General features: G+C 40.5%; 82 protein-coding genes, 4 tRNA genes, 1 pseudogene and 1 riboswitch (2 of these 88 running past the window's edge). Of the genes and pseudogenes, 54 read left to right on the plus strand and 33 right to left on the minus strand.

Going from position 1 to position 115,343, the window contains the following annotated elements; translation table 11 throughout:
- Positions 1 to 1,820: the 5' portion of an ATP-dependent DNA helicase RecG gene (gene recG / locus QE382_RS03005; protein WP_209578488.1), read on the minus strand. It extends 286 nt beyond the left edge of the window; the window shows 1,820 of its 2,106 coding nt (coding positions 1-1,820); it begins with the start codon at positions 1,818 to 1,820; its stop codon lies beyond the left edge, outside the window.
- 66 nt (positions 1,821 to 1,886) lie between these two features.
- A complete protein-coding gene (locus QE382_RS03010; protein ID WP_209578489.1) occupies positions 1,887 to 2,312 on the minus strand; it encodes a hypothetical protein in 426 nt (141 codons plus the stop codon).
- A gap of 210 nt (positions 2,313 to 2,522) precedes the next feature.
- Here QE382_RS03010 and QE382_RS03015 point away from each other — a divergent pair, with 210 nt between their 5' ends.
- Positions 2,523 to 3,716 carry an ATP-binding protein gene (locus tag QE382_RS03015; protein WP_307184629.1) on the plus strand — a complete coding sequence of 398 codons (1,194 nt, stop codon included), beginning with the start codon at positions 2,523 to 2,525 and terminating at the stop codon, positions 3,714 to 3,716.
- Between the two features lie 135 nt (positions 3,717 to 3,851).
- Here QE382_RS03015 and QE382_RS03020 read toward each other — a convergent pair whose 3' ends face one another.
- The 5 genes from QE382_RS03020 to QE382_RS03040 all read right to left on the minus strand — a co-directional run bounded on the left by QE382_RS03020 (position 3,852) and on the right by QE382_RS03040 (position 10,441).
- The gene (locus QE382_RS03020) at positions 3,852 to 5,522 is read right to left on the minus strand and encodes a RagB/SusD family nutrient uptake outer membrane protein (RefSeq protein ID WP_307184630.1); all 1,671 of its coding nucleotides are present in this window, start codon (positions 5,520 to 5,522) and stop codon (positions 3,852 to 3,854) included.
- A gap of 10 nt (positions 5,523 to 5,532) precedes the next feature.
- Positions 5,533 to 8,592: a SusC/RagA family TonB-linked outer membrane protein gene (locus tag QE382_RS03025; RefSeq protein WP_307184631.1), complete on the minus strand. Its 3,060-nt coding sequence runs from the start codon at positions 8,590 to 8,592 to the stop codon at positions 5,533 to 5,535.
- A 391-nt stretch (positions 8,593 to 8,983) separates the two neighbouring features.
- The gene (locus tag QE382_RS03030) at positions 8,984 to 9,907 is read right to left on the minus strand and encodes an EamA family transporter (protein ID WP_307184632.1); all 924 of its coding nucleotides are present in this window, start codon (positions 9,905 to 9,907) and stop codon (positions 8,984 to 8,986) included.
- A 3-nt stretch (positions 9,908 to 9,910) separates the two neighbouring features.
- On the minus strand, positions 9,911 to 10,297 hold the full coding sequence (locus QE382_RS03035; RefSeq protein WP_293884185.1) for a RidA family protein: 387 nt from the start codon (positions 10,295 to 10,297) through the stop codon (positions 9,911 to 9,913).
- A gap of 12 nt (positions 10,298 to 10,309) precedes the next feature.
- A complete protein-coding gene (locus QE382_RS03040) occupies positions 10,310 to 10,441 on the minus strand; it encodes a DUF6728 family protein (RefSeq protein WP_293884183.1) in 132 nt (43 codons plus the stop codon).
- 145 nt (positions 10,442 to 10,586) lie between these two features.
- Here QE382_RS03040 and nagA point away from each other — a divergent pair, with 145 nt between their 5' ends.
- The 3 genes from nagA to QE382_RS03055 all read left to right on the plus strand — a co-directional run bounded on the left by nagA (position 10,587) and on the right by QE382_RS03055 (position 14,116).
- Positions 10,587 to 11,693 (plus strand): N-acetylglucosamine-6-phosphate deacetylase, encoded by a 1,107-nt coding sequence (nagA, locus tag QE382_RS03045; RefSeq protein WP_307184633.1) that lies wholly within the window; start codon positions 10,587 to 10,589, stop codon positions 11,691 to 11,693.
- 94 nt (positions 11,694 to 11,787) lie between these two features.
- Complete coding sequence (locus QE382_RS03050) at positions 11,788 to 13,413, plus strand: glycoside hydrolase family 10-like protein (protein WP_307184634.1); 1,626 nt, start codon at positions 11,788 to 11,790, stop codon at positions 13,411 to 13,413.
- A 148-nt stretch (positions 13,414 to 13,561) separates the two neighbouring features.
- Positions 13,562 to 14,116 carry an acyl-CoA thioesterase gene (locus QE382_RS03055; protein ID WP_293938058.1) on the plus strand — a complete coding sequence of 185 codons (555 nt, stop codon included), beginning with the start codon at positions 13,562 to 13,564 and terminating at the stop codon, positions 14,114 to 14,116.
- An 18-nt stretch (positions 14,117 to 14,134) separates the two neighbouring features.
- On the opposite strand, the pseudogene QE382_RS03060 reads toward QE382_RS03055, so the two are convergent.
- Positions 14,135 to 14,734, minus strand: a pseudogene (locus QE382_RS03060) (DUF6266 family protein); the annotation flags it as partial.
- A 603-nt stretch (positions 14,735 to 15,337) separates the two neighbouring features.
- Between QE382_RS03060 and QE382_RS03065 the strand changes: the two are divergent.
- From QE382_RS03065 to QE382_RS03165, 21 genes are all read left to right on the plus strand, one after another.
- Positions 15,338 to 18,424: a SusC/RagA family TonB-linked outer membrane protein gene (locus QE382_RS03065; protein WP_307184635.1), complete on the plus strand. Its 3,087-nt coding sequence runs from the start codon at positions 15,338 to 15,340 to the stop codon at positions 18,422 to 18,424.
- Positions 18,425 to 18,427: 3 nt separating this feature from the next.
- On the plus strand, positions 18,428 to 20,065 hold the full coding sequence (locus QE382_RS03070) for a SusD/RagB family nutrient-binding outer membrane lipoprotein (RefSeq protein ID WP_307184636.1): 1,638 nt from the start codon (positions 18,428 to 18,430) through the stop codon (positions 20,063 to 20,065).
- Between the two features lie 102 nt (positions 20,066 to 20,167).
- On the plus strand, positions 20,168 to 20,815 hold the full coding sequence (locus QE382_RS03075; RefSeq protein ID WP_307184637.1) for an N-acetylmuramoyl-L-alanine amidase: 648 nt from the start codon (positions 20,168 to 20,170) through the stop codon (positions 20,813 to 20,815).
- Positions 20,816 to 21,210: 395 nt separating this feature from the next.
- Entirely contained in the window at positions 21,211 to 24,288 is a 3,078-nt protein-coding gene (locus tag QE382_RS03080; protein ID WP_307184638.1) for a SusC/RagA family TonB-linked outer membrane protein, read from the plus strand.
- A 4-nt stretch (positions 24,289 to 24,292) separates the two neighbouring features.
- Positions 24,293 to 25,873, plus strand: a complete 1,581-nt coding sequence (locus tag QE382_RS03085; RefSeq protein WP_307184639.1) for a SusD/RagB family nutrient-binding outer membrane lipoprotein — start codon at positions 24,293 to 24,295, stop codon at positions 25,871 to 25,873.
- An 18-nt stretch (positions 25,874 to 25,891) separates the two neighbouring features.
- A complete protein-coding gene (locus QE382_RS03090; protein WP_307184640.1) occupies positions 25,892 to 26,695 on the plus strand; it encodes a DUF4397 domain-containing protein in 804 nt (267 codons plus the stop codon).
- 2 nt (positions 26,696 to 26,697) lie between these two features.
- Positions 26,698 to 27,699, plus strand: coding sequence for a phosphodiester glycosidase family protein (locus QE382_RS03095; protein ID WP_307184641.1), 1,002 nt, complete (start codon positions 26,698 to 26,700; stop codon positions 27,697 to 27,699).
- Positions 27,700 to 28,307: 608 nt separating this feature from the next.
- Complete coding sequence (locus QE382_RS03100) at positions 28,308 to 29,549, plus strand: exo-beta-N-acetylmuramidase NamZ family protein (RefSeq protein ID WP_307184642.1); 1,242 nt, start codon at positions 28,308 to 28,310, stop codon at positions 29,547 to 29,549.
- A gap of 52 nt (positions 29,550 to 29,601) precedes the next feature.
- On the plus strand, positions 29,602 to 33,063 hold the full coding sequence (locus QE382_RS03105) for a SusC/RagA family TonB-linked outer membrane protein (protein ID WP_294348370.1): 3,462 nt from the start codon (positions 29,602 to 29,604) through the stop codon (positions 33,061 to 33,063).
- 11 nt (positions 33,064 to 33,074) lie between these two features.
- On the plus strand, positions 33,075 to 34,934 hold the full coding sequence (locus tag QE382_RS03110; protein ID WP_307184643.1) for a RagB/SusD family nutrient uptake outer membrane protein: 1,860 nt from the start codon (positions 33,075 to 33,077) through the stop codon (positions 34,932 to 34,934).
- Positions 34,935 to 35,110: 176 nt separating this feature from the next.
- Positions 35,111 to 36,970: an outer membrane protein assembly factor BamB family protein gene (locus tag QE382_RS03115; protein WP_307184644.1), complete on the plus strand. Its 1,860-nt coding sequence runs from the start codon at positions 35,111 to 35,113 to the stop codon at positions 36,968 to 36,970.
- A 43-nt stretch (positions 36,971 to 37,013) separates the two neighbouring features.
- The gene (locus QE382_RS03120; protein ID WP_307184645.1) at positions 37,014 to 38,840 is read left to right on the plus strand and encodes a glycoside hydrolase family 9 protein; all 1,827 of its coding nucleotides are present in this window, start codon (positions 37,014 to 37,016) and stop codon (positions 38,838 to 38,840) included.
- A gap of 59 nt (positions 38,841 to 38,899) precedes the next feature.
- Entirely contained in the window at positions 38,900 to 39,535 is a 636-nt protein-coding gene (locus QE382_RS03125) for a polysaccharide deacetylase family protein (protein WP_307184646.1), read from the plus strand.
- Between the two features lie 22 nt (positions 39,536 to 39,557).
- Complete coding sequence (gene murQ, locus QE382_RS03130; RefSeq protein WP_307184647.1) at positions 39,558 to 40,370, plus strand: N-acetylmuramic acid 6-phosphate etherase; 813 nt, start codon at positions 39,558 to 39,560, stop codon at positions 40,368 to 40,370.
- A 39-nt stretch (positions 40,371 to 40,409) separates the two neighbouring features.
- Positions 40,410 to 41,900: a sodium:solute symporter gene (locus QE382_RS03135; protein ID WP_293957162.1), complete on the plus strand. Its 1,491-nt coding sequence runs from the start codon at positions 40,410 to 40,412 to the stop codon at positions 41,898 to 41,900.
- Positions 41,901 to 42,018: 118 nt separating this feature from the next.
- Positions 42,019 to 42,834 carry a purine-nucleoside phosphorylase gene (locus QE382_RS03140; RefSeq protein WP_307184648.1) on the plus strand — a complete coding sequence of 272 codons (816 nt, stop codon included), beginning with the start codon at positions 42,019 to 42,021 and terminating at the stop codon, positions 42,832 to 42,834.
- A 112-nt stretch (positions 42,835 to 42,946) separates the two neighbouring features.
- The gene (locus QE382_RS03145; RefSeq protein ID WP_307184649.1) at positions 42,947 to 45,016 is read left to right on the plus strand and encodes a putative porin; all 2,070 of its coding nucleotides are present in this window, start codon (positions 42,947 to 42,949) and stop codon (positions 45,014 to 45,016) included.
- A gap of 130 nt (positions 45,017 to 45,146) precedes the next feature.
- Positions 45,147 to 45,224, plus strand: a tRNA-Val gene (locus QE382_RS03150).
- Positions 45,225 to 45,233: 9 nt separating this feature from the next.
- Positions 45,234 to 45,311 (plus strand) — tRNA-Val (locus QE382_RS03155).
- A gap of 9 nt (positions 45,312 to 45,320) precedes the next feature.
- Positions 45,321 to 45,395: transfer RNA gene (locus QE382_RS03160), tRNA-Val, on the plus strand.
- Positions 45,396 to 45,430: 35 nt separating this feature from the next.
- Positions 45,431 to 45,505 (plus strand) — tRNA-Val (locus QE382_RS03165).
- 117 nt (positions 45,506 to 45,622) lie between these two features.
- Here the strand turns inward: QE382_RS03165 and QE382_RS03170 are convergent.
- Positions 45,623 to 46,804 (minus strand): acyloxyacyl hydrolase, encoded by a 1,182-nt coding sequence (locus tag QE382_RS03170; RefSeq protein ID WP_307184650.1) that lies wholly within the window; start codon positions 46,802 to 46,804, stop codon positions 45,623 to 45,625.
- Positions 46,805 to 47,066: 262 nt separating this feature from the next.
- On the opposite strand from QE382_RS03170, the gene QE382_RS03175 reads away from it, so the two are divergent.
- Positions 47,067 to 50,012, plus strand: coding sequence for a M16 family metallopeptidase (locus tag QE382_RS03175; protein ID WP_307184651.1), 2,946 nt, complete (start codon positions 47,067 to 47,069; stop codon positions 50,010 to 50,012).
- A gap of 81 nt (positions 50,013 to 50,093) precedes the next feature.
- Here QE382_RS03175 and QE382_RS03180 read toward each other — a convergent pair whose 3' ends face one another.
- A complete protein-coding gene (locus QE382_RS03180; protein ID WP_294348336.1) occupies positions 50,094 to 50,615 on the minus strand; it encodes an NADPH-dependent FMN reductase in 522 nt (173 codons plus the stop codon).
- 226 nt (positions 50,616 to 50,841) lie between these two features.
- Here QE382_RS03180 and QE382_RS03185 point away from each other — a divergent pair, with 226 nt between their 5' ends.
- The 5 genes from QE382_RS03185 (at position 50,842) to lepB (ending at position 55,811) form a co-directional block, all read left to right on the plus strand.
- Positions 50,842 to 51,639, plus strand: coding sequence for a ParA family protein (locus QE382_RS03185; RefSeq protein WP_209578516.1), 798 nt, complete (start codon positions 50,842 to 50,844; stop codon positions 51,637 to 51,639).
- 1 nt (position 51,640) lies between these two features.
- Entirely contained in the window at positions 51,641 to 52,576 is a 936-nt protein-coding gene (locus tag QE382_RS03190) for a ParB/RepB/Spo0J family partition protein (protein ID WP_307184652.1), read from the plus strand.
- Between the two features lies 1 nt (position 52,577).
- Positions 52,578 to 53,300, plus strand: a complete 723-nt coding sequence (locus QE382_RS03195) for a DUF5683 domain-containing protein (protein ID WP_307184653.1) — start codon at positions 52,578 to 52,580, stop codon at positions 53,298 to 53,300.
- A 182-nt stretch (positions 53,301 to 53,482) separates the two neighbouring features.
- Positions 53,483 to 54,226, plus strand: coding sequence for a 4-hydroxy-tetrahydrodipicolinate reductase (dapB, locus tag QE382_RS03200; RefSeq protein WP_307184654.1), 744 nt, complete (start codon positions 53,483 to 53,485; stop codon positions 54,224 to 54,226).
- Positions 54,227 to 54,242: 16 nt separating this feature from the next.
- Positions 54,243 to 55,811, plus strand: coding sequence for a signal peptidase I (gene lepB, locus QE382_RS03205; protein ID WP_307184655.1), 1,569 nt, complete (start codon positions 54,243 to 54,245; stop codon positions 55,809 to 55,811).
- Between the two features lie 128 nt (positions 55,812 to 55,939).
- Here the strand turns inward: lepB and QE382_RS03210 are convergent, their stop codons facing one another.
- The gene (locus QE382_RS03210) at positions 55,940 to 56,656 is read right to left on the minus strand and encodes a pyridoxine 5'-phosphate synthase (RefSeq protein ID WP_209578521.1); all 717 of its coding nucleotides are present in this window, start codon (positions 56,654 to 56,656) and stop codon (positions 55,940 to 55,942) included.
- Between the two features lie 60 nt (positions 56,657 to 56,716).
- Here QE382_RS03210 and cdaA point away from each other — a divergent pair, with 60 nt between their 5' ends.
- Positions 56,717 to 57,511: a diadenylate cyclase CdaA gene (cdaA, locus tag QE382_RS03215; protein ID WP_209578522.1), complete on the plus strand. Its 795-nt coding sequence runs from the start codon at positions 56,717 to 56,719 to the stop codon at positions 57,509 to 57,511.
- 68 nt (positions 57,512 to 57,579) lie between these two features.
- Here cdaA and QE382_RS03220 read toward each other — a convergent pair whose 3' ends face one another.
- The 5 genes from QE382_RS03220 to QE382_RS03240 form a co-directional block, all read right to left on the minus strand.
- Positions 57,580 to 58,425, minus strand: a complete 846-nt coding sequence (locus QE382_RS03220; protein ID WP_307184656.1) for a DUF2911 domain-containing protein — start codon at positions 58,423 to 58,425, stop codon at positions 57,580 to 57,582.
- A gap of 139 nt (positions 58,426 to 58,564) precedes the next feature.
- Complete coding sequence (locus QE382_RS03225; protein ID WP_307184657.1) at positions 58,565 to 59,860, minus strand: sugar MFS transporter; 1,296 nt, start codon at positions 59,858 to 59,860, stop codon at positions 58,565 to 58,567.
- Between the two features lie 291 nt (positions 59,861 to 60,151).
- Positions 60,152 to 60,577: a hotdog fold thioesterase gene (locus tag QE382_RS03230; RefSeq protein WP_307184658.1), complete on the minus strand. Its 426-nt coding sequence runs from the start codon at positions 60,575 to 60,577 to the stop codon at positions 60,152 to 60,154.
- Positions 60,543 to 61,091, minus strand: coding sequence for a DinB family protein (locus QE382_RS03235; RefSeq protein WP_307184659.1), 549 nt, complete (start codon positions 61,089 to 61,091; stop codon positions 60,543 to 60,545). The genes QE382_RS03230 and QE382_RS03235 overlap by 35 nt, the downstream gene beginning before the upstream one ends.
- Positions 61,072 to 62,301, minus strand: coding sequence for a sensor histidine kinase (locus QE382_RS03240; protein ID WP_307188009.1), 1,230 nt, complete (start codon positions 62,299 to 62,301; stop codon positions 61,072 to 61,074). Before QE382_RS03240 ends, QE382_RS03235 begins: the two co-directional genes overlap by 20 nt.
- A 120-nt stretch (positions 62,302 to 62,421) precedes the next feature.
- Here QE382_RS03240 and gltX point away from each other — a divergent pair, with 120 nt between their 5' ends.
- Entirely contained in the window at positions 62,422 to 63,942 is a 1,521-nt protein-coding gene (gltX, locus tag QE382_RS03245; RefSeq protein WP_307184660.1) for a glutamate--tRNA ligase, read from the plus strand.
- Between the two features lie 202 nt (positions 63,943 to 64,144).
- On the opposite strand, the gene QE382_RS03250 is transcribed toward gltX, so the two are convergent.
- Entirely contained in the window at positions 64,145 to 65,722 is a 1,578-nt protein-coding gene (locus QE382_RS03250) for an MFS transporter (RefSeq protein WP_307184661.1), read from the minus strand.
- 7 nt (positions 65,723 to 65,729) lie between these two features.
- On the minus strand, positions 65,730 to 66,779 hold the full coding sequence (locus tag QE382_RS03255) for an HlyD family secretion protein (protein ID WP_307184662.1): 1,050 nt from the start codon (positions 66,777 to 66,779) through the stop codon (positions 65,730 to 65,732).
- 252 nt (positions 66,780 to 67,031) lie between these two features.
- On the opposite strand from QE382_RS03255, the gene QE382_RS03260 reads away from it, so the two are divergent.
- Positions 67,032 to 67,838, plus strand: coding sequence for an AraC family transcriptional regulator (locus tag QE382_RS03260; protein ID WP_307184663.1), 807 nt, complete (start codon positions 67,032 to 67,034; stop codon positions 67,836 to 67,838).
- Between the two features lie 14 nt (positions 67,839 to 67,852).
- Here QE382_RS03260 and QE382_RS03265 read toward each other — a convergent pair whose 3' ends face one another.
- Together QE382_RS03265 and dapF are read right to left on the minus strand one after the other, a co-directional pair.
- Entirely contained in the window at positions 67,853 to 70,738 is a 2,886-nt protein-coding gene (locus tag QE382_RS03265) for a DEAD/DEAH box helicase (RefSeq protein ID WP_307184664.1), read from the minus strand.
- A 120-nt stretch (positions 70,739 to 70,858) separates the two neighbouring features.
- Positions 70,859 to 71,662 (minus strand): diaminopimelate epimerase, encoded by an 804-nt coding sequence (gene dapF, locus QE382_RS03270; protein ID WP_307184665.1) that lies wholly within the window; start codon positions 71,660 to 71,662, stop codon positions 70,859 to 70,861.
- A 230-nt stretch (positions 71,663 to 71,892) separates the two neighbouring features.
- Here dapF and QE382_RS03275 point away from each other — a divergent pair, with 230 nt between their 5' ends.
- From QE382_RS03275 to QE382_RS03295, 5 genes are all read left to right on the plus strand, one after another.
- The gene (locus QE382_RS03275) at positions 71,893 to 73,446 is read left to right on the plus strand and encodes a Do family serine endopeptidase (RefSeq protein WP_307184666.1); all 1,554 of its coding nucleotides are present in this window, start codon (positions 71,893 to 71,895) and stop codon (positions 73,444 to 73,446) included.
- Positions 73,447 to 73,849: 403 nt separating this feature from the next.
- Positions 73,850 to 74,296, plus strand: coding sequence for a low molecular weight protein-tyrosine-phosphatase (locus tag QE382_RS03280; RefSeq protein WP_307184667.1), 447 nt, complete (start codon positions 73,850 to 73,852; stop codon positions 74,294 to 74,296).
- Entirely contained in the window at positions 74,293 to 74,640 is a 348-nt protein-coding gene (locus QE382_RS03285) for a hypothetical protein (RefSeq protein ID WP_307184668.1), read from the plus strand. Before QE382_RS03280 ends, QE382_RS03285 begins: the two co-directional genes overlap by 4 nt.
- 55 nt (positions 74,641 to 74,695) lie before the next feature.
- Positions 74,696 to 75,454 (plus strand): peptidylprolyl isomerase, encoded by a 759-nt coding sequence (locus QE382_RS03290; protein WP_307184669.1) that lies wholly within the window; start codon positions 74,696 to 74,698, stop codon positions 75,452 to 75,454.
- A 74-nt stretch (positions 75,455 to 75,528) separates the two neighbouring features.
- The gene (locus QE382_RS03295; RefSeq protein ID WP_307184670.1) at positions 75,529 to 76,296 is read left to right on the plus strand and encodes an exodeoxyribonuclease III; all 768 of its coding nucleotides are present in this window, start codon (positions 75,529 to 75,531) and stop codon (positions 76,294 to 76,296) included.
- Between the two features lie 82 nt (positions 76,297 to 76,378).
- Here the strand turns inward: QE382_RS03295 and QE382_RS03300 are convergent, their stop codons facing one another.
- Positions 76,379 to 77,443 carry an Mrp/NBP35 family ATP-binding protein gene (locus QE382_RS03300; RefSeq protein ID WP_307184671.1) on the minus strand — a complete coding sequence of 355 codons (1,065 nt, stop codon included), beginning with the start codon at positions 77,441 to 77,443 and terminating at the stop codon, positions 76,379 to 76,381.
- A 292-nt stretch (positions 77,444 to 77,735) separates the two neighbouring features.
- On the opposite strand from QE382_RS03300, the gene QE382_RS03305 reads away from it, so the two are divergent.
- Together QE382_RS03305 and hpt are read left to right on the plus strand one after the other, a co-directional pair.
- Positions 77,736 to 79,910 carry a transglycosylase domain-containing protein gene (locus QE382_RS03305; protein WP_307184672.1) on the plus strand — a complete coding sequence of 725 codons (2,175 nt, stop codon included), beginning with the start codon at positions 77,736 to 77,738 and terminating at the stop codon, positions 79,908 to 79,910.
- Between the two features lie 27 nt (positions 79,911 to 79,937).
- Complete coding sequence (gene hpt / locus QE382_RS03310) at positions 79,938 to 80,477, plus strand: hypoxanthine phosphoribosyltransferase (protein WP_307184673.1); 540 nt, start codon at positions 79,938 to 79,940, stop codon at positions 80,475 to 80,477.
- A gap of 100 nt (positions 80,478 to 80,577) precedes the next feature.
- On the opposite strand, the gene QE382_RS03315 is transcribed toward hpt, so the two are convergent.
- Complete coding sequence (locus tag QE382_RS03315; protein WP_307184674.1) at positions 80,578 to 81,162, minus strand: DNA-3-methyladenine glycosylase I; 585 nt, start codon at positions 81,160 to 81,162, stop codon at positions 80,578 to 80,580.
- 123 nt (positions 81,163 to 81,285) lie between these two features.
- Here QE382_RS03315 and QE382_RS03320 point away from each other — a divergent pair, with 123 nt between their 5' ends.
- The 3 genes from QE382_RS03320 to QE382_RS03330 all read left to right on the plus strand — a co-directional run bounded on the left by QE382_RS03320 (position 81,286) and on the right by QE382_RS03330 (position 84,238).
- Entirely contained in the window at positions 81,286 to 82,260 is a 975-nt protein-coding gene (locus tag QE382_RS03320) for a DUF4271 domain-containing protein (RefSeq protein ID WP_307184675.1), read from the plus strand.
- 10 nt (positions 82,261 to 82,270) lie between these two features.
- Positions 82,271 to 83,041 carry a uroporphyrinogen-III synthase gene (locus tag QE382_RS03325; protein WP_293957119.1) on the plus strand — a complete coding sequence of 257 codons (771 nt, stop codon included), beginning with the start codon at positions 82,271 to 82,273 and terminating at the stop codon, positions 83,039 to 83,041.
- A 327-nt stretch (positions 83,042 to 83,368) separates the two neighbouring features.
- Positions 83,369 to 84,238, plus strand: coding sequence for a cupin-like domain-containing protein (locus QE382_RS03330; RefSeq protein ID WP_307184676.1), 870 nt, complete (start codon positions 83,369 to 83,371; stop codon positions 84,236 to 84,238).
- A 180-nt stretch (positions 84,239 to 84,418) separates the two neighbouring features.
- Here QE382_RS03330 and QE382_RS03335 read toward each other — a convergent pair whose 3' ends face one another.
- Both QE382_RS03335 and QE382_RS03340 read right to left on the minus strand, forming a co-directional pair.
- Positions 84,419 to 87,193, minus strand: coding sequence for a PD-(D/E)XK nuclease family protein (locus QE382_RS03335; RefSeq protein ID WP_307184677.1), 2,775 nt, complete (start codon positions 87,191 to 87,193; stop codon positions 84,419 to 84,421).
- Positions 87,194 to 87,200: 7 nt separating this feature from the next.
- Positions 87,201 to 90,551 carry a UvrD-helicase domain-containing protein gene (locus QE382_RS03340; RefSeq protein ID WP_307184678.1) on the minus strand — a complete coding sequence of 1,117 codons (3,351 nt, stop codon included), beginning with the start codon at positions 90,549 to 90,551 and terminating at the stop codon, positions 87,201 to 87,203.
- A 365-nt stretch (positions 90,552 to 90,916) separates the two neighbouring features.
- Between QE382_RS03340 and QE382_RS03345 the strand changes: the two genes are divergently transcribed.
- The 5 genes from QE382_RS03345 to QE382_RS03365 all read left to right on the plus strand — a co-directional run bounded on the left by QE382_RS03345 (position 90,917) and on the right by QE382_RS03365 (position 97,659).
- Positions 90,917 to 91,438, plus strand: coding sequence for a 30S ribosomal protein S16 (locus tag QE382_RS03345; protein ID WP_209578546.1), 522 nt, complete (start codon positions 90,917 to 90,919; stop codon positions 91,436 to 91,438).
- 119 nt (positions 91,439 to 91,557) lie between these two features.
- Positions 91,558 to 92,082 (plus strand): ribosome maturation factor RimM, encoded by a 525-nt coding sequence (gene rimM, locus QE382_RS03350; RefSeq protein WP_293884091.1) that lies wholly within the window; start codon positions 91,558 to 91,560, stop codon positions 92,080 to 92,082.
- A gap of 105 nt (positions 92,083 to 92,187) precedes the next feature.
- Positions 92,188 to 93,039, plus strand: a complete 852-nt coding sequence (locus QE382_RS03355; RefSeq protein ID WP_307184679.1) for a hypothetical protein — start codon at positions 92,188 to 92,190, stop codon at positions 93,037 to 93,039.
- A gap of 219 nt (positions 93,040 to 93,258) precedes the next feature.
- Positions 93,259 to 93,361: riboswitch (SAM riboswitch) on the plus strand.
- 72 nt (positions 93,362 to 93,433) lie between these two features.
- Positions 93,434 to 94,390 carry a methylenetetrahydrofolate reductase gene (locus QE382_RS03360; protein ID WP_294348281.1) on the plus strand — a complete coding sequence of 319 codons (957 nt, stop codon included), beginning with the start codon at positions 93,434 to 93,436 and terminating at the stop codon, positions 94,388 to 94,390.
- A gap of 314 nt (positions 94,391 to 94,704) precedes the next feature.
- A complete protein-coding gene (locus QE382_RS03365) occupies positions 94,705 to 97,659 on the plus strand; it encodes a glycosyltransferase family 117 protein (protein WP_307184680.1) in 2,955 nt (984 codons plus the stop codon).
- Positions 97,660 to 97,802: 143 nt separating this feature from the next.
- Here the strand turns inward: QE382_RS03365 and QE382_RS03370 are convergent, their stop codons facing one another.
- From QE382_RS03370 to QE382_RS03390, 5 genes are all read right to left on the minus strand, one after another.
- Positions 97,803 to 98,468 (minus strand): OmpW/AlkL family protein, encoded by a 666-nt coding sequence (locus tag QE382_RS03370; protein ID WP_307184681.1) that lies wholly within the window; start codon positions 98,466 to 98,468, stop codon positions 97,803 to 97,805.
- A gap of 428 nt (positions 98,469 to 98,896) precedes the next feature.
- Positions 98,897 to 100,567, minus strand: coding sequence for a glutamine--tRNA ligase/YqeY domain fusion protein (locus QE382_RS03375; protein ID WP_307184682.1), 1,671 nt, complete (start codon positions 100,565 to 100,567; stop codon positions 98,897 to 98,899).
- Between the two features lie 182 nt (positions 100,568 to 100,749).
- On the minus strand, positions 100,750 to 101,397 hold the full coding sequence (locus QE382_RS03380) for a carbonic anhydrase (RefSeq protein ID WP_307184683.1): 648 nt from the start codon (positions 101,395 to 101,397) through the stop codon (positions 100,750 to 100,752).
- A 209-nt stretch (positions 101,398 to 101,606) separates the two neighbouring features.
- Entirely contained in the window at positions 101,607 to 103,148 is a 1,542-nt protein-coding gene (locus QE382_RS03385) for a SulP family inorganic anion transporter (RefSeq protein WP_307184684.1), read from the minus strand.
- Positions 103,149 to 103,382: 234 nt separating this feature from the next.
- Entirely contained in the window at positions 103,383 to 103,655 is a 273-nt protein-coding gene (locus tag QE382_RS03390) for a hypothetical protein (protein WP_307184685.1), read from the minus strand.
- Between the two features lie 234 nt (positions 103,656 to 103,889).
- Between QE382_RS03390 and QE382_RS03395 the strand changes: the two genes are divergently transcribed.
- The 3 genes from QE382_RS03395 to QE382_RS03405 all read left to right on the plus strand — a co-directional run bounded on the left by QE382_RS03395 (position 103,890) and on the right by QE382_RS03405 (position 107,259).
- Positions 103,890 to 105,431 carry a helicase HerA-like domain-containing protein gene (locus QE382_RS03395; protein ID WP_307184686.1) on the plus strand — a complete coding sequence of 514 codons (1,542 nt, stop codon included), beginning with the start codon at positions 103,890 to 103,892 and terminating at the stop codon, positions 105,429 to 105,431.
- A 134-nt stretch (positions 105,432 to 105,565) separates the two neighbouring features.
- Positions 105,566 to 106,477 carry a sugar phosphate nucleotidyltransferase gene (locus tag QE382_RS03400; RefSeq protein WP_307184687.1) on the plus strand — a complete coding sequence of 304 codons (912 nt, stop codon included), beginning with the start codon at positions 105,566 to 105,568 and terminating at the stop codon, positions 106,475 to 106,477.
- A gap of 98 nt (positions 106,478 to 106,575) precedes the next feature.
- Positions 106,576 to 107,259, plus strand: coding sequence for a TIGR02117 family protein (locus tag QE382_RS03405; protein ID WP_307184688.1), 684 nt, complete (start codon positions 106,576 to 106,578; stop codon positions 107,257 to 107,259).
- 112 nt (positions 107,260 to 107,371) lie between these two features.
- On the opposite strand, the gene dnaK is transcribed toward QE382_RS03405, so the two are convergent.
- From dnaK to QE382_RS03420, 3 genes are all read right to left on the minus strand, one after another.
- Complete coding sequence (gene dnaK, locus QE382_RS03410; RefSeq protein ID WP_307184689.1) at positions 107,372 to 109,276, minus strand: molecular chaperone DnaK; 1,905 nt, start codon at positions 109,274 to 109,276, stop codon at positions 107,372 to 107,374.
- Positions 109,277 to 109,407: 131 nt separating this feature from the next.
- On the minus strand, positions 109,408 to 110,289 hold the full coding sequence (locus QE382_RS03415) for a GLPGLI family protein (RefSeq protein ID WP_307184690.1): 882 nt from the start codon (positions 110,287 to 110,289) through the stop codon (positions 109,408 to 109,410).
- On the minus strand, positions 110,282 to 112,969 hold the full coding sequence (locus tag QE382_RS03420; RefSeq protein WP_307184691.1) for a TonB-dependent receptor: 2,688 nt from the start codon (positions 112,967 to 112,969) through the stop codon (positions 110,282 to 110,284). Before QE382_RS03420 ends, QE382_RS03415 begins: the two co-directional genes overlap by 8 nt.
- A 225-nt stretch (positions 112,970 to 113,194) precedes the next feature.
- On the opposite strand from QE382_RS03420, the gene QE382_RS03425 reads away from it, so the two are divergent.
- Both QE382_RS03425 and QE382_RS03430 read left to right on the plus strand, forming a co-directional pair.
- The gene (locus tag QE382_RS03425) at positions 113,195 to 113,749 is read left to right on the plus strand and encodes a thioredoxin family protein (RefSeq protein ID WP_307184692.1); all 555 of its coding nucleotides are present in this window, start codon (positions 113,195 to 113,197) and stop codon (positions 113,747 to 113,749) included.
- A gap of 117 nt (positions 113,750 to 113,866) precedes the next feature.
- Complete coding sequence (locus QE382_RS03430; protein ID WP_307184693.1) at positions 113,867 to 114,187, plus strand: MmcQ/YjbR family DNA-binding protein; 321 nt, start codon at positions 113,867 to 113,869, stop codon at positions 114,185 to 114,187.
- Between the two features lie 239 nt (positions 114,188 to 114,426).
- Here the strand turns inward: QE382_RS03430 and QE382_RS03435 are convergent, their stop codons facing one another.
- On the minus strand, positions 114,427 to 115,343 hold the 3' portion of the coding sequence (locus tag QE382_RS03435) for an isopenicillin N synthase family dioxygenase (protein ID WP_307184694.1). It continues 46 nt past the right edge of the window; only the last 917 of its 963 coding nucleotides appear in the window; its start codon lies off the right edge, out of view; the stop codon is at positions 114,427 to 114,429.

A 115,343-nucleotide genomic window follows, 5' to 3' on the forward strand; every position in this document is an offset into this window, starting at 1 on the left:
CCTTCTTTGCTCAGCTTATTGCCCGACATCAGAATACAAAAAGACTGTTCAGCACCACGGCCTACACGGCCACGCAATTGGTGCAGTTGGGATAATCCAAATCGTTCGGAATTTTCGATGACCATCACCGATGCATTGGGAACATTGACGCCGACCTCGATAACGGTGGTGGCAACCATAATCTGCGTTTCATGTTTGACAAAGCGCTGCATCTCAAAGTCTTTATCTTTTACGGGCATTTTGCCGTGAACGATACTGATCTTGTATTGTGGTAGCGGAAATTCGCGTTGCAAATTTTCTAGTCCTGCTTCTAAATATATCAGATCAAGTTTTTCGCTTTCCTTAATGAGCGGGTACACTACATAAACCTGTCTGCCTTTGGCGATCTCCTCGCGCATAAAACCAAACATCCGCAAACGCGAACTTTCAAAAAAGTGGACAGTTTTGATTGGTTTACGTCCTGCAGGTAATTCGTCTATCACGGAGATGTCCAAGTCGCCGTACATGGTCATCGCCAATGTCCGTGGAATTGGTGTTGCTGTCATGACCAGCATGTGTGGTGGAATGACATTCTTCCGCCAGAGTTTGGCCCGCTGTTCTACACCAAAACGGTGCTGCTCGTCAATAACAACGAAGCCCAGGTTGTTGAATTTTACCTTGTCCTCGATTAGGGCGTGGGTGCCAATTAAAATATCTAAGCTGCCATCTTCCAGTGCCTGGTGGATCAAACGGCGTTCTTTCGTACTAGTGGAGCCAGTGAGAAGCTTTATCGTAACAATATCGTCGCCAACAAGATCTTTAAGTCCATGATAATGCTGGGTCGCCAAGATTTCTGTCGGAGCCATCATACAGGCCTGAAATCCATTGTCGACAGCAAGCAACATGCTCATGAGGGCAACAACCGTTTTCCCGGATCCAACATCGCCCTGTACCAGGCGGTTCATCTGTGCACCTGTATTGGTATCCATACGGATTTCCTTCACAACGCGCTTTTGCGCTCCTGTCAAAGGGAATGGAAGACGTTCATTAAAGAACGTGTTGAATTTTTCACCGACTTTATTGAACCGCTGGCCTCTGAATTTCTGTGTATTCAGCTGCTTGTTGTTGAGCAGCTTGAGCTGAATAAAGAATAGCTCTTCAAATTTGATGCGTTTGATGGCTTGGTTCAGCTCCTTTTGATCGCTTGGAAAATGGATGGAAGCGAACGCCTGTTGCCTGGAAATGAGGCCATGTTTAGCAAGCACATTCTGGGGAAGCGATTCATCAATACTACGGAATACGGTTTCCAATGCAGTTTGCTGCAAGCGTTGGATCCCTTTGGTATCTAGATTGAACTTTTTGAGTTTTTCTGTCGACGAATACACCGGCTGTAAACTCATGTTGCCGATCTGTTTAACCTGCGGATTATATAAATCCATTTCGGGATGCGTAATGGAAAGCTGCCCATTGAATTCGCTCGGCTTGCCGTAAATAATATAGGCTGAGCCGACTTTTAATGATTTTTGGAGCCATGGGATGGACTGAAACCAGACCAATTCCATGGAGCCCGTTTCGTCTTTGAAAGAACCGACAAGACGTTTCGTTTTTTTCTCGCCCACGAGTTGTAGCGAAACCAATCGCCCCAGTACCTGTGCCGCCATCATATCGGGATGAAGTTTCCGGATTTTATGAAACTCTGTACGGTCGATATAACGGAAAGGATATTGCGTCAGTAGATCACCAATGGTAAATACCTGCAACTCTTTCTTGAGCACATCTGCCTTTTGTGGACCTACACCTTTGAGGTATTCTATGGGGGTAATTAAACTTAATTCAGCCATTCTTCTTGAATGGCTAAATTACAAAAAATTTATGCGTTTATGGAGCCATTTCTTGGGCTAGTGTGACTATTTTGAAGCAGATTCTTCATATTTAATGTCTGCTTTTCCTTCTTTACAGATCACGCCCAATGGTTTGCGATAAGGTATACAATTTATTTTGGGAGCCACCATTGGCTGATATATCTCCATCAGCCGGTTGTTGTCATTGATCATATTTTGCAAGGTTGTTTTGTCTACGGATTTTTGATAGGGAAGGTAACTTTTCCCACACACTGTTCGTATTTCTATCATTTCCCATTCTGTAGCATCACTACAGGCTTTGGGCCTGGCAAAGGCAACGATTTTGCTGTACTTCTCATTGGAGAGCGACTCAAGTTCCTTTTCTGTTTTGTCCTTGTAGGGATTTTCTAAATGTGACTCCGATTTACAAACAACAAATAGCATGCAACATGCCAATAGGGTCGTAATACTCAAAATTGAGAGATTTTTCATAATCTTCTTCTTGGTTTTATTAATCAAACGGGTAATTCTTGGTCTTTGCTACAAAGGATTTCCATGAAGTTTTTGTCAAGAGAAATTTGATTTTGAACTCTATTGCGCATAATTTTCATTAGATTGTAGGTTTGAAACAACAATATGTTAGTAAAAATGTAGTTTTGAAACAACAAAATTTAATTATTTTTGTAATATAGAAACGACAATATGGAAACTTTGATCAATTTTCAAGATATTCTTTTGCAGGGCATCAACAATGATTTCAGGAGATACCTTCATGAAAAAATTAACTGGAATCAACGGATGATAGGGATCAAAGGTGCACGTGGGGCAGGTAAGACGACGATTTTATTGCAGCATATGAAATATGATCTGGGCGCATTAAAAGATAAAAGTCTCTATATTACCGCTGATCATACCTGGTTTTACAACCATAGTTTACTAGATACCGCAATGGATTGGTATCAACAGGGGGGGCAACTCCTTCTGATTGATGAAGTACATAAGTATCCTAACTGGTCCAGGGAACTCAAAAATATTTATGATGGGATTCCCGGTATGCGCGTTATATTTTCGGCATCATCGGCTTTAGACATCTATCGTGGTCAAGCCGATTTAAGCAGACGAGTGGTGAGCTATACATTGGCAGGACTTTCTTTTAGAGAATATCTCCAGTTCTCGGGAGTGGCCTCATTCTCTCCGATAACATTTGAAGACATTCAAAAGCAACATCGCGAGATCAGTGTGAATATTACTTCCTCCATAAGACCGCTGCCACTATTTGCAAAGTATCTGCGATCGGGTTATCTGCCTATATTTACCGAAGGTGAAAACGAATATTTGCCTAAACTAGAGCAAATTATAGATGCGGTCGTTGATATTGATCTTGCTTACATTGCATCTTACAATGCTGGTACGGCTGTGAAAGTAAAACGCTTATTAGCAGTAATAGCAGAATCCGCTCCTTTCAAGCCTAATATTTCCGCCTTAGCAGCCAAAATGGATATTTCCAGAGATCGCATATTAGAATACATCTATCAATTGAAGGACGCAGGACTTTTAAATGTTTTATCCACACAAGGGAAAGGCGTATCGCGGCTACAAAAGCCGGACAAACTTTTCTTGGAAAATACGAACCTTTCTTATGCAATTCACCCAGATCCAAACCAAGGAAATCTACGGGAAACTTTTTTATTGAATCAATTGCTTCATGCAGGGCTGGAAGTATCCGAACCGCAGACTGGCGACTTTTTAGTCGAGCAGGTTCATATCGAAGTGGGCGGTAAAAATAAAGGTAGTCAGCAGGTTCGAGATACCGATCGTTACTTGATTGCGGCAGATGGTATAGAAACAGGTTTTGGCGCAAAGATTCCGCTATGGTTATTCGGATTTTTATATTAGTATTCCCGCTGGATCATTGACCCGCTTCCCACATTGGGATCTTGCGTTGAACAGGACAGTAAAAATTATATAAAAACGGGGCTATTCAAAACTTGAATAGCCCCGTTTGAGAATTTATCCCGGATGATCTCTTGATTAGAAATTACCCTTATTTACATCCCACCAAAGTCTGGTACCGCCGTTGTCAGGTCCGCCCAACAACGAGATTGCAGATTGTACTTCAGCTGCATTAGTGTTGTATTCATTTTGTGGGAACGGTAAGCGACGGATCTGTATTTTAGTATCGATCAGTCCACCGCTATTGTTGACCACAACCGGGAATAGGCGGGGATATCCAGTACGGCGGAATTCACTCCAAGCTTCTTGTCCTTCAGGGAAGATCGCCAACCATTTTTGGGTGATAATACGTTCCAGTTTTTCTTCATTGGTAGCACCCTCATTCCATTTGATGGTCAGTGCGCTTGGTGAATTGGCGTTATTCTTCGCATTGAAAGGATCTTTGTAAGCTGCAGCCTTACTGGTATTATCATTGAGGTAAGTGCTCAATCCTGATGTTACACCCCATTGCGTAAAGGAAGTTTCCACTCCTTTTTCATAAAGTGATTGCGCTGTTCCACCGGCATTGTTCCAACCTCTCAATGCTGCTTCCGCACGAAGGAAGTAAACCTCAGCTGCGGTCATTAATACCGGTGCTGTTGTTGCCACGAAAGTTGGTGTTGTACCTTCGGTATTCAATGCCGATAGCTTTTGGTATTTGTCTTTTTCGATACCATCTGCACCTGCACGGATTCCAATGTATTTACCAGCGAACGCCGTTGTTGTTGCATCTTTAATGACAGGTGCCATGTATTTAGAGATACGCGGGTCGTTCAATCCTGTCATATAGGAAGAAAGCGTCGCATTGATACGGGTATCGGCCCAGTTTTTGGAAATAAACCAAAGCGGGTTGCTGTAGGTTCCATCCGCCGGTATAGTGATCTTGAAGTTTTCGGTGTTACTTTCCAATACACCACCATTTGTCGGATCCAGTGCTTTTTCGGCTTGTGTTTTTGCTAAAGCAGCATCGACTTTAACCAAACGCATTGCCAAACGCAGGCGAAGTGAATTGGCAATTTTCAACCAATTTGCAAATCTGACCTGATTATCAGTATTCGGAAATACAAGATCGATCTGATCGATTTTAGCAGCCATTGGACTATCTGCTTTGTACGATTTCAACGCGGTTACAGCCTCATCGAGCTCTTTGAAGAAAGCAGCATATACATCGGATTGTTTGTCGTATGGAACGGTATTGGAGGTGCCTACTTTACTATATGGAATAGGACCATAGATATCTGTAACACGGCTCGCCGCTTCCACTTTGATCACTAATGCTGAACCCCATAGTGCTGGATAGGTCTCTGCAAGGCCATTGCTTTTTAACTTTTCAATGGATTTAATAACGTTAAGATAAAGCACTTTAAATGGTTCTCCATTCCATCCATTTACCATGGCATAATTCAGGTTGTTCTGACCGCTATTAAACGGCGTAGGAGACATGAAATAGCCCGAAAAGACGTCTGCATTCAGATTTTGTTGTACTTGATAAGAATTAGGGTCTCCCGCACCAGAGAAATTGTAAATAGACATTTGTGCATTTTTTAAAAAAAGCACAAGATCTTGTCCGTCCCCCTTTAAATCTTCATCTGTAAGCCCAATATTGTTTTTGTTGTAATCCTCAAAATTCTTTGTACAGCTGGTCATCGTTCCTCCAAGAAGTAACATGGCCAGGGAGAATTTGGATATATATTTGATATTAAAATTCATTGTTGATCGTTTAGAAAGTTGCATTTAGTGTAAGTCCGTAATTGCGGGTTGCAGGCATCATAAAGATATCTACACCACTCAGCGAATTGCCTGTTGACATCGTTACTTCAGGGTCAAATGGAGCCTTTTTAGAAATGTAGAATAGGTTTCTTCCTACAGCATTGACGCGCAATTTTTTGAAGAAACTGTCTTTAATATTGAAATCATAGCCGAAAGTCAATTCACGCAGTCTCACGACCGTTCCATCGTAAATGTATTGGCTACTGACAGGACCTATACCTCCTGTTGATGTGTACCATTTCTCTGCATCGACGACAGCAACAGGAGTTCCATTCGGTGTAACACCGTTTACGGCAACGCCACCATTTGCACGAGCGGCTCCAGTTGCTTCTGATACGCCATAACCATCCATGACAGATTGTGTAATTGACATTACCTCGTAATTAAACTTGCCGTCAATCAAGAAACTTAAATTGAAGTTTTTATAATTGAAACTATTGTTCCAGCCCATTTGCCAAATTGGATTCGAATTTCCTAGCTTAGTATAAGCGTTGGTTTTTTGAGGAATACCATCTTCTGAGATAATAATCCTTCCTTCAGCATCCCGTACAAAATCCTGTCCATAGATATCGCCAAAAGAACCGCCTACCTCAAGTTTGGAAGCAAAGTTGTTTTGATTTTCACCAGTTAAACTAAACTCAGGAACAGCATCAGCTAGCTTTTTTATCTTGTTTTTATTGTAGGTGAAGTTGATACTTGTTGTCCATTTAAAATCCTCATTTTTGATCGCATCCAATGATACCAACGCCTCTACCCCTTGGTTTTGAATGTCACCGGCATTAATTGCATACTGTTGGTTTAACGAAGCTTGGCTCGCAGCGACTTTGAAGAACTGGTTCGTTGTGTTTGTTTTGTAGTACGTAACATCCACATTCAAACGATTGTTCCACATGCGCCATTCCGTTCCAATTTCAAAAGATTTCGTTTTTTCGGGCTTTAATGTTTTCAAGAACGCAATGTCATTTACTGTCAATACAGCGTACGGGTTCACCGTGTTTGTTAATAAACTCGTGTAAGGAGGCAAATCATTGCCCACTACTGCATACGAACCACGAATCTTGGCCATATTGACAAACTCAGGTAAGTTTAATTTGTCATTCAATACAATACCCAATCCTGCAGATGGGTAGAAGAAAGACTTTGTACCTGTGAAAGCTAATGTACTGGACCAGTCATTCCTCGCCGTCAGATCCAAATAAATCCAGTTGTCGTAGGCTAAGTTTGCTGATGCAAATACCGATTGTAATTGTCTACGATTAGCCGATAATGTCGATGTGACAGGCGTTGTTGTATTTTGGATAAAGAATTGATTTGGGATTTTTAACCCGTCAATACCTGTGTTAAAATCCACACCTTCGGTTTTCCAGTCGGTGATACTTGTTCCGACCAATCCTGTGATCTGAAACTTATCGCTGACATTAAAGTTCATGTTGGCAACGACATCACCGTATTGTTGTGTAATGGTGGTATTTGTATAATTGTAATTACCATTTACTTTCCCAAGGGGATTTGGTGTGCTCGCATAGACTTTACGGTCCCAAACCTCTGAGGTGCGATCGACGCTTCCCCTAGCCTGAATACTGATCCAAGGCGCTACTTTATATTTTGCACTACCATTTAAAAGCAAGCGGTTGCGGGTAGAGCTTGTTGGATTCCTGTTGACGATCCACCATGGATTCTGTTGTGTTGTGGGACTATCACTTAGGCTGAACCAGTTTTGTTCGTTCAGATTGCGGCTTGGATTGAACGTTTCGTAATTTTTATAATCCGCAATATTTAAGCTTCGAGGTAATAGGTAGGTTCCAACCAGTGGATTATAATAAAATCCTGAACTAGGGGCATTATCCAATTTTTGTGTAATATAATTGGCGCTTCCTTCAACGGTCAGCTTATTATCAAAAAATGAAGCACTTTCCTTGAGATTGAAGTTATGACGCATCAGGTCATTTTCTGGAAGAATACCTTTTGCAAGCGTATTTGCATAAGAGAAATACGTTTGATTTTTTTCGTTACCTCCGGACAATGTCAATGAATTGGTGAAGTTGCTACCTGTACGGAAAAATTCACCTACATTATCATAGTTGGCGCCATTGGTTTTGTCGCCCCAGCTAAATACACTGGTGTTACTGTTTTTACCACCCGAACCTTGACCATATTGGTTTTGGAATTTCGGTGTCGATACAGCCTGTTCGATCTGTGCACTTGATGAGAAGTTGATCGTTGTGCGACCTTGTTTACCTGATTTTGTTGTGACCAAGATAACGCCGTTGGCTGCCTGGCTACCATATAATGCCGCTGCAGATGCTCCTTTTAATACGGAGATGTTTTCGATATCTTCTGGGTTGATCAATGAAATAGGGTCGCCACCATCACGTTGCCCGCCGAACACGTTGTCTGGCTGACTTGCTAATGTCTGGTTATTGATTGGAACCCCATCGACAACATAAAGTACCTGGTTGTTGCCAGAGGCCGACTTGTTACCACGCAAAATAACTTTCGCCGAGCCACCTGGTCCTGAAGAGCTGGAAGCAATATTAACGCCGGCTACTTTACCGTTTAAATTATTTGCCAAGTTGGTGCTTTTGACTTTGTTCAATTCGTCACCATTGACCTGTTGTGTTGAGTATGTTAATGATTTTTGTGCACGGCTAATACCTAGAGCGGTGACCACGACACTTTCCAACTGCTGTGTTTGTTCTTCTAAACTTACCGTTACTGTCGTTTCACCAGGGCCCAATGTTACCGTTTTATTTTCATAACCGACAGTACTGATGTTCAATATGCGGTTTTTATCATCAACATTGATCTGAAATGCGCCTTTAACATCCGTAGAACTTGCATTGGAAGTGCCCAGTACTTTAATTGTGGCGCCTGGAATAGGAGCTTTGGTTTTAGCGTCAACAACCGTTCCCTTTATCTGGTTGGTTTGCGCATGCAATAAGGATGCTGAAAAAAGCATTGTCGGAACAATACCCAACACCCTCAAAGTAGAGTATAATTTGTTATTCATATAGTATATGTGTTATATTCAGTTTTTTATATACGTATTTTCATAACGGTGAAGTTCTAATGGAGTGGGCTAATTCCATTTAGCATTTTGGTTAGAAGAAAAGATATTGAATAATCGAGGGGCGAAATAAATGATTATTTTTTAATAGTATAAGCTATTCAATACCTAATTTATAGGAAGAAAAAGCGGTGTGATTTCCCTTAATAAGGGTCTAATTTACTATTGTTGGACAAAATTCAAAAATTTTATGCAATGCAAATGTTTCGTATGAACGTTTTTTTGTTTGTAATTTTCTATTAGTCAGTGTTATGTGTGGTTTGTCATTTTTTTATGTCGATACATCGAGCATCCCTTCCATAGCTAAAAATTTGTATTTAGTGGGGCGTTTTGCTTAAACTCGGGATGGTCTAGTAAAGGCCTGTTTGATGTTTGCAGCATTAAATAGGATGATAGCAATAAGGATGATACCGTATGCGATATATTTTATTGGCTGTACAGGTTCTTGAAAGTAGGTCGCTGCCAAAGTAAATGCGATCAGCGGATTAATATACAAAAGAACACCAGTCGTGGTGGATGAAATGCCGATGAGGGCATACATGCTCAAAAAAAGAGGGATGATCGTAAACAGAGATGCGATGAGCACTATGGTGCTCCAAAACACCGGCTCATTAGGGATGGTGTGATGATTATAGATGAGTTTGGGTATCACAAACAATGCACATATACTGAGTTGAAGAACCAATTGATTGAGCTTGTCAAAGCCTGTCGATACCCGTTGCACGATCAGATAAAACGCGTAACAGGATGCGATAGTAATCGCCCATAGCACATCATTCAATGAACCTCTTGCCAGTAGGCATACGCTGCTGAAAGCAATGAAAAGTGCAGTTTTTTGCCATCCAGTCAATTTTTCCTTGAGCATGAGATAGGCTCCTGCCGCGGTAATTAGGGGGCAGGTCAGATAGGCCAATGCGGCGGATTGAATGCTGACATGGTTTACAGCATAGATGTAAGTAAACCAGTTTCCGAAGATCAGCGCGGAGGCGAGAATCATAAGTCCCGTTTGACGGAGCTTGTCTGCCCGTGATAGAAGTCCAAATTTACGAATATCAGCCACAAGCATCTTTCTTCGGAAAATAAGCACGTATACCCAAAGGACCAACAGGGCGGTAATAATTCTAAAATACAGGATATCTTCGGCAGGATAGCCGCGTATCCACCGTACAGGTATAGACATAAATCCCCAAATAAAGGGAGCCAAAAAAGCCGCGAAAAGATATTTTCCGCGGCTTGCTGTTTCGTTGCTATTTTCCACGGATTAATCTTTCCACGCAATGACTGAAATCTCGACATTTACATGCTTCGGCAATGTTTTTACCGCAACACACTCCCGGGCTGGCTGGGCTTCTTTAAAATATTCAGCATAGACTTCATTGACTAAAGCAAAATTTTCCATATCACTTAGGAAAATGGATGCTTTGACAACATCTTCAAAAGTATATCCAGCATTTGTCAGGATAGCTTCGATATTTTTCAGCACCTGATGCGCCTCGTCTTTTATACCAGATGCAATTAACTCCATTGTTTCGGGAACCAGTGGGATTTGCCCAGAGACATATAATGTATTGCCAGCTTTAATCGCCTGGTTATAGGGGCCTATTGCAGCCGGAGCTTTGTCCGTATTGAAGATTTCTTTTTTTGACATGAATTACAGTGTTTAGGAAGTAAAAAATATTTTGTAGATCAGTCCCAATAAAAAGACAATAATGGCCGTTGCATTAATAATATGCATGGCTTTTATATTCCCATTCGTCGGGCGTTCTGCATTGCGCTTTCTAAATAAGTACATGGAACTAAGTTACAACAGTAATTTAGAAAGTTAAAATGAAAAGATCAAAAACTTTGAGCGTACATTTATCGACTGTGAAACAAATCGTTTACAAGGGACAGTATATTTTCGAATTTTGGTAAATTGGTAAACGAAATAAAAATCTATGAATAAGCTAGCGTTAATTGGAGGTAAGATATATACTGGTGAGGCGATCTTTGAAGAAAAAGCATTACTGATTAATGAAGGTAAAATTGCCGCAATTGTTGATAAGCATGATGTGCCTACGGATTACACCAGTTATCCAGTCAATGGGTGTAATATTTGTGCAGGACTGATCGATCTGCAACTGTATGGCGACGGATCGGACTTGTATTCCGCCGAGCGTAGTGTAGCCTCTTTGGAACGCATCGCCGAGGGCTTGGTCGTTAAAGGCACGACTTCTTTTATGATGACTCTGGCGACCAATACCATACCCGTCTTTAAGGATGCCATTCGCGTGGCAGAAGGCTTCCGGCACGATGCATTTTTAGGGTTACATCTAGAAGGTCCCTTTTTGAATCCTAAAAAACGAGGTGCGCATCCTGCGGAATTAATCATCGAGCCTACAAAGGAAAAGATTGACGATCTTTTGGCAGGAAATCAGGTTGTCAAGATGATGACCATAGCACCTGAACGTATAGCGGACGATGTATTGCAGCACTTACACAGCTACAATTTGCTGCTCAGTGCAGGGCATAGTGATGCGACTTTCGAAGAAGGAACCCATGGTTACGATCTGGGGATTCCAACAAGCACCCACCTGTTTAATGCCATGTCGCCTTTGCATCATCGCGAAGTAGGTTTGGTCGGCGCAATTTTTAATCATCCGACAGCGCGGGCGAGTATTATTGTCGATGGACATCATGTCAGCTTTGAAGCTGTGAAAATTGCGAAACGTCAGCTGGGAGCCCGCCTGTTTATGATTACAGATGCTGTGGCCGCTTGCGATAAAGATATATACCAGCATATATTGAACGACGGGTATTATTCATTGCCGGACGGGACCATTTCAGGGGCTGCAATCTCCTTGCTCGAAGGGGTGAAAAATGCGGTGCAAAAGGTGGGTATACCACTCGACGAAGCGATCCGAATGGCTACGGTGTATCCGGCAGACCTGCTAAAGCGAGCGGATATCGGAAATCTAAATGCAGGAAGCATAGCAAATGTCATTGTCTTTAATGATGACTTTCAGCTGAAAAAGGTGATCTTTAAAGGCGAGTTAAAGCGCTGATCCATTTCGCAGAAGATTGACCGATTGTCCAAGATTGACTAATATTATATGTATCTTCGTTCGTTATTTTGAAAAAACACTATTCTATAGATTGATGAAACGTTCCCTATTATTTTTAGCGACAGCACTTTTTGTTTTATCTTCTTGTTCATCCAAGAAAAATAAGAAACACGAGCCTGTCAACACCACAGCGACCAATGTAGAAATTGTAAAAAAGGATCCTCCCACATTACCTAAGCGCGAACGGGTGAAAAATACAGTTGAGACAAAAGCGCAGCCAGTTGCAGAGAAAAAGAAGGAAATTGTCGTCAATCTCCCAGCTTTGCCCCGTGAGTTTCGTGCAGCCTGGGTGGCCTCTGTTGCCAATATCAATTGGCCGAGCAAAAATAACCTGAGTACAGCAGAACAGCAACAGGAAGCCATCGGCATTTTAGATTTCTTGAAAAATAATAATTTTAATGCAGTAATTTTTCAGGTGCGTCCATCAGCAGATGCATTTTATAAAAGTGATTTAGAGCCTTGGTCATATTTTTTGACAGGAACAGAAGGGCAGGCGCCATCCCCTTATTATGATCCGCTTGATTTCTGGGTAGAACAGGCACATAAAAGAGGGATCGAGCTTCACGTTTGGCTAAACCCTTACCGCGCCCACCATACCGCTGGTGGCCCTGTTACCTCAGCCTCTATGGCACGCAAAATGCTCGAATCTGTTGTCAAACTGAAACAAGGATATTACTGGTTTGATCCATCCAAACAATCTACGCAGGACCATGCTGCTCGCGTGGTAATGGATATTGTCAAACGTTATGATATCGATGGCGTACATTTTGACGATTACTTCTATCCTTATGCTGAATATAATGGTGGGCAGGATTTTCCAGATTTGGATAGTTACAATGAATATAAACGTAATGGGGGCACGCTTTCCCGAGGTGACTTCCGGAGAAATAGTGTAAACACCTTTATCGAACGTATTTATAAAGATATTAAAAAGGAGAAGAATTTTGTCAAATTTGGGATCAGCCCGTTCGGCATCTGGAAACCAGGCTATCCGGCAGGAATCCAAGGATCGAGTCAGTATGATATGCTTTATGCGGATGCTAAATTATGGTTGAACAAAGGTTGGATCGACTATTTTGCACCCCAACTGTATTGGCCAATACAACCCGCTAAGCAGAGTTATACCGCGCTGTTAAAATGGTGGGAAAGTGAAAATACCTTGGGACGCCACCTTTGGCCAGGGATCAATACTGTGGGCAAGCGCGGGACAGAATATGTTCAGGAAATTGTGAATCAAGTAGAGGCTGCACGTACACTATTGCCTGATAATCGGGAGGGTGTGATCCACTGGAGTTTGGCAGGACTGACCAAAAACCCCGCCATGACACAGGCTTTGGTTAATGGACCCTACCAGGTGAAAGCGCTGGTACCAACAAGTCCTTGGTTAAATGCAAACCCACTTTTGAAACCATCGTTGTTACTAACGCCACAAGGTGGAAATATTTTTGCGAAATGGCAGCACCAGCAAATTGATCAGGTTGCAAAATGGGTATTGTATCTCAACTATGGAGGGGTATGGCAATACGAGATTTTGGATCCTGGAGTTACAAGTAAAGAGATCCCAATGACATCGAACAACAAAAAGCTTCAGTATGTTGCGGTAAAAGCTGTCGATCGTCTGAGTAATGAAGGACCGTATGCTGCTGAGCATATAAAATAAGTGGTTTCCATACCATCAGGATTAAAGGAAAAGGGATATCTGTATTACGGATATCCCTTTTTTGAGAAATTAACTATCGCTACTTGTGTTTACGAAGTTGTTAATGTTTTGCTTTGAATTGTAACCGATCCGAGTTACATTTATAGGTATGGAAGAGATCTATAAAACCGTAAGCGACTCGGTGATTCGGATGTCACAGCTGATGTTGCCATCCAATGCTAATTTTGGCGGTAAAATTCACGGGGGCTATATTTTGTCCTTGATGGATCAGATCGCTTTTGCTGTCGCTTCTAAATTTTCAGCGCACTATTGTGTAACAGCTTCGGTTGGCAAAGTGGATTTTTTGAAGCCTATTGAAGTGGGCGAACTCGTCACCTTGATCGCTTCAGTGAATTATGTGGGCAACTCTTCTATGGAAGTTGGTATTCGAGTAGAAGCGATGAACATTCAGACGGGCGAAACCAAACATTGTAATTCCTCCTACTTTACGATGGTGGCCAAAGATGAAACAGGAAGGCCAGCCCGCGTACCGAGGTTAATACTGGAGACTGAAAAAGACATATTCCGGTTCTACCGCTGTGTGGTGAAGATGGAAGTTGACAAAGAAAGAGATCGTGCCATTCACGACATGGAAACAGACTCTGCCGAGCAACAAGCTTATATTCAGAAGCACTTTGATGTACAGATCAATCTTGCTCCGTAACAGATTGAAGGTTCTTCACTACCATTCGACAGTACCCAGATATTTGCTGTCTGTACATTCGTCGCTTCCATCTGATTTATGGAAGAAAACATAGATGTGGTAGGTGCCAATATGCTCTTGTCGTTGAAGTTTTACCGTTTGTGTTTGTTGGAGAAGCGTATTCATGCCCTCATTGGAAAATGCAAGTTCTTCTGGGCCAGATAAAATCACTCGACAACTGCTTGTATTGAGGCGAGAAGCTGTGCTTAGCTTTGCGTCATAATCCCAGAAGAGGGTGAATGTTTCTGTCTCTTTATCTATCTCAAATCTATAGGAGGTAATCGGATTAAGGATCCCTTTACTAATACGGAAGTTTTCATAGTTGATGGCATAGCCCGTTGCGGTTTTTTCTATAGCATTATTAAGATTGTAGGACATGGCGTTGATATAAGCCTTTTTATTGGGGTTATAGTTTTTAAATCCGATCCGTAACAAATAGAGCATTGAGGAGCTAAATTTTTGGATCAGAGAAAACCGTAACCGCGACTGGATTTGATCCACAGTAGGCTTTTTTGTGCTTTTCTTTGGTAAGCCCCTTGCATAGGTTTTATTTCCATTTGTAACAAAAACTATTGAGCCTGCTTTCCCCGAAAGTGTGCCGTTGGCACCGTTTTAAATGACTGCCATAATCGATATCAATTAGAGTTTATTTTTCCTTAAGTTAACAAATTAATACGTATTTGTCAATATCAAGTTCGGCCTACTCTCGTCCTTTACACCGAGCAAACTCTGAGCAAGTACCGAGCAAGTACCGAAGGATCTCCGAAAATGGTATCTATTTGTTAACGTAAATTGTGGTAGACAGGGGAAGCCTGCGTAAGCTCGCTGGTATTATTGGATGATGCATCGTATTGGCGATTTTGTTGTGTTTATGTGTGTGTTTCTGTTGTTCAATACAGTGAAAGGGGCTTATTGGGTGGTTTTAATAAATTTATTAAGTGTTTTAATAGATTTTTTGCTTTTATTTTGCTAGGCTGTGCGTTTTTGTATCTATTTTTGGGTGGATTGCCAGATTTTTTGGTATTATATTGTGCTTTAATATGTTTGTTGGTATTTCTTTTTTAAATAATTGCGCATAAACTTGCATAAATACGACGCTTTTCATAGTATTGTGTAGCAATTGAACAAACCGTGCACTGGAACCTCCTGTCGCGGGCAATTATTAACAACTAACTAAAAACCATGAATAAAAAATTTCTCTTATTCTGTTCAGGGGTGATGCTGTCAACTAGCTTGTGGGCGCAAACCAAAACTGTAACGGGTAAAGTGACGAATGCTTCTGATGGAGGTAACATGGCCAATGTCACTGTGAGCATCAAAGGTAAAGCTGTCAGTACACAAACGAAGCCCGATGGCAGTTTTACGATCAGTGCAGAGCCAGGTGACATTTTGATTTTTAGAGCAGTGGGTTCTCAAGAAAGGCAACAATTAGTTGGCACAAATGCGACGATCAATGTTGCACTTTCTGGTAGTGAGGAAGCTCTCGAAGAAGTTGTTGTGACGGCAATGGGAATCAAGAAGGAAAAGAAAGCGCTGGGCTATGCTGTCCAAGATATCAAATCGGATGAGTTGATGAAGAATAAAAATCCGAATGTAATCAATTCATTAAATGGCAAGATTGCTGGTGTAAATGTGACGAATTCGGGAGGAGCGCCAGGAGCATCTGCTTCCATCGTTATTCGTGGCGGAACCTCCCTCGAACGGGATAATCAACCCTTATTTGTTATCGATGGTATGCCAATGGATAATTCCACTGGCCAAGGTGATAATTCCGCTTTTGACGGCAATACGAATATCTCCACCACGAATGGTAATCGTGCGTTGGATTTAAATCCGGAGGATATTGAATCTATATCGGTTTTGAAAGGGCCTGCGGCTGCGGCACTGTATGGCTTGCGGGCGGCAGCGGGCGCTATTGTCGTAACGACCAAAAAGGGGAAAGATGGGGCTACTTCGATAGGAATAAACTCACGCTTTGGTGTGAATTGGGTAAATCGCTTGCCGAAGTTACAAGATAAATTTAAGCAGGGTTCTAATTATAAAGGGAATAGGATTACGGATAATACGTATCTGTCTTGGGGAGATGCTTTTCAGCCTGGAGAAACTGTTTATGATAATTTAGGGGACTTCTATCAAAATGCAACAAGTTTTGATAACTCATTCAATGTGTCAGGGGGTAATGCAAAGGGTAATTTTTATTTATCTGGCTCGAATTTAGACCAATCAGGAATTGTGCCCACCACCGATTTTAAACGTACTACTTTCCGATTTAATGGCGAACAAAAAGTAGGTGTTTTTACATTTGGTGCAAACGCATCCTACTCGCATAGTACCACGCAGAAAACCTTAACCGGGTCTGGTCTTTGGGGAGGCTCGGGGTTGGGGTATATGGAATCCATTCTAGCTTTTCCGCGTAACGTGGACATGAAAAACTGGATAGATCCTAGTGGCAAACAGATTTTACTACTACCGAACGTGGCGCTTGAAGATAATGTTGATAATCCGTATTGGACAATCCATAAAAACCCTCAAAATGACAAGACAAACCGTTTTCTAGGGAATGTATATACGAATGTAAAGATTACGGATTGGTTAGATGCGACTTATAAGTTAGGTGTTGATAATTACACCACGAATTTTAGATCCATTATAACGCCCGGTTCAGCCGTAAAGGAAGCTTGGCAAAAAGGAATGCTTTCCGAAAATATTCGTCAATATAATTACATCAATTCCAATTTTATGTTGAATTTCCATAAGCAATTTAAACAGGATTGGGATGTCAATTTCTTATTGGGGACAACAGCTGAGGATACATATCTTCAAGCAAATTCCATGCGTGCCGAGAAATTCTCTATTCCGAATTTTGAAAGCATAAACAATGCGGATGCAAAGAATAAGTATTTCAATGAATCCATCACCAAAAAAAGATTGCTAGGTGTCTATGGGGATTTGCGTATCGGTTATAAAAACCTATTATTCCTAAGTGCTACAGGTCGTAATGATTGGTCTTCTACCTTGCCGATACAAAATCGTTCTTTCTTTTATCCTTCATTTTCTGGGAGTTTAATCTTCACGGAACTCATGGAGAAAAGCGATATTTTGAATTATGGTAAGTTGCGAGCTTCATGGGCACAGGTCGGTAAAGATGCGCCTGCTTATCAAACAGCAACCTATTTGTTTGAACCTCAATTGACCGTTGGAGGTGGGTTTAGAAATTATTGGACGAGGGGTAATGATCAATTGAAACCTGAGACAACGACCTCTTTTGAAGTTGGTACTGATCTGAAGTTATTCAAAAACAAGTTAGGTTTAGAATTTACGTATTATAAAAACAATTCTAAAGATCAAATCTTGCAACCTCGTGTTTCAAATGCAACAGGATATATATTAAGTTTTGTCAATACGGGCGAGATTGAAAATAAGGGAATAGAGGTGTCTATTAATACCTCTCCAATTAAAAAAGAAGATTTTAGATGGGATTTGGCTTTGAATTTCTCTCATAACAAAGGCGTGGTGAAATCATTGCCAGCTTCTCTACCCATTCTGTATGTTACTGACGTGCAGGTAGGAAATGGAAAAGCGGCTTCTTTTGGCAATGGAAATTTCATGGGTATAAGTGGTTCAACCTGGCAACGCGATGCTGACGGGAATTTGTTGTTGGATTGGAAAACAGGATACCCATTGACATCGACAGATGCGACAAAGCCTATTGGTAATAGAGAACCGAGTTTCCTTGGTGGTCTAAATAATACTTTTGTCTATAAAAACTGGGAGCTATCATTCTTATTTGATTTTAGAAAAGGTGGAGATATCTTAAATGGCACAGAGTATCTTTTGGCCTATAATGGCTTAAGTAAAGTAACGGAAAACAGAGGTGATAAACTTTCCTTTACAGGCATGTCGCTTAATCCAGAGACGAAAGCATATGAAATGATTACGAAGGAAGTTGTTGCAACAGAGGAGTATTATCGAGATATTTATGCCTTGCATACACCTCATTTCGTTGAAACTGTAAATTGGTTACGTCTTCGTTCCTTAAGTCTGACGTATAGCTTGCCTCCTGATTTTTTGAAGCGTTCTAAAATATTTAAAGCGGCATCAGTCACAGCGACAGGAACAAATCTCTGGTTGTGGACAAATTATTCTGGTATGGATCCTGAGGTGAGTGCTGCTGGAGCAGGCGTGATTGGTTCTGGTTCTGTAGGTGTGGATTATGCTGGTGTACCGGCAACTGCTGGAGTAACCTTTGGTTTAAATCTAAAGTTTTAAAAAATGAAAAAGTTTATTTATATAGTAGCTGCAGCCTCAACACTCGCTTTGGGTTCGTGTAGCAAATGGCTTGATGTAAATGAAAACCCTAATTCGGCGAATACGACTGTTCCGACAGCTGTGCAGCGTTTGCCCCCTATACTGGCTCAATTTGCTGATGGGTATGAAAGCGCCGGCACAAGGGCTTCTTTTATTACACAGCAACTGGCAGTGGTGAATGCAAATAGCAATAACTGGAATTTGACAAGATGGAATCTGACCAATGCTGCCGTGGGATGGCCTTGGCAAGCTTGGTATGTCAATACTGCTGTAAATATTCAGCCGATGATTGATGCCGCCGATAAGGTTGGCGCAAATCATTATGTGGGTGTTGGTAAGATTATAAAGGCATGGGGCTTTGGATATATGGTCGACTGTTATGGAATTTTGCCTTATGATGAATTTGATAATAAAGATATTCTTACCCCTAAGTTTGATGACGGAGAATATATCTATGGGAAAGTGTTGCCGCTACTTGATGAAGCAATTTTAGATCTTAGTAAAGCACAAGATCAGTATGCACCTTCTTTGAAAGAAGGCGATACCTATAACGGTGGTGATGTACAAAAGTGGATAAAATTGGCCTATGGTCTAAAGGCACGTTTTTTAAACCATTATAGTAAAAAGGCAAATTATAATCCGGATGAAATTCTGTCTTTATTGGCTAAGGCTCCTTCTTCAAGTATTGATGGTACTACGTATCAGTATGTGGATGAGGGTAAAGATGTCAGTGATAATTCTAAAGCTGCTCTGCAATGGGCTAATACCGGTACTACTGCAAGAATAACGAAACTGTATTACGACTATATCACCAATAATTATACAGGTGCTCCTACAGGAGCGAATAATATGGTAGACCCTCGCTTGGATCTATTGGTTCCTAGTATGGATAATGGTAAAGGAGTATTGATGCGTTCAAAAGTAGTGGATATGCAATCTTCTTTACCCGCGACAGGTCCTGTAGCGGTGACTTTCAACGAAAAAAATAATCAGTTTTCCCATGTTGATTCTGTCTATATATCCTTACGAAGCAATACAGCGGCTTCTACTGGACGTGTTTTGTCAACCGGAACATGGTATACGCGAAAAGGAGGAAAAGGTTTATTGTTAACTGGTGCCGAAATGAAATTTATAGAAGCAGAGATACGTTTCAAAAAAGGACAGCTTGCTCTGGCTCTCCAGGCGTATAAGGATGGAATTAAAATTCATATGGAAATAATGGGAGTGGCTAGTGGAGATCTGACAAAGTTCCTAGAGAGTACATCTGTTGTTCAGGATGCTTCCAAGCTGACGTTAAGCCAAATTATGATTCAAAAATATATAGCGCTTTCTTATTCGCAAGAGCAATGGGCAGACTTGCGTAGAATGGATTTTTGCACAGATGCGTCTGGTAATTATAACGAGGCAATCGGTATTTATAAAGGTTTCAATCGTCCTAGTCATGTTTTTGCAAATTCTTTTCCTAATCCAACTGATTGGCCAAGGAGATTTGCAATAGCTTCTTACGAAAACAGCTATAATCTTGACCAAGTGAAAAAGGCCGATCCCGATGCAGGTTCGCCAACATATATCACTAAACCCGTATTTTGGGATAAAAAGTAAGTGTATATGCTGATATTATTTTAAGGCTTGAAGGTATATCCTTCAGGCCTTTTTCAATAGCATGATTACTGGCCTAAATTTTTAATTTGTTAGATTTGTATAATGAAATCTATTCTGTTAGTTGTTAATTGCCTTTTGGCGACGATGTTGTTCGCCCAATCTCCCAAGATTATTCAAAAACCAATTACTTGGAATCAGGAACGAATACAGCTTTCCCTGGATTATTTAAAATATAGACATGGTCTGACCCAGTCAGCCCCGATTATTCATCCTAAAATGGTTGTCGTGCACTGGACTGCAAACAATAGTGTGAAAGCAACGTTCAACACTTTCAATCCTGTGAAACTACCGGGAAGACCTGAGCTGACCAAAGCAAGTGCTTTGAATGTATCTTCCCAATTTGTCATTGATCGTGATGGCACTATTTACCAATTTTTGCCCGATTCTATCTTTGCGCGACATACAATAGGACTCAACTATTGTGCGATCGGTATCGAGAATATCGGCAGCCGTGAACATCCGCTAACGCATGCGCAACTGAAAGCTAATGAAGAACTAATTCGCTATCTCAGCAAAAAATACCCGATAGCATTTGTATTGGGCCACCATGAATATCAGCGTTTCAAAAAAACAAGTTGGTGGAAAGAGACAGATCCAAATTATATTACAGGTAAAGACGATCCGGGCGATAAATTCATGAATGAATTGCGGTCCGCGCTGAATGATTTAAAATTAAAGAGACTACCCTAGTCTCTTTTTTCGTTTTAAGTGTTTTTACACATTGCCACTTGTTGCGTTTTGTTACTTAGTGGTGCTGCTACTATTATTCTTGCTTTTAGGTTGAAATCCGTAAAATAGTAATAATCATCTGTTGCCGCTTTTCCGAATTGTCTTTTTTGTTGCTTTGTTATTCGTTTTTATGAGTTATCTGCTTGACTTTATGCGAACAAAATGAAAATAATAGCGTATGTTATGCATTTTTGTGCTATATTAGAGGTGAAAAGTAGAACAAACCAATATTGTTACCTAAAAATAGCAGCTGCTTATGAAAAAATAATGTGCGTATTTTGCGTTTTGTTACCGTACTAGGTTACGGTGCAACCTATTTAAAACCAAATTGATCTTATGAATTAAAATTTAAAATTATGAAAAGGAGTTTGCTCATTTTTTTGGGTTTGCTATGTTTTTGTGGTGTTGCCCTAGCACAAAAAAATATTGCCGGCAGAGTGACCAGTGCGAGCGGCGCCGGTTTGGCTGGAGTGACCGTGCGGGAGACTGGAAAAGGAGGTCAGGCAGCGACGAATAGTCAGGGTAATTACAAGATAACAGTTTCTGAAGGCGCGTCTTTGGTATTCAGATATGTGGGGTATCAATCGCAGGAAGTTGCGGTAAATGGCCGGTCTGTTATTAATGTTGTTCTCCAAGAGAATAATGCGTCCCTAGATGAAGTTGTGGTAACAGCCATGGGTATTGAGCGGTCAAAAAAATCCTTGGGTTATTCTACCCCGAAAGTCAGCGGAGAAGATGTCTCGGATACACAGCGGGAAGGTTTTTTTCAAGGCTTGCAAGGACGTGTACCGGGCTTGTCCATTAACAGTACGTCGGGTATGCCTGGTGCCTCGGCTCAAATCGTGCTTCGGGGTTTTGCCTCTATTTCGGGGGATAATAATGCATTGATTGTTGTCGATGGAGTGCCGATTAACAATTCAACAGTCAATGAAAATGACCTAGCAATGAATGGAGCCAATCGGGATCTGGATTATTCCAATCGGGCACTGGATATTAACCCTTCGGATATTGAAACTTATATTGTGATGAAGGGGCCAGAGGCAACAGCATTATATGGGAGTTCAGGTGCTGGAGGTGCAATCATTATCACAACAAAGAAAGCTAAGAGCGGTAAATTTGGGGTTGATTATAGCTATTCGGGAAGGATGGAGTTTGTCAATAAATTCCCTGAACGGCAGTATACCTACATGCAAGGGTTGAATGGTAATTATGATGGTACATCTTCCTACGCATTAGGCCCAAAATACAAGGAGGAAATGCTATTGCATAAAGATAATGTGAAAAATTTCTTTCGTCACGGATATAATCAAAAGCATAACTTAACCTTTAATGGTGGTAATGAAAATCTAAGCTATCGCTGGTCAAATGAATATAATGATAATACGGGTATCGTTCCCAATACACGATACACGCGTTTCTCTTCGCGATTAAATTCTACTGCTAAATTTTCAAATAAATTTGAACTGAATACTTCGTTCAACTTTATCTTTTCGGACAATGATAAAGCAAGAAAAGGAACTACAGGTTATTTGATGACACTGATGCGCTTTAATCCGCTCTACGACGTTAGGAATTGGATCGATGAAAAAGGCAATCGTGTGTTAAATACCAAGGATATTTATAATGAACTGGATAATCCTTTTTGGGATGTGTATCGGAACATTGCCAACGATAAAACCAACCGTACGCTGGCTTCTTCAAATTTTACCTATAAGCCATTATCCTGGCTTCGATTTGAAGGTGTTGTGGGGATAGATTATTCCAACACAAAAGGTGAAAGCGTTTATCATCCGCAGTCCTATTCCGGTTCGGGCTCCTCCACTTCACCTACGGGTGGTAAGTATAGTACTTATCAGAATAATACGCGTATTCTGTACGGTAATGCACGTTTTTCTGCCAACAAAACTTTTGGTGATTATTCAATCAGCGCATTTTTAGGTGGTGAAATTCGCGATCAAAGCTCAATTACGGATTCGCAGTACGGGACTAATTTTTTTGATCCAAATTTCTACAGCATCAATAATACCTATGCCTCGACGCGTCTGGCAAAAAACATCATCAACAACTACCGTTCTATCGGATTCTTTGGTCAGGCTGTGTTAGGGTATAAAACTTTGCTGTATCTGACCTTATCTGGGCGTTTGGATGGGACCTCACGTTTAATGCCGAATGATCCCTATTTCTCATATCCTTCGGGTTCTTTGGCCTTTAATTTTACAGATTTAAATCCAATTAAGGCAGTCTCGGACGTGATTTCAGATGGGAAGATTAGATTTTCAGCAGGTAAAACAGGTAAAGGGCCACTTCGCTCTTATTTTATCAAATCCAATTATGAGCCTCAGTATTCTACAGGCGGTGGATATGCTTATGGTTTCAACGGAGGAAATGATAAACTCGTTGCTGAAATGACGAATGAGCTTGAGGCTGGGATAGAATTTTCTTTGTTTAAAAGGTTTGTTTCTTTTGATTTTAGTTATTTCTCCAGGCTGAGTGATGGACAGATTATTTTGCCCCGACTGAGTTATGGTTCTGGATTTGTTTTAAAAATGATGAACGGAGGTAAAGTGAAAAATGTGGGTACCGAGGTTCAGGCAATATTCAATCCGATTGTCAAGAAGAATTTCAACTGGAACCTTGTCTTCAACTTTACCCAATATAAAGGCCGTGTGTTGTCGCTGGCTGAAGATTTGCCGGAATTGTATGATTCGGATACTTGGCTGCTCAGCGGGGTGCGCTCGGCGGTATTGCCTGGTTACAGTATGGGTGCTCTTTCGGGAACGCAGTTTATGCGGAATACGAAAGGCGACGTACTGATCGATCCGGCAACTGGTTTGCCGGTCGCTGGGACAGACCGCTATTACCCGATTGCCGACCGCCTGCCGAAGTTTACGCTGGGGATGGTTAACAAGTTCAATTATAAAGATTGGTACCTGACATTTTTGTGGGACTGGCGTAAAGGTGGCGATGTATTGAATGGACTGGATTATAATATGTATACGCTGGGTATGTCAACGAAAACGCTAAATCGAGAAGATCCACGGGTGATAAGGGGTGTTTTGAAGGATGGATTGGAGAATTCGGAAAATCCTACAATCAACCATATTGCGGTAACACCATATACTTCCTCCGCTTATTATTTTACCAATATCGAGCCGGGTATGTTCGTGGAGCGGAATATCTACACAATGAGACTGCGTGATATTACGTTAAGTTATCGGTTGCCAAAAAGACTGACACGGTTCTTAGGTGAACGGTCTTCACTAAAGGCGTTTTTTACAGCTACTGACCTCGTTATGTTTACAAATTATACAGGATTGGATCCCGAAAGTAATTCGAATACAACCGGTATAGGTGGCATTGGAGGATATGGAATAGATTTTGGTAATATGGCCAGACCGAAGGGCTTCAACCTTGGCGTTAACCTACAATTATAAAATTATGAAAGCAAAAATAGTCACGGCTTTGTTGTTATTGACTTTGATAATGACAGGTTGTAAAAAATTTATGGATATCAATGATAATCCATCTTATCCACAAAATGCTAAGGCCGAGATTTTGTTGGCTCCCATTATATTTCATATGGCAAACGGTTATGCGCAGGATCAGACCATTATGAATAAGTTTAATCAGTCCATTATGGGGGCTTCGGCTGACGATGCTTCAAAAGTTTGGGAAAGGCATGGATTTAGACTACAGAGTGATGTTGGTGGAGTGATGTGGCGAATGGTCTATTTTAACCATGGGCGGAACCTGGCTAATATGATCCGGGATGCAGTGGAAAATGAGAAATATGAGTATGCCGCAATAGGTTATGCCGTTAAGGCCTGGGGCTACCAAATGCTTACCGATTATCATGGTCCCGTTATTATGAAAGAAGCTCTGCGCGATCAGCTTAGCTTTGAGTATGACGATCAAAAAGACGTCTATGCGCAAGTTAGAGTTTGGTGTGATTCTGCTTTGTATTATATGGATCAAAAGAGTCCACTCGATTATAGTGCTAATTTGAGTTCAGAAAAAGGAGACAATCTTTTTCGGGGCGATATGGAGAAATGGCGTAAGTTTGTTTATGGTATTCGCGCCCTTCAGTATATCCATTTGGTGAATAAGCCTGATTTTAAATCAAAATATGCGGATTCTGTTCTTTATTACGTGAATCAGTCGTTGGCATCAAATGATGACGATGCGGCGGTTAAGTTTTTGGGCGATAAAGCCGAAACCTCAAGTGTGGTCGGGCCGTTGTATGGAGTTTATACGAGTACGTACTATAGCCGTGCCGGTCAACCTATTGTAAGTTATTTGTCTGGAGGGCTAAGGGGTACCGTAACGGCGCCTTCACGTGTCGCAAGTGACCCGCGCCTTTTGAGAATGATCAATAGAAATTTAGATAATACAGCTGATACGGTCTTTTCTGGGGCTCTGCCAAATGTAACCAATTCGGCGACAATTATACCTTCGGTTCTGGGTAAGATCGTGGGTGGTGTGTACGAAGGAAAATTCATTTTTAGAGATAAAGTCGATTTTCCATTGATGACGTATGCACAACTGCAATTGGTTAAGTCGGAGGCTCTTTTTATTAAGGGATCGCTGCCTGAGGCCTATGAAGCTTATCTGAATGCAATTCGCTCGCACATGACTTTTGTGAACAAGTATATCAATACCAATGCTGAAACTGCCATCAGTGAAGCACAGATCAAATCATATTTGACGAGTAGTGAAATCCCGCAGACTTCGGCTGATCTGATGCTTTCCGATATTATGGGACAGAAATATATTGTACAATGGGGCTGGGGCGGATTGGAACAGTGGTGTGATCTGCGCAAGTATAATTACGATACGAATATTTTTAAGCAGTATCAGTCACTTAGCGGCTCGGGCTTGCAATATCAGGCTTACTGTTATAGGGTGCGTCCCCGTTATAACTCGGAATATGCGTGGAATGCAAAAGAGTTGGATAAGTGGGGAGCCTTGGATCCATATTATGTCACCAAACCTACCTGGTTTGTAACAAAAGATAATTAATCCATTAAAGATTAAAGTATGAAAAGTTTGAAAATTATATTAGGTGCCTGCTTGTTTCTTTTTGGTTTTTATTCTTGTGATAAAGCCATACAGAATTTTGGCGATGTGGAGTTTATGGGGGTAGACGATGCAATTGTTAAAATTAACATGGCTTCTGTTTATCCAGACGATCGTTATATGTATGTAAAGTTTGATGGCCAGCGTGTTACGCCGCTTATCCGGGGCAGAGAGCCTTTTCCAGGGGGCGGTTATAATACCCGCGGTGATTCTCGTCCGGACTTTCTGAAATGGAAATCGGGCTCTGTTAATGTGCAGGTTGGACTGCCTTATAAGACGGATAGTGGTTTGGATTCTATCATATTATACCAATCTACGGTGAAGTTTGAGGCGGGTAAGCGTTATACGCTTCATGTGACGGATACGGCAAAAAATACCAGAATGATTTTGAATGAAGAAGATTTGACTCGTCCAGATAGTACACAGGCGCGCTACCGTTTTACAAATCTAATGCCTAATGTGGAAGCTATAGATCTCTACTATGGCGCTGCCGCAACATCCTCCGAGCCGACACAGGACTCATTGGTCGCTAAAAATGTGAAGTATTTGGAGACTAGTCCGTATTTTGAATTAAATCGTATCACAACTCGTACCTGGAAGATACGTCGGGCAGGATCGCCTATCACAAACGCATCGGTATTAGCTTCTTATTCAAATGCCGGTGCGATTTTGGACCGAAGATCATATACTGTCTATGCGCTGGGGTATGAAGGTTTTACATCTACCATCATGAAACCTTATGTTTCATTTTTCTTAATTCGATAGTCATGAAAAATAAAAAATATAGAAATAAACTGTGTATAACTGCATCGTTTTACTTGCTCCTTTCGCTGGTGGCTTGTAAACAGCGGGATGATTATCCTGTATTTGAGCAAAGAGAGCCTGTGGTGACTACCCCGGAAGTGATCCCGCCTGACAATGAGATCGGTACGCTCGTAAAAAAGATTATGGACAAAACGGATATCATCTCAATTTTTAAGCTGGATTCTACGACAACCCTTGCAGATGGAATGAAGCGTACGCATGTTCGTTATGTGAATAAATTAAATCAGGCCATGAGTATGCAGATTTTAGAGGTGGATCTTTCGAAGTCTAATGTAAAGGTGGCAGCATTAAGTCCTTTCGATGATTATCTATTTACGGTGCAGACGATGGCAGATATGGCGAAATATAATGAAGGCCGTTCTGGAGGTAAAATAATAGCAGCAATCAATGGAGATGTCGTAACCTCTTCGGCGCCGACAGGTTCGTTCATCTTTAGAAGTCGGCTGTTGAAAACGACTACCACGACCGCGACATCAAATACTAGGCCCTTTTTGGGTGTGAAAAAGGACGGTTCTGTTTTTGTAGGCAATAAACCATCGGAGTCATCGTCGATGGACGCATATAATTTAAATGATCTTGCTTCATTGGTGTCTGGGGGTACATGGCTGTTATATAAAGGTGCTACTGTGGCTTCGACGACAACAACGGTACAGGCGAATACAGCGTTGGGACTCAATGCTGATAAAAATTATTTGTATGCTGTGGTGGTGGATGGTGGTACGAATGCTTTTTCCGTTGGTATTACCTATAATGATTTAGGAAAGATTATGCAATCAATCGGAGCTTCAGATGCTTTTGTCACAAATGGTGGAGCTGCATCCGTAATGGTGCAACGCATAGAAAATGACGCGCTCACCGGCGGGGTAAGCTGGAAAGTGGTCAATAAGCCGGTAGCAGCTGCTGGTGGTTCTAGTGCCAATGGTATTGGTTTTGTAGTAAAATAGTATCTATCTGAGCATCGTGCAAAAGGGCTTTTGGAAGAGATATCCGAAAGCCCTTTTGCATGATATTGAATTTATGCTAGGCTAAGACGGTCGTATATCTTGGTGCGCTGAAATAGTCGATGTGTTCGTATTGGCTTTTTGGGGTAAAAGATTATGATGCACGCAGGCGTTGCCGCCAATAGCGGCAGGGTGGTGAGGTAATAAAATAGTTGCAGTTTTTTGCTGAATGGCAATTTGGTGGTTTGATAGCCAATGTTTTAGTTGCTTTCTAGTACTGATTTATGCGTGTTATGCGTGCTGTTTTAAAAGTAATGTGTTTGTTACTTGTTCGTATTTTTATCCCGCGACGTCAAGATGAGTTTAATCTTGAAATATTTTTTTAAATCGTTGTAATTCTACTGTTTAACTTATATCTTTATTGGTTTTGAGGTGATTCATAATTGATGACTTTATTCCAGTTTTAATTTTAAAAAAAAGTGAACACTTACTTTCTTTTGCGTTTTTATGACAAGTTTTGTTTTAAAAACGAAAACTTCTACTTACTTTTATCCTGATTTTCAATTATTCATGCATAAAACTGCATTTCTGCATGAGCTAAAAGTCTATTTATGATGAAAACTACCTTATTAAAACTTGCCTTTGTGATTTCCTTTGCCGGTTTTGTCTCTTGTGGCAGTTCACTAAAGTCTGCTCAGGTCAATGCGACAAATGCGATACGCGTAGCGGGGGCGGCAGAACATGTGATTTTGCCGGGAGCGGATCAGCTCGATTTATATCTGCCTCAATTAAAAGGTAAGAAGGTAGGTATTATGGGAAATCAAACTTCGATTGTTGGTTCCGATAAAAGGCATATTGTTGATGTATTGATGGAGAATAAAGTTGACTTAAAGTTTGCTTTTGCTCCAGAGCACGGTTTCCGTGGTAATGTTGAACGTGGCGAGAAGTTTGGGAATGATTTGGATCAGAAAACAGGTTTGCCTTTGTTTACATTATATGGTGGTAATAAAAAGCAGGATTCCATTGTGAATTCCATTGATGTCATGATTTTCGATCTACAAGATGTAGGTGCGCGTTTTTATACCTATATCACTTCATTGCATCGTGTCATGGAACTTTGTGCAAAACATAATAAAAAACTGATCATTCTCGATCGCCCAAATCCTAACGGCGATCAAGTAGATGGACCTGTAAGGCATGACGATAAATTTAAATCCGATGTGTCTTGGCATAAGATAGCGATGATTCACGGTCTGACTATTGGAGAGCTCGCACAGATGATCAATGGAGAACGTTGGTTGGAAAATGGGCGCCAGGCGGATATACAGATAGTGAAGGTGCAAAACTGGGATCACAAAACAATGTATGATTTGCCCGTAGTTCCCTCGCCAAGTCTACCCAATCCACTGTCTGTCCGTTTATATCTTTCATTGTGCCTTTTCGAAGGGACTGATATTTCGGTAGGACGTGGTACAGATTGGCCTTTTCAGGTTTTAGGATATACAAATCCGGTGTACGGTTCTTTTACGTTTACCCCCGGCGAACGTCATGGCATGTCGAAGCATGTGGAAGGAAAAGGGGCTACAAATTATGGTATAGACCTACGTGCTTTAGATCCAGCGGGTCAAAAATTCACCTTAAAATATCTATTGGATTTTTATCAAAAGACACCGGATAAATCCACTTTTTTTGCACGGCCTGAATTTTTTGATAAACTGGCAGGCACTGATCAGTTACGCAAGCAGATCCTTGCGGGTCAATCCGAGAAACAGATTCGTGCGTCGTGGTCCGATGACTTAAAAGCATATAAGCAAATGCGTAAAAAGTATCTGCTTTACACTGATTTTGAATAGCAATAACTAACAAATATTAACTAGAATCATTTATTTTAAAACTCTATAATCAATGAGAAAATTTGTACTATTTTCTGTTGCTCTTGGATTGAGTTTTCCTTCTGAATCCTATTCTTTTACAAAGAAAGAAGGTACGTTGAACAGTGGTAATTTAACAAGCGCTCTTCTACGTTCTTCTGCAAAAGGTGCGGTTCAAAATACGGTGCAAGGTACTGTAAAGGATGGAAAAGGTCCAGTCTCTGGGGTAAGTGTATTTTTAATTGGCGGTACTGCGTCAACAAAGACCGATGCTCAAGGACAATTTAAAATTACAGCTGCCGTGGGGAGCAAGTTGCGTTTTTCATCTATTGGATACGTGACGAAAGAAGTTACCGTAACTTCAGGTTCGCTTGATGTGACGCTAGCCGACGATAATCAAGCGTTGGATGAAGTTGTGGTGGTGGGTTACGGTACGCAGAAAAAAGGTAACTTAACTGGTGCTGTTTCTACTATTAACGTAAAGGATAATCTGCAGGGCCGTGCCATTGCAGATGTTGGCCGTGGTATTCAAGGTACGACACCGGGTCTGACCGTTGTGGTGCCTAGTGGAGAAGTTGGATCCGATCCTGTGATGAAAATTCGTGGTCAAATGGGTTCGATTGCTGGGGGATCTAGTCCGCTTATTTTATTGGATAATGTGGAGATTCCAAGTATCCAATTGGTTAATCCTGCTGATGTCGAGTCTATTTCGGTGCTGAAGGATGCAGCAGCTTCTTCTATCTATGGTGCTAAAGCTGCATTTGGTGTGGTATTGATTACCACAAAAAAAGGAGCAAAGGGTGGTGATAGCTTCAATATCAATTATTCCAATAACTTCTCCTTCCAGAACTCTGCCGTAGATTATAATATGGGGGATGTGAATGCGCTTAAATACTCTTTGGAGGCAGCTGAACGTGTCGGAGAATCTGAGACAGGTGCTTTTTATAAGATTAACCGCGAAAGCTATCAACGGGCATTGGATTGGAAAAAGAATTACGGTAACTCCATTGGTGCTAATGATCCTACTGTTTATGGCCGTGATTGGTATGTCAATCCTGCCGAACCTACTAAAAAGTATGGTGTTCGTACCTACAACGTAGAGGATTATATGATCCGTAAGGCTGCGCCTACTTCTCAGCATGATTTAAGTCTTTCGGGTACATCTGGTAAGACACAATATAATTTGAGCATGGGTTTGTTGAGTCAGTCTGGTATGATGAAAACAACGGATCATGACAAGTTTAACCGTACAAATGCGGCATTGCGCATATCCTCTGATATTAATAAATACTTAACTGTACGCGGTGGTGCTATGGTATCGCGCCGTAAAAAAGAGTATCCTTATACAACAAGTTCAACGACCGCAGATCCGTGGTTGTATCTTTATCGCTGGAGCTCATTGTATCCGATGGGGTATGACGACAGAGGTAATATGATTCGTAGTCCATGGAGCGAGACGTCTTCCGCAAATACGGCGAGTTTCCAAAATAACTACATCAATCTGAATTTAGGAGCCACTGTGAATATCAAGAAGAACTGGAAAGTTGATTTTGATTATACATTCTCCAATCAAGAGGAAATCACAACGCAGCCTGGTACACGTTTTACTGCGGCAGATTCTTGGGTTGCGGGTGTAGCGAGAAAAGATGCTTCGGGCAATCCGATCTATGTAAATTCTGACGGTCAGGTGGTTGCTGCAGGTGCTACAGGAGCGATGCCTGCATATGATCTGAATTACTATACGTATACAGCTAATGGAGCAAATCCTGATCACTTTTTGAGAGCTTCAGGTGCTCGTCGTAACAATACGATCAATGCGTTCACAACCTATGATTTAAATCTGGACGATGATCATGATTTCAAATTTATTGCCGGTGTTAACCGTGTGACGTTGGATTATGATATGAACTCTTCGCAAACATTTAACTTATTGGATATTCGTAATCCACAATTGGGTTTCGGTGTAAATACGTCTGCGCAATTGGCGAAAGGTGATGCTGCATGGGAGGCACAACTAGGCTATTTCGGACGTGTAAATTATGCCTATAAAAATAAATATCTTGTGGAGGCAAACATTCGCTATGATGGTTCTTCGAAATTTCCGAAAGATCTGAAATGGCAATGGTTCCCATCTTTCTCGGCAGGTTGGGTAGCGTCGGAAGAGAGTTTTATGGAATGGGCTAAGCCTACGCTTAGTCAGTTGAAGTTCAGAGGCTCGTGGGGATCTATTGGTGACCAAACTGTACCTCCAAGTTTATACACATCGACAATGATACCTGGGGATGTCGCTTGGTTGGGTGCTGACGGTAGCCGTTATTTTACGATCGGAACTCCTTCGGCAGTAAGAAGTGAATTGAAATGGCAGCGTATTGAAACGACAGACATAGGTTTGGATATGCGCATGTTCAAAAACAAATTGGGGTTAGTTTTCGATTGGTATCGAAGAGATACTAAAAACATGATCGTCCCAAGTGGTGATGTTAGCGCAACGTTTGGAGCTCCAGCACCACAGGGTAACTTTGGCGCCTTACGTACACAAGGATGGGAACTCGCTTTAGATTTTAACCATCGTTTTGAAAGTGGCTTTGGCTTTAATGTCAGAGGAACGTTATCCGATGCGAAAACGACTATTCTGCAATATACAAATACGCGGGTAATTTCAGATTACTATAATGGTAAAGATGTGGGTGAAATCTGGGGCTATCGTACTGATAGGTTGTATCAGGCGGGTGATTTTGAATATGGTTCGGATGGTAAGCTAGTTACGACAACAGTGGCAGGTAAAGTGATGAATAAACTTTCAGATCCTAATGGCGCTTACAATACCTTCCCGACAAGCAGTAATTTTAAATTTGGTCCTGGTGACGTGAAATTTACTGACTTGAATGGCGATGGTCAGATTAATGCCGGAGCTGGTACCTTGGATGATCATGGTGATATGGAGATTATCGGTAACGAAACACCGCGTTATGAATACGGCTTCCGTTTGGGATTTGACTATAAGGGCTTTGATCTTTCTGGATTTATGCAGGGGGTAGGAAAACGTCAGATCTGGGGTAATGGTTTCTTGACGATTCCAGGTTATAACGCTTCAGATGGTGCTATGCCTGCAGCAATTGCTGATAATTTCTGGTCTGCAGACCATACAGGTGCTTTCTATCCGAGAGCATATAATAATGCGGCAAGCAATGATGCAAACAATATGGTTAAACAGTCCCGTTACCTATTGGATATGTCTTATTTACGTATTAAAAATATCACATTGGGTTATACCCTTCCATCGACATTTACGCGAAAAGCATTTATCAAAACGGCAAGAGTATATACTTCATTGGAAAACTTCTTCACTTTTGATAAGCTGAACGGCTTACCAGTAGACCCAGAGGCAATCAATGGATTTTCTATTTTTAATGCTACAAATTATAACTCGGGTAGAACAGGAGTTGGTACACCAATGTTTAAGTCGGTGTCGTTTGGTGTTCAGGTTAATTTTTAAAATTTACAACAATGAAATTTACAAAGAAAATAGCATTTTTGGCGCTCGGAGCAACGTTGGTGCTATCATCCTGTAATAAAGACGTGCTTGATCGTAATCAGTTGACAAGCTTGGAAGATGATAAAGGTTGGGGCAACGAGCTTGCGCTGCGCCTGTACGCTAACGGTTTTTATGCCAATTATTTTACGGGATATAATACAGGTTTCGCTAAGGCTTATGCGCCGGTGACAGGTTATGATTTTTCGGATGATCTAACGAAGAAAAATATTCAGGATAATTTTGAAAATACGATTCCTACAAGTCGAAAAAATCAATATTCCAGCACGATAGCTTTAATGGAAACTCCTGAAATGATCCGTGAATATGCCGGTCCGACTTGGAGTTTTACTTATGTGCGTAAAGCAAATATCTTTATCGACCGTATTGAGAACAAAACCAAACCCAATATCAATGACGAAACGTATCGTCATTGGATGGCGGTAGCTCGTTTTTTCAGAGGGTTTGAATATAGCCGATTGGTCGAAGTGTTTGGTGACGTACCTTATTATGATAAGGAGTTGAAAGATACTGAACTGGATTTGATGTACAAAGATCGCGACAGCCGTGCGGTTGTGATGGATCATGTGTATGACGATTTTCAGTATGTATTGGACAATATGCGTACAAATGATGGTAAGCAATATTTGAACAAATATGTGGCGGCATCGTTTATCTCTAGACTGATGTTGTTTGAAGGCTCCTTTTTGTATTATCACAATTTAGATAAGGAAAGAGCAAAGAAATACCTTGAAATGGCACAAAAAGCCGCAGAAGTTGTTATGGCTTCCAATGCCTATAATTTTAGCAGTGATTTCAAAAGCTTATTTGCTTCGGAAGATTTAAGTGCTAATAAGGAGGTGATTATGTACCGCGCTTATGATGCTACGAAGAGCGCAACGCATAGTGTAGGATCGTATAGCAATGGTACCGAAGGTCAGAGTAATGCTGCTAATCTTGTGTTGATTAAATCTTTTATCTGTAACGACGGTAAGCCATGGCAAAGTTCTTCTTTGGCAAATGCAAATAGTTTTACGCTAAAAGATTTGGCGCTGACGCGTGATCCACGTTTTGAGGCTTCCATCTACGAGAAACCCCTAACATCTTCGTCGACACTTTTCTATGCGTATAAGTTTGCATCGCGTGAAGCTTTGGGTTATTTGGGCAAAACTTATCCGGCAGCTTGGGCTTCCAGTACAAATACATCGGATGCTCCTGTGATCCGCCTGGCGGAAGTTGTGCTGAACTGGGTTGAGGCGAAGCAAATTTTGGCAGAAGGTTTTGGTGGTGTTGCAGTGACACAGACAGATATCGATAAATCCATTAATGCAATCCGTAATCGTCCGCTTGACGCTGTTGCGATCGCAAAAGGTGTTCAGAAAACAGCTCCATTACAAGTTGGCGCTATTGCAAATGATCCTTCCCGCGATGCTGACGTTTCGCCTTTAATGTGGGAAATCAGACGTGAGCGACGTATGGAGTTTGTTTATGAAGGATTGCGCCTACTTGATATCAAACGTTGGAAGAAGTTGAATTACATGGATTTCAGCAAAAACAACGACTATTTCTTGGGGCCTTGGATCAATGTTAAACAAGATATGCCGGCTCTGTTGGTGGACAGCAAAAAAGGTTTGTTGAAAGTGGTGGATGCGAATGGTAATACCATTTCGTACGATGGTACGAATGGCGATAAGTTAATTGGTTATTATCGCGTTGAGGACGTACGTAACCGGGAATCATTTACAGATCGCTCTTATACTGCGCCTGTTGGATTAGAGCAGGTGAATGAATATGCTGCCAAAGGTTATAAATTAACCCAAACTAAAGGGTGGTAATTTAATTTACATACCTATTAAGCCTTGTCTATGTTTGTAGACAAGGCTTTTTTATGCTTTGATAGCGAATACTATTAAGGCGCATCTAAACCAATAATAAACACTAGATTTGCATAAAAACGCATTTTTATTTCTTTTTTATGCATAAAAACGCTATTTTTAAGAAAAAATTACGCATGAGGTTTCCAATTATTACCTTTTTTATTGCATTATCCTGCATTTTTAATGTCTCGATAGCACAGCAATCCTTCAAATTCGCTCACGTGACCGATACGCATGTTGGCGGTGCAACAGGAGCGGAAGATTTGCGACGTACAGTAAAAGACCTAAATACGGTGAAAGATATCGATTTCGTGATACTGTCTGGTGATATCACTGAGTTTGGTGCTGATCATGAGCTCAAGCTGGCTAAGCAAATTTTGGATAGCTTGCAGCTTCCCTGGTATGTTATTCCGGGGAATCATGATGGAAATTGGTCTGAAAATGGGGCCAATACTTTTCGCACCGTTTTTGGTGGTGAAACTTTTTTCTTTAAGCACAAAGGTTATGCATTTATGGGTACCAATTCCGGTCCGAATATGCGGATGAGCCCCGGTCAGATTCCACACGAAAATCTGGTCTGGATGGACTCTGTTTTTGCCGCGAACCCGGATAAACAGCTACCATTGATCTATATTAACCACTATCCACAAGATTCATCGTTGAATAACTGGTTTGACGCCTTGAAAAGGGTCAAAACTCGAAATGTTCAGCTGGCGTTTTGTGGGCATGGGCATATCAATAAATTATACGATTGGGAAGGAATTCCTGGTGTAATGGGGCGTTCCAACCTGCGGGCAAATAAGGAAATTGGTGGTTATAATATTGTAACCATAGCAGACGGTAAGGCCACTTATCAAGAGCGTAACCCGGGAATGGGTACCCAGGAAAAGCCCTGGCTCGTTGTCCCTCTTTTCAATCATCATTTTGAAAATGAAACCGCGACTTACCCACGACCTAGTTATGCTGTCAATACAAAATATGCCAATCAAGTTAAGGTCAATTGGACTTTCGAAGATGCAAGTGATATCGGAGCGGGACTGACGGTTTACAAAAATAGCGTGATTACATCAAACACTGCCGGAGATATCTTTGCACTCGATTTAAAGACCGGCAGGAAGTTGTGGGCATTCCGTACTGGAGGTAAAGTGTATTCCACGCCTGCAGTTTCGAAAGGAATCGTGGTGGCTGGATCATCGGATCATGCAATTTATGCCGTGGATGCTCGGAATGGTCGATTACTGTGGAAGGTGCAGACAGAGAAAGCTGTTTTGGGATCGCCATTACTACACGATGGCGTCGCTTTTATCGGCGGTTCTGATGGTAAGTTTAGAGCATTGGATATTAAAACAGGTGCTGTAAAATGGAGTTTTGATCAGGTCAAAGGATTTGTGTCAACATTACCGACCTATTATTTGGGCAATGTCATTTTCGGTTCATGGAGTAATGGGTTTTATGCCCTGAATGCCAAGACAGGTCGTCTTTCTTGGGAATGGAACAATGGACAGGCCAATCGCATGTTTTCTGCCGCAGCGTGTAATCCAGTGGGCGTAAATAATCGTGTTTTTGTGGTTGCGCCCGATCGTTTTATGACGGCGCTGGAAGCGAAATCAGGAGCAGTTATTTGGCGGGAAAAGAGAGATACGATTCGAGTACGGGAGTCGATGGGACTTTCGGCGGATCAAAAATTGGTTTATGTAAAGACAATGGATGGTGATCTGTTGGGTGTATCGGTGGCCGGAAACAGCATGGATGTTGTTTGGAAGTCTGCATTGAAGTTGCCTTATGAGTTGACGCCGTCGGCTATCAAAACAAACGGCAGATTGGTGTTTGTGCCGAGTCATTCGGGTTTACTTTCTGCAGTAAACGCAAAAACAGGCGATGTTGTGTGGCAATATAAAATATCGAATGGGATGCTTAATCCGGTTGCAATACATGGTCAAAAAGGTGTGATTGCGAGTACAATGGATGGTAAAATAGTGTCATTAGCATTTTAAACAATTTGACAAAAACATCTTTTTTGAAAATAAATGCCTTGATATGATAAAAAAATGTCTAAACTTCTTAAATTTACGTCAAGCTTTTGTGCTTGTTTTTGCATGTTTTGTTTGTAACTTTGCGAAAGCACAGCAAAATGCTTGGATTAGAATAAACCAATTGGGCTATACTCTAGCAAGTAAGAAGGTTGCAGTATGGGGTGGGAAATCAATCAGGCAGCTTCGTTCTTTTGAGATTAAAAACGCGAAAACAGGTAAAACCGTGTATGTGCATCCTGTTGGAAAAGATTATGGGTCTTACGGTCCTTTTATTCAAAGCTTTCGTTTTGATTTTTCTGCCGTACAAGATACAGGGCTCTTCTTTGTTCAGGCTGACGATGTAAAATCAGCAACATTCCGAATTGCACAGGACGTCTATAAAGGGGGCGCAGATTTCGTATTGCGATATATGCGGCAACAACGGACATTGTTCAATCCCTTTCTGCAGGATAGTTGCCATACACACGATGGTTTTACGCTTTACGCAGAAAAAGTGGGAATTCAAGATAGTTCGCATATCGATGCTGGTGGTGGTTGGCACGATGCTTCTGATTACTTGCAATATGCGACAACTTCGGCAAATGCAACATTTCACTTGCTTGCTGCCTATCGTGATTTTCCAAGAGTGTTTGGTGATCTGAAGCTGGCGAATGGGCTTGATGGTAAAAATGGCCGGGCAGATGTCCTGGATGAAGCAAAATGGGGGTTGGATTGGTTGTTGAAGATGCATCCCAAGGCTAACGAAATGTACAATCAGATTGGAGACGACCGGGATCATGCCAGTATGCGGATGCCCAAGGAAGATCCGTATTATGGACGTGGATTTGAAAGGCCGGTGTATTTTATCGATGGTGAGCCGCAGCAACGCGGTAAGTTTATGAATAATACGACGGGTACGAGTTCTACTGCGGGTAAATTTAGCAGTGCTTTTCGCCTCGGGGCGACGTTGTTTGATAAGGAAGATCGGAAGTATGCCAGATTGCTGGCGAAGAAATCAGCGTCCGCCTATGCCTATGCCAATATTAAACCCGGCGTGACACAGACGGTTTCCGTGAAATCGCCCTATATTTATGCAGAGGACAATTGGGTGGATGATATGCAATTGGCTGCTGCAATGGGGCTTTCAGCGACAAAGAAAAAGAAATTTGCCCGAGAGGGTTTACAATATGCCAGACAGGAAAAGGTGACACCTTGGATGATTACCGATACTGCCGCTCACTATCAGTGGTATCCGTTTATCAACCTTGGGCATTATGAGCTGGCAAAAGGATTAAAAGGACAAGATCGCGAGGAGATTGTATCTTACTATAAGCAAGGGATTGAGGAGGTTAATCGCAGAGCAGAGTTAAATGCCTTTTATCGGGGAGTTCCCTTTATCTGGTGTAGCAATAATTTGACTGTATCTTTTGCCATCCAATGTTTGTGGTATAAGGAACTGACAGGAGATGCGCAATTCGATGAGCTCGCTCAGGCTAATTTTGACTGGTTGTTTGGGACGAATCCCTGGGGAACAAGCATGGTTTATGGTCTTCCATCTTGGGGCGATACACCTGTGGATCCGCATTCGGCGTTTACGTTTCTGGGAAAGCACCCGATCGACGGAGGTTTGGTTGATGGCCCTATTATGGCGTCTACTTATCGCAATTTGATCGGTATCAAGTTGAATAATCCCGATCATTATGCGGAGTTTCAAAGTGATTTGGCGGTCTATCATGACGACTACGGAGATTATAGTACGAATGAGCCGACAATGGATGGTACCGCTTCGTTGATTTATCTGTTGGCTTCAAAAGAGGGTAAGGCCATGGAGGAGCCGACCGGAAAAAAGTAACCCGGGATATTTTTGGTGCTATTGTCCGGGGTGACTCGACAAAGCGGCAGGTGGCTCTGATGTTTACTGGTCATGATTTATCTGAAGGTACAGCTGAGATATTGACGAGTCTAAAACATAATGGCGTTAAAGGCTCTTTTTTTCTGACAGGTGATTATCTCAGAAATCCGACCTTTAAACCATATGTGCGTCGGATGTTAACGGATGGTCACTTTGTTTCGGGGCATTCGGATAAACATCTTTTGGTCAGCGACTGGGGAAGTCGAGATGTGTTATTGGTTGCACGTGACTCTTTTGTGAGTGATCTGAAAGCCAATCTGAATGCATTGCAAAGTGCAGGTATTGATAGCCGGAATCTGGCTTATTATATTCCTTCGTATGAATGGTATACGAGTGAAACGGTCAACTGCGCAAAAGCGATGGGGCTATCTTCGGTTAATTATACACCCGGAATACGGACAGCGGCCGATTATACGTATCCTGAAATTGGGACTCGTTATTTGTCATCGGAAGTGATTCTCCACAATCTGTGGTCCTACGAGGCACGATTTGGGCTTAACGGGTTTATGCTATTGATTCATATGGGCACGGATGATCGGCGTAAAGATAAACTGTATCATCATTTGGATGATATCATTCGCATATTAAAGGGAAAAGGGTATCAACTTGTGGATGTACCCGAATTATTGAAATAAAGAAATACAATACATACTAATAATGGTAAATACAACGGAGAAAGATTCGAATTATCAGGATTTGGACAAGATGTCTGTGCACGAATTATTGACTAATATCAATAATGAGGATAAATCTGTACCACTTGCTGTAGAGCAGGCTATCCCTCAGATTGAAGCATTGGTTAAGGTCACTGTGGAGAAAATGAAGGCTGGTGGTCGAACTTTTTATATCGGCGCTGGTACGAGTGGCCGTTTAGGCGTGTTAGATGCATCTGAATTACCTCCAACTTACGGTGTGCCATTTGAATGGATCATCGGCTTGATCGCCGGTGGCGATACCGCAATTCGGAAAGCGGTTGAATTTGCAGAAGATGATCTGGAGCAGGCTTGGAAGGATATGGAAGCCTATGATATCGATGAGAACGATGTTGTGGTGGGTATTGCGGCTTCTGGCACGACTCCTTATGTGATTGGTGGATTGCAAACCGCAAATGAAAAAGGACTTGTGACAGGATGTATCGTCTGCAATGGTGGTTCTCCAATTGCGGAGATAGCGCAATATCCTGTTGAAGTAATTGTGGGGCCTGAGTTTGTCACTGGATCTACCCGAATGAAATCGGGTACTGCACAGAAGCTGGTATTAAATATGTTCAGCACCGCAGTGATGATCCAATTGGGTCGGGTCAAAGGAAATAAGATGGTCGATATGCAATTGTCAAATCATAAGCTGGTAGGTCGTGGTGTGCGTATCATTATGGATCAAACAGGAGCGCCCGAGGATGAAGCTGCGGCTTTGCTTGAGCAGTTCGGGAATGTGAGACAAGCGATAGAATCCTATCAGGCGGCGCATTGACTATAACCAACTACTAATCACCTATTTTAAAAACAAACTATGTCACCAGTAATATTATTATCTTTTATAATAATCTATTTTGCGGTTTTGCTCGCAGTTGCGCACTTTACCTCAAAGGGAGCTTCTGATAACTCTACTTTTTTTGTCGCAAACCGTAATTCTAAATGGTATATGGTTGCCTTTGGGATGATCGGTACCGCGCTCTCCGGCGTAACCTTTATTTCAGTTCCCGGTGCCGTCGGTGCTTCGGAATTCAGCTATTTCCAATTCGTTCTTGGCAATGCAGTGGGGTTTGTCATTATTGCCTATGTATTGCTTCCGCTCTACTATCGAATGAATCTGACGTCTATCTATACGTATTTGGAAGAGCGTTTTGGGTACACCACTTATAAAACAGGTGCTGCTATCTTTTTGGTTTCCAGAACGATAGGTTCTGCATTCCGTCTTTATTTGGTCGCCATCGTATTACAGCATTTTATTTTTGATGCCTGGAATGTGCCTTTCGCGATTACGGTCGTTATATGTTTGGTGTTAATCTGGATGTATACCAATAAGGGCGGTTTAAAGACAATTATCGTAACAGATACCCTACAAACTACCTTCTTAGTGACTGCTGTCATTCTTTCCATTTATTTTATGGCAAAAGGATTGGATTTTGGTATTGTAGATACTTTTGAGGCCGTGAAAGAAAGTAGCTACTCCAAAATCTTTTTCTGGGACGATTTTGTGGGCAGTAAAGCAAATTTTTGGAAACAATTCTTGGGAGGAATTTTTGTGACCATTGCGATGACAGGGCTCGATCAGGATTTGATGCAAAAGAACTTATCGATGGGGACCATTAAAGAAGCACAAAAGAATATGATCACCTTTACCAGTGTTTTTGTGGTTATTAACATCTTCTTTTTGGCTGTAGGTGCTTTATTGTATATCTATGCGGCTAAAAACGGTATTGATGTCACCCAGTTGGCCACGCGTGATTATTTGTATCCAGAAATTGCATTGAATCATTTGGCGCTCGTTCCTGCTATCATCTTTATGATGGGTTTGACAGCTGCTACTTTTGCAACGACGGATAGTGCGCTAACGGCCTTAACGACTTCTTTCTGTGTAGACTTTTTGAACTTCAATAAAAAGGAAAACCCCAATGATCCAGCTTTGATCAAACAGCGTAACTATGTGCATTTTGGCTTTTCTATTGTGATGTTATTGGTTATTCTGGTCTTTAAGCTCATCAATGATGATTCGGTCGTCAATGCAATTTTTACCGCGGCGAGCTATACGTATGGACCTTTATTGGGTTTATTTGTTTTTGGGATTTTTACAAAATATGCGGTGCGGGATAAGGCGGTACCTTACATCTGTATCCTTTCGCCAACAGTATTATTTCTGCTTAAGACCTATGTTATCGAGGTGTATACGCCTTATGTTATCGGATTGGATCTGATTATCATTAATGGCTTCATCACATTTGTGATGCTTTTGATCAGTACGCCGGGTAAAGCTAGCGAAAAAGCATTGTCCCACAACTAACACATATTGACTATAAAAAGTTTCTCCATTGGTGAGAAGATGTAAATACAAGTATTGATTTGATTTGTACGTACAGAAAAATTAAGTTAAGTTTGATATACTTAGTTTTTCTGTACGTATGTATCATAGCATAAATGAGACTACGGAATTTATCCGTAGAAAAATTGGAGATTTTACTCCAGAGTTCGGTATCATCCTAGGTACTGGATTAGGTAAGTTGGTTGATGAGATTGAAGTCGAGTATCAGCTGATGTATTCCAATATTCCTAATTTCCCTATTTCAACTGTTGAATTTCATTCTGGTAAGCTTATTTTTGGCAAGCTGAGTGGCCGTAATGTGGTCGCCATGCAAGGAAGGCTGCATTACTATGAAGGTTACGATATGCAGCAGATTACATTTCCGATCCGGATCATGAAAGTTTTGGGTGTCCAGAAATTGTTTGTTTCCAACGCTGCGGGATCCCTAAATCTCGAAGTAAAAAAAGGTGACCTTGGCATTATTGAAGATCACATCAATTTATTGCCCGATAACCCACTTCGCGGACAAAATCTGGCTGAGTTTGGCCCACGATTCCCGGATATGAGTGAGCCGTATAACCAAGAAATGATCGCACAGGCACTTGAAATTGCGAGCCAGCATATGATTACTGCACGAAAAGTTGTTTATGTTTCTTCTGCGGGTCCTAATTTGGAAACCAAAGCGGAGTATCGCTATATGCGTTTGATCGGTGGGGATGTGGTCGGTATGAGTACGGTTCCGGAAGTTATTGTTGCCAATCATATGGGGCTGCCGGTATTTGCCATTTCAGTTGTTACGGATGAAGGCTTTCATGAACAGCTTAAACCTGTATCCCTGGAGGAAATTGTTGCAGCTGCGGAGAAAGCAGAACCTAAAATGACATTAATTTTGAAAGAATTAATAGCTTTGCAATAAATTGCATTTTTATATGTCATCTTTTCAGGGTAACGGTGTTGGAATGGTGGGTATTGAAGATAATTTGTTCATTCCGGTGAATTTAGCTTTTTTGGTTTTTATATAATTTTAGATGAAGTTGTTTGTACGCATTCTTGCCGCATGGTGTTTTTTATTTATTTATTCCATGGATGTCATTGCGCAGAGCAAAGAGGATTGGAGCAGTGCATTGGATTCGGCGCGGGCCAAGGAGGACGGAAAGAAGGATTCTGTTATCCTATCGGCCAAGTATATCCGATATGCAACATTGGATATGCTAAAAAAAGGTACCTATACACGACAGATTGACACTTCACATCATAATTACCAATATTATAACCCGCAAAATTTACCCTGGAATCCCAGTGTGAACCTTGGTTCTTATGGTCTGGCTACGCGCGACCTGCTGTTTCAGCCTAAAAAAACCATTGGATTTCAGTCAGGTTTTACCGCATTGGAGCGCTATTTGCTAAATCCTGATTCGGTTCAATATTTTAGGGCACGGGCCAGATACTCTGAGTTGTCAGCGGTGGGGTTTTTCTTTAACGATCAGGTTTTTAGGGCTCGGGTAGCGCAAAATATCAATTCCCAATGGAATATGAATGTGGATTTCCATTCAACTAAAACGGATGGTTATTACCTGAATCAGAATTACTCCGATTTAAAGGCTTCGATTGCCTCGTGGTACGAATCAAAAAATAATCGGTATAACCTGTTGATCAATGCGGTGTTTAACCGGTTGGATGCAATGGAAAACGGTTCTATCACCGAAGATCGCCCGTTTGCACCTGAAAACAGACAGGCTCCAAATCGTTTTAACCCTAAATTTGGCAATTCTGACAAGAATGTGATTCCTCGATCCAGATGGTGGGATAAATCATTTTTTCTGAGACAGTCGCTTTATGTGGGGCGATTGGATACCATCGATAAAGGTAAGCCCACCATGGAGATTCGGCCTACCAATAGCATGGCGCACAATACTCGTATTAGAAGACAAACCTATAATTTCTTCAAGAACACGGATGATCAGTATGCAGTGTTGCCTTATAACAACAGAGCATTGGCGTTAAATAATGATAAGACCTTGGTTACGAATGTTTCGAATGAGTTTGAATACAACTTTTTCCTCCGCGGGAAGTCGGTATTTAAGAACGAGGCAAAATTAAACCTGGCGTTTCAGCACGATATGAACTGGGTGGAGCAAAACCAGCTCGATTCCAATCGCTATTATAACAACCGCGCGGCTTATCCGCAGGCGATTAATAAATTGCCGGATAGTACCACGTTTGATCGCTTTTACCAAAATGGCATCGTAAAAGGCGAATTGGGCTATCAGTTTTCCGACCGTCTTGATTTTAGTTTGAAAGCCAATCAGATCGTATTCGGTCACAATTTTGGTGATTTTCTATATGATGCCAAGGCGGATATCGCGATGGGCGATAAAATCGGAAAGGTGACGCTTTCTGCGTATTCACAGAATAAATCCCCTGAGATGGTTTTTGAGAATTTAAATTATACGTATGCAAAATGGAATGATTTGGATCTTAAAAAGACTAAAATTCAGAATCTCGGTTTTCAATATGCTAATCCGATGCTTGGTTTTCATGGTAAGGTCGAATATTTCCTGATGAATAATTATACGTATTTCGCAGAGCGGCCCAATCCGCAGGACGATCCTAAAAATGACAAATGGATTGTTCCGACCCAATTGGATAAGGCCAATTTATTGAAGGTAACGGTCGGACAAAAATTTAAATTGAACCATTTTACTTTAGACAACCTGGTTGTCTATCAAAAGACAGATCAACAAGACGTATTGGCGGTTCCCGAATTGTATACTTGGCATAGTTTGTACTACAGCAATCTTTTCTATAAAGTGATTGATTACAGTATTGGGTTGGATGCGAAGTTTAATACACCTTATGCAAATCCAAATTATTCGGTTGGTACTGGGCAATTTTACAATGCATATAAGCAAATCGAGTTTTCGACTTATCCAATTATGGATTTGTGGATTACAGCAAACATACAACGGGTAAACATGTTTTTGAGCTATAATTTTTTAAACCAGAACTTCTATCCACACGGATACTACACGGTTCGGCGCTATCCGATGAATACCGCCAACTTTAGGTTTGGAATTTCGTGGAAGTTCTATGACTAAAAATTATTTCGGTGTTTCTTAGCTTGTTGTGATCGTTAAGGCATAAAATCTTATAAAATAATTTTGAGAATAGAATTTTTAAGCTATATTTGCACACGCAATTAGGGAACGGCGTTCTTTAAAAAAGTATGGAGGCTTAGCTCAGCTGGTTCAGAGCATCTGCCTTACAAGCAGAGGGTCACAGGTTCGAATCCTGTAGCCTCCACCATACAAAGTCGGAGAATTAGCTCAGCTGGTTCAGAGCATCTGCCTTACAAGCAGAGGGTCACTGGTTCGAATCCAGTATTCTCCACCAATCCAAAACGGAGGCTTAGCTCAGCTGGTTCAGAGCATCTGCCTTACAAGCAGAGGGTCACAGGTTCGAATCCTGTAGCCTCCACAAAGCATCATTGACTGGTGCTTTTTTTTTCGTTAGGGGGTTTAGCTCAGCTGGTTTAGAGCACTACCTCGACAAGGTAGGGGTCACTGGTTCGAACCCAGTAATCCCCACAATAAAAAAGCGTTCATCATGAACGCTTTTTTTATGCATTGAATTGCTTATAAAGTTTCGAAATTCTCTTTAAGGTAGTTAGTCTACTTAGGGAATCTCTTGTGGTTATTTTATTTTTAGTTCTTCTTTTTACCTAGCTTAATGCCGTAACCTGTCGTCCATTCAATAAAGTCGGCTTTACCTCCATGGGCTTTAATAGAAACGCCAGCAAAGATATCTTTGTAGACTTTATAGCGTACACCTACTCTAAGGTATACGGGCATGCTCTCGCCATTGAATTTGTTGCGATGCAGGTAGGCCCCCACATTTCCGTTGATGTACAATCTCGAATTTAGGACATGATCTATGTAGACCGCTGGCCCGTACGAAAATAAGGCTGAAAATTTGCCGGCTTTGTCGCCTGCCACCTTCTCATCATTCCCGCTGGCTGAATAGAATGCATCAACCCCAGCGCCGAGGCGCCATTTGTAGCCCAAATGTCTGCTATAGTAAGCTCCCAACATCGATTTGAAATATTGCCCATCATGCTCCCGGTCGATCTGCTTGAAACCAAAAGCATAATTGAAGTGCAGTTCTTCGGTTTTCTCCATCGGGGGAATACGCGTTTTTCTATAATCAAATGGCTTGTCTGTTGGTGTATACGAAACGGATAAGCTCAAAGGGACGAGATTTATCCCTGTATTGGGTAATGCCAGTGCTCCATTGCTGAAGTGGTGAAATGCCGCGCCAGCACCAACCTGAAAATGTTTGTTTAACCGATAGTTGGCCTGGATTCCGAAATCAATAAAAACGTTGTTTTTACTGCCGATAAGGAGGTTGAAAGGATTGTCTTCTTCGTTATAGGGGTTGAATCTGCCGGAGAGACCGAGGGCAATCCGATAATTGAAATTCCATCTCGAATTTACTTTTGGTCGAATGGGAATAGCCACAAAGCCGTATGCGGCAAAAGGCTGGCCCAGATGTTCCTGTCCAAAGGTGCTGCTATAAATACCGATACCGTAGATCGGATAGTTGTACAGTTGGTTGTAAATGCTTTTTATCGAATCTTGAAACTGGGTCTGAAAGCCTACTCTGAAATTTAAGCCGTTATAGTAGGAGTCGGCTAGTGTTTCCTTGGAGCGTTCATTAAATTTAAGTTCGCCACCACTTTCATGTTCAAGTTGAAATATCAGTCTTTTCTTGGCTGGGATAAGGCTTTGTAAAGTGTCTGTTGAATTTTCTATTCGGGGTGTAACCTGGGCTATGGTACGAAAGGAGAGCAGGGCCAAGGTCACAAAAGCAAGCATTCTTGATTTCATGAAATAAAACGTTAGCGTTTTTTTAATTTTTTGCAAAAGTAAGCATGATATATCATTGTAACAATAGCCATTTATACGGCTGGGAAACAAATGGATTAAAAAATACCATTTTTAGGCAAGCTACCTTAAATGAGCGGTAAGTATTATCGGCTCGCTTAACTTTCACAGTATCAAAACGGTAAATAATTACTTGTTATACGTTTTATCGTATTGCATATAAAAAGCAATTTATCTAAGTTTGAGCTGAAAAGAAAAAGGAAATATGATTAGAAACCTATTTAGAATAACTGCTGTTACGTTTGTACTAACAACAGCAGGGTTTGCCTTGTTTGCCCAAAGTGCAAAATTCGAGTGGAAAGAAGCATCTGAAGGGGGATACACCTACAAGTATGTAACCAATGACCCTACTCACTCTCGTTTCTATAAGTTGAAAAATGGCTTAACGGTGATATTGAGCCCCACAAAAAAGGAACCGCGCATCCAAACCTACATTGCGACAAAGGCGGGTAGTAAAACCGATCCGAAAGAGCATACGGGTTTAGCGCATTATCTGGAACATATGCTATTCAAGGGAACGGATAAATTTGGATCTAAAGACTGGGCTAAGGAAAAACCGCTATTGGATCAGATCGATGCGCTGTATGAAAAATACAATAGTACGACCGACGAAGCTGAGCGGAAAGCGATTTATAGGGAGATCGATAAAGTATCTGGAGAAGCTGCCAAATATGCGATAGCAAATGAGTATGATAAATTGATGGCGTCCATGGGGGCCGAAGGAACGAATGCTTTCACTTCATTTGAACAGACTGTTTATCAAGAACAAATCCCTAGCAATGTATTGGATAAGTATCTCGCTGTACAAGCTGAACGGTTTAGAAATCCGGTATTGCGCTTGTTTCATACCGAACTTGAAGCTGTTTATGAAGAGAAAAATATAAGTCTGGATAAAGATAATCGTAAGGCCGTGGAATCCATGTTTTCGGCTGCTTTTCCTGACAATAATTATGGAAAACAGACAACAATCGGGACTGTAGAGCATCTTAAAAATCCGTCGTTGAAGGCCATTCGGGAGTATTTTCATACGTATTATGTCCCTAATAATATGGGGGTCATTATGTCGGGTGATTTTGATCCTACTGAGGTCGTTAAAAAAGTGGATAAAAGCTTTGCTTTTATGCAACCCAAAGAGATTCCTGCTTACACTTTTGATGCTGAAAAGCCGATTTTGACACCTGTTGTCCGCGAGGTCAAAGGTCCGGATGCAGAGTTTATGCTGATGGGATTCCGTTTTCCCGGTGCTGCAACGAAGGATGCCCGCATGCTTAATTTGATGAGTCAGATCTTAACGAACGGGTCTGCGGGTCTGATTGATCTGGATTTGGTGAAGAACCAAAAATTGTTAGGTGCTGGTGCTTTTCCTTACGTATTAAAAGATTATTCCTTGCTGCTACTACAAGGTAATCCTGGTCAGGGACAGCGATTGGAAGAGGTAAAGCAGTTGCTGTTGCAAGAATTGGCGAAATTGAGAAAAGGTGATTTTTCGGATGATCTGATAACGGCAATTGTCAATAATGCAAAGAAAGATGAAATTAAACAGAACGAAAGCTATGGCGACCGCGCTGAATCATTGATGGATGCCTTTACTTCTGGCCAGGATTGGGCATCTGTTGTCGGGTATTCGGATGAGTTAAATAAGATTACCAAGCAAGATGTGGTAGACTTTGCAAACAAATACCTGAACGACAATAATTATGTTGTCGTTTATAAACGTAAGGGGGTGGACAATAGTGTGGTTAAGGTTGTTAAACCAGAGATTACGCCTGTAACGGTCAATCGCGACGACCAGTCTGATTTCTTAAAGCGGGTTGAAGCGATGCCCGAGGATAAAATCCAGCCGGTATGGGTAAATTACGACAAAGCTATTCAAAAAGCTACTGCAAATGGACTGCCTGTGCTTGCCGTAAAGAACTCAGATAATGAGCTGTTTTCACTGTCTTATCGTTTTGACGGCGGAAAATGGAGCAATAAGTTGCTGTCTTTAGCTGCGGGTTATCTTGAATTTTTGGGTACAAAGGATAAGTCAAGTGAGCAATTTAGCAAAGATTTTTATCAATTGGCATCTGATTTTTCTGTATCCGCAGGTAATGAGGAAACTATGGTGTCGATTTCGGGCTTAAATTCAAACTTTACACCAACACTGAACTTGATTCAAGACCTGTTGCGCAATTGTATTGTTGATGAGGAGGCTTTCAAAATGTATATTGCCCGTGTAAAAAAGGCACGAGCAAATGCGAAAGAAAGTAAGACTGCGATCATGGAAGGTTTAAAATCCTATGCTAAATACGGCGCTAAAAATCCATTTAATAATGTGTTTACAGATGCTGAACTGGACGCTTTAAAAGCGGAAGATCTGGTAAAGGTATTGCACGATTTGGCGAATATGAAGCATACGATGCTTTATTTTGGTCCATTATCGGGTACGGAATTTGTGGCGAAAGCGAAGCCTTTAAAACAAAGTGCCGGAGCCTACGTAGCGGCAAAAAAGGCAGTTGTGTTTGAAGAGTTGCCAACAAACAAGAATCAGGTGCTTTTTGCTGATTTTGATATGAAGCAGGCTGAGGTGTTTTGGTATAGAAGTTCAGAAGTTTACGACAGTGCCCTTACGCCTACTGTTTCGTTGTTTAATAATTATTTTGGCGGCGGTATGGGAAGTATTGTCTTTCAGACTATCCGTGAGTCAAAAGCGTTGGCATATTCCACCTACGCTTATTATGGACAACCGTATAAAAAAGGCAATCGCTATACGGTAGGGGCCTACGTTGGCACACAGGCAGATAAGTTTAACGATGCGATTAAAGGCATGAACGAGTTGTTGGATGTATTGCCTGAAAGTGCTAAAGGACTGGATATCGCGAAAGTTAGTCTAGAAAAGTCAATTGCCAGTGAGCGTGTGTTGAATGCTTCTATCTTAGGGAGTTATTTGGCAGCACAACGCTTGGGAAATACAACTGATATTCGTAAAGTTGTCTACGAAGAGGCACCGAAATTGACGTATGACAATCTGCATGCTTTTCATAAAAAAGAAATGAGCCAAAAGCCCTATGTTTATTGTGTCGTAGCGAAAGAAGACAGTCTTAAGCCGGCTGATCTCGCCAAATTAGGGGAAGTTAAAAAGCTGGATCTAAAAGAGATTTTTGGGTATTAGCTTAGCCGCTATTCGTGTAGCACCTATACATTTGAGAGAGGCCTTCAGTATCACTGAAGGCCTCTGTTTTGGTAGCCGTTATTAGAATCGGATCATTTCATCAATCTGCTCATTGATGAATTGCAGTGTATCTTCCTTGAATAACTCTCCGTCATCATTCAATTCATTATGAACTCCGGGGATAAAAATCTTGAGTGGAAGCACATGCATTCTTAAATAGTGGCATATCCCAGTGAGGTGATCGATTCCACGGAGGTTGCCATAGCGTCCAGAAGATAGTCCGACCAATGCAACTTTCTTGTGATAAAAGCTAATCGGAAATGTGCAGCAATCGATAAAAAGCTTGAGTGCTCCGGGTATACTGCCGTTGTATTCTGGTGCGATGAAGATAAACAGTTCAGCTTTACTGACCTTTTCTTGAATAGGTTCGAATGCTGTGCTTCTTTTGCCATAAAGATCTGTCTCTAAAATGTTTGCTGGTAGATCTTCCAACGAAAAAATGTCACTTTCAATTGACTTACGATCAAGTATTTGCTTGTAGCACTTTGCTATTTTTAACGTCTTGCTATTGGGGCGGTTTGTTCCGGATATTATTAAAATCATTGTGTTGTTGGTACTTATAAAAAGCGCAATTTCAAAGTGGATACATATCTCGATTTTTTGTATCTTAGCATCCTGAGGATATGTGCTTTTGCTTCGTCAAAAGTACGAAATATGCTGAACTTGTTCTGTTAATTTGAGTTGCGGATAGAGATTTTGGCAAATTGATCTTCAAAAAAGTGAAATGTGGGATAAAATGACATTTTAATTAAGAAAGATTTTCATTCAGATGGGAAAAGTAATTGCAATCGCAAATCAAAAGGGTGGGGTCGGAAAAACCACAACGTCAATCAATTTGGCGGCAAGTTTGGCGGTTTTAGAATATAAAACATTGTTAGTGGATGCAGATCCTCAAGCAAACTCTACTTCTGGGATTGGCTTTGACCCTCGTACAATCACCGCAAGTGTATATGAATGTTTGGTAAATGATTTGGACCCCCGGGAGGCGATCCAATCGACAGAAACGCCAAATTTAGACCTTTTGCCTGCTCATATCGATTTGGTTGGGGCAGAAATTGAGATGATCAATATGCATGAAAGGGAGTACAAGATGAAAAAAATCTTGGATCAGGTGAAACATGATTATGATTTTATTATCATTGACTGTTCGCCTTCTTTGGGCTTAATTACAATCAATGCACTGTCTGCTTCGGACTCCGTCATCATTCCTGTACAATGCGAATACTTTGCTTTAGAGGGTCTTGGTAAATTATTAAACACGATTAAGATCGTTCAAAATCGTTTAAATACGAGCTTGGAGATTGAAGGGATTTTGTTGACTATGTACGATGTCCGTTTGCGGCTGTCGAATCAGGTGGTCGAGGAAGTGAAAACACATTTCACCGATTTAGTTTTTGATACGATTATCCAGCGGAATACCCGTTTGAGCGAAGCTCCAAGTTTTGGAATTTCTGTTATCATGCATGATGCGTCCTGTAAAGGGGCAATCAATTATTTGAATTTGGCGCGTGAGATCTTACAGAAAAACGGGCATCTTAGTGAAATGAATAAAACAGTAACCGCATAATATGGCAGCACATCAGCGTAAAACAGGACTGGGAAGAGGTTTAGGTGCGCTATTAAACGATAGTGTAGAAGTTCCTGCTAAAAGTAATCAGCAAGTGGAAGAGGCTCCTCAAGTTACACCCACTGCTGTAAAAACAACGAATGAGAATGGCAGTATTAGCCATGTCCGTGTAGAGGAAATAGCTGTCAATCCTTTTCAACCGAGAACAGAATTTGACCCGGTTGCCTTACAGGAACTGTCGGAATCTATTCGTCTACAGGGTTTAATTCAACCCATCACCGTACGTAAAATTTCGGATGGTAATTATCAATTGATTTCTGGCGAGCGTCGTCTCCGTGCTTCACGTTTGGCAGGCATTACCGAAATTCCAGCATATATCCGTACAGCTAATGACCAGCAGATGCTGGAAATGGCCTTGATAGAAAATATCCAGCGGGAAAATCTAAATGCGATTGAAGTCGCCTTGAGTTTTCAACGCATGATTGAGGAGTGTAATTTGAAGCAGGAAGAGCTGGGAGAACGCGTAAGTAAAAACCGTTCTACTGTTACAAATTATCTTCGTTTATTGAAACTTCCGCCGGTCATTCAAGCGGCAATACGGGATGGAGCATTGACCATGGGACATGCTCGCGCATTGATTAATATTCCTGAAGTTGATAAGCAGCTTTATATTTTTAAGTTGATTATTGATCAAGGTTTATCTGTTCGTAAGGCCGAGGAATTGGTTCGTGAACTACAAAAAGGTGGTAAGAAAAAGGCTGCAAAGGATAAGGCTCCGATGTCTTTTCAACTGCAGAAAATTGAAGACGACCTGGCATCTAAATTTTCTTCGCGTGTCAAATTGAATCTCAAAAGTACCAAAGGGAAAGGTGCTATCGAGATCCCTTTTGAATCGGAAGATGATTTAAGTCGCATTCTAGAATTATTAGATTGGTAATATGGCCAAGTTAATAAGCTTGATCGTTGCCATGTTTGTGCTATCAATAGTACATGGGCAGAAGGTGGATTCCATTGCGAAGAAACAAGTGACACCTGTAAAAATAGATAGCATAAAGCAAAAAGCGGTACAGGATACTGTAAAGAAAGAATCTAGGAAAGAACGTAAAAAGCGGGAGAAAGAGGAAGCTAAGGCAAAGGAGAAGGTGGTGTTTAAAGATTCAACCCGCCTGGCAATTGAAGCAAAAAATAAGCAAGCCTGGAAACGTTCTTTGATTCTTCCTGGATGGGGGCAATATACAAATGGAGGCGTTTGGTGGATAAAGGTCCCTGCAATTTATGGGGGGCTATTGACAACGGTGCTTGTCTTTGATTTTAATAACCGCTATTATAAAGAATTGTTGGGGGTATTGCAAGATAAGGCTCTTGGAAGGCCAATCGATCCATATTATCTCAACGTTTCCGAGCAGTCTATCATTCGTGCAAAAGATAATGCGCGGCGAGATCGTGATCTCATGGTGCTTCTTACTTTGGGTGTGTATGGCCTTAATGTTGCCGAAGCCTATATCGACTCGATGCTTAAATATCGTTGGAGTATTGGTGATGATAAGCCTAAAAAGACTGCTTTCTTAATTGGACCGACTCTAATGGATGCCAGTCTCGCGTCGGGAACTTATTCGTTTAAACCCACTGTTGGACTTAAATTGACCATGAAATTCAATTAAAATCTGATTTCTTCGACCTCATATTTCGATCGAAAATGACTGTTGATGACGGATTGTATAATTTGAATTTCAGTAATATTAGTTTTACACGGTCTCTAAGATCAGGGATTATGGTTTTTAAATAGGGGTATTTCATTGAAATTTTTTAATTTTAAAAATAAACTATACTTTTTTCTGAATATATGAACATCATTCTCTTGGGATATGGCAAAATGGGGCAGATTATCGAAAGATACGCATTAAAAAGAGGCCATCAAATTTTTTTAGTTGTGGATGAACATAATCGTCCTAACCTGACTGCTGATGATATAAGAGGAGCTGATGTCGCGATAGACTTTAGTGTGCCTTCTGCAGCATTGGATAATATGAATCTTTGTCTGGAAGCAGGTGTACCTATTGTGGTAGGGACAACGGGATGGTATGATCAATTGGAAGATGTTAAGGCGAAGTGTCTGGCGTTTGGAGGTTCGATTTTGTATGGGTCTAACTTTTCTATCGGTGTGAACGTTTTTTTTCATATCAATCGCATGTTGGCAAAGGCATTACAACCCTACAAGCAATATGATGTTCAAGTCGAGGAAATTCACCATATTCACAAACTGGATGCGCCAAGCGGTACGGCAATTACCATTGCTGAAGGGATATTGGAGAGTAGTGATGTGAAGACCAACTGGGTGAATACTGTCGTTGGCGAGCAAGATGAAATTATTCCAAAGCCCCAAGAACTTTTGATCGAAAGTCATCGCATTGAAGAGGTTCCGGGAACACATACGGTACTTTATAGTTCGGAGGTTGACCAGATAGAATTTAAGCATACTGCACATAGCCGTGATGGCTTTGCTTTGGGTGCTGTTGTTGCCGCGGAATGGTTGAATGGTAAAAAAGGCTTTTATCAAGTTACAGAGATTTTTGATTTTAATAAATAGTACTAATTAGTAGTTTATGGGCTTAATTATATTTGCGGTTTTAACAACAATATCAGGATATGGGTTGTGGCAATTGTTTGTTAAAGCTGGCAGAAAAGGCTGGGAAGCGATCGTTCCATTTTACAGCCAGTATATTCAGGCAAAATTGATGGGGAAACCGTTATGGTGGGTAATATTATTGCTTGTTCCAATTGTCAATGTCTTTATTTTCTATAATCTTTATCTTGATTTTATCCATTGTTTTGGGAAGCGTCGTTTTTGGGAAAATGCGGCTGCAGTTTTAGTGCCTTTTATTGTGCTGCCCATGTGGGCAAAGGATAATAATGTGCGTTTTTTAAACGGCCTGTACGCTAAAAATCTGAAAGCTGCTAGTCAGGAAGGCATTGTAATGACTGAAGAGAAGCGTGCCGAAATAGCCCTTGAATCGTATAAAGAGTATAAAATTAAATATCCATACAAAAAGTCCATGGTACGTGAATGGGCTGACGCTATCGTATTTGCCACTGTTGCAGCATCGCTTATTCGCGGTTTTCTGATCGAAGCTTATATGATCCCAACAGGATCTATGGAACGTACCTTGTTGGTCGGCGATTTCCTATTCGTCAGCAAGTTGAATTATGGGCCACGTATTCCTAATACGCCGATTGCTTTTCCTTTTGCGCATCACACCATGCCCATCACAGGAGGGAAAGCATATTCTGAATTGATCGAACTCCCTTATAAACGTCTGCCTGGATTTCAAAAGATTGAGCGCAATGATGTGGTCGTCTTTAATTTTCCTGCTGGTGACACTGTCGCGCTCGAAAACCAAAATGCAAGTTACTATGATCTTGTTCGAGCGTACGGCTGGCAGACTGTGAATTCGCAGTTTACGATTCAGGCAAGGCCGATTGATAAGCGTGAGAACTATATTAAGCGTTGTGTGGGATTGCCAGGGGATAAGATTTCCATGAAGGATGCCAAGCTTTTTGTAAATGATCAACCGGGATTTGATCCTCCTGAAAGTCAATTGGACTATCTGGTATTAACGGATGGCACTCCATTAAATATGGAAAGGTTAAAGGAGTTGAGAATTGAAGCAATAGGTGGCGATCAGCAACCTGGAGTCTATCAGTTGTTCATGACTCAAGATGAGCTGGCCATTGTGAAATCCTGGTCGAATGTCAAAGAGATTCGAAGGAATCCAGTTGGAGAAGGTGCTTATCCGTACGATCCACAATACAAATGGAATTTTGATAACTTTGGACCGATTTTAATCCCGAAAAAAGGTTGGTCGGTTGCTTTAAATGAGCAGACTTTACCCATCTATGAAAGAGCTATCCGTGTGTATGAGAACAATAAGCTTGAAAAGCGCTCGGATGGAATCTATATCAATGATGTCAGAGCAGATCACTATACATTTAAAATGGATTACTTTTGGATGATGGGGGATAATCGCCATAATTCCTTGGATTCAAGAGGTTGGGGATTTGTTCCCGAGGACCATATTGTTGGAAAGGCTTTATTTACCTGGATGAGCTGGGACGATATTGGCACAGGACTCTCGAAAATTCGTTGGAATCGAATCTTTAAGGGCATTCATTAATCGGAGCAAATCAACATGCTAGCCTTATGGTCTGAATGCAATAAAAAGGGCTTTCGTTAAGAAAGCCCTTTTTATTGAAATAACTTGAGTTTACTGATTATAGGTTTCGGTCTTCGCCGAAAGTTGTACTACTTCAAACAGGCGAGGTAACGTTTGATCGTTTCCTCTAATCCTAAATACAGCGCATCAGAGATAAGTGCATGGCCTATGCTTACTTCCAGCAATTCCGGAATATGCTGATTGAAATATTGCAGATTGTTGAGGTCCAGGTCGTGGCCTGCATTGAGTCCTAATCCGACTTCACGCGCCTTTAAGGCTGCTTTGAAATAGGGCTTTATAGCAGTTTCTTTATCGAAACCATACTCCGTTGCAAATCCTTCTGTATAAAGTTCAATGCGATCTGTTCCTGTTTCTGCGGCAGCCTCTACCATTTCTTCGACAGGATCTACGAAAATAGAAACACGTATCCCGGCATCTTTGAACAATTTGCACATATCTTGTAGGTAGGCTTTGTTCTTAATGGTATCCCAGCCATGATTGGAGGTTAATTGACCTTCGGTATCAGGCACTAATGTAACCTGTGCTGGTTTATTGGCCAATACAAGGTCTATAAATTTCTGCTCCTGGCAATTTCCTTCAATATTCAGCTCAGTCTGAATTGCTGCTTTTAAGTCAAATACATCCTGATAGCGGATATGTCTTTCATCTGGTCTGGGGTGAACAGTGATTCCCTGAGCCCCAAAACGTTCACAGGCTAATGCTGCTGAGACTAGATTAGGATTATTCCCACCTCTAGAATTTCTGAGCGTTGCGATTTTATTGATATTTACTGAAAGTCTGGTCATTTTGCTGTATGTTGTGTTGTAAAAATACGAATAATATCTATTTTTTTTTAACTTGCATGTATGGATGGAATCGACTATAGCCTATTTAGCGGCTTTCGCCTCTTGGACGTTATTGATATTATATTGGTAGCGATTATTATCTACTATATTTATAGTTTGATTAGGGGTACCATTGCTGTTAATATTCTAATTGGTGTCGCATTGTTTTATGGCGTTTATATTGTCGTCAAGCAGATGCATATGCGTTTGCTGACAGAAATATTCGGCGGTTTTATATCGGTGGGTTCGATTGCGTTGATTGTCGTATTCCAGCAAGAAATCAGGCGGTTTTTATTGCATGTTGGGAAGAATATATCGATGAAGCGAAAAAAGGTTTTTTGGTCGTTTATCGGGAATAAGAAGGCTATACAAAAGGATTTGACGGATGATTTAAGACCTGTAATTGAAGCCTGCAGAAGTATGTCACGTACGCGCACCGGGGCATTGTTGGTTTTTTCAAAATATTTTGATGAGGAGTATTACCAGAGTAGTGGTGAATATATCGATGCTCATATTTCCAAGCGTTTAATTGAAAGTATTTTTCATAAAAATAGTCCCTTGCATGATGGTGCGGTCGTTATTGTCGATTTTAAGATTATGACAGCATCATGTGTATTGCCTTTGTCGGATAGTGAGGATCTGCCCTTGCAATTTGGATTAAGGCATCGCGCGGCAATTGGAGTAACGGAAGTCTCCGACGCTATTGCTGTTATTGTTTCAGAAGAGACTGGCGAGATCTCTTTTGCGAAAGATGGAAATGTCAATATGAACGTCTCGCCGGAAGAACTTGAGCAGCTACTGAAAGATGAGTTGTAAAAAGTGATCATTGAATGCAATGCCCCAAAAAGTTAGCTGCTTTTTGGGGCATTGTTGTGTATAGACCGCTATTTTTTTGCAGCATTGATCACTTGCGTATTCAACTTGATGTATTCAGAGTTCTTGTCAGCTGTGGCCACTTCGAGACCTTTCGTGGCAGTTTCCACCGCTCCTTTTTTGTCTCCGGCTTTCAATTGAGCTTTTGCTTTCCAATAAAGAACATGTGCCGCTTTGGGTTGGGCTTTAGCAGCTTCATCAAACCAGTTTAAAGCTTTATTCAGATCCAAATTATTAGTAAAGTAATATTGAGCGGCTGCAAAATATGGTTTTTTCTCCCCTTTCATAGCCTCGTCGATTGACGCTAATATTTTATCCTGCTGGTTTACTTTGAGGGCAATTTTTACAGCAGTTTTTTCCCAAGCCAAACTTAAAACCGCATCCGTTGGCGTAACGTTGTCAAAAGCGATGGTAAAAGTTTCCACCGGATTGGCTAATGTTTGTGGTTTAACATTGAAGCGTAAAGCGTCTTCAGATTCTTTATACGTATATGCGCCCCATTGTTTTGTGTTTTTACTGATGATAATGGTCCACTCTGATTTGTTTGGGATCGTAAAAAGCGAATAGGTTCCTGCTGAAAGCTTATTGCCATTTAATGTAACATCTCCTTCAAAGGTTAATGTGGTATTGGTATTTGCTCCTGTACGCCACACCTGATTATAAGGAACAAGATCACCAAAGATCTTACGTCCATTCATACTTGGTCTGCTATAGTTTAGTGTTACATTTTCAATACCTAATCCTTGTGTAATGGTTTGTGAGCTGCTGGCTGCAGGAAGTTTAATTTGAGCAAAAGATTCTCCAGCCGTAAACATCATGGTTGCGGCAATGGCAATTGCAAAAAGATTTTTTTTCATCTGTATCATTGTTTGTTTTGTTATATACGCGTTTTCAACAGTTTCACGCCTCTATCTATCTTCTAAAAATAGGAAGAATTTCACAGAAAAAGGGCATCTATTTTTAGATGCCCTTTGGCTCGTCCACTAGTGTGTTCTACTAAGTGTTTTCTTTTCCAATTTTATGCCCTTTAGTGGCAAAAAATAAGATATACAGGTAGGCCGGAACCATCGCAAAGAGAAACGCATGTTGGAAGTCAACATGCAATGTGTCCTTTAAATAGCCATATATCAAAGGCCAGATTGCTCCTCCGGCAATACCCATAATCATAATACCTGATCCTGTTTTCGTAAAGCGTCCTAGTCCTTTTATACCCAGCGGAAAAATTGCTGGCCACATCAATGCATTAGCGACACCTAATAGGGCCACAAAGATATAAGATGTCAGTCCTGTGGAAAATGCCGAAATCGCCGCGAATGTTATACCAACAATTGTACAGATACGTAAAGCGGTTTGCTGCGATACAAACTTTGGAATAGAGATAATACCAATGAAATAGCCAACTAGCATACATACTAGCGTAAACGTAGTACCATACTTAACAAAAAATGGCGGCAGCGATAATAATCTTCCGTACGTTCCGATGATGTCGCCTGCCATTACTTCGACTGCAACGCAGAAGAAAATAGCGAGAAATCCTAAAAATAAATGTGGAAACTGAAAGATACTTGTCTTTTTAGTACTGGTGACAGCAGCGTCATCTGTTGCTTCTTCTTCCTTATTGACATCAACTTCGGGCATTTTTACAGCAAATACGACAATCGCTAGAATCGCAACACCGATAGCTACTCCAATGTAGGGTCCATGAAGCCTTTCGGATAATTCTGCTAACAGTGCATCGTGTTCTGCACCTGCTTTGAGTTCTTTGATTCTACTGGAAATGCTGTCGTAATCTTTTAATAGGATGCTCCCCAAGACTACTGGAACAATCATGCCAGCTGTTTTATTGAAAATCCCTACGATGGAGATCCTTTGGGCGGCACTTTCTATGGGGCCGATTATACTTAAATAAGGGTTAATCGCTGTCTGTAACAGCGCCATACCTGAGGCTTGCACAAAGATAGCGACCAAGAAGAGTTGGTAGCTCAAATTTGATGCGGCAGGAATAATGATAAGGGCGCCTAAAATAATTAACACCAGACTGGCCACTAATCCATTTTTGAATCCTGTTTTCCCTAAAATCCATGAACTGGGTAATGCGAGAAAAAAATAGGCAATATACGACGCGAAAAGAATTAAAAATGCTTGTGTATCGGTCTCTAAATTAAATGCTAAGCGTACAAAAGGGATCAATGCGCCATTGGCCCAAGTGATATATCCAAGAATAAAAAATAATGCACAGCAAATGAGCATTGGGACTATTGCTGTTTTACCCGAATTAGGATTAGTGGTCATTTTTTTAATTATATTTAGTTAAGTTATCGTTCACGCAGTAGAAATCTGTCGAAAAGTAGCTTTAAGCAATCGATTGCATGCTATTTTGTTGATTTTTAAACTATCCAACGTACAAGACTACTTAAATTTATTGAATATAGGAAATAAATACAGGCATATTTTTGCTCGGTTTTGAGAATTAATTCCCAAAAAAGAGGATAAATTTTAATTTATCCTCCTTTGAATTTTAATCTGTCAGATTAAAATTTGATGGTTTTGAAATTCGAGTTGTCAAAAGCCCTATAAATTGTATTATTTCGGAACGATCGCTACTGTCAGTCTGGAAATACAATTTAATTTATTGAACCGGTCATACATCTTTATTTCCCAGATATGTGTGGAACGGCCAATATGTATGGCACTGCATTTCGCTGTGATTATTCCGCTACTTACGGGACGTATATGGTTTGCGTTCACTTCAAGTCCAACGCCGCGATATTTATCTGGGTCAACCACCAGGTTAGAGGCAATACTTCCTAGCGACTCTGCCAGGACTACCGAGGCTCCACCATGTAATATTCCATGCGGCTGCTTGACTTTATCTGTTACAGGCATAGTCGCTGTAATGGTGTTGTCATCTATTTCTGTCGCTTGAATTTCCAGGAGACCTGACAGGTATTTATTAAAAAATATATTTATTTCCTCAATGCTGTAATGCTGAAACCAAATTTTTGACATCGTCTGAGTTTAAATAACGTTCTTGAATAATAATGCGGTGATGATTGAGGTGTCCCGCAATGACATATAACAGTGCTTTTACAGTTGTAAGTCGCTCAGATGCCATTCCTTTACGCTCCAATTCAGCGTCATTGAAACTGTTGAAAAGCATCATATTGGCTTTGCGAAGAAAGGCAAATTCTTTACTCAAGCTTTCCAAGGTACGGTCATTATAGCGCGAATACTGAATGAGGTAGTCTTGGTCGTAACCAGCGAGCTCCTTCAGGTCGTTACGGGAGAAGCGCAACGCACGATAGGCCATGATTCGTTCATTATCGATGACGTGGCCAACGACTTCTTTGATGGTCCATTTATCCTCGGCGTATTTAAAATTGCCTCTTTCCTCAGGAATCGTGTCCAGAAATGCCGGAAAGGAGAGCGTTTGTTCTTCGAGTGTATCAAACACGTTATCAACGACAGTCTCAATATATGGCGCATAGACTGCTGGATATTCGTCAGATTTGAGTGGCTTCATATTTTAAATTGCTTTTTAAGATTATTCGAAATGTTGTTCCTTTACCTAATTCAGATTCTTTTACAAAAATTTGGCCTTGGTGATACCGCACCATTCTTTTTGTCAGACTAAGCCCAAGCCCCCAACCTCTCTTTCTTGTGGTGAAGCCTGGCTGGAAAACTGATTCAAAATTAGATCTCGGAATTCCTTTGCCCGTATCGCTAATGTCTATAAAAATTTCTTCTTTCGCAATATTTTCTGAAATATTAACAGTTATCTTTCCTTCTGTACCAATGGCATTTACTCCATTTTTCAATAAATTTTCTATAATCCAGTCGAAGAGCGGAATATTGAGCTTTGCTTCAAGATGTTTGTCTCCTTTTAATTCGAAAGTGATTTTATTGCTAGTCCTTATACGGAAATAATCCATGTAATTTTTAATGACCTCGTAGAGGTTGTGATTGGTCAGTACGGGGGTAGATCCTATTTTTGAAAAGCGGTCAGCGACGATCTCAAGCCGCTTTATGTCGTTTTCCATTTCAGTTAGCGTATCATCTTCTTCGGCATCAAATTTTATACGAATCAGTTCTAGCCAACCCATCAACGATGAAATGGGGGTACCCAATTGATGTGCCGCTTCTTTGGTGAGGCCTACCCAAACAAGATTTTGTTCAGATTTTCGGATAGAGTTGAAAACGGTATATGCAATGATAAGGAAGAGCGCAATGAGCGATAGTTGTACGTACGGAAACACCCTTAGCTGTTGCAAAAACCAAGAATCCTTGTAGTATACATGCCATTTTTGCCCATTTTCCAATTCCAAAGTAATGGGGGGATGGCTTTTTTTCATAAATGCCAGCTGTTTTTGAAAATAAGCGGGGTCATAATTTAGATGCTTTGTAACACTGTCGTTTTGTCCAGGCTTAATATTGGTCTTCGTAGAATCGAGGTTCCGCCAAAAAATGATATCTTCTTTATCGTCAGTAATAATTGCTGGTAAATTTAGGCTGTCTCTTACAGCGTAGATAAATGTAATGAACTCATCATCTACGTCGGGCATGGTCATGATATTTTTAGTACTCATGGCCCATACCTCGGCCTTTGAACGTTCGGCGTGAGCAAGATTTCGAACGAGGTAATTGGTGTACACCAAGGAGGCAACAGCAATGACTGCTGCAAAGATGAGCAAAATAAATTTCCAGCGTTGCTGGCTAATCTGATAGGGTTTCATGATTCCGTATTCGTGTCCTTCATCGCAAATTACTGAATAAATGTCTGTTTTCTGCACTTTTATTTAATTGAAGAAGTGGTCGTAGCGCCCAAATCAAAAATTTTGTGGTAATTTTGCTTCATGAGTTCAGAAAGAAAAGTCAGAGTGCGTTTTGCACCAAGCCCGACAGGTGGTCTTCACCTTGGTGGGGTACGTACAGCTTTGTTTAATTTTCTCTATGCGCGTCAGCATGAGGGAGATTTTATTTTACGTGTCGAGGATACGGATCAAACTCGTTTCGTCCCTGGTGCTGAGGAATATATCAACGAATGCTTAGCATGGTGTGGTCTGACGCCAGACGAAAGTCCGTTAATAGGGGGGAAATATGGGCCTTACCGTCAAAGTGAGCGAAAACCATCTTACCGGAAATATGCTGAGCAATTGATCGCAGATGGGTATGCTTATTATGCCTTTGATACTGCTGAAGAGCTAGATGAACAGCGTAAATTACAGCCTAACTTCCGATATAGCCACGAAAACAGACTTCAATTGCGCAATTCGTTGAGCCTATCTGAGACTGAAACTCAACACCTGTTGGATGCGGGGACTCCGCATACCATTCGTATAAAAATTCCTACTGATGACACGGTAACATTTACAGATATGATCCGTGGAAAGGTAGCTTTCGATACCAATCTTGTTGATGATAAGGTATTGCTTAAAGCTGACGGTATGCCAACTTATCACCTGGCCGTTGTTGTCGATGATAAAACCATGGATATTTCGCATGTATTCCGCGGCGAAGAGTGGTTGCCTTCGGCACCTATCCATATCTTGTTGTGGGAATACCTTGGCTGGGGCGATAGCATGCCGAGCTGGGCACACCTTCCTCTAATCCTCAAACCCGATGGAAATGGTAAATTAAGTAAACGCGATGGCGATCGTCTGGGATTCCCTGTTTACGCGATGAACTGGACCGATGCAAACTCTGGCGATACAACAAAAGGTTTTCGTGAGATGGGTTTCTTGCCAGAGGCTTTTGTCAACATGCTTGGCGTGTTAGGCTGGAATGATGGAACTGAACAGGAACTTTTTTCTTTAGATGAATTGATCCAGAAATTCGGCGTGGACCGTATCAGTAAAGCTGGGGCGAAATTTGATTTTGAAAAAGCAAAATGGTTTAACCATGAATGGATCAAACGATCTTCAACAGAGTCGCTGTTACCGCAGATTAAAACAGTTTTGGAACATCATCAAGTCGCGGCTGATGACACTTATGTGAGTAAAGTATTGGATGCGGTAAAAGAGCGTCTGACCTTTGTGGAAGATTTTTGGAGCCAAGCGTCGTTTTTCTTCCTGCAACCTGCAGAATACGATTTAAACGCAGTGAAGCCTAAATGGTCTGCTGAAAAAACTGCATTTTTTGAGGGGATTAACCAGTCTTTCGCAGGATTCCATACCTGGAAGGCTGCTGAGTTGGAGCCTTTCTTCAAGGATGCCATTCAGGCATCCGGAATGAAAATGGGCGAACTGATGATGCCATTCCGTATTATGTTAGTCGGTGGAAAATTTGGTCCAGATGTCTTTCAGATAGTTGAACTGCTGGGCAGAGATGAAGTCGTAAATCGTGTAAAAAAAGCACTTCAGGAATTTGATGCTTAAATGAAAGGAGTATAAAATACTAAAAGAGGCTATTTGCATTGATTTGCGAATAGCCTTTTTTAATATTGTCCACTAGAGGGGCATAAGTTTGCTATGCTTAGTTTATTGGAAACGTTGATTTTCTTTGGATTTATGGAGTTGCTAGACCTTGTTAGATAGGCTTCCCCTAATTTGCTTATACTAGGCGTTCCCCTAGTTTGATTTATAAGTAAGGTAACCTCAGCCGGATATAAAGGGTCTTAACTGGGCCAAATAAAAATATTATTCCGGTTACAACTAATCCCAGCATTCCGAGGAAAGTAAATATTTCCATATTGCTGATTAGCGATGCTTGCTGACTCAAACTTCCGGCAAGACTTTTACTAACAATTTGGTTTGCCACTTGATCGCCATATAATCCGCTATATTTCTCGATTAATGTGTTCCAATAATTTAGTGTCAACGGATTGCCTGTATTCAGTGTCTGTTCGAGTTGATTATAATGCTTTTTATTTAGTATATAGCTGATGTTTTGGATAAAGGCAAATCCAATATTGGTACTCCAAAATCGAACAGTTGTACCCATGAGGCCGGCATTGGCTACATGTTGGGATTCGACACCTGTTAAAATGTAAATCACGAGCGGTGTGAACAGCCAGCCTTGTCCGATGCCCTGAATGAACAATGGGAGACCGATGGTCCAGATTGTGGTATCAGGATAAAAGGTAGGGACAAAGAGAAAACAGGAAATTGCCAATATCAAAAAGCCAAAACCAAAGCTATATTTCGGAGATACATTGCATAGAAGTAAGACGGCAGAACTGCCAACACCCAGGATAGTACCTATGACATTGATGTATTGTACATCAATAATATAGTGCCAAGGCCATTTCCAGACGGTAGCCATTACGGTATAAACATTGTTGAGGCAGCTGCGAATAATATAGAAGAAAAAAAATAGGATAACTCCCAAAATCACATTTTTATATCTCAATACGTCAAAGTGAAATAGAGGTCTTTTGACCAAACTTTGTTTAATTATAAAGAGTGCTCCGAACACGAGGAAAAGGGCAAAGTTGATGGTGATATTAGGGTGTTCGAACCAATAGTATTTACGGCCATAAATTAGGACGTAAGCGCCGCAGCTCAATGAGAATAGCAGAAACAGACAGCTTGTGAGATCCAGTTGATAGAGCGGGAATTTTTTACTTAAGCGATTATTGTTGAGTAAGAGCAGGGCTATCGCAATGACGATCAAATGCCAATAGAGTACAACGTAGATCATATCTTGCCATCCATAATCCATAATACTTTCTTTGAGCAAAGATGTTGTCAAGGTCGAGCCGGTAAGCATAAATGTATATAGGAAGAAATAGGCAATGGTGCGGCTCTTTGTATGCTTAATCTGGCTCATAACCATTGGAAGGAAACAAGCGCCTTCAAGCACGCAGAAAATACCTTCGGCTACACGCAGAACGCCAATAAGGAATGGATCTTTTGTCAATGAAATGCCGATTAGGATGAGGATGGAAGCGCTGCAGGTCAACAGGATATAGGTTCTCACTCTGAAATAAGAAAAAAGCCGCTGAAAAATGAGTAAGGCAACCACAATGGCACCATACATCAAGGAAAGGAAATACTGAATATCTTCGGTTTCGATGTCAAGCGCCGACGCGGTAAATGCCGTATTCGAATGGAATAGCGACATTAACATGAGATGGGGAAACATCGCTAGTATCATTAGTGGAAGTTTGATCCATTCGGGAACCCAGCTATAGTATACAGATTTGTTGTTAAGCATGGTCAAATTAGGATTGATGGGCAGCATGAATGACAACGTTCATGCCGCCACGTAGTTTTTTAAGATCTTGCCGTGCATCAAAGACAATTTTAACAGGGATGCGCTGCTCTATTTTTACGAAGTTTCCTGTTGCGTTATCTTGGGGTATCACGGCAAATTTGGAACCTGATGCTGGAGAGAAAGAATGGATCTTTCCTTTAAAGAGTAGGTTGGGAAATGCATCTACCTGTATCGTCACGATAGTACCTTCTATAAGATCTTCGAGCTGTGTTTCCCTGAAATTTGCATCGATCCATTTCTCTTCGCTAACTACATTTGCCAGCGTCTGGCCTTCCTTCACAAATTGTCCGGGTTGTATAGTACGCTTGCCAACAAAGCCGTCATAGGGAGCGGTTACTACGGCATAGGAAAGGAAAAGCTGGGCATTTGTTCTTGCGGCCTTTTTGATGTTAATATTCGCTTTTGCAGGTAACTCGTTTGCTTTTTCTTTGCTGGTATTCAGTCGTGCGGAATGATACTCTTCTGTCATAGCATGTAGTTGTGCTAATGCCAAATCGTAAGCTGCTTTGGCATTGTCGTACTGCTGTCTGGTTGCCGCATCAGCCTCATATAGTTTCTTGAATCGACTATAATCCTGTTGCGTTTGCCATACACTTACTTTTGCCGCTTCTAATCTTGCCTTTTGAACCGAAATACTATTGGCAGTCGCATTGGCTGTTTTGCTGATGACCTCGGCATTTCTCTGGCTGCTCTGGAGTTCGGCTTTTGCGATATCTACCTTGGTCTGATATTCACTTGCATCTATAATTAATAGGGTGTCACCTTGATGCACATATTGATTTTCTTCAAATCGGACTTCTTTGATAAAACCAGGGATCCGACTAGCAATAGGGGTTACATATTGATCTATCTGGGCATCATTTGTCGTTACATATTGATGAGTAAAAATCAGATGCCTGACCAGGAAGCCAATGCCGGTCAATAATAATATACTCGCAAAGAGCACGAGCGCTTTATTAAATCCTTTTGTTTGGTCTTTTTTATCTTTTCTATTCATTATTCATTCTACTTGCGCATTTTCCAAATTCTTCAGCTTTAGCATTCTGATCCAGATTTGATTCTGAGTTACCTGCTAGATCACTATTTGTCAATGCATTTTACTTAAATGGGGCTTGAGTTCCGATCGATTTTCCTATTTGGGAATATGGCCCGCACAAAGATACAGTAGGACTTAAATGATTTGTTTTGTATAGTCGGACGGATATTTGTTTATTTGTGCCATATTGTCGGAATAACGTAATTTTGGGATATGGAAGCGGATAAACTTACAGCGATTGATGCTGAGCACTATGATTTTTATGTCGACCACCTCTACGTCAATCGTATTGATTCTCGCGAGTATAAACATAAGAAAGCGCGCCTGCTTTACGCTGAAGGCGGGATTATTCATGTATTTACAGCAACAAAGCACTGGTATTTGCCTGCAAGATTTTATATGTGGATTCCGGCAAATACCACTTATCATCTGGAAAGTACAAGCTCTCGTATTCCACTCTATAGTTTTTACTTCAAAGAAAGGTCGGATATGCCGTCTGTGCTTTCGGTGCCGAATATATTTCTAAGCAATGATTTGATGCGTGAAATGTTTTTATTTGCTCGAGATTGGGCTGGCGGGGTGAGCAAGATGACTAATTATTCTAAATACTGTCTCTTGCGTGCGATGATGGCAATTATTCCAGATACGAGTTCACCAATAGATGCTTTTCCGATGCAGCATCCCTATCCTAAAAGTGAAAAGCTCAAAAGTGTGGCTCGGTATCTCAACAGTAATATCGATCAGTCCTTTACCATTGAACAGATAGCTGCGCGTTTTGGAATGAGTGGCCGCTCCTTATCAAGGCTTTTTAAAGAAGATATGGGCATCAGTTATATTCGGTTTTTAAGGGCTATACGAATTGCGAAAGCCCTGGAGCTCATGTCTGAAAATGATTACTCCATTCTCGAAATCGCCATGCGGGTGGGTTACAACGAGCTCTCTTCTTTCAGCAACATTTTTACACGGGTGACGGGTATTCGTCCATCGATTTATATGGCGAAGATCAATGGATACAAATAGCAGTCGCGATCGTTTTAGGCTAAAAGCTCCTGCAGATCTTCCTGAGAAAGTGACTTGATAAAGCTTTCTTCGGTTGTGATCAGGCTTTGTGCGATCGATTTCTTTCTATTCTGTAAGGCTAATATCTTTTCTTCAACGGTATCTTTGCTGATAAATTTATAGATAAAGACATTGCGCGTTTGACCGATGCGGTGCGAGCGGTCTACGGCCTGTTGTTCCACAGCCGGATTCCACCAAGGGTCTAGGATAAAAACATAGTCTGCTTCAATAAGATTGAGCCCCACACCACCAGCCTTTATCGAAATGAGGAACAGCTTGGTATCGTTGTTTTTACGAAACTGACTGACCGCTTCATCCCGATTTTTTGTGCCGCCATCTAGGTAGGCGTAGTTTATTCCTTTATGATCAAAATACTGGCGGAAGATATTGAGTTGCTTTACAAACTGGGAGAAAATCAGTACTTTGTTACCTCTCTGCATGACCATTTCCAGGGTTTCAATCACCGATTCGAACTTACCGGAATCGCCCGCAAATTTCTCATCCACCATTCTGGGGTGATTGGCTAACTGCCGCAACTTTGTCAGACCTTGTAAAAGTGCAATTTGGCTAGATTTTGGTTTGTTTTCCAATTGCCCGTCGAGGATTGCATTGCGATATTCAGATTTGACCTTCTCGTAGAGTTCGGCCTGTTTTTCTGTCATCTCACAGTAGAGTACCTGTTCTGTCTTTGGCGGTAATTCTTTTGCCACCTGATCTTTTGTACGTCTTAGTATAAACGGTTTAACAATCGCCTGAAGTCGTTGAGCTTTTTCTTCGTCTTTTTTCTTTTCTATGGGCTGCACAAACTCCTTCTGGAAATAGGTATAACTTCCCAACAGTCCGGGATTGGTGAAGTGCATCTGAGCCCAAAGATCCGAAACCGAATTTTCAACGGGTGTTCCACTTAAGGCCAGTTTATTTTTACTCTTTAGGCTTTTTATGGCTTTGAAAGATTTGGATGTCGGGTTTTTAATGTTTTGGCTTTCATCCAATATAATATAATTAAAATAATAGCTACTTAAAATCTCTTCGTCTATGCGCGCTATTCCGTAAGTGGTGATTATTAAATCATATTTTGAAAATAATGCGGAATCTTTGATGCGATTGTTGCCAGTATGAAGGTGAATGTTCAGCTGTGGCGCGAATTGATGTGCTTCTTTTTGCCAGTTATATACTAATGAAGTCGGTAAGACCAAAAGCGAAGTACGTACATCCTGTTCATTCTGAAGCAGTTCTTTTTGTTGCTGCAATAAGGCTAATGTTTGTATGGTTTTACCTAAACCCATATCATCCGCAAGACAGCCTCCAAACTTATACTGCTTTAGAAAATTAAACCAATTGTATCCTGCCTTTTGGTATGGGCGAAGATTTCCTTTGAAATGTTTTGGTTCGGGAATATCTGCAATTTCTTCGAAGTTGGCCAGATTTTGAAGTTTTCGGGTAAATATCAGTTGCGTATGTTCGCTAATTTCAAAGAGTAGGCCTATGTGTACCTTATTTAATTTAAGTTCATGGCGATCTGCAGAAAATTGAAATAGATGATTGTACTGTGCAAACCATTCTTCTGGAATCATGGCAATTTCTCCATTCGGTAAAGTAAATTCCTTAATGTTATTGAGGATATGGTTGCGCAGTTGAATAAATGGGATTTCGTAAGGACCAAATTTTGCGATAGCACTGATATCAAACCAATCATTGTCTTCTTCAATGGAGATATCCAGCGAGGTCTGACCTATGAAGAAGCGCTTTTCTTCATTGTCTTGCACAATTTGAAAACCAAGTTTCTCCAGTTGTTCTTGGTGATTATTTATCCAGTCAAATATGGAAAGCCGTTTTCCGGCAGTTATGGTTGGTGTCAACAGACCGAGTTGGAGGTCAAAATCCTGTAGTCCCAGTTTTTTTAAATTTTCATGTTGCTGTTCTTCCCATTGTAAAGATCGCTTGACACGGTGGAAGATGTAATGATCATTTTCCTCCTGATAGACCATGCGAACAGTAACTTTATTTTCGGCGCCAGCTGTAAAGGTATGTTTACCATACTTAAATTGCAGTTGAAGTTGAGAAACTCCATCTTTGATGTAAATCAAATGAAGGATAGGAATTGCTTGATGCTGATGGGTTTCAATGTCGAATCCTTCGGCATAAACATGATAGCGTTCTATCAAGCCACAGACAAATGTTTCAAAATATTTTTTTTCAGTGCTTCTACCGACAGAAATATAGCGTTTGTTCAAGAAGGGGCTAAGCTTTTTGCCTTCAAGGGTCTGATCGAAATAATAAAGGGTATTATTTAGAAGTAGCCACGCTTGTACGTTAGTCAGCACGATAGCGTTTTTGAACATAAACTCCAAACGCTGATTTTCGTATTTTATGGTGGGGAAATAGCGTGTTTCTTCTTCGTTTCGACGGAAATGAAAAAGTATTGAGGCAGCGGATGTGGCCAGTTTAATTTCTTGATCTGCAGGATACCCATCTTTGCTCATCATAAAGAATGGTTTGTCGCCAACAGCTTCAAAAAATTGAATCATTTTTTCATCTATTTTAGGACGAAGGAGTTCATAAAGCTTTTTATCAAAAACTTTGGAAAAGAAATCTACAGGTCTGATCGCTTTCTTGTAGTATTTTTTGATGAGGTGTGTTTGTTCAATTTCATCAAGCAGTCGAATGAGTTTGTAATCTACTTCATCCAATTCGGCGGCGTAGGCACCGACAGTATTACTAAATATGCGTTGATATCGGAGTGAGTAAGTCCCATTGGGATTGAGTTGGACCATGTGTGGCTCAATGAGATAGCCGAGATAAGGGTGCTCACATATGGAATAAACGATTTTATATACTGGAAATGACTTTGACTGTTGCATTAAAAATAGCGGACCTTGTAAATAAAGGTATCTAATATACAATAAAATATACCATTACTCGCAATTTGCCCGATGAAATTTTAAAAATTGACGTGCTTGAATTGAATATTCTGGAAGCGATTAGTGTTGATTGCCTGTAGAAACCTGATAGTTACCCTCGAAGACAAACTGTGCAGGCCCTTTTAAGAATACCTTTGTAAAATGCTGACCATTTTTATGGAAGGAGATATAAAGCTGCCCTCCTAATACACGGATAGGAATATGAATATCGCCTGTGAGATTTTGCTGTATGGCGACGGCCATGGCTGCCGCAGTAGCACCGGTGCCGCAGGCGTAGGTTTCATCTTCGACACCGCGTTCAAAAGTACGGAGGAAATAACCATCTCCTTCAGCTTCAATGAAATTTACATTGATGCCTTCTTTTCCATATGTCGCGTTATTACGAATGGCGTAGCCATCTTGATAGACATTCTTATGCGAAAGATTTTCTACAAATTCAACATAATGTGGAGAACCTGTTTGTAACACGTAGGCTTTTCCATCGCGGGCAAAATCTTGCACGTCGATCATTTGGAGATTGACAAGATCTGCAGCTAAAGATGCATGGTGTACACCGTCTACTGCCAAAAAGGCAGTTTTGTCAGTGGTAATGCCAAGGTCGCGAGCAAAGGCGACAATGCAACGGCCTCCATTACCACACATGCTTCCTTCTCTACCATCTGCATTAAAATAAATCATCTCAAAATCGTAATTCTCGTTCTGCTGTAAGAGCATTAGCCCGTCAGCACCAATACCAAACCGGCGGTCACATAGCTTCGCTACCAATGCTTCGTCTGCTCTGTCAAATGCATTTTGGCGATTATCTACTAAAATGAAATCATTGCCTGCTCCTTGGTATTTAGAGAATCTTATTGTTGTCGCCATTCTGTTGATTTTTAGTAACAAAAGTACGTTTTTTTGTTACAAAAAAACGTAATAAAGTTAAGATTTGTTAAAATGGTCGCATTTGTCTAGTAATTAACATTTTTTAACGTGTCTGATTTTCCGAAGGTTTCGAAATGGTATTACATTTGGACATATCCGAATAAAATCGGTAATTTTAAGAGCAAAAATTATCAGCTTATATTAAGACATTTTAAAATAGAAATAAGTTTATGAATAAGGTCGGTTTAACGCTATTAACAGCTGTTTTCGGTGGAGCGGTAGCATTAGGAGGTTACAAGCTTATTGAGAATAAGAAGTTTGATGGTATGTCTTTCGAAGACAAACAAAAGGTTTATTTTGCAAATAATCCAACAGGAGTAATGTCCTCTACAGGTAACCCTGATTTTACCCAGGCTGCTGCTGCGGTGTCACCGGGTGTTGTACATATTAAAACCACATATAGTCGTAAGGGTTCGCAACAATCTCAGGGTTCTCCGTTTGACATGTTTGAAGAGTTTTTTGGCATGCCACAGGGGGGCGGGCGACGTCAAATGCAGTCACAACCGGTACAAGCATCGGGATCGGGTGTAATTATCTCAGACGATGGTTATATTGTAACGAACAACCATGTGGTGGAAGATGCAGACAAGATTGAAGTCGTATTGACAGATAAGCGAACATTTGAAGCCAAATTGATCGGACGTGATCCAAATACTGACCTAGCTTTATTGAAAGTATCGGGCAAGGGGCTTCCTGTTGTTAAATTAGGTAATTCAGATAATGTCAATGTTGGCGAATGGGTATTGGCTTTTGGCTATCCTCTTGGACTTCAGTCTACAGTGACTGCAGGTATCATTAGTGCGAAAGGTCGTCAGATTGGCATTTTAAGTGAAGGTCAACAACAACGTGGTAACCCATTTGGTGGGGGGCAAGACCAAATTCCTGTCAGCTCAGCAATTGAATCTTTTATTCAGACAGATGCGGTAATTAATAGGGGTAATAGTGGCGGCGCTTTAACAAATGCTTCGGGTGAATTGATCGGTATTAATTCCGCTATTGCTTCTCCAACAGGTACCTATGCGGGTTATGGTTTTGCGATTCCTGTTAATTTGGTAAAGAAAATTGTTGATGACTTTGTTGAATACGGTAATGTAAAACGTGGTTACATCGGGGTAACTTATACTGAAATAACACCTGAATTGGCGAAAGAGAAGGGTTTTGCAGATGTTGATGGTCTTTATGTTCAGGATGTCGTAGCTGGTGGTGCTGCTGAGGCCGCAGGTATCAAGAAAGGTGATATATTGTCCAAAATTAATGGAAAAGTAATTACAGGTTCGCCTGTTTTAAGTGAAACTATAGGTCGTGCGCGTCCTGGAGATAAAGTAAATGTTACTTACAAACGAGATGGTAAGGAAAAACAGGTTACGATGACATTGAAAGGTGAAGATTCGTTGAAGTCTGCGAATGCTGGCGGAAAAGCTTCGAAAAGCGCAACCGAAATTTATAACAAATTAGGAGCAAGCTTTATTCCTGCGTCGGCACAGAAGAAAAAGGAATTGGGTGTAAACTCCGGAGTTGTTGTCACTCAGGTGAATCGTGGTGGTATCTTTGATTACTTCGGTGTAGAGCGCGGGTTAGTTATTACTGAGGTCAACGGAAAGGCTGTTAATTCAGTGGATGATGTTGAAGCCGCTTTAGGAGCAACACAACGTAATATTGTACGTTTGAAAGGTGTGTCGCCTCAAGGTGGTGCTGTTCAATTGAGCTTCCCAGTAGAATATTAAGCATAGAATTAAGAATTGGTTGATTAATATAGTTTAGGTGGCTCTAGCCGTTAGGTTAGGCCACCTTTTTTTTGCTCGAAAAAACTGCTTACGCTACGTTGATTTCTTTTATAAAGGTTGGGAGAAGCGTCAGGGTATTAGAAAACCATGGCTTGGTAAGAAGTTGGTCACTTTTAAGCGGGTTGTTTCGTTAATAATTTTAGTTTAGCTATTTTGCGGAACAGAAGTACAGCAGAAGTTCGGCACTTGATAAACGCAGAATTTTTGGAATTGCAATCGACTATATATGGTGCTATTAATAAATCGATGGAATGGCTAGTTGACTTAATTGAGCTTTTACGGAATTAGTCGAATTTCATAGCAGTCGTGATATTTATTGTATAGCTTTTTAAACGTTATAAAAATGAAGATTTTAATGGTTTGTTTGGGGAATATCTGTCGTTCCCCCCTTGCACACGGTATATTGAAGCAAAAGGCATTGGATCAACAATTAAACTGGGTCGTTGAATCGGCTGGTACGGGTGATTGGCACATTGGTGAGGCACCTGATCATCGGGCGATCGCAGTTGCCAAGAAATACGGTATCGATATATCTAGTCAGCGGGCCCAGCATTTTAAACCACAGTTTTTTGCTGAATATGATCTAATATTTGTCATGGATAGACAAAATTATGCAGATGTTTGTGCTCAGGCTATAGATAAATCGGATCTGAACAAGGTTAAATTATTTTTAGGAGACGATATTGTTCCGGATCCATATTTTGATGATAATTTGTTTGATCCGGTTTTTCAGATGATTGACCAACGTTGTGCAGAGGTGATGGCTAGTTTTATTAAATCAAAAAAATGAAGGCAGCTGAAGTTAACAAGAAATGGAGTATCCTGCAGGATGAGATTGCGGCACTATTTGATATGGAAAAACCAGACATCAAGGTGTGTTTATTTCTCATTGGTGTTCAGGAATTGGGCAAGGGTGCCCAGAAATTCTCGAAACGGGAAAAAGAAGAGTTGATGCATATTGCCACCTGCCGTCTTTTCAGTGCGATGGGATTTTATACGTTGAAAGGCCTTGATGAGGAGGGGTGGCCGCATTGGGAATTAATAAAACCAATTCCTAACTATACACTTTTGGAACAAGAACTGATTATGAAGTCGCTGATCATCGATTATTTTGAGGAATTAAATGTTATCTAACGATCATATCAAGAGAAAAATAAAAGTTCAATTGGGAACGTAGAACTATTAACAGATGAAATTTTTAAAAGCTAGTTTAATTGCAGTATTCTGCTTTTTACAGGTTTTGGCATTTGCGGCTAAACCTGAATTTAAATATGTACAGATCGTCACTGAGAAGGGCATCTGTGTTGTGCGGCTGTATAATGAAACGCCAAAACATCGGGATAACTTTGTCAAATTGGCAAAAAGCCAATATTATGATGGAGCGCTGTTCCACCGTGTCATTGAGAATTTTATGATTCAAGGCGGTGATCCTGACTCAAAAAATGCGGCTGGCGGAGCTCAGTTGGGTAATGGGGGGCCTGGATACACCATTCCTGCAGAGATTCAGGATGGTTTATTTCACAAAAAAGGTGCTATCGGAGCTGCCCGGGACAATAATCCTGAAAAAGCTTCGTCGGGGTCTCAGTTTTATCTTGTTCAGGGAAAGGTATTTAGTCCTGAAGATCTCAATCGGTTAGAGCAGACCCGAATGAATGGCAAGAGATTTTCTGAAACCCAACGTCAGGTATACACCTCTATCGGCGGTGCGCCGCATTTAGATTGGAATTATACCGTATTTGGTGAGGTGGTCAAAGGTGTAGAAGTTATCGATCAGATTGCAGCGGTAAAGACAGATCAGCAAGATAGGCCGGAAACGGATCAAAAAATGACCATGCATGTCCTTACACGGCGAGAAGCATTAAACTTGGAGCGGGAACTTAAAGGTTTAAAACCTCAAACGGGTATCTTTTCAAAGATTGGTGATTTGTTCTCTTCAAAGGATTACTAACGTTATGTTGAAGTAATATATCAGGGATTGAGAAGGTTTCTTTTTTCTATAATCTAGCATCACAATAATAAACAATGAAAATAGTAACTTATAATGTGAATGGTTTGCGTGCGGCCTTAAAGAAAGATTGGTTGGGCTGGTTGAAAGCTGTAAATGCAGATGTCATCTGTCTTCAGGAGATTAAGGCTACGCCTGATCAGATTCCCGAAGTTGTCTTATTGGAGGAGATGGGCTATGAGCATTACTGGTATCCAGCGCAGAAGAAGGGCTATAGCGGAGTTGCCTTGTTTACCAAGATGACGCCTAAGCATATGGAATACGGTTGTGGTCATGAGGATTATGATTTTGAAGGTCGTATTATCCGTGCTGATTTTGATCAACTATCCGTGATGAGTACCTATTTTCCTTCGGGTACAACTGGCTACGTAAGACAGGATTTTAAATACCGTTTTTTAAAGGATTTTCAGTTGTATAGCGATAAGCTTTTGGTGGAAAAGCCGAATTTGGTTGTCTGCGGTGATTATAATATTTGCCATCGTGCCATCGATATTCATAATCCAAAATCAAATGCGAACTCTTCGGGCTTTCTTCCGGAAGAGCGTGAATGGATGGAGAATTTTATTAATTCGGGTTATATTGACTCTTTTCGCCATCTAAATCCAGATCCGCACCAGTATACCTGGTGGAGTTATCGTGCTGGAGCGCGCGCAAAGAATTTGGGTTGGCGCATTGATTATAATATGGTTTCTAAGCCCTTGGCCGATCATATCAAATCTTCCAGTATATTGCCAGATGCTGTGCATTCCGATCATTGTCCGGTAGTATTAGAGCTGGCGCTCTAATAAAATGTTAATCCTACAAAAGGCTTTCATACCCATGAAAGCCTTTTGTAGGATTAACAGCAGCATCACTGCCTTTGAAGAGCTATTTTAACTGACTATGAATGATGGAAAGCTGCTGAGCAACTTTTTCTGCAATCGTGAGAAATGATTTTGTTACAGGATCTTCGTTGTCTATCGCAATGGGGAATCCATTATCTCCAGCATCAGAAATACCTTTTAAAAGTGGTATCTCGCCAAGGAAAGGTACTTTATATTCTTCAGCTAACCTTTTTCCGCCGTCTTTTCCAAAAATATAATATTTATTATCAGGAAGCTCCGCTGGTGTAAAATAAGCCATATTCTCGACCACGCCCAGTAACGGAATATTGATACTATCCATTAAAAACATACCGATCCCTTTTACAGCGTCAGCTAGGGCAACTTGCTGCGGCGTAGTGACGATGACTGCACCCGCAATCGGGAAAGTCTGTGATACGGTAATATGAATGTCGCCTGTACCTGGAGGCATATCGACCACTAGATAGTCGAGTTCACCCCAGTGTGCATCATTAAAGAGCTGCTTGATTGCAGAGGTGGTCATGGGGCCACGCCATGGGATAGGCTGGTTTGGGTCGGTGAAGAATCCGATTGAAAGTAATTTTAGTCCAAATTTTTCAAGCGGTTCAATTTTAACCTGTCCATCAGGCATTTCTACTGATCCGGGTTTAGCACCTTCTAGACCAAACATAATCGGAAGTGATGGCCCATAGATGTCAGCGTCTAAAAGTCCTGTTTTAGCTCCTTTAGTATGGAGGGCAAGCGCCAAATTGGCGGCAACAGTTGACTTTCCAACTCCACCTTTTCCTGAGGAGACCAGGATGATGTTTTTAATGCCTGAAACCTGTGCGCCTTGTTTCCCGATCACATTGGAAGTCATATTGATTTGAACTTCGAGATTTTTGTCGATGAAATGAGCGATGGCGTTTCGGCATGCGTGTTCAATATGGTCCTTAAGCGGACAAGCCGGAGTAGTTAAAATGACATCGAAAGAAATTTTTTCACCTTCGATCCCGATATTTTGAATCATATTCAATGTGACAAGATCCTTTTTCAAATCAGGCTCTTCCACATAGGATAATGCATTTAATATTTGTTCTTTGGTAACCATCTATTGTTCATTTGTAATCATGGATTACAAAACTACTCATTGCGGATCAATTTCATGTCATTTCTCTGTTTTTAATGGGATTAAAATTAATATATATAGGGCCGGCTTTTAGGAAAGATCCCTTTTTTGGAACATTTTCATTTTTATGTAATTAATGCGTTTTGTGAATAATTTTGTCTTGCTGAAGTCACGGATGAAGCGACCATCGTTTCCGTGAATTATAATTGTATATACAGCCAAATTTATCTAAGTTTGACTGTTGATATGCACGAGTTTGCATTTAGTAATAATTATGTCCAATCGATTTATAACAACTTTTAAGTCCCGCAAATGGCGATGGCTTTATATCTCTTTAGCTGCTATTTTGGTTTTGGCGTTTGCAGTAGGCGCATATGCTTATCAAAAAAGAGATGCGATGCTCATGGGGGTAATCAATAAAGCAAAAGCGAAGTTGCTTGAAAAATATGATTTGGATTTGAAGATCCAATATTATGCTTTCCGTGGAATTAATGCTGTACAGTTTAAGAATATCCAACTATTGCCTAAAAATAGAGACCAATTGGCTCAAATTAATGATCTGACAGTATCTGTAAAATTATGGCCCTTATTATTCGGGGATGTGAAGTTGGGACAGGTTATTTTAGATCACGGTACCGTTTCTCTTATAAAAAAGGATTCAATTAGTAACTACGATTTTCTGTTTAAAAAGCAGAAGAAAGACACAATAGAAAATGATAATCCGAAACAGAATCTGGCAGCTTTGGCAGATCGATTGTTGAAAAATGTGTTTTTTAAGATTCCCAATGATCTCGATCTGAAGAGCCTTGAGCTTTCTTATCGTGATGACAGCACTTCACAACGTGTTGTTATTCCTTCTGCTGTGATCGACGGCGGTGATATGGAAACTAAATTTTTGCTAAACGATCATGAGGCAGCCTGGAATCTGACGGGAACAATTGATTCGGATAATCAAGAATGTGATCTCCGTCTTTTTTCGGATAAAAAGGGCGTAAATCTTCCCCTATTGCGACGCAAATTTGGTCTCGCTGTAAGTTTTGATGAAATATCCTTCCGATTGGACAAGGCACACAGAAGAAATAAAGAATTGCTGGAACTGCATGGGCAATGGGGATTTAAAAACTTAAAAGTAAATCACTGGCGTATTTCTAGTAAAGATGTGATCTTTCCTGAGGCCCAAATGCAAGGGGCCCTGAATATCGGAGCGTCCTCTCTCGAAGTAAGCAAAGAAAGCACGATAAAGGTCAAAGACTTTGTGTTTTCTCCCTACGTCAAATATGTTCATAAACCCAAGAAAGAGCTTTTTTTGGCTATTCACACGGATAAAATAGAGGCGCAACACTTTTTTGATGCTATGCCAGTTGGATTATTTCCAGGTCTAGAAGGTATTCAGGTGGAGGGGCATATTCAATACGACCTCAATTTTGCTCTTGAATTTAGGAAGCCTGAAAATCTCCTTTTTTCTTCTAAAATGGACGATAAGGATTTAAAGGTAGTGAAATGGGGAGAGGCTAATATTGCAATGTTAAACACACCTTTCACGTATACCGCTTATGAAGATGGCAAGCCGATGCGGGAGATCGTTGTAGGCCCTCAGAACCGCAATTTTACACCTCTCGATCAAATCTCCCGGTATATGCAAATTAGCTTGATCAATACCGAGGATCCATTTTTCTTTAAGCACAAGGGATTCGAGGAAAAGGCTTTTAAATTGTCCATTGTTACAAACATCAAGGAAAAAGGATTTAAGCGCGGAGCCAGTACGATATCGATGCAGCTGGTGAAAAATGTTTTTCTAAATCGCAATAAGACGGTTGTGCGGAAGCTGGAGGAGATTCTGTTGGTATGGCTGATGGAGCGTTCCCAGCAAGTGAGCAAAAAGCGCATGTACGAGGTTTATCTCAATGTCATCGAATGGGGAAATAATGTCTATGGCATAACCGAAGCTGCACGCTATTATTTTGGAAAAACTCCGGCACAACTAGGCCTTGGAGAGAGTATATTTTTGTCAAGTATTGTTCCCCGACCCAAAAAAGGGTTGAACTTTTTTGACTGGACAGGTCACTTAAAAGGAAATATGTTGCGGTATTTTAATACCTACGGTCATATTATGACGAAAACCGGACAGATTAGCGTGGATTCAACAACCTCAAATTATGGGTTTTATGAGGTTGTTCTGCAACCACACCTGCGTGCAGCAAGGCCGGCTGTGGTGGATTCTCTCGATATATTCGATATGGGAGAAGATCCGTTGCTGTTCGATCGTCTTGATGGTAGCTCTCATGGCGACGATCTCGAAAATGTATCTGTTCCAAAGAAATTAAACAAAATGGATCTCACGGAAAAGAAGGACGAGGAAAGCGGTGAGCAGGATAAGCCAAAGCGATCGTTATTTGACAAGATATTGGGGCGTAAAAAAGGGGAAAAAGATAAAGATGCACAAAAGTAGTGTGTGTTATGAAAGAATAATAATAGCATGAGAAACATAGAAATTGACGGATTGTTATTTGAGCCTCTCATTGAAGAGGAGCAGATTCAGAAGCGCGTTCGCCTGATGGGAATTGATATAAGTCTGCGCTATGAGCATAAACAGCCTGTTTTTATAGGCGTATTGAATGGATGTTTTATGTTTATGGCAGACTTGCTCAAGCAAATTGAAGTTCCTTGTGAGATGTCATTTATTAAGTTAGCATCATACATCGGAACGGGCCAATCTGAGTTAAACGAGCTTTTAGGGCTTGGTATTAATCTAGAAGGTCGTGATGTGATTATCGTGGAAGATATTGTTGATTCTGGGCATTCACTCAAACATACGCTGGATGCAGTGAAAAAATTAAATCCTGCGAGTGTCATTGCCTGTGCGCTTTTAGTCAAACCTGACGCGCTGCAGTATCATTTTGAGGAATTGAATTATGTTGGGTTTGAAATAAGTAAAGAATTTGTGGTCGGATATGGCATGGACTTTAACGGACTAGGCCGGAATTTGCCCGATATCTATAAAAACATACCGGGTTAGAAAAAGTTGGATGATCTACGAGTCTGAAACGAACAAGTTTTCTTAGTTTTTCAGCGCACTGCGCTATTTCACATTGCAGTGCACTGGTGTTTTTTGGGGGCTATGATACTGCATCTGCAGGATATTTAAAAGAGCAAGTTTCAACATGGTCATTTACCATTCCAACGGCTTGCATATAGGCATAGCAGATGGTGGATCCAAAAAACTTAAAACCTTTTTTCTTCATATCCTTGGCGATTTTATCAGAAATATCGGTCGTGGCCGGTACTTGTTGTAAATTTGACCAATGGTTTATGATGGACTGCTGTTCGGGTAAGAAGCTGTATAAATAGTTGTAAAAGCTACCATGTTCGGCCTGCACTTTTTTGAAAAGCTTCGCATTTGTGATGGTTGACTCAATTTTATTGCGATGTTTTATAATCCCAGAGCCGGCGAGTAACTGTTCTACATTTTCATTACTGTAGTTTGCTACCTGATCAACATCAAAATTAGCAAAAGCTTCCTGGTATGCTTTTCTTCGACGTAAGATAGTGATCCAGCTTAATCCCGCTTGTGCTGATTCTAATACTAAAAACTCAAATAAGGTTTTATCATCTTTGACTTGTCGGCCCCATTCGTTATCGTGATAGGCAACATATTGTTCGTCAGATCCGCACCATTGGCAGCGTGTGGTTTCTTTGTGCATGTTCTATAAAGATTTTTTGAATGCAATATAAGTTTTTATCCTAACTTTACGACCACAATTAAAGAGTTTCGATTATAGACGGTTCTTGAATATTTCATTGCCGTTAAAAGACAATTCATTTTAATGAGCGCAGCTATCTTCAAACATCATATTCTATTTGTACTATTTCTTTTATTCGCAATAACGAAATTGAATGCGCAGGGGCGTACTTATCGAAACGTTGTTCAGGACGGTAGTACCATTGGGATTGATAGTATACATATTGTAAAGGATTCGCTTTTAACACCTAACGAGGAAGTTTTGGCATCCTTGAATCCAGCGTTACAGACTCAATATCGAATTGTAACAGTGGAAAGGGAAGGGCTAATGGTTCATAATATTTATAGCTTCGATGTGCGGCAATATTTTCAAGGAGAATGGCGAACTAGCAGGTTAGACAGACAATATGGGACACTTAAAGTGCACCGGGAAAATTGGATTCTTTTCACGGTTCTTGCATTAATTTTTGGTGTTGGGATGATTCGGATATTTTTCCCTTCTGATATCAAACTGGTTTTTCAGGGGTATTGGGATGATCGGGTGTTGCTATCGGTAAGCAAAGAGGATACAATCTTAACATCATGGCCTTTTATTTTTCTATTTATATTATTTTCAGGCGCATTGGGGTTATTTGTGAGTCTATTCTATGCATATGAGTTAGATAGATTTGATTTTATCACGTTCTCTAATTATATGAAGACCGTGGCGATGGTTGGCGGCTTATTTGCGTTAAAAATCGGATTTATTCGATTTCTATCCTTTGTGTTTGAAATTAGGAAGTTGGTAAAGGAATATGTGACAGTGCTGTATCTGATTTATTTCAATACACTTTTTTTAATGCTTCCTGTACTATTAATATTGAGTCTTATACCCTCAACATCGGTAGGCGTTGTACTGCACTTGGCCATTGTTGGAGCGGCATTACTTTTTTGCTACCGATTTCTTAAGACAGCGGCTCATATTATGTCGATGTATAAATTTTCAATTTCCTATTTAATTTTGTACCTTTGTTGCCTAGAAATAGCACCAATATTAATACTATTAAGATTATTGAGCTAAAAGTGGTTATATGCAAACTTCAGACGTAGAAAGAGCAAAGAAGGTAAAAAGTGTACTGGTAACTTTACCGAAACCTGAAAACGATAAGTCCCCTTATTATGATTTAGCAAAGAAATACGGGTTAAAATTAGATTTTCGAGGTTTTATACACGTAGAGGGCGTTCCTGCCAAAGATGTGCGTAGGGATAAAGTGAATTTGGCAGATTATTCTGCCGTAATATTTACAAGTAGAAATGCTGTAGATCATTATTTTAGAGTTTGCGAAGAGATGCGATTTGAAGTGTCTGCGGAAATGAAGTATTTCTGCATTTCGGAGACCATTGCGCTTTATCTTCAAAAGTATATTCAATATCGGAAACGAAAGATTTTCTTTGGTAAACAGACGGCGAAAGACCTTGAAGACGTGTTAAAAAAACACAAAAGTGAGAATTTCTTATTTCCATGTTCGGATGTAGCCAATGAGGAGACAAGGAACTGGTTACAGCAAAACGGCTATAAGTTTACACCAGCTGTGCTTTTTAGAACTGTTGTAAGTGATTTAAGTGACCTAAAGGATGTTTTTTACGATGTCATCGTATTCTTTAGTCCTTCCAGTGTACAGTCTTTATATGATAACTTCCCAGATTTTAAACAGAATAATACAAGGATTGCAGCATTCGGCGCTTCTACTCAACAGGCACTTTTGGATCATGGATTGATTTTAGATATTCCTGCTCCAACGCCAAAGGCTCCTAGTATGACTATGGCTGTTGAAGAATACATCAAAAAGGTAAATAAATAGTAGCCTAGCAAAAGGTAAATATGAAAAAGGGTTCTTAAGACCCTTTTTTTTGTTATCTATTGGGAAGCTTGGCAAGCGAAGTGCTGTTGGGACATAGGTCGTTAAACAGAAGGTTGCTGATGTTGGTCTATTGAGCTATGGGATGATGTTTAGCTGAATCGGAGGTGTTAAAATATAATAAAATGACGAAGGTCATTGAGATTTTAAGTATATTTCTGTTAAATTGCTTTGTATAATTCATTCTATGTAAAATAACGCATAGGTGGTATTTTTGAAATTTGGTAGAAATATTTTTTTATGTTTGTAATTAAGCAAAATTAATCAGTCGTGAAGTTAAAGCAAGTTGATAAAATTTCGGGCATTCGATCAGAGGACTTCCTAAAAAATTATCTGAAACCAGGGTTTCCTGTCATTATATCAGATTTTATAAGTTCAGAAAGTCCAGCGTGGAAGAAATGGAGTTATGATTACTTTAAAGAAATTGCAGGAGATATAAAAATAGATGTCTACGGAAAAGAAGAGGAATCGATGGACCGTGCTGCCAGCGCTCCTGTTGGCCAGATGACATTTGCTGAATATTTGGATCTGATTACAAAAGAGCCTACCGAGTTACGGTTGTTTTTGTTCAATCTGCTTAAAATTCGTCCCGAACTGAAACATGACGTTATTTATAACGATGTCACAGGTGGCAAGGTATTGCAATGGTTGCCCTTTATGTTTTTTGGTGGTGAAGGTTCGAGTACCCGTAATCATTTCGATATTGATATGTCACATGTGTTTATCTCTCAATTTCAGGGATTAAAGCGTATTTGGCTTTTCCCAAATGATCAATCTGATTTGATGTACAAATTGCCATACAATTTTCATAGTATTGCCAATCCCAAATACAGTAATGTAGAGGAATATCCTGGAATTAAGTATTTAGATGGCTACGAGGCAGTTATTCACCCTGGAGAGACTTTATATATGCCCGCGGGATGGTGGCATTATATTCAATATGAAACGGAAGGGTATTCTATTTCTGTTAGGGCTTTAGCAAATTCAATCAGCGAGAAATTGAAGGGCGCACGCAATTTGTTTATCACAAGACATTTTGATAATACGATGCGAAAGATCTTCAAGGGGCATTGGTTCAACTATAAAATCAATACAGCGAAACGTCGCGCCCATAACGCAATAAAAAGAAAAGCGCGTTAATATAGAAAGGGGACACCAAATGCAATGTCCCCTTTCTGTTTAGTCTGGCTTCTCTTGTCAAACCGTAGTTCCTTTTATTCTTCTACTTCGGCCCATCTGCTTGCTTCTCGATAAAATAACGTATAAGGATCGCTTGGATAAACGACTGTTTCTGGATTATGCCGAAATGGAATATTCGGATTAAAGATCTCTTGTAGGATAGGCGCGCAAGAATTTGATAAAATTCTCTTTTTGGAATGCGAGAAATTCATCGGTCAATATTCCCTCTTTACCGCTGAATAAGGTTCCCTCTTCCCGCATTTTGCGCGCAACGTAGAGATGAGGTTCAAGTTGTTTTCTTCCTGTTTTCTGTTCAAATACATAGGCATAAAATAGCGTCTGCACCATGGCCTTATTTTCGGTATTGGGAGCAAATACCTGATCGATTTCTTTGAATAGGATCGAATCTCCGCCCGTTTTGTAATCGACAATTCTGCTGATAATACGGTCGTCGTGGGTTACCACCTCATCTACACGGTCGATAATACCATATAGTGAGACTTGATGTTCTTCTCCATTGATCTGTAGCGGGAATGGCAAGATATAATCGGTATCGTTCTCAAGTTCAATAATCCGAAATGATTTATAGTTATCGATGTCATATTCGAGATACATTTTGACATACTCGCAGGCAATTTTCAGCATGATCCGCTGCAAGCTATTTAAGTCCTTTTCTTCTTTTATTTCGATCTGATATTGAATGCCTATTTCTCGGGTCACATATGCCTCGATACGGTCTATCTGCCCTCGAAGAATACGTGTTGGTGTAAACTCCTGTTTTCCCTTGAAGGGTAGGAATATATCCTCCATGACATTATGGATGACTGTTCCGAGCTTATTCATTTCAAATTCCTGAGACAGTGAAGGTGGCTCTTTGATGTTGGCAATATGTTTTAGGAAAAACTGTAATGGAGATTGCAGGTATGTCGTCAGTGCGGTCGCCGATATCTTTTTCTGGTTAACGATAAAGTCCTCGTACATTTTTTTCCATATTTCGCCACGCTTTTGGATAACGATCTCTTGCGCTTTATCTGCAAATTGGATGGGCTGTTGTTGAACTTTTCGGTCAAACTGAAATTTGCTTTCAAATTCTAGCTGTTTGATAAACCGGCTTTCTTCACCAGTGGAGCTTTCATCAACTAAACCATTGTAGAAAATATGTATTCCCTCACTGTATTGAAAATGCCGATAAAACAAATAGGCCGATAGGGCATTCTGATTTTCCAATATAGGAAGACCATACGCGCTCCTGAGGCTATTGGGTATAAAGGTGGGTGAATTGGAGGTTTTGGGTAGGATGCCCTCATTAGCGCCCAGGATATAGATGTTGTCAAAATTTAAGCAACGGCTTTCCAAGAGCCCCATGATTTGTATGCCTTCGAGTGGATCCCCTTCTATGGCGGAATTTATTGGAGCAATGGCTTTTTTTATCAAACCGATCTGGAAGCTGATACTTAATGGGGCAACAGTTTCAAAGCCCAGTAAGAGCTGGTTCAAGGTTTTTTTTGTTTCGATTAGGAGATTGTTGTCAATTTGGCGGATACGGTCTTGAGATGAGATGCTATGTAACAAATCATCGACGAGCAGGATGAGCGCAGGTACCAAATGAGCTGAATTTTCGATAGGTACAAAAAATTGTGGTAAGGAGCTTTTGAAATGAAGCTCTTCCAATGTGATTTCGAAGAGTTGTTTGTCGGCAATCTCTTTCTGAATCTGAAGTTTGTCTGCTAAGGAAACCATACTCAGCGGATGATTTATGAAGGTCTCTATGATTTGATAGGAAAGTTTCCGTCTTTTAAACTGTGATATCTCCAAATGTACCTCCATCCATAGATCCAGTAAGCCATAAATAGGAGACTGCGTCAAGGGGTAACCCGTAGTGATATTAGGTTTTACATCTGGTAAACTTTGCAGTAAAGGAACCAGTAGATTTTCATCTGCTAGAAGAATAGCGGAGGTCTGCTCCATATTCTTGTGCTGTTCGAGGATGTCGTGCAGTAATTTTGTTTGGCTGATCTTGCCGGTGCTAGCATATAGATTTACGGTTGAGGTTCTATTGCCAATAATATTCGGGCTATCGCCGAGGGCATTGACCAAGCCTGTTTGGAAAATATTTCGACGAATAAATAGCCCGGCCTCCTGCATGGTGTCTTCCAGGTAATAGGCATCAGCATCGAAGTAAAATAGCGCGCGGCCTTCCTCTTGCCATTGCCTAAATAATTTTGCTTCGACTTTGTTTAAAGCATTAAAACCGACAAAAAGGATATGTTGATAGGATGATGCAAACTGCTGATATGTAGCCTTGCCTTCAGCTAGATCGCGGTAAATGGTTGGATAGTTGGTTTGTCCTTCTGCTTTAAGCTTTTCCTTAAATCGACTATATAATACAGGTAGTCTTTTCCAAAGTTGCAGAAAGCGCTCTTGTACGCCACTATGTCCAGCAATGGAAAAAGACTGCCAAAATTGACGGATAAACTCTTGCTGTTCTTGGGTTAGATGTTGAAATGCAATGTCGATTTTCGTGTTGTCATAAAGTTCAAGATAGATCTGCTCAATAGGAACAAGGTCGTAATCGAGCTGGCCGAAGTCACTCAGTATTATTTCGGCAATTGGATAAAACTCTTCCAAGGTTTCTGGCTGTTTTCCTTCAATCACCAATAACTCATTATGGATATTAAAAAGGTGGAAAAATTGTGTCAAAGGACTGGCTTCGGTATCATCGGTCGAACGTCTAAAAAATTCCTGAATCGTAAAAAACTGAGGAGACCAGATCGCCTGTCCGTACACTTCGGAAAGATGTTTTTTGAGATAGGTAATTGGCCGTTTATTATTAAAGACGATGGCAATCTCACTCAGATCGTTTCCAAAACGCTTTTGAATATCTGTTGCTACTAATTTTAGAAAGGCTGTCTGCATCGGGCTATTATTTTACTTCAGTTAATTGATTTGATTTTGCATAATAGAGAAAAGCCCTAACATTGTTGTAGCCTAGATTCTCTAGATTTTTTTTGTAGTTATCGACTTGATACTGATGTCCGATATAATCTGTCTGCGTAAACTTGAAATCGAGTACGATTGTTTCCTCTTTGGAAGTGATGACTTTATCCGGCCGAATGGTTTCTCCCTTGGCGGTAATGATACTGGCCTCATTCCAGATCTTATAGTTTCCGGTAAGCCATTTATTGATGATGGGATGCTTCCAGATTTGATTGATCTCCTGCATGAGAAAGGGCTGCTCATCCTTGGAAAGAACACCTTCCTGGATCAGTCGGCCAACCAGTTTATGGATGTCTTCTTCGTTTGAAATCTGAGCCATAATATCGTGTGCCAATATGCCATACTGTGCCGCTTTTTCCAACATCATAATATCGTTGATACTGCGCGTACTCGCTTTCTCTAAAGCCATTTCCAGTTCTTTGGAAATGGGATAATGGGTCAACGAAATAATATTGTCATTTCGAAACTGTGCTTTTCTTTTTTGGATTATCTGATCAATATATAGGACTTTATTTTCGATTTTAAACGGCGATTCTGGAGTATCTAAGACTTGGAAGAGCACATCGCTGATATATTCGTCTTTGGTATCATAGCCTGTAATCTCTCCTGTCTTTTTGTCGACAGATTCTTTAAAGCACGGAGCAGTAATATAAAGGTGTTCAACGGCGCGGGTTGTTGCCACATAGAACGTATTAAGGGCGTCCATGTAGTTGAATAGCATCTCTTCAAAATATTGTTTGAAAAATATAGATTTGCCGACGGTAGATGTGTATTTGATTGGAATTTTCCCCAATTGGGCAAAAGGAGTTTCGGATGTCTCGATCCAAAAATCGCCGTTGATCATGCCGTCGAGATCCCATGAACAAAATGGAATCATGACCACATCATAAGCCAGTCCTTTTGATTTGTGGATTGTCGTTACCTCAATCGCATTAATTTGTCCATTGGAAGGCAGTACAGCCCGGTTGCCATCTTCTTCCCAGAACTCTAAGAACTGTATAATGCCACGTTCGCCATTCGTGGAAAACGTTGAGATCATATCTTTGAATGCGAGAAGGTAAGGGAGGTGAATATTGTCCGCGGTTGTGAAACCGTAGATTTCAATAAGCTTTTCAATCAAGTGGACCAATGGCTGTTTCTGCGCCATTTCCCAAGAGTCAATCAGTGCCTCAGGGAGATAATCTTGAAGCTCATGGATGTCATTTGTGGCAAATTTTAACCATGCATTCTGATCAACTGTACTATTCTGTATATGCTGATAGAGATAGACGATCTTTGCTTTATGAATGGTATGTTTCTCCGAATTATAGACCAAGGCTTTCAGCGTTTCGATCAGTAGTAAAACAGCATCATTGCTGGCTAGCGACAGCGCATCTCCTGATATGACTTCAAACGTGAGCTGTTGATGTTTTTTGAAATCCATGAGTTTTTCGATAACCAACTTAGCTTGTGAATTACTACGTACTAAAATACCGATCTGTTGGGGTTGATAGCGTTTGTCGAGTAGCCATTCTTTTATTTTTTGGCATAAATTGACGAGTGATTCTTCGATGACCTGATTTCTTCGGTAACGTCCATCAGTAACGGGGATGTAGGAGATCTCAATAGAACCTAATTGGTCAAATTTTCCTTTTTTATGCTCAGGAACCATCTGTTGGCTGTTTTCATACGCTTTGACAAGCATGCTATCATTGCCCGAGGAAGCCCACCACTGTTTGCCTTCTTCATCTAGGCTTTCGGATACTTTTTCATTTAATACCTGTTGCAAATGTTTTGGAATACTGCTAAACAGGTAATTGTTTAAATGAATAATATTTGGAAGACTTCTAAAATTGGTGTCGAGGCTTCCGTTTTCGATAAAGGTTGTTTTGCTATCGTCGTCCAAGTGAAAGGCATGGACAATCTGTTGTTCTACCTGTTGGAGTAGTATTCGCCAATCGCCATTTCGCCAGCGATAGATGCTTTGTTTAACATCACCTACAATCAGGTGTTCGCTGACCGTACCTTTGGCATCTGCCAATGCATTGATCAGTAGTGGACTATAATTTTTCCATTGAATGCGCGAAGTATCCTGAAATTCGTCAAACAAAAAGTAGTTAAAGCGATTGCCGATTTTCTCCCAGATAAATGTTGGGTCGCTATTTTCATCAATTCCGAGTTTGTTTAACAGAATCTGAGAATCGGAAATTAACTGGGCACCATTATCGCGTCGCCACTGTGTCAGTAAATCGCTCATTTCTTTGAGTAAACGAAGGTAATAGAGGTTATTCTGTACTGCTTGATAGGCTATGTAGGCGGATAGGTTGTCGTGTAACTTTTGGAAGGATGCCAAGATAGGGGCGAATGCAGCCATAAGATCATGACGTATATTTTTATCACTATCGGTAAAAGCATCTTCATTGTCGATTAACAGAAGGTATTTTTCTATTATCTTGGCAATTTCAGAAGCGCTCAGTTTTTCCGTCTTTTTACTGGTTTTGCTGGCTGAGATTATTTTATTGCGTGATTTACCCTTCAGGTCATTTTCAGTGAGGTTGAATTTTTTGAATGTCTCACTAAACGCTTCAATTGTCATGGATAGCGCTTCGGTAAATGCGCTTATCTTCTGTTCAATCTCCTGATTCAGGAGATTAAAAACCTCCTTGGGATTTGCCGAGTTGATGTAACTATCAAATTCCTGGAAATTTTCAGAAAAAATAAGGCTCGCTAAGCTCATCAATTGCTGACGGTAGTTCCAATTTTCATTTTTTGCTATCTTCTTTTCAGCATAAGTTATAATCCAATCGAGTAGATCGGGGCGCTCATCCAGTAATTGATTGAGCATAACTGTCAGCTCATTTTTCACTTTATTGACGTTCATTTCAATCTTGTAAGCTGCATCAAGATTGAGTTCATACGTAAATGCACGGATGACCTTTTGGGAGAAACCATCAATTGTACTTATTGTAAAATGACTATAATCATGCAAGATACGGCGATAAACACGGTGAGCTTTCTCCTGCACAAGATGTGAAGTCCAGCCTGGCTGTTGTGCCAGTAATAACTTTCTGAAATCTTCAATCTTAGGGCTAGGGTGGCCTGTTGCTAGGCCATGGAGTACCGATAGGATACGTTCTTTCATCTCGGCAGTTGCCTTATTGGTGAATGTGACCGCTAAAATCTCCTTATAGCTATTCTCGTTGGATAGGAGGAGTGCGAGATAGTGTAAAGTTAAGCTAAAGGTTTTCCCCGAACCGGCTGAAGCTTTGAGTATTTTTAATGGCGCAACGGATTTCATAGAATGAAGGTAGAAAGTAAAAAGTGAATTGGCAAAAATGGCGAAGATTATTTTAATTGAGAAAGACAGACGTAATTTGATTCTAATTTATTACCCAAATTATCTTTTATGATATATACATGGTGTCATAATCTGATTAGCTGTTGCCTTTGGACGAAGCTAACAGCTGTACAAATTACGTTGGTGTTGACGGCAGAGCTAGTGTAATGACATCTGTTTTAAAATAGGGGATTAAAGGTGTTAAGGATGTCATTTTCAGCGAATTTTATAAAATTATGTTTATGAATAGAAAAAAATAACTATCTTTGCATCCCCTCTAGTATGAAGCTCGGGGGATATGTTGAATACATAAAATAAATTAAAAAATGGCAACTAAAATCAGATTGCAAAGACACGGTAAAAAAGGACGTCCTTTTTACCACGTAGTCGTAGCGGATTCTCGCGCTCCACGTGACGGTAAATTCATTGAACGTATTGGTTCTTACAACCCAAACACTAATCCAGCAACGATCGTTTTGGATTTTGAAAAAGCTTTGGATTGGATGAACAAAGGTGCTCAACCGACTGACACAGCTCGCGCTATCCTTTCTTACAAAGGTGTTCTTTACAAAAAACACTTGCAAGGTGGTGTGAAAAAAGGTGCTTTTGATGAAGCTGCTGCTGAAGCTAAATTTGCAGCTTGGACTGAAGCTAATGATGCAAGAATCTCTGGTAAAAAAGATGGTTTAGCACAAACTAAAGCTGATGCTAGAAATGCTGCTTTAGCTGCTGAAGCTAAGAAAAAAGAAGAAAAAGCTGCTGCTGTAGCTGCTAAAAATGCTCCTGTAGCGGAAGAAACTCCTGCTGAAGAGACTGAAGCTCCTGCATCAGAAGAAACTGAAGGTTAATTCTTTCATAAAGTATTCGAGAAAGCCGACTCAACCTTGAGCCGGCTTTTTTTGAAACAGCCATTAGGCTAATAGTTTGCCATTATCATGTCTTACATCTAATTGCCAAATACGAAAATATGACTATTGATCAAAGCTTTTACATCGGTTATATCAGCAAAACAAGAGGGCTTAAAGGGGAAGTACAGCTATTTTTTGAGTTCGAAGAATACGAGAGTTTGGATATGGATGTCGTCTTCGTGGAAGTGAACAAAAAGCTTGTTCCTTATTTTGTTGACGCCATCAAATTTCAAAAGAACAGTACCGCTTATGTGACATTCGAAGATGTGGATCATATTGATAAGGCTCAAATACTTGTGCGTAAAAAGCTATATCTTTCCAATGATAAAATGCCGGAGCGTGATCCAGATGATTTTAGATATACGGATTTGATCGGGTTTTTAGTAATTGATGAGAACCATGGTGAACTGGGGAGAATAACAGATGTGCAGGAATTTCCACAACAATTTGTTGCTACCGTAGATATGGATGGCAAGGAGCTGATGTTCCCGCTTTCGGACGATTTGATCTTAGGTATTGATGGCGAGGAGGAGATTATTGAAGTTGAACTGCCAGAGGGCTTGGTGGATCTCTATAAAGAATAAGCTATCCCCGAGCTTAATTCAAATGAATAGCGGTATACTATAACTATTGCAGTAATTTCTTCTCTTGGTCGGTGTATTATTATTGACCATAATTATTAATTGATATTGAAACCGTTATTACTGCTGCTATTCGCATTTTCGTTATTTTCCTGTACTTTCTTTGGGAAGAAAAAGGAGTTTCCTGAAGGCAATTATCAAATGATATTTGGTTATTCAAATGAGGAGTATCGTAAATTAAAGAGCGAATCCTCCCAAAATGTGGAGGCAGATGTCTATGGTAATGACCCAACTATATACCGATCCTTTCTCTCCCTTCATGATAAAGACCAATTTGTCCTAGCCATCGATGACATATTACTCTTCGGAAAGTATAGATTCAACGGCGACCGATTAGCGTTGACCGACGAGAAAAAAGGTAGCATCGCATTGGATATTGTTAAGGTAAAAAAGGATTTTATTCAGCTGAGAGGTGATTTTTCACAGTTTAACTCCGCGCGTGTGCCGACTACCGAAAGACTTTATCTCAATTTCGCTTTAGATAAAACCCCTATACGCGAGACGCCAAGCAAATTTGACAGTCAAGTGAATTTGTGGAGGAATGCTCCCGTAAGAACAGAAAGTGAAAAAGAGATCAGGGCGAGGGCATTAAATTTTGTTGATTATTCCATCGCTTACTTTCAACATATATCAAGTTCTGGTACACATCACGATTATCGAATGGATGGTATTGAATCGCCAATTATTTATGCGGAGAACGGTATTGTGCTCAAGGCGTGGACCGATGTGCCGGAATCGTGGAAAGAGTTGTTTTACAATGAACAAAATGCATTGATCGCCTATCGCTATTTATTCGATGGCTTTAAATATGGATCGAAAGAGGAATACCATGTAACAGGCCTTTTATTAATCACATTTTATCTCAAAAATCTACGGAATTCCCTGGCAGCGCATCTTTAGGCGATCGTGTTGTGGCTTAGTCAATCTCTTGGCTGTCAATGATTTTCGATCGTTAAATTTATCTGTTTTTTTTAAGTCTTTTATTTTTGGTGGAGCGTAAATTCCTGCTATTGCCTGGGAATAACTCTGAAACCGTATTTATTACGGTCTTTTCGCTACCATTTTAGTCTTTTCGAAAAAATATTTTTGTCTTTTGATTTTTTAAAACGATATTAGCAATGCTTATAGAGAAAGGCCGAGGGAATAGACCCGTTGAAGCCTTAGCAACCTGTATTGTTCAAGGTGCTAAATTCTACCCTACTCCATGTGGGAAAGATAAGTTACATGAAGATCAACGATTCCTCGACGTGTGCGTTTCGATATAAGCCAACCAAACTAAAAAACAGTTTTTTTAATGAAAATTATCGATCATATCCAGAATGCCAACGGAAAAACATTGTTTTCTTTTGAGCTATTACCACCGGCGAAAGGGCAGGGCATCCAAAGTATTTTTAAAACCATGGATGAACTGATGGAGTTTAAACCTCCTTTTATCGACGTAACTTACCACCGCGAAGATTATATCTATAAAGAGCATGCAGGTGGATTACTGGAACGCGTTTCCTATCGCAAACGTCCTGGAACAGTGGCGATATGTGCAGCAATCATGAATAAATATAAAGTTGATGCAGTACCCCATTTGATATGTGGTGGTTTTACTAAGGAGGAAACCGAAAATGCACTGATCGATCTGAACTTCCTGGGCATAGATAATGTCTTAGTATTGCGCGGAGATGCGCGTAAGGGCGATGCTGATTTTATTCCAACGGATGGTGGACATGCTTTTGCAACAGACCTATTGGAACAGGTTACTGATATGAATAAAGGAAAGTATCTACATGAGGATATTGTGACTTCAGAAAAAACTGATTTTTGTATCGGTGTAGCAGGTTACCCCGAAAAACACTTTGAATCGCCAAATTTTAATACTGACTTTAAATATCTGAAACAAAAAGTCGATATGGGGGCGGAATTTATTGTAACTCAAATGTTCTTTAATGTCGAAAAATATAAGGAATTTGTTACTAAATGTAGGGATAATGGAATCCATGTGCCTATTATCCCCGGATTAAAGCCACTGACAACTAAAAAGCAGCTTGTGACCTTACCCAGAATATTTCATCTGGATATTCCAGAAGAACTGAGCGATGCCGTTTCGGCCTGTAAAACGAATGCCGACGTCAGACAAGTCGGAGAAGAGTGGTTGGTACAACAATGTCGGGAGCTGATCAAGTTTGGCGCTCCGGTTTTACATTTTTATACGATGAGTAATCCGGGCCCAACAAAGAAAATTGTACAAAAATTAGCCTAACTTATAAAAATACCAGGTAAAGGGAGCTGATAAGCTCCCTTTTTCATTGTTAACATATACTATAATTGAACTAATACCCAATTCGTCGTGTTTCTAACTGATTTCATTTAAGCGAATCCAAGTGACAGGGTATTTATTGTTAGGTACTTGTGTTAAATAGTGTTAATTAACATACTTAAATCAAGATAACTTTTTACATTAATGTGCTCTAAAGGATTTAATAAAAGACCAATCGACCTTATGACGTACAATAGAATAAATCTCTACTGGGTTTTGCTTGCGGACTCGTTGCCACATGTGTATATATTGCTACCGTGGAAAAGACGGTAAGCTGGTGGGATTGTGGTGAATTCATTGCCTGTGCTTACAAGCTGGAAGTGGCACACCAACCTGGGGCACCCTTATTTCTTCTGATTCAGAATATATTTTCCAACCTGGCTTTTGGTAATGCCGGTAAAATCGCCTATTGGATGAATATCGGATCGGCAATTTGCAGCGGGCTTACGGTTACATTTTTATTTTGGACCATAACAGCAATTGCCAAGAAGATACTCCGCGAAGACAAATACGCACTCTTATCCAACTGCTTACAGATCTTCGGCGCAGGAATTGTTGGTGCAATGGCATTTAGTTTTAGCGATTCATTTTGGTATTCGGCCGTAGAATCCGAAGTTTATGCGATGTCGTCCTTATGTACAGCAGTTGTGTTTTGGGGAATATTGAAATGGGAAGCTCGTGCTGATGAAGAAGGTAGCGATCGTTGGCTGGTATTTATCGGTTTTGTTATGGGGCTTTCTATTGGCGTTCATTTATTGAATCTTCTGGCTATCCCAGCGATAGCGATGGTTGTCTATTTCAGAAAAGCAACTCAGGTGAGCGCGAAAGGTACCTTAAAAGCTTTTGTAGTAGGTGTACTGATTCTGGGTACCGTTTTGTGGGGTATTATTCAATGGCTGGTTGGCCTGGCAGCTAAAGTTGACCTTGTATTTGTAAATTCACTTGGAATGGGATTTGGTTCCGGCATTTTCTTCTCGTGTTCATTATTGGTCGGATTGATAGTTTACGGTTTGTATTATTCGCATATAAAGCACAAATATACGCTCAACACCGCTCTGTTAGTTTTTTGTTTTGTTTTATTTGGATACAGTTCCTACACCATGGTCATGATCCGGGGAAAAGCAAACCCATCCTTGAATAATAATGCGCCGGATAATGTATTTTCTTTTTTGGGCTATTTGAGCAGGGAACAATATGTCCGGGAACCATTGCTCAAAGGTCCGTATTATGATTCGCAAGTCGTTGGTGTAAAGAGTAAGACAGGCTATCGGAAGGATCAATCGGCGTATGTTCCCTTCACACAGGTAGACAAATATCAATTTGATAAGGAATCCTTTTTCCCGCGTATCTATAGCCAAGATGGAAGCCACCAAGCCTATTATAGAAGTTACCTCAATTTGAAAGAAGGGCAACAACCAACTTTTTCCGATAATTTTAAGTTCTTTTTCAATTTTCAGCTTGGCGATATGTATACCCGGTATTTCTTATGGAATTTTGTCGGTAGACAGAATGATAAGCAAGGGTATGGAACGTATAATGACGGGAATTGGCTGTCAGGGATCAAAACATTGGACAATTGGCGCCTGGGGGGTCAAGATAAACTTTCCCCAGCTCAAGAGCATGATCCAAGCCGAAACACCTATTTCTTTCTGCCGCTGCTTTTGGGGATAGCTGGTGCGCTATGGTTGTATCGAAATAACAAGCCTTATACTTTGGTCGTAACACTACTGTTCGTGTTTACGGGAATAGCGATTGTTGTTTACCTCAATCAAACGCCCATGCAGCCCCGCGAACGGGATTATGCTTATGTGGGCTCTTTCTACGCGTTTGCAATCTGGATTGGATTGGGGCTGATCGCATTGGTTCGTTTTTTCAAACGTTTTTTACGAACACGCTATGCTTTGGCGACAGGTTTATCCTTTGCATTGCTGGGTGGCCCCATTATTTTGGTTCATCAGAACTGGGACGATCATGATCGATCGGAGAAATCGATGGCAAGGGACTTGGCGCGTAATTATCTTGAAGCCTGTGCTCCAAATGCAATTCTATTTACCTATGGCGATCATGATACATTTCCGGTGTGGTACTTACAAGAAGTGGAAGGTGTGCGTCCCGATGTACGGGTGGTCGTCTTAAGTTATCTTACTGGTGATTGGTATATGCAACAGGCCAGGCAGCCGACTTATCGAGCAGCAGGTCTCCCCGTAACAATTCCGGCAGAAAAGACAAAAAAAGGTGTCCGTGATTATATCCCCTTTGTGGATAGGCAACTTGAAGAAGCTGTTGATGCAGGTCAGTTATTACAATTTGTAACCTCAGATGATCCAGAATATAAAGTTCAATTGAGTTCCGGCGAGATGGAAAATTATTTCCCCTCAAGAAAAGTTAAATTGGACGTCAATAGAGCGGATGTCGTTAAGAAAAAAGCAGTTCCATCTTATTTGCAAGAAGCTATTGTATCAACGATGGAATGGGAGATACCAACTGACCACCTAACAAGGGCTGATTTAACAATCTTATCGGTGCTTGAAAATAACCAATGGAACAGGCCCGTCTATTTTTCAAATATGTTGCCAAGTGATCTTAAATTAGGTTTAGATAAATATCTTATCAATGAAGGTTTCACGTCTAGACTGATGCCTATCGCCGCTACGGGTGAGTCAACTGAAAAGCAAAGTGAGCAAGCCGGACTAGTGAATATGGAAGCTTTATATCATAATATTATGCACACATATCATTGGGGCAATATAAAAAATGCTCGATATGTTGATACGGATTCATTCCGCTTTTCAAGCATGTATGCAAGAGATATTTTTGGAAAAGCAGCGCGTCTGTTATTGGCTAATGGCCAAATAAAACAAGCAGGAGAAGTTGCTAAAAAAGCATATGATCAATTACCTGCGCGCGTGTATGCTATGTCAGATGCAGTCAACTATGCTGATATTATTGATAGTCTATATCGTTCTGGACAACCTCAGCTCGCCAATAATATGATGGATCGAAATCTAAATTATGTAGCTGAAAATATGGAATATTTGCATCAACTCGTAGTGGATAAGAAAAATTTAAGTTTCGAATGGAATGATATTCAGGTTGGGTTGGACTCGGTAGACCGCTACCGTAAAATTTTATCGGATGCGAAAGAAGATAAACGATTGGCACGGGTTGAGGGCTTAAGGCGTCAATATCAAAACTGGTATGGTCTAGAGTAATTTATGTGACAAACGAAGCTAGGTTATGAGTTGGTCTAAATGGTAATTTGAGAAACAAGCTTGAGCTGAGGAACCAGATGAGGCCGTTTTCATATACTGAAAGCGGCCTCGATACATATAGGATAGGGAAATGAGCCAAATGATTAGAATTTCATACCGACTCCAAAGCCAAGCAGAAAGGGATTGATATCAACTTTTGCTGGTATGGATAAGCTGGGAGCCAAGTTGGATGCATCCACATTAACATCTGTCTTTAAGAGAATATATTTAGCATCTAAATTCACAAAATATTTGTCTGATAGCTTAAAGTCAATCCCAAGTTGGGTAGCGAAGCCAAAAGCATTGTCGTATTTCACATGCTTTACAGTGGATCCTGCGTTAGCACTATAGAATATCGTGTAATTTATCCCTGCGCCCACATAAGGTTTTATAGCTCCGTCGGGGAAGAAGTGATATTGCGCTGTAAGCGTAGGTGGAAGAAGCCATACGCTGCCTAGATCAACATTACTGGAGGAACTTCCACCAATCGCAGTTAAATCTGAACCTGTTGTATGCACCTTATGTTTTGTCGTTCCGAGAATCAATTCCGCCGCAATGTTTTTTGTGAAAAAATAGGTGAAGTCCAGTTCAGGAATAAATTTTGTGTTGATATCCACGTCTCCGCCTATCGTATTAATTTTAGCCGATTCGTTTGGCATGACTGCCACTCCTCTGAGTCTCATTTGCCAACGTTGATTAGGGATTGTTTGTGCTTGTAAACTTAGTGCTCCTAAAGTGAGTGTCAATGCGATTAAAAATAACTTTTTCATATCGTTAAGGGTATTTGTTTGACGTAAAACTATTGCTAAAATCAAGGCAAAAGAGTGACGATAATCAAGTTGAAAAATGAATGATATAATGCTCGGAGTAGTGTACATGACTTACCTTTATAGATTTTTGTCAAAAAAAACACAGCTGTATATGTTTTGACTCTGCGGGTATATTATTTGTCAGTCTTGAATAAAGCCTGAATTTCCGAAGGCTATATTGCATGTTGGAGGAATAACAGAAAGCTAGTAAGATGTCAGGTCTGATCGCATTGCCTAAATTTATCAAAAATGCTGCGAAGAGGATGGCAGTGTTTATATATGCGTTTTTTGGAAGGAAAATGTCAAAGCTGGCTGCAGATTTAGTAAAAGGACATAAACTAAAAGAGGTCGGAAGTGATTCCGACCTCTTTTAGTTAAGAATAAATCTTTTATGCATTTTTCTTTACCTCTTTACCCCAAGAATCTTTCAGTGTAACCGTACGGTTAAACACTAATTGGGAAAGGGTAGAATGCGTATCTAAGGTAAAATATCCCAGTCGTATAAATTGATAACCTTTTCCCGGAGTTGCATGTGTTAGATCCGGTTCAATATAAGCGCGTTCAATAATATGAAGGCTTTCTGGGTTAATCGATGCTTTAAAATCTTCTGCTGCAGCAGGGTTTTCATCATTGAACAATCTGTCGTACAATCTCACTTCGGCTTCTTTCGCATGCGGAACCGAGATCCAGTGGATTGTCCCTTTTACTTTTAGCCCAGAAGTATCTTCTCCTGATTTAGAATTTGGAACATATGTACAATGCACTTCCGTTACTTTGCCATTTTCATCTTTCACAAAATCGTGACAGGTGACGATGTAGGCATGTTTCAAACGCACAGAAAGTCCAGGGCCTAAGCGGAAGAATTTTTTTGGAGCATCTTCCATAAAATCATCGCGTTCAATCCAAAGTTCTTTTGAAAAGGGAATGGAGCGTGAGCCTTCACCACCTTCAACTTCTGGATTGTTTTCACCGATAAGATCTTCTACCTGACCGTCAGGATAGTTTGTGATCACCAATTTGATCGGATCAAGAACAGCCATTCTGCGCCATGCCGTTTTATTGAGATCCTCTCGAATACAGAATTCCAGAAGACTGACATCGATCATGTTTTCGCGTTTTTGAACACCGATTTTCTCACAGAAGTTGCGGATACTGGCAGGTGTATAACCTCTTCTTCGCAATCCTGAGATCGTAGGCATACGCGGATCGTCCCAGCTTTCAACAAATTTGTCATTAACTAATTGCAGCAATTTGCGTTTACTCATGACGGTATAGGTCATATTCAAACGTGCAAATTCGTATTGCTTAGAAGGGAAAATCTCCAATTTATCAATACACCAATCATAAAGTGGACGGTGTGGGATAAATTCCAATGTACAGATCGAATGTGTAATTTTCTCGATAGAATCGGATTGCCCGTGTGCAAAATCATACATCGGATAGATACACCATTGATCGCCAGTTCTATGGTGGTGAGCGTGTTTGATGCGGTACAACAAAGGGTCACGCATATGCATATTCGGACTAGCTAAATCGATCTTTGCACGAAGTACTTTTTCGCCATCTTTGTATTTACCGGCACGCATAGCTGCGAATAACGTTAGATTTTCCTCAATAGACCTGTCGCGGTAAGCCGTCGGCACTCCCGGTTCTGTTGGAGTACCTTTTGCTGCTGCAATCTCTTCAGCAGTACTGTCGTCAACATAGGCTAGACCTTTTTTAATTAGCTCAACGGCATAACGATATAGTATCTCGAAATAATCTGAAGTATATAATTCCTCTGCCCACTGGAAACCAAGCCATTGAATATCTTTCTTGATGCTTTCAACATACTCCGTATCCTCAGTGACAGGGTTAGTGTCATCAAAACGTAGATTAGTCTTGCCATTATACTGCTGTGCTAATCCAAAGTTCAAGCAGATGGATTTGGCGTGACCAATGTGGAGGTAACCATTTGGCTCAGGAGGAAAACGTGTCAATACACGTCCGCCATGCTTCCCTGTGCGAAGATCCTCTTCGACAATTTCCTCGATAAAATTTAATGATTTTTCTTCACTCATAGTACAAAGTTAATTATTCGCGACGAGATATTTGCTAGGAGATCGTAGATATTCGGTTCAGAATAAGCAGTGGAATATGTCTACTGTAGAGCCTATAAAGCGCATTGTTAATAACCTTTGGATCTGGCACAAAAAAGGGGCAATATTATGCAATGCCCCTTTTACCGATTTTTATTACTACGCTATTTATACGAGAAGATTTCGCCAAGCTCATCATTGTTGGTGAAAGTACAATGCTGGTCGATCAACTCCCCAGTGCCGATATTGATAATCATACCATGCACTGCAAGATCATTACGTTCTTTCCATGCATTTTGAATGATTGAAGTGGCACAAAGGTTAAAAACTTGCTCTTTTACATTGAGTTCGATTAAGCGATTTACTTTCTCTTCGTGCTCTTCAATTGCATCAATCTCAGCGCTATGTAAGCGATATACATCTTTGATATGCCCAAGCCAATTGTCGATAATACCGTATTGCTTGCGACTTAGAGAGGCAGCTACACCTCCACAACCGTAGTGGCCTGCGATAATGACATGTTTTACTTTTAAAACATTGACCGCATAATCTAATACCGACAGCATGCTCATATCAGAGTGAATAACCATGTTGGCAATATTACGGTGTACAAATACCTCTCCGGGCTTTGTGCCTGTCAATTCATTGGCGGGTACTCGGCTATCTGCACAACCTATCCAAAGAATTTCTGGATTCTGCCCTTTGGCAAGCTGCTGGAAACGTCCTGTTACATCATTTTTCACAAATTCCATCCACTCTTTATTCCCTTTAATGATATTGTCAAATCCGATTATTAAATCTTTATTTTCCATATTTTTCTTATTTCACTCTTGCCCGCAGGCATTGTTTCTATTTTATGCTAGTAAATACAAATGTCTAAATTCATTGTTTACTTCAAACAACTTATTTTAATTGAATAACTGTTCCTGATCTCAATGAAAGACCCCTGCCGTCCCGGAAGGATCTTTCATACAAGTGTGATCTCTGGCAAAACCTGTATGCCATAATGAATGTTTTGGTGCTAGGAAGGCTTTTTATACACAACCTGCAAAAGTTCAATGTCTTTTCCCTTGCTCCTTGCATTCTGTTCAAAATCTTTGATGACTTCAATAACATCTTTATCGATGAACTTACTGAATGTCCCATCGATCCGGATCTTGCTGATCGATTTTGGGAGGCTGTATAATTTTTGTTGAATAGGGACTTTATTCAAAAATGATACTTCTTCAGCTAATGTAATGATAGCTTTATCTTCGTCGTTGTCTCTTTCAATATTGTATTTAAACGCATTTTTCATATTTGCTTTCAAGATATAGCATGTTGCCACGACAATTCCTATGCCTACCCCCATCAGCAGATCGGTAAAAACAATGGCTACGATGGTAACAAAAAATGGGATAAATTGATCTAAACCTTTTTTGTACATGGAGGTGAACAGGCTTGGTTTTGCTAATTTATATCCTGTATGAAGGAGAATAGCGGCTAGACAGGCTAGTGGAATCATATTTAGCATTGTCGGGATTGCCAGCATCGCGACCAAAAGCCAAATACCATGCATAATGGCAGATTGTCTCGTTTTTCCTCCAGCATTGACGTTTGCCGATGAGCGGACGATAACGGATGTCAATGGTAGGCCGCCTAAAAGTCCGCTGGTCATATTACCGATCCCCTGCGCAACAAGTTCGCGGTTGGTTGGTGTATTTCTTTTGTATGGATCTATTTTATCCACAGCTTCGATGCTCAATAGAGTTTCAAGGCTAGCAATAATCGCAATGGTAAACGCAGCTATCCACACCTCTTTGTTCACTACCTGTGTAAAATCCGGAAGTGTAAATAAACCCGTGAACTCGGAGAAGGAACCTACAATAGGAACTAAAACAAATTGCTTTTCATGCAATTGAAATGCTGATCCGTTGAAAAGGTAAGCTAAGCTGACACCTAAAATTACAACCACCAAAGGGGCTGGAACTTTATTGAGCTTGGGAATCGCTGGCCAAAAGATAAGAATCGCCAAAGACAGCGCGCAGATGGTAAATGCACCAAAGTTAATTGCGGAGACTATCGTGTCAAAATAAGCACCGATACCATGTCCATTGTCTACTTCAAAGGCGTGTGATTCCACCAAGCCCAATGCTAAAGGAATTTGTTTCATAATAATCGTAATACCGATTGCCGCAAGCATCCCTACAATGACTGCTGAGGGGAAGTAATTACCGATCATTCCAGCTTTTAATATACCCAGAATGATTTGTATTATGCCAGCAATAACGACGGCAAGTAGAAACGTTTCATATGCACCTAGGCTTTGAATAGCACCTAAGACAATAACAGTTAAACCAGCAGCTGGTCCACTTACACTGAGTGGTGATTTACTGATGGAAGCGACCACGATTCCACCAATTACACCTGTCAATAATCCTGCAAACAATGGCGCACCTGAAGCCATTGCAATTCCCAAACATAATGGAAGTGCCACCAAAAACACCACAACACTAGCAGGGAAGTCATATTTTAAGTCTCTTTTCGATAATTTTAGAAAAGCCGACGTACGAGTTCCAAACATAAAATTTGTGTTTATCTGTAAATAAAGTTTTCATCAAGCAACCTATAATAGCGGCAGTAATAACGGATACAGGGCTTATTGTCCCGGAGCATCAACGCATGCGTTGCACTCAACAAAAGGCCAATAATAGACCGATCATGCCAGCGTAAAGATTACTTAAGAAAAATCAAGAGTACCGTACACACTTTTTCTTTCGCGTGTAGGTCGATAGGAAAACATCCCGATAGGATGTCATTATACGTTAGGAGGGGGTGTTGGAACCGTAGGGTGAAAAGCTAAAATGCTTTTCTCATTTTTAAGGTAATTCTTTTGTTTTCCTTGGTTCTCAACGATTATAGTTTCGAATACAATAGGCTCTTCTGACTTCGTATTGAAAAATTTTGAGGCTGTATCGAGTGTATCATTACTCGCGCCATTATTGTTCTCGATTTCCAGTTGTAAAACAACCTGTAAGATTGTACTTTGATCTAAACTATTGGAAAAAATAGGTGAAATAGATATAGCCATCTTTGTGAAAAAGATGATCGCGCAAAGGAACGCTGCCACAAATCTAAACCGCTTATTTAACATTTTTTATTACCTTTAGTTTTACTGTTTTACATCGTAAAAATAGTAATTCCATGTTAAATTCAAATTAATAGTGCACTAAAAAATATATTTTGGCACTAAATTGTGACGAAGAGATTATTTTTATGTAAAGTTTTTCAATTTTTATTGATTTATACATTTAAAGCCTTAGGTATGGCAAATAAAGAGCAATTTATTGAGCAAGTGAAGGTATCCTATAACCCCAAAGGAGCATTCATTTATTTGGGGGCAGGAATTCTCAATGGGGAAATTCAATCTGAAGCAAAAGTGAATTTGGCTTTGAAAATGATGAACCGTCACGGACTTATTGCCGGCGCGACAGGTACAGGTAAAACGCGTACGTTACAGTTAATCGCCGAACAGTTGTCGGATGCCGCTGTGCCTGTATTTATGCTGGATGTCAAAGGTGACTTGTCAGGTTTAGCAGAGCCAGGACTGACCAATCAGGCACTTATTGACCGGGGAAGTGCTGTGGGTATACCATTTGAGCCATCATCGTTTCCCGTTGAATTGTACTCACTTTCTGGCAACAAAGGAATTCCTATGCGGATTACCGTAGAAGATTTTGGGCCGGTCTTGTTGGGCCGGATCCTTGAGCTCAATGAAACACAAACAGGGGTATTGGCTGCGATGTTTAAATATGCGCAGGATCAACAAATGCCTTTGATCGATTTTTCAGACACGAAGAAATTGCTTACCTACCTTTCGGAAGGACCGGGTAGCGAAGAAATAAAAAATGATTACGGTAAGATTAGCTCCGCCAGCTCGGGAACCATCTTACGTAAGATCGTTGCATTAGAACAGCAAGGTCTATCCCATATTTTTGGTGAGAGAGAATTTGACATCAACGATTTGTTTCAAAAGGTAGATGGTAAGGGGGGGATTAGCTTATTAAATATCTCCGATGTGCAAGATCAGCCCATACTGTATTCTACATTTTTGTTAAGCTTACTGGCACAGTTGTTTAAAAATATGCCCGAGGTTGGCGATTTGGACAAACCTAAGCTTGTCTTTTTCTTTGACGAAGCCCATCTATTGTTCAACGGAGCTCCTAAAGCCTTTCTGACACAGGTGGATCAGATCATTCGCCTTATTCGATCGAAAGGGATCGGGGTTTTCTTCTGTACACAGTCTCCAACCGATGTGCCAGAATCTGTTTTGGCGCAATTGGGAAATCGGGTACAGCATGCATTGCGTGCCTTTACACCCAACGATGCTGAAAACTTAAAGAAGACAGTTAAAACCTATCCAAAATCTGATTTTTATGAAATTGATCAGGTTTTGACTGCTTTGGGGACGGGACAGGCATTGATTACCGTATTGAATGACAAAGGTATTCCGACAGAGGTTGTTGCTACGCATTTGGTACCTGCCCGTGCCGTGATGGGGCCTGCAAGTGACGCAACGATCCAACAAATTATCAATCAGTCTGATTTAAAAGCTAAATACCAAGAACGGCAAGAAAATCGCTCTGCGGCAGAAATCATAGAAGAACGAATGCAGGCTGCAGCACAGGAAGAACAACGCGCCGCCCAGAAAAAAGAAGCGGAAAAAGCGAGTCGGCCCACTTCTCGAAGACAGACGCCTTTGGAAGCTGCGCAACGAACTGCTACAACAACTTTAGCGCGCGAAGGGGTGAAGTTGTTGGGCAAATTAGCAACGGGATTATTAAACGCATTCTTAAAAAAGAAATAATACTAATTTTTTGATCTTTTTCGTTTCAATACTATACCTTTGAGGGTACAGCTGAACTTGCCGAAATTTGCTTTTAAGGGCAAATTTAGCTAAGTTTACCCACGAGAAGAAAATTCTATTAACGCAATTTAAATATGAGTAAACCAACCCTTTTGATTTTGGCAGCAGGAATGGCTAGCCGGTATGGTTCTTTAAAACAAGTAGATGGTTTTGGCCCACACGGCGAGACAATTATTGACTATTCAATTTACGATGCCATTCGCGCAGGATTTGGAAAAGTTGTATTCATTATCCGGGAAGAATTTCTGGAAAAAATGAAAGCAGTATTTGATGAAAAATTGAAGGGTAAAATAGAGGTAGATTATGCTTTTCAAGATTTTGACTTAACGAAATTTGGTGTCAATCATGTGATCGAGAGAACTAAACCTTGGGGTACAGCGCACGCGGTGATGAGTGCTAAAGATAAAGTAAAGGAGCCATTTTGTGTCATCAATGCAGATGATTTTTACGGGGCCGATTCTTTTCAAAAAATGGCTGAATTCTTAACGACCGAGGTTTCTGACCAGCAAATGTCATTAATGGGTTTTCAGGTTGGAAATACCATGTCTGATTATGGTTATGTCTCACGCGGAGTATGTGAGGTTACCCCTTCTGGCCACATGGAAAGTGTAACTGAACGTACAAATATATACTACAAAGGTGAAGGTGACGATCGTAAAATCGTTTATGAAGAAAATGGTGTTGAAACAGACCTAGATCCAAAAACCCGCGTTTCGATGAATTTCTGGGGTTTTACACCAAAGATTTTCGAAGTTGCGCAGGCGATGTTCCCCGCGTTTGTCGAGGAAAATAAGGAGAATTTAAAAGCAGAATTTTTCATTCCTTCCGTACCTGATTATATGGTTAAACATAAGTTGGCGGATTTCAAAGTAATTCCAACTTCATCGAAATGGTTTGGCGTAACCTATAAAGAGGATAAACCTATTGTACAAGAATCAATATCAAAATTGGTTGCTGATAGAGTCTATCCTGAAAAGTTATTTTAGGAGCTAAAAGAAATAGCTTATCTTTCACCTGTATTGCCAGCAATACAGGTCTTTTTTTTTGCCTTGTTTGCTAGATTAATGAGTAGAATAGATCTTAGATGAAAAAAGTTCTTAAAGTGTTAGGTTATTTTATTTTAGGATTGTTGTCTTTTTGCGTGCTTTATATTGTCGCGGAATACAGTTTGTCGCGCATTTCAGCACCGCGAAAAGAAATCGATGGAGATAGGACAGTGCAGGTCTTTGTCAAATCGAATGGTGTTCATACCGATATTGTATTACCGGTCGTCAACGAAGAGATGGATTGGTCGCACTTGTTTCCTTATGAAAATACGACCGGAAAACATCGCGGATACCAGTATGTTGGGATCGGCTGGGGGGACAAAGGGTTTTATTTGGATACGCCCGAATGGAAGGATCTAAAAGCCTCGACCGCATTCATCGCTGCTTTCGGATTAGGCGAGTCCGCCATTCATGTGACCTATTATAATGCCGTTCAGGAAGATGAATTATGTTTTTCTTATCAGATCAGTAGGTCACAATATCATGATTTGATACAATATATCAAACAATCATTAGACGGAAACCAAAACGAAGCTATTTTGGTAAAGACAAATGCACAGTATGGTAACTCAGACGCTTTTTATGAAGCAAAGGGAGCCTATAGCATGTTTTATTCCTGCAATACCTGGACAAATAATGCCTTGAAGAAGGCAGCTATGCCAGCAGGTATATGGGCTACATTCGATAAAGGAATATTAAGTCACTATAAAAACAAGCAATAGCTCGAAGCGTATAACAAGTAGCTGTTGAATGTTGAGAAATCGATAAGCGACAGAGTTAAAATAAAAAAAGCTCCTGGATTAATCCAGGAGCTTTTTTTATGAGGAGGAGTGATTACTTCACTTCTTCGTAATCTACGTCAGTTACATCATCACCACCTTGGTTTCCACCTTGAGCTTGTCCAGCATCACCTTGAGGTTGTTGCGCACCACCTTGAGAAGCAGCATACATTTCTTCAGAGGCAGCATTCCAAGCATTTTGCAATTCTTCAGAAGCAGCATCGATATCAGCAAAGTTTTTCGCTTCGTAAGCAGCTTTTAATTTTGTTAAGCCAGCTTCAATTGGCGCTTTTTTATCTGCTGAAATTTTATCGCCATATTCTTTCAATTGTTTTTCAGTTGAGAAAATTAAAGCATCAGCTGCATTTACCTTATCAGCTTCTTCTTTCATTTTTTTGTCAGCATCAGCATTAGCTTCAGCTTCTTCTTTCATGCGTTTGATTTCGTCATCAGATAGACCTGAAGATGCTTCAATGCGGATATTTTGTTCTTTTCCAGTAGCTTTATCTTTCGCAGATACTTTGATGATACCATTCGCATCAATATCAAAAGTAACTTCGATTTGAGGAACACCACGAGGAGCTGGTGGAATGTCATTCAAATGGAAACGGCCGATTGTACGGTTTTGGTTTGCCATAGGACGCTCACCTTGTAAGATGTGAATTTCTACAGATGGCTGATTGTCTGAAGCAGTAGAGAACGTTTCCGATTTTTTAGTTGGAATTGTTGTATTTGCTTCGATCAATTTAGTCATCACACCACCCATTGTTTCAATACCCAATGAAAGTGGAGTTACATCCAATAATAAAACGTCTTTTACTTCGCCTGTCAATACACCACCTTGGATAGCAGCACCTAAAGCGACAACTTCATCTGGGTTTACACCTTTAGAAGGCTCTTTTCCGAAGAATGCTTTCACCGCATCAACGATTGCAGGGATACGAGTAGAACCACCTACTAAGATAATTTCGTCAATATCAGATTTGCTGAAACCAGCATTTTTCAATGCAGACTCACAAGGAGCAATTGTTCTCTTGATCAAGTCAGCTGCCAAAGCCTCAAATTTAGCGCGTGATAATGAACGAACTAAGTGTTTTGGACCAGTTGCATCAGCAGTGATATATGGCAAGTTGATTTCAGTAGAAGTTGCGCTTGATAATTCAATTTTTGCTTTCTCAGCAGCTTCTTTCAAACGTTGCAATGCCATTGGGTCTTTTTTCAAGTCAAAGCCATTGTTTTCACTTTTGAATTCTTCGTTCAACCAGTTGATGATTACGTTATCAAAGTCATCACCACCTAAATGTGTGTCACCGTCAGTAGATTTAACCTCAAATACACCGTCACCTAATTCTAGTACAGAAACGTCATGAGTACCACCACCACAGTCAAACACAACAATTTTCATGTCTTTGTGTGCTTTGTCCAAACCATACGCTAAAGCTGCTGCTGTAGGCTCGTTGATGATACGTTTTACAGATAAACCAGCGATTTCACCAGCTTCTTTGGTTGCTTGACGTTGTGCATCGTTGAAATACGCAGGAACTGTAATAACAGCTTCAGTTACTTCTTGACCTAAGAAATCTTCAGCTGTTTTCTTCATTTTTTGAAGAACCATAGCAGAGATCTCCTGTGGTGTATATTTGCGGTCGTCAATTTCTACGCGGGGTGTGTTATTGTCACCTTTAACGATATTATAAGGTACATGTTCAGCTTCTTTCAAAGCTTCATCATATGAAAGTCCCATAAAACGTTTGATGGAATAAATAGTTTTATGTGGGTTAGTAATTGCTTGACGCTTTGCTGGGTCCCCAACTTTGCGCTCGCCACCCTCTACGAAAGCTACGATCGAAGGAGTTGTACGTTTACCTTCGTTGTTCGTAATTACTACAGGCTCGTTACCTTCCATTACGGCAACACATGAGTTTGTAGTACCTAAGTCAATTCCTATAATTTTAGACATATCTTGTGTTTTAATTTTTTACTTATACAAATCTATCACTCTATCATCAACCCTTATGCCAATCCAAATTTTTTTAAAAAAAATCACTATTTGTCATCTATTTGTCTTGAGGTACTGCCAAACTGACATTTTCAATACACCAGTTGCTCTAAAATTCTTTTTTTTGCTGACTCGTTTTGTCGATTGCGTGGCATATATCTGCCAAAGATTTCCGAGAATTCATTAAGTTCCATTTTTTTTGATTTCTTATCCCGCCAGTCAGATGGCACAAGTTTATTGGTATATTCAATAGCTGTAGCCCAGTATTGAATATGCATTTCAGGAATCACGAGACCTATTATCATCCCCGGAAGACCATGACTTAAGGCCGGTCCTGCTGAGACAGGAATTTCTTCCGAATAATAGGCAATCAGATACAATGAATCTTTGGTGGCACCATTCACCCGGCGGCAGTTTACACCAGCAATATTTCGGTATTCCTCCGTAAACCGCCAAGTAATGCTATCCAGTGTTTCCGAAAGAATGTATTTCTCGTCAATATCAAGCTGAATAGCTGCGGTGCCTGCTTTCAGATCCTGATAAAGGACTTTACCATTTTTAGCTCCACCTCTAAATTGTCCTCTCGGGGTTGGGCCAGATCGAGCCGCCCCCTGAAATCTGCCCCCTCGGCCATTGGCAGAAGTAGCCTTCGGTGCAGTCATTTTTATTGCGTTACTTTGCTTTTCACTTCCCACGTTTTCCTCGGGCATCAATACCGTTGAATTTTCATCAAAGTAGAATTTCAGTTTTTCTGTGTGCGAATCGGGCATTTTATCCAGATAGTCCATTATTCCTCCATCTCTGTCCATCCCTTTCGAATTCATTTCGTTTGATAGCTGCCGCAGGCGTGCTTTTGTATAGGTGACCTTATCAAAACTGATCGTGCCTCTGCTTCCAAAATAGGCATATTGCGCCTGAAGCGATAATCCGTACCAACAACAGATCAGTACAGTTAAATATATTTTTTTAATCATTTCCTTTCCCTAGATATTTGTTGAAATCCCATTTTACACCGACCAAAAAATACTGCGTCAATACCTGTTGAACAGATTCGGAGTAGTTGGTGTCACTTGCACTACGGCGTGTATTATTAAATGTGTTGAAAATGTCAAAAGCCTTTACACTGAGCGTCATGCTCTCATCTTTCAGTACTTTTTTCTCCAATTCGATATTGGTATAAAATTGATTGATTGATTTCTTATAAAGTTTCGTTGGTCCTGTGTAGCTATAGAAAATGTTTGCTACAATATTAAACTTTTTGGGTAGGAAGTATTTAACGTAGGTAGAAGTTCCGCCTTGAAAACTTGTAGCGTTGAACTGTCTGTTGATTGAATTTTGCTGAATATTAAAGCCCGCGTTTGCAGAAAAGTCAAAATCAAATCCTTCTGAATCTTGCTCGTTTAAGCTCGAACCTAGGCTAAAATTGGCATTCTTTGCATTGTTCAGCAGAAACTCGCCGCCGGACTGCCCCCCTTCAAACTTGGTATAACTATAACTATTGTTAAACCTAACGTTTGCACTTTTGTTAAAATTGATACGTCGATTGGCCAAAGGCTGCATATGGTTGATATTTAATCCGCCATTCCAGTTGGATTTACCGGATAGATTTTCATAAGTACTGATTTGTGCCGAGTTGTCCAATATGGTTGTTTTGTTAACAATGGGATTGTTGACAAAAGATAAGTTACCGTTGATATTAATATTGGTTCCTTTTAATAAACTAAAAGCATTATAATTGGCCGAAATATTATTGTTAACGGCACGTTTTAGGTCAGGATTACCAACTTGTTGAAACAAAGGATTGGTCTGAGGCTGTAAGGGCTGTAACTGATCAAACGACGGAATAATATTTGAACTCTGATAAGCAAAACGTATATTTTTGCTTTTTGAAAGACGATAATTGGCATCTACATTTAAATTGTTGTCCCAAAAATTACGTGCAAGATCGATTGATCTGTAACTATCGCTTAACTTTTGATTCTTGAAGAACGTACGGTTTGAAAAGTTTATTTCCCACTTTTCTCTGCGATAGGAAAAGTGAACATTAACACCTTGATTGGAGTTATTGTCGATTTGATTTTGTGAATATAGTGAATCAAACTTTTGCGTGATATTGTTTATAGATCTCTGTGTGTTTGTATTCTTCGAATGATTAAAACTATAGCCGAGAGCGAGATTGACATAATCGCTAATCCGGTTATTGAAATTTATTGAGGTAGAGAAATCATTACCATTATTTTGACTATATCGATTTTGGTCAATAATAGTACTATCTCCTGTTTTGTAGAAATAAGTTCTTGAATTTACTTTACTGTCTGAATTTGACTCTTTGTGATTATTCCCAACCATAAGGTTGACAGAACGCCCCGCTTTTAATCGTTTTCTATAATTCAAGCGAAAACTGTTGTTGGAGCTTGAAGAATTAGATTGATTGTTCTCACTAAAGTCACTGATCAGGTTGCCTGATTCATCGCCTGTTTTGCTGTCGTTATAGGTAAGGTTATCATTGTTAGCCCAATTGGCGTTGGATTGAAGTTCCACATGTTGTGTGGAATCCAGTCGCATACTAATGTTTGACCTGAAACTATTACTTCGGCTGTGCCTTTCATTATAATTTTTACTGTTTTTTTCTTGAATAGATTCGTCGGGTAGCACATTTTTATTGTAAGTTTCCGAACGATTTTTATCACTGCTGTTGTCGTAACCATAATTAGCATTTACTTTTAAGGCCTTTTTGAAGAACTGATTTTCATAGTTGGCGCCAAGGTTGGTGTTCAGTGGTTCGCCCGTAATTTGATTGTTCATTCGAAGAGAGCCCTCACGACCGCTGGAACTACCCATATTATTTTGGCTGGCAGTAACGCCAATACGCTCGGTTTTATTAAACTTGGCAGCGAAGAGATTTCCAGCATACAGTCCTTTCGATCCTCCTAATGCCTCCATGTTACCAAATAGACCTTTTCGAGCTTTTTCCTTAAGTACAACGTTTACCGTTTGGATCCGTACGCCATCATCGATGCCCGAAAGCTCGGCCTCCTCCGATTTTTTCTCATAAAGCTGTACCTTGTCCACAGCATCCGCCCGTACATTTCTAATGGCTATTTTAGGGTCATAACCAAAAAACTCTTCCCCATCAATAAAGACCTTCTGTACTGATTTTCCTTGCGCTGTGATAGTTCCGTCTCCCGTAACGGTGAAACCAGGTAGACGACGCAGTAAATCTTCTAATTTGGCATTCTTTTCCGTTGCAAAACTTCCCGCATCATATTCTATGGTGTCACCTTTGAGCGTAATTGGAAGACGACGGGTGACAATCACCTCCTGCAAAACATTTCTTTGGGAATTTATTTTAATATCGTGCAAGTCGAGATCTTTGTCCGAAATTTGAATCGTATCACTATAGAGCTCAAACTTGGGATAGGTGGCCAGTATAATGTAACTCCCGGGTTTGATATTTTTAATTTGAAATCTTCCTTCTTCATTGGCGCGATTAAAATAACGGAGGACTGAATCGCGGTTCAGTAAAATAATAGAAGCATTGGTCAGGGGTTTATCATCTGCCTTGTCTAGAATCCTCCCCTTGATGTTAATTTGCGAGTAAGCACTGTTGATGAGGGTAAATAGCAAAAATAGTAATTGAACTAATCTTTTCATGTCCGGGTGTTATCCTTCAAATATAATTTACTTAATCGTTAATAAATGTAAAATATCTTTTCTGAATGTAAAATCTTTAGTATATGGTGTAGGTATTTCAATTCTTTATTACATTAAGGGGAGTTTTGGAGCAATATGCTTTTTATTGCATTCAATACAGATAGTTGCTGATAGGCATGTTGAGAAAGTTGAAAGTAAAATTTACCTTTGCACAAAATTGATGTTATGACTTTTGAAAATTACTTGCAACAATTCGAAGATATCTTAAACCATCCTGAGAATCACCCCACTTATCAAGATGAAGAATATTATCAGTACACTAAAATGAACTGGGCAAGAATGGGGCGTTGGATAAAGCGATTTGAGCCAAACTTGGATTTTGATCATTTTGTGAAGTCAATTGCTGAGAAGCAACAATGGATTATTATTACTGAACCTTGGTGCGGAGATGCGGCGCATTCTGTACCGATGCTCGCTAAGATGGCCTCACAAAACTCCAACATCACGTTGGACATACAACTTCGTGACAGTGCCCCTTTTCTGATCGATTCTTACCTGACCAACGGAGGGAAATCTATTCCGATTCTTGTAATACGTGATGAAAACGGACAAGATTTAGCTGTCTGGGGACCACGCCCTGCAGCTTGTCAGGAATTGTTCTTGAAGTTGAAAGAGCAGGGAGTGGATTTCTCCGAAATTAAAGAAGAAATTCAAAAATGGTATAATGCCGATAAAGGAGTAGCCATCCAAAAGGAAATCCAGTCCCTGCTGGAAAAATAAGGGAAAGTATATTTTTTTTCCCTTTTCTGTGTTTGTTCGAGAAGAGGAATATTAAGCTAAAACCAAAAAATATGAACATTGAAGATCTGAGAGATTATTGTTTATCTATCGGGCCAGTTGTGGAAGAAACCCCCGTTTGGTCCAGATACACTTGTGTTTAAGATTGGCGGCAAAATTTTTTTATTGGTTGGGCTAGATCAGATCGATGAACTTCGGTTTAATGTAAAGTGTAATCCCGAAAGGGCAATTGAATTGCGTGAAAAGTACGAACATACAGTGCTACCAGGCTATCATATGAATAAAAAGCATTGGAATACGATTATTGCCAATCGAGAACTGGATGACAAAAAGCTTGAAGAACTCATTTTGCATAGTTATAGTCTAATTATGGAAAGCTTGCCGACTAAAATTAAGCAGGAGATCAAGGGCGGTTCATAGCCACTAGTATTTTCCACTGTGCGCCCACTGTTTGTCTACTCTAACAGCGGGCGCCTAGTGTGCGGCCGTCTGAAAAGTCCCGAATCGGGTGGGAGCAGTTTGGTTTGATACTAATCGTGCTGGTGGTTGAAAAATGTTATTGTAGCCTTTGTGTAAGGATTCTAAGTTCTCCATTATATAAAAAAAGTCCGCTAGTAATTAACTAACGGACTTTTATCTACGGTATCCAGCCTATTCGCTTACATTTTTAGTCCGATTTCTCTCAACCGCTCATCCAGGTATTGACCCGCGGTATAATCTTCGTAAACTTTTGGGTGTTCTGCATCGATGCATGACTCTAGTGAAGCCAAGCTCATGGAAGATTTTGGATGCAAAAAGAAAGGGATAGAAAAACGCGAAGTTCCCATTTTTTCCCTTGGAGGATTGACAACACGGTGCGTAGTTGATTTCAGCTTATTGTTTGTCAATCGTTGCAACATATCGCCCACATTAATAACAATATCTTCGCCTTTGGCTTTAATAGGGAACCATTCGCCATCTTTTGTCAACACTTCAAGACCATCCGCACTCGCACCAATTAATAAGGTAATGAGGTTGATGTCTTCATGTGCACCTGCACGAACAGCGTCAGGCGCTAAGGCATCAGGATCATTGATTGGGAAGTAATGGATCGCACGTAGAATTGAATTACCATTGATAACATACTTTTCAAAGTAATTTTCTTCCAGGTCAAGGTAGGTTGCAATCGCTTTTAGTAGGTCTCTACCAGTATCTTCTAGTTTTTTATACACTTCAGCAGTCACACCGTTAAAGCGAGGGATTTCAGCGACTTCTGGGTTGTCTGGGAAATCAGCTTTTGAATATTCTTCGCCAACGATGGTTTGGCCCCGCTGCCAAAATTCTTTTAAGTCCGGGGTCTTTGCATCTTTAGCTTTTTCTCTTCCTTTTGCTGTGTAACCACGCTGACCTGCCAATTCCGGAAACTCATATTTTTCCTTCGTCTCAGTAGGTAAGCTGAAAAATTCAGGAACGACTTGGTACAGCTCCTCAATCAGATCTTTTGATAAGCCATGATTTGCAATCGTTACAAAGCCCGTTTCGTTAAAAGCTTTGCCAATATCTTGAATAAATTGATTTCTTTGTTCTTGGGTTCCTT

The organism is Sphingobacterium zeae, assembly GCF_030818895.1.
GTDB classification, from domain to species: domain Bacteria; phylum Bacteroidota; class Bacteroidia; order Sphingobacteriales; family Sphingobacteriaceae; genus Sphingobacterium; species Sphingobacterium zeae.

Bases quoted from the DNA above. Each gene is read 5' to 3' on its own strand.
- cdaA (WP_209578522.1), top strand. From the start codon at position 56,717: ATGGATGGAATCGACTATAGCCTATTTAGCGGCTTTCGCCTCTTGGAC.
- QE382_RS03335 (WP_307184677.1), bottom strand. From the start codon at position 87,193: ATGCAGACAGCCTTTCTAAAATTAGTAGCAACAGATATTCAAAAGCGT.
- QE382_RS03380 (WP_307184683.1), bottom strand. From the start codon at position 101,397: ATGGAAAATAAAGATTTAATAATCGGATTTGACAATATCATTAAAGGG.
- QE382_RS03305 (WP_307184672.1), top strand. From the start codon at position 77,736: ATGTCCAATCGATTTATAACAACTTTTAAGTCCCGCAAATGGCGATGG.
- QE382_RS03040 (WP_293884183.1), bottom strand. From the start codon at position 10,441: ATGTACTTATTTAGAAAGCGCAATGCAGAACGCCCGACGAATGGGAAT.
- QE382_RS03320 (WP_307184675.1), top strand. From the start codon at position 81,286: ATGAGCGCAGCTATCTTCAAACATCATATTCTATTTGTACTATTTCTT.
- QE382_RS03125 (WP_307184646.1), top strand. From the start codon at position 38,900: ATGTTTACTGGTCATGATTTATCTGAAGGTACAGCTGAGATATTGACG.
- QE382_RS03105 (WP_294348370.1), top strand. From the start codon at position 29,602: ATGAGAAAATTTGTACTATTTTCTGTTGCTCTTGGATTGAGTTTTCCT.
- QE382_RS03325 (WP_293957119.1), top strand. From the start codon at position 82,271: ATGCAAACTTCAGACGTAGAAAGAGCAAAGAAGGTAAAAAGTGTACTG.
- QE382_RS03255 (WP_307184662.1), bottom strand. From the start codon at position 66,779: ATGAATAGAAAAGATAAAAAAGACCAAACAAAAGGATTTAATAAAGCG.
- QE382_RS03120 (WP_307184645.1), top strand. From the start codon at position 37,014: ATGATAAAAAAATGTCTAAACTTCTTAAATTTACGTCAAGCTTTTGTG.
- QE382_RS03290 (WP_307184669.1), top strand. From the start codon at position 74,696: ATGAAATTTTTAAAAGCTAGTTTAATTGCAGTATTCTGCTTTTTACAG.
- QE382_RS03390 (WP_307184685.1), bottom strand. From the start codon at position 103,655: ATGGCTATATCTATTTCACCTATTTTTTCCAATAGTTTAGATCAAAGT.
- QE382_RS03095 (WP_307184641.1), top strand. From the start codon at position 26,698: ATGAAAAATAAAAAATATAGAAATAAACTGTGTATAACTGCATCGTTT.
- QE382_RS03280 (WP_307184667.1), top strand. From the start codon at position 73,850: ATGAAGATTTTAATGGTTTGTTTGGGGAATATCTGTCGTTCCCCCCTT.
- QE382_RS03020 (WP_307184630.1), bottom strand. From the start codon at position 5,522: ATGAATTTTAATATCAAATATATATCCAAATTCTCCCTGGCCATGTTA.
- QE382_RS03400 (WP_307184687.1), top strand. From the start codon at position 105,566: ATGAGTAAACCAACCCTTTTGATTTTGGCAGCAGGAATGGCTAGCCGG.
- QE382_RS03360 (WP_294348281.1), top strand. From the start codon at position 93,434: ATGAAAATTATCGATCATATCCAGAATGCCAACGGAAAAACATTGTTT.
- dapB (WP_307184654.1), top strand. From the start codon at position 53,483: ATGAACATCATTCTCTTGGGATATGGCAAAATGGGGCAGATTATCGAA.
- QE382_RS03035 (WP_293884185.1), bottom strand. From the start codon at position 10,297: ATGTCAAAAAAAGAAATCTTCAATACGGACAAAGCTCCGGCTGCAATA.
- QE382_RS03080 (WP_307184638.1), top strand. From the start codon at position 21,211: ATGAAAAGGAGTTTGCTCATTTTTTTGGGTTTGCTATGTTTTTGTGGT.
- QE382_RS03315 (WP_307184674.1), bottom strand. From the start codon at position 81,162: ATGCACAAAGAAACCACACGCTGCCAATGGTGCGGATCTGACGAACAA.
- QE382_RS03260 (WP_307184663.1), top strand. From the start codon at position 67,032: ATGGAAGCGGATAAACTTACAGCGATTGATGCTGAGCACTATGATTTT.
- QE382_RS03250 (WP_307184661.1), bottom strand. From the start codon at position 65,722: ATGCTTAACAACAAATCTGTATACTATAGCTGGGTTCCCGAATGGATC.
- QE382_RS03070 (WP_307184636.1), top strand. From the start codon at position 18,428: ATGAAAAAGTTTATTTATATAGTAGCTGCAGCCTCAACACTCGCTTTG.
- QE382_RS03185 (WP_209578516.1), top strand. From the start codon at position 50,842: ATGGGAAAAGTAATTGCAATCGCAAATCAAAAGGGTGGGGTCGGAAAA.
- QE382_RS03055 (WP_293938058.1), top strand. From the start codon at position 13,562: ATGGAAGAGATCTATAAAACCGTAAGCGACTCGGTGATTCGGATGTCA.
- QE382_RS03300 (WP_307184671.1), bottom strand. From the start codon at position 77,443: ATGGTTACCAAAGAACAAATATTAAATGCATTATCCTATGTGGAAGAG.
- QE382_RS03420 (WP_307184691.1), bottom strand. From the start codon at position 112,969: ATGAAAAGATTAGTTCAATTACTATTTTTGCTATTTACCCTCATCAAC.
- QE382_RS03415 (WP_307184690.1), bottom strand. From the start codon at position 110,289: ATGATTAAAAAAATATATTTAACTGTACTGATCTGTTGTTGGTACGGA.
- QE382_RS03265 (WP_307184664.1), bottom strand. From the start codon at position 70,738: ATGCAACAGTCAAAGTCATTTCCAGTATATAAAATCGTTTATTCCATA.
- QE382_RS03395 (WP_307184686.1), top strand. From the start codon at position 103,890: ATGGCAAATAAAGAGCAATTTATTGAGCAAGTGAAGGTATCCTATAAC.
- QE382_RS03385 (WP_307184684.1), bottom strand. From the start codon at position 103,148: ATGTTTGGAACTCGTACGTCGGCTTTTCTAAAATTATCGAAAAGAGAC.
- QE382_RS03285 (WP_307184668.1), top strand. From the start codon at position 74,293: ATGAAGGCAGCTGAAGTTAACAAGAAATGGAGTATCCTGCAGGATGAG.
- QE382_RS03345 (WP_209578546.1), top strand. From the start codon at position 90,917: ATGGCAACTAAAATCAGATTGCAAAGACACGGTAAAAAAGGACGTCCT.
- QE382_RS03015 (WP_307184629.1), top strand. From the start codon at position 2,523: ATGGAAACTTTGATCAATTTTCAAGATATTCTTTTGCAGGGCATCAAC.
- lepB (WP_307184655.1), top strand. From the start codon at position 54,243: ATGGGCTTAATTATATTTGCGGTTTTAACAACAATATCAGGATATGGG.
- QE382_RS03220 (WP_307184656.1), bottom strand. From the start codon at position 58,425: ATGAAAAAAAATCTTTTTGCAATTGCCATTGCCGCAACCATGATGTTT.
- QE382_RS03375 (WP_307184682.1), bottom strand. From the start codon at position 100,567: ATGAGTGAAGAAAAATCATTAAATTTTATCGAGGAAATTGTCGAAGAG.
- nagA (WP_307184633.1), top strand. From the start codon at position 10,587: ATGAATAAGCTAGCGTTAATTGGAGGTAAGATATATACTGGTGAGGCG.
- QE382_RS03190 (WP_307184652.1), top strand. From the start codon at position 51,641: ATGGCAGCACATCAGCGTAAAACAGGACTGGGAAGAGGTTTAGGTGCG.
- QE382_RS03110 (WP_307184643.1), top strand. From the start codon at position 33,075: ATGAAATTTACAAAGAAAATAGCATTTTTGGCGCTCGGAGCAACGTTG.
- QE382_RS03100 (WP_307184642.1), top strand. From the start codon at position 28,308: ATGATGAAAACTACCTTATTAAAACTTGCCTTTGTGATTTCCTTTGCC.
- dapF (WP_307184665.1), bottom strand. From the start codon at position 71,662: ATGGCGACAACAATAAGATTCTCTAAATACCAAGGAGCAGGCAATGAT.
- QE382_RS03175 (WP_307184651.1), top strand. From the start codon at position 47,067: ATGATTAGAAACCTATTTAGAATAACTGCTGTTACGTTTGTACTAACA.
- murQ (WP_307184647.1), top strand. From the start codon at position 39,558: ATGGTAAATACAACGGAGAAAGATTCGAATTATCAGGATTTGGACAAG.
- QE382_RS03295 (WP_307184670.1), top strand. From the start codon at position 75,529: ATGAAAATAGTAACTTATAATGTGAATGGTTTGCGTGCGGCCTTAAAG.
- QE382_RS03050 (WP_307184634.1), top strand. From the start codon at position 11,788: ATGAAACGTTCCCTATTATTTTTAGCGACAGCACTTTTTGTTTTATCT.
- dnaK (WP_307184689.1), bottom strand. From the start codon at position 109,276: ATGTCTAAAATTATAGGAATTGACTTAGGTACTACAAACTCATGTGTT.
- hpt (WP_307184673.1), top strand. From the start codon at position 79,938: ATGAGAAACATAGAAATTGACGGATTGTTATTTGAGCCTCTCATTGAA.
- QE382_RS03145 (WP_307184649.1), top strand. From the start codon at position 42,947: ATGAAGTTGTTTGTACGCATTCTTGCCGCATGGTGTTTTTTATTTATT.
- QE382_RS03180 (WP_294348336.1), bottom strand. From the start codon at position 50,615: ATGATTTTAATAATATCCGGAACAAACCGCCCCAATAGCAAGACGTTA.
- QE382_RS03425 (WP_307184692.1), top strand. From the start codon at position 113,195: ATGACTTTTGAAAATTACTTGCAACAATTCGAAGATATCTTAAACCAT.
- QE382_RS03090 (WP_307184640.1), top strand. From the start codon at position 25,892: ATGAAAAGTTTGAAAATTATATTAGGTGCCTGCTTGTTTCTTTTTGGT.
- QE382_RS03230 (WP_307184658.1), bottom strand. From the start codon at position 60,577: ATGTCAAAAATTTGGTTTCAGCATTACAGCATTGAGGAAATAAATATA.
- QE382_RS03235 (WP_307184659.1), bottom strand. From the start codon at position 61,091: ATGAAGCCACTCAAATCTGACGAATATCCAGCAGTCTATGCGCCATAT.
- QE382_RS03010 (WP_209578489.1), bottom strand. From the start codon at position 2,312: ATGAAAAATCTCTCAATTTTGAGTATTACGACCCTATTGGCATGTTGC.
- gltX (WP_307184660.1), top strand. From the start codon at position 62,422: ATGAGTTCAGAAAGAAAAGTCAGAGTGCGTTTTGCACCAAGCCCGACA.
- QE382_RS03140 (WP_307184648.1), top strand. From the start codon at position 42,019: ATGTATCATAGCATAAATGAGACTACGGAATTTATCCGTAGAAAAATT.
- QE382_RS03025 (WP_307184631.1), bottom strand. From the start codon at position 8,592: ATGAATAACAAATTATACTCTACTTTGAGGGTGTTGGGTATTGTTCCG.
- QE382_RS03370 (WP_307184681.1), bottom strand. From the start codon at position 98,468: ATGAAAAAGTTATTTTTAATCGCATTGACACTCACTTTAGGAGCACTA.
- QE382_RS03275 (WP_307184666.1), top strand. From the start codon at position 71,893: ATGAATAAGGTCGGTTTAACGCTATTAACAGCTGTTTTCGGTGGAGCG.
- QE382_RS03170 (WP_307184650.1), bottom strand. From the start codon at position 46,804: ATGAAATCAAGAATGCTTGCTTTTGTGACCTTGGCCCTGCTCTCCTTT.
- QE382_RS03065 (WP_307184635.1), top strand. From the start codon at position 15,338: ATGAATAAAAAATTTCTCTTATTCTGTTCAGGGGTGATGCTGTCAACT.
- QE382_RS03210 (WP_209578521.1), bottom strand. From the start codon at position 56,656: ATGACCAGACTTTCAGTAAATATCAATAAAATCGCAACGCTCAGAAAT.
- QE382_RS03340 (WP_307184678.1), bottom strand. From the start codon at position 90,551: ATGAAATCCGTTGCGCCATTAAAAATACTCAAAGCTTCAGCCGGTTCG.
- QE382_RS03225 (WP_307184657.1), bottom strand. From the start codon at position 59,860: ATGACCACTAATCCTAATTCGGGTAAAACAGCAATAGTCCCAATGCTC.
- QE382_RS03115 (WP_307184644.1), top strand. From the start codon at position 35,111: ATGAGGTTTCCAATTATTACCTTTTTTATTGCATTATCCTGCATTTTT.
- QE382_RS03085 (WP_307184639.1), top strand. From the start codon at position 24,293: ATGAAAGCAAAAATAGTCACGGCTTTGTTGTTATTGACTTTGATAATG.
- QE382_RS03195 (WP_307184653.1), top strand. From the start codon at position 52,578: ATGGCCAAGTTAATAAGCTTGATCGTTGCCATGTTTGTGCTATCAATA.
- QE382_RS03135 (WP_293957162.1), top strand. From the start codon at position 40,410: ATGTCACCAGTAATATTATTATCTTTTATAATAATCTATTTTGCGGTT.
- QE382_RS03240 (WP_307188009.1), bottom strand. From the start codon at position 62,301: ATGAAACCCTATCAGATTAGCCAGCAACGCTGGAAATTTATTTTGCTC.
- QE382_RS03405 (WP_307184688.1), top strand. From the start codon at position 106,576: ATGAAAAAAGTTCTTAAAGTGTTAGGTTATTTTATTTTAGGATTGTTG.
- rimM (WP_293884091.1), top strand. From the start codon at position 91,558: ATGACTATTGATCAAAGCTTTTACATCGGTTATATCAGCAAAACAAGA.
- QE382_RS03075 (WP_307184637.1), top strand. From the start codon at position 20,168: ATGAAATCTATTCTGTTAGTTGTTAATTGCCTTTTGGCGACGATGTTG.